The 94,807-nt window shown below is 70.4% G+C and carries 80 protein-coding genes and 1 other RNA gene (1 of these 81 cut by a window edge); 50 read left to right on the plus strand and 31 right to left on the minus strand.

All coding sequences use genetic code 11. From position 1 onward, the window contains the following. From nirD to FKR81_RS24805, 4 genes are all read left to right on the plus strand, one after another. Positions 1–184: the 3' portion of a nitrite reductase small subunit NirD gene (nirD, locus tag FKR81_RS24790; RefSeq protein ID WP_407936551.1), read on the plus strand. 122 nt of this gene lie to the left of the window's left edge; 184 of the gene's 306 nt are visible here — the last part of the coding sequence; the start codon falls outside the window, past its left edge; its stop codon occupies positions 182–184. Further along, positions 181–1,281, plus strand: a complete 1,101-nt coding sequence (locus FKR81_RS24795) for a uroporphyrinogen-III synthase (RefSeq protein WP_146354892.1) — start codon at positions 181–183, stop codon at positions 1,279–1,281. The genes nirD and FKR81_RS24795 overlap by 4 nt, the downstream gene beginning before the upstream one ends. Beyond that, the gene (locus FKR81_RS24800; protein ID WP_146354894.1) at positions 1,278–1,925 is read left to right on the plus strand and encodes a sirohydrochlorin chelatase; all 648 of its coding nucleotides are present in this window, start codon (positions 1,278–1,280) and stop codon (positions 1,923–1,925) included. Before FKR81_RS24795 ends, FKR81_RS24800 begins: the two co-directional genes overlap by 4 nt. A gap of 590 nt (positions 1,926–2,515) precedes the next feature. Further along, entirely contained in the window at positions 2,516–5,509 is a 2,994-nt protein-coding gene (locus tag FKR81_RS24805) for a S8 family serine peptidase (RefSeq protein ID WP_186763154.1), read from the plus strand. Positions 5,510–5,512: 3 nt separating this feature from the next. On the opposite strand, the gene FKR81_RS24810 is transcribed toward FKR81_RS24805, so the two are convergent. From FKR81_RS24810 to FKR81_RS24820, 3 genes are read right to left on the minus strand one after another with little or no spacing between them, the layout of a single operon-like run. After that, the gene (locus FKR81_RS24810) at positions 5,513–5,836 is read right to left on the minus strand and encodes an MGMT family protein (RefSeq protein WP_146354898.1); all 324 of its coding nucleotides are present in this window, start codon (positions 5,834–5,836) and stop codon (positions 5,513–5,515) included. 13 nt (positions 5,837–5,849) lie between these two features. Then, positions 5,850–6,836 (minus strand): alpha/beta hydrolase, encoded by a 987-nt coding sequence (locus tag FKR81_RS24815; RefSeq protein ID WP_186763155.1) that lies wholly within the window; start codon positions 6,834–6,836, stop codon positions 5,850–5,852. A gap of 17 nt (positions 6,837–6,853) precedes the next feature. Then, positions 6,854–8,170: a cytochrome P450 gene (locus FKR81_RS24820; RefSeq protein ID WP_146354900.1), complete on the minus strand. Its 1,317-nt coding sequence runs from the start codon at positions 8,168–8,170 to the stop codon at positions 6,854–6,856. Between the two features lie 163 nt (positions 8,171–8,333). Here FKR81_RS24820 and FKR81_RS24825 point away from each other — a divergent pair, with 163 nt between their 5' ends. After that, on the plus strand, positions 8,334–9,152 hold the full coding sequence (locus FKR81_RS24825; RefSeq protein WP_268891578.1) for an SAM-dependent methyltransferase: 819 nt from the start codon (positions 8,334–8,336) through the stop codon (positions 9,150–9,152). Between the two features lie 107 nt (positions 9,153–9,259). Beyond that, positions 9,260–11,371: a putative bifunctional diguanylate cyclase/phosphodiesterase gene (locus FKR81_RS24830; protein WP_146354904.1), complete on the plus strand. Its 2,112-nt coding sequence runs from the start codon at positions 9,260–9,262 to the stop codon at positions 11,369–11,371. 45 nt (positions 11,372–11,416) lie between these two features. Here the strand turns inward: FKR81_RS24830 and FKR81_RS24835 are convergent, their stop codons facing one another. Beyond that, positions 11,417–12,373, minus strand: a complete 957-nt coding sequence (locus tag FKR81_RS24835) for a chitinase (protein ID WP_146354906.1) — start codon at positions 12,371–12,373, stop codon at positions 11,417–11,419. 175 nt (positions 12,374–12,548) lie between these two features. On the opposite strand from FKR81_RS24835, the gene FKR81_RS24840 reads away from it, so the two are divergent. Together FKR81_RS24840 and FKR81_RS24845 are read left to right on the plus strand one after the other, a co-directional pair. Continuing rightward, positions 12,549–15,692, plus strand: coding sequence for an ATP-dependent helicase (locus FKR81_RS24840; RefSeq protein ID WP_146354908.1), 3,144 nt, complete (start codon positions 12,549–12,551; stop codon positions 15,690–15,692). An 88-nt stretch (positions 15,693–15,780) separates the two neighbouring features. After that, positions 15,781–19,176, plus strand: coding sequence for an ATP-dependent helicase (locus tag FKR81_RS24845; protein ID WP_146354910.1), 3,396 nt, complete (start codon positions 15,781–15,783; stop codon positions 19,174–19,176). Here FKR81_RS24845 and FKR81_RS24850 read toward each other — a convergent pair. Further along, positions 19,166–19,693 carry a hypothetical protein gene (locus FKR81_RS24850; protein ID WP_186763156.1) on the minus strand — a complete coding sequence of 176 codons (528 nt, stop codon included), beginning with the start codon at positions 19,691–19,693 and terminating at the stop codon, positions 19,166–19,168. The two genes, FKR81_RS24845 and FKR81_RS24850, sit on opposite strands and share 11 nt — an antisense overlap. Before the next feature lie 55 nt (positions 19,694–19,748). Next, entirely contained in the window at positions 19,749–20,126 is a 378-nt protein-coding gene (locus FKR81_RS24855; protein ID WP_146354914.1) for a DoxX family protein, read from the minus strand. Between the two features lie 62 nt (positions 20,127–20,188). Between FKR81_RS24855 and FKR81_RS24860 the strand changes: the two genes are divergently transcribed. From FKR81_RS24860 to FKR81_RS24870, 3 genes are read left to right on the plus strand one after another with little or no spacing between them, the layout of a single operon-like run. Next, positions 20,189–21,598: a M20/M25/M40 family metallo-hydrolase gene (locus FKR81_RS24860; protein ID WP_146354916.1), complete on the plus strand. Its 1,410-nt coding sequence runs from the start codon at positions 20,189–20,191 to the stop codon at positions 21,596–21,598. Further along, positions 21,595–22,638 (plus strand): potassium channel family protein, encoded by a 1,044-nt coding sequence (locus tag FKR81_RS24865; RefSeq protein ID WP_146354918.1) that lies wholly within the window; start codon positions 21,595–21,597, stop codon positions 22,636–22,638. Before FKR81_RS24860 ends, FKR81_RS24865 begins: the two co-directional genes overlap by 4 nt. 5 nt (positions 22,639–22,643) lie before the next feature. Further along, on the plus strand, positions 22,644–23,624 hold the full coding sequence (locus tag FKR81_RS24870; RefSeq protein ID WP_146354920.1) for a leucine-rich repeat domain-containing protein: 981 nt from the start codon (positions 22,644–22,646) through the stop codon (positions 23,622–23,624). 2 nt (positions 23,625–23,626) lie between these two features. On the opposite strand, the gene FKR81_RS24875 is transcribed toward FKR81_RS24870, so the two are convergent. Continuing rightward, positions 23,627–24,109, minus strand: a complete 483-nt coding sequence (locus tag FKR81_RS24875) for a MarR family winged helix-turn-helix transcriptional regulator (protein WP_222598390.1) — start codon at positions 24,107–24,109, stop codon at positions 23,627–23,629. Positions 24,110–24,174: 65 nt separating this feature from the next. Here FKR81_RS24875 and FKR81_RS24880 point away from each other — a divergent pair, with 65 nt between their 5' ends. Further along, positions 24,175–25,413, plus strand: a complete 1,239-nt coding sequence (locus FKR81_RS24880) for an amidohydrolase family protein (RefSeq protein ID WP_222598391.1) — start codon at positions 24,175–24,177, stop codon at positions 25,411–25,413. A 386-nt stretch (positions 25,414–25,799) separates the two neighbouring features. On the opposite strand, the gene FKR81_RS24885 is transcribed toward FKR81_RS24880, so the two are convergent. Then, positions 25,800–27,113, minus strand: a complete 1,314-nt coding sequence (locus tag FKR81_RS24885) for a sensor histidine kinase (RefSeq protein ID WP_146354922.1) — start codon at positions 27,111–27,113, stop codon at positions 25,800–25,802. Next, complete coding sequence (locus FKR81_RS24890) at positions 27,110–27,790, minus strand: response regulator transcription factor (RefSeq protein ID WP_146355051.1); 681 nt, start codon at positions 27,788–27,790, stop codon at positions 27,110–27,112. Before FKR81_RS24890 ends, FKR81_RS24885 begins: the two co-directional genes overlap by 4 nt. Before the next feature lie 180 nt (positions 27,791–27,970). On the opposite strand from FKR81_RS24890, the gene FKR81_RS24895 reads away from it, so the two are divergent. Beyond that, positions 27,971–28,543, plus strand: coding sequence for a single stranded DNA-binding domain-containing protein (locus FKR81_RS24895; protein WP_146354924.1), 573 nt, complete (start codon positions 27,971–27,973; stop codon positions 28,541–28,543). Between the two features lie 55 nt (positions 28,544–28,598). Continuing rightward, a complete protein-coding gene (locus FKR81_RS24900) occupies positions 28,599–29,021 on the plus strand; it encodes a hypothetical protein (RefSeq protein WP_146354926.1) in 423 nt (140 codons plus the stop codon). Here the strand turns inward: FKR81_RS24900 and FKR81_RS24905 are convergent. From FKR81_RS24905 to FKR81_RS24915, 3 genes are all read right to left on the minus strand, one after another. Further along, positions 29,018–29,908 (minus strand): neutral zinc metallopeptidase, encoded by an 891-nt coding sequence (locus tag FKR81_RS24905; protein WP_146354928.1) that lies wholly within the window; start codon positions 29,906–29,908, stop codon positions 29,018–29,020. The two genes, FKR81_RS24900 and FKR81_RS24905, sit on opposite strands and share 4 nt — an antisense overlap. Positions 29,909–29,920: 12 nt before the next feature. Continuing rightward, the gene (locus FKR81_RS24910) at positions 29,921–31,087 is read right to left on the minus strand and encodes a neutral zinc metallopeptidase (RefSeq protein WP_235921746.1); all 1,167 of its coding nucleotides are present in this window, start codon (positions 31,085–31,087) and stop codon (positions 29,921–29,923) included. 127 nt (positions 31,088–31,214) lie between these two features. Beyond that, positions 31,215–32,396 (minus strand): neutral zinc metallopeptidase, encoded by a 1,182-nt coding sequence (locus FKR81_RS24915; protein ID WP_235921747.1) that lies wholly within the window; start codon positions 32,394–32,396, stop codon positions 31,215–31,217. A 165-nt stretch (positions 32,397–32,561) separates the two neighbouring features. On the opposite strand from FKR81_RS24915, the gene FKR81_RS24920 reads away from it, so the two are divergent. The 4 genes from FKR81_RS24920 to nudC all read left to right on the plus strand — a co-directional run bounded on the left by FKR81_RS24920 (position 32,562) and on the right by nudC (position 38,089). After that, positions 32,562–34,181: a DUF2207 domain-containing protein gene (locus FKR81_RS24920; RefSeq protein WP_146354930.1), complete on the plus strand. Its 1,620-nt coding sequence runs from the start codon at positions 32,562–32,564 to the stop codon at positions 34,179–34,181. Between the two features lie 9 nt (positions 34,182–34,190). Further along, positions 34,191–35,480 carry a M16 family metallopeptidase gene (locus FKR81_RS24925; RefSeq protein WP_146354932.1) on the plus strand — a complete coding sequence of 430 codons (1,290 nt, stop codon included), beginning with the start codon at positions 34,191–34,193 and terminating at the stop codon, positions 35,478–35,480. Positions 35,481–35,753: 273 nt separating this feature from the next. Beyond that, positions 35,754–37,142: a M16 family metallopeptidase gene (locus tag FKR81_RS24930; RefSeq protein ID WP_186763157.1), complete on the plus strand. Its 1,389-nt coding sequence runs from the start codon at positions 35,754–35,756 to the stop codon at positions 37,140–37,142. Further along, entirely contained in the window at positions 37,139–38,089 is a 951-nt protein-coding gene (gene nudC, locus FKR81_RS24935; RefSeq protein ID WP_146354934.1) for an NAD(+) diphosphatase, read from the plus strand. The genes FKR81_RS24930 and nudC overlap by 4 nt, the downstream gene beginning before the upstream one ends. On the opposite strand, the gene FKR81_RS24940 is transcribed toward nudC, so the two are convergent. After that, entirely contained in the window at positions 38,086–38,913 is an 828-nt protein-coding gene (locus FKR81_RS24940; protein ID WP_222598392.1) for a phytanoyl-CoA dioxygenase family protein, read from the minus strand. The two genes, nudC and FKR81_RS24940, sit on opposite strands and share 4 nt — an antisense overlap. Positions 38,914–38,969: 56 nt before the next feature. Between FKR81_RS24940 and FKR81_RS24945 the strand changes: the two genes are divergently transcribed. After that, positions 38,970–39,746 carry a helix-turn-helix domain-containing protein gene (locus FKR81_RS24945; RefSeq protein ID WP_146354939.1) on the plus strand — a complete coding sequence of 259 codons (777 nt, stop codon included), beginning with the start codon at positions 38,970–38,972 and terminating at the stop codon, positions 39,744–39,746. A gap of 30 nt (positions 39,747–39,776) precedes the next feature. On the opposite strand, the gene FKR81_RS24950 is transcribed toward FKR81_RS24945, so the two are convergent. Continuing rightward, the gene (locus tag FKR81_RS24950; protein ID WP_146354941.1) at positions 39,777–40,847 is read right to left on the minus strand and encodes a TIGR02679 domain-containing protein; all 1,071 of its coding nucleotides are present in this window, start codon (positions 40,845–40,847) and stop codon (positions 39,777–39,779) included. Between the two features lie 110 nt (positions 40,848–40,957). On the opposite strand from FKR81_RS24950, the gene FKR81_RS24955 reads away from it, so the two are divergent. Both FKR81_RS24955 and FKR81_RS24960 read left to right on the plus strand, forming a co-directional pair. Then, positions 40,958–41,611, plus strand: coding sequence for a hypothetical protein (locus FKR81_RS24955; RefSeq protein WP_146354943.1), 654 nt, complete (start codon positions 40,958–40,960; stop codon positions 41,609–41,611). Positions 41,612–41,625: 14 nt separating this feature from the next. Next, a complete protein-coding gene (locus tag FKR81_RS24960; RefSeq protein WP_146354945.1) occupies positions 41,626–42,471 on the plus strand; it encodes a transporter substrate-binding domain-containing protein in 846 nt (281 codons plus the stop codon). Here FKR81_RS24960 and FKR81_RS24965 read toward each other — a convergent pair whose 3' ends face one another. From FKR81_RS24965 to FKR81_RS24975, 3 genes are read right to left on the minus strand one after another with little or no spacing between them, the layout of a single operon-like run. Beyond that, entirely contained in the window at positions 42,472–46,497 is a 4,026-nt protein-coding gene (locus tag FKR81_RS24965; protein ID WP_146354947.1) for a TIGR02680 family protein, read from the minus strand. After that, positions 46,494–47,684: a TIGR02678 family protein gene (locus FKR81_RS24970; RefSeq protein WP_146354949.1), complete on the minus strand. Its 1,191-nt coding sequence runs from the start codon at positions 47,682–47,684 to the stop codon at positions 46,494–46,496. The genes FKR81_RS24965 and FKR81_RS24970 overlap by 4 nt, the downstream gene beginning before the upstream one ends. After that, on the minus strand, positions 47,681–49,153 hold the full coding sequence (locus FKR81_RS24975; RefSeq protein WP_146354951.1) for a DUF2397 domain-containing protein: 1,473 nt from the start codon (positions 49,151–49,153) through the stop codon (positions 47,681–47,683). The genes FKR81_RS24970 and FKR81_RS24975 overlap by 4 nt, the downstream gene beginning before the upstream one ends. A gap of 71 nt (positions 49,154–49,224) precedes the next feature. On the opposite strand from FKR81_RS24975, the gene FKR81_RS24980 reads away from it, so the two are divergent. Further along, positions 49,225–50,157, plus strand: coding sequence for a cobalamin biosynthesis protein (locus FKR81_RS24980; RefSeq protein ID WP_146354953.1), 933 nt, complete (start codon positions 49,225–49,227; stop codon positions 50,155–50,157). 10 nt (positions 50,158–50,167) lie between these two features. Here the strand turns inward: FKR81_RS24980 and FKR81_RS24985 are convergent, their stop codons facing one another. From FKR81_RS24985 to FKR81_RS25010, 6 genes are all read right to left on the minus strand, one after another. Continuing rightward, complete coding sequence (locus FKR81_RS24985; protein WP_146354955.1) at positions 50,168–50,944, minus strand: SURF1 family cytochrome oxidase biogenesis protein; 777 nt, start codon at positions 50,942–50,944, stop codon at positions 50,168–50,170. 60 nt (positions 50,945–51,004) lie between these two features. After that, entirely contained in the window at positions 51,005–51,367 is a 363-nt protein-coding gene (locus tag FKR81_RS24990; protein ID WP_235921748.1) for a PIN domain-containing protein, read from the minus strand. A gap of 82 nt (positions 51,368–51,449) precedes the next feature. Continuing rightward, positions 51,450–51,908, minus strand: coding sequence for a helix-turn-helix domain-containing protein (locus FKR81_RS24995; RefSeq protein WP_146354957.1), 459 nt, complete (start codon positions 51,906–51,908; stop codon positions 51,450–51,452). Between the two features lie 57 nt (positions 51,909–51,965). Then, on the minus strand, positions 51,966–52,508 hold the full coding sequence (locus tag FKR81_RS25000) for a DUF1349 domain-containing protein (protein WP_146354959.1): 543 nt from the start codon (positions 52,506–52,508) through the stop codon (positions 51,966–51,968). Positions 52,509–52,512: 4 nt separating this feature from the next. After that, positions 52,513–53,256, minus strand: a complete 744-nt coding sequence (locus FKR81_RS25005) for a fructosamine kinase family protein (RefSeq protein WP_146354962.1) — start codon at positions 53,254–53,256, stop codon at positions 52,513–52,515. Continuing rightward, positions 53,235–53,687: a low molecular weight protein-tyrosine-phosphatase gene (locus tag FKR81_RS25010; RefSeq protein WP_146354964.1), complete on the minus strand. Its 453-nt coding sequence runs from the start codon at positions 53,685–53,687 to the stop codon at positions 53,235–53,237. Before FKR81_RS25010 ends, FKR81_RS25005 begins: the two co-directional genes overlap by 22 nt. Positions 53,688–53,869: 182 nt before the next feature. Between FKR81_RS25010 and FKR81_RS25015 the strand changes: the two genes are divergently transcribed. Genes FKR81_RS25015 through FKR81_RS25045 form a run of 8 tightly spaced genes read left to right on the plus strand, consistent with a single transcriptional unit; the run spans position 53,870 to position 60,100 of the window. Further along, positions 53,870–54,076: a hypothetical protein gene (locus FKR81_RS25015; RefSeq protein ID WP_146354966.1), complete on the plus strand. Its 207-nt coding sequence runs from the start codon at positions 53,870–53,872 to the stop codon at positions 54,074–54,076. A gap of 52 nt (positions 54,077–54,128) precedes the next feature. Further along, complete coding sequence (locus FKR81_RS25020) at positions 54,129–54,617, plus strand: hypothetical protein (protein WP_146354968.1); 489 nt, start codon at positions 54,129–54,131, stop codon at positions 54,615–54,617. Positions 54,618–54,627: 10 nt separating this feature from the next. Further along, positions 54,628–55,620 carry an Rv2231c family pyridoxal phosphate-dependent protein CobC gene (gene cobC / locus FKR81_RS25025; RefSeq protein WP_146354970.1) on the plus strand — a complete coding sequence of 331 codons (993 nt, stop codon included), beginning with the start codon at positions 54,628–54,630 and terminating at the stop codon, positions 55,618–55,620. Then, the gene (locus FKR81_RS25030; protein WP_146354972.1) at positions 55,617–56,762 is read left to right on the plus strand and encodes a Nif3-like dinuclear metal center hexameric protein; all 1,146 of its coding nucleotides are present in this window, start codon (positions 55,617–55,619) and stop codon (positions 56,760–56,762) included. Before cobC ends, FKR81_RS25030 begins: the two co-directional genes overlap by 4 nt. After that, positions 56,759–57,493, plus strand: a complete 735-nt coding sequence (locus FKR81_RS45175) for a zinc ribbon domain-containing protein (RefSeq protein WP_235921749.1) — start codon at positions 56,759–56,761, stop codon at positions 57,491–57,493. Before FKR81_RS25030 ends, FKR81_RS45175 begins: the two co-directional genes overlap by 4 nt. Next, the gene (locus FKR81_RS45180; protein WP_235921750.1) at positions 57,490–58,593 is read left to right on the plus strand and encodes a bifunctional RNase H/acid phosphatase; all 1,104 of its coding nucleotides are present in this window, start codon (positions 57,490–57,492) and stop codon (positions 58,591–58,593) included. Before FKR81_RS45175 ends, FKR81_RS45180 begins: the two co-directional genes overlap by 4 nt. Beyond that, positions 58,586–59,509, plus strand: a complete 924-nt coding sequence (locus FKR81_RS25040; RefSeq protein WP_146354974.1) for an aldo/keto reductase — start codon at positions 58,586–58,588, stop codon at positions 59,507–59,509. The genes FKR81_RS45180 and FKR81_RS25040 overlap by 8 nt, the downstream gene beginning before the upstream one ends. Then, a complete protein-coding gene (locus FKR81_RS25045; protein ID WP_146354976.1) occupies positions 59,510–60,100 on the plus strand; it encodes a hypothetical protein in 591 nt (196 codons plus the stop codon). On the opposite strand, the gene FKR81_RS25050 is transcribed toward FKR81_RS25045, so the two are convergent. After that, positions 60,014–60,550 (minus strand): NAD(P)H-dependent oxidoreductase, encoded by a 537-nt coding sequence (locus tag FKR81_RS25050; RefSeq protein ID WP_146354978.1) that lies wholly within the window; start codon positions 60,548–60,550, stop codon positions 60,014–60,016. The genes FKR81_RS25045 and FKR81_RS25050 overlap by 87 nt on opposite strands. A 74-nt stretch (positions 60,551–60,624) precedes the next feature. On the opposite strand from FKR81_RS25050, the gene rnpB reads away from it, so the two are divergent. The 3 genes from rnpB to FKR81_RS25065 all read left to right on the plus strand — a co-directional run bounded on the left by rnpB (position 60,625) and on the right by FKR81_RS25065 (position 63,931). Next, an RNA gene (gene rnpB, locus FKR81_RS25055) (RNase P RNA component class A) lies at positions 60,625–61,021 on the plus strand. A 17-nt stretch (positions 61,022–61,038) separates the two neighbouring features. Beyond that, positions 61,039–62,190, plus strand: a complete 1,152-nt coding sequence (locus FKR81_RS25060; protein WP_146354980.1) for a threonine synthase — start codon at positions 61,039–61,041, stop codon at positions 62,188–62,190. Positions 62,191–62,341: 151 nt separating this feature from the next. Next, positions 62,342–63,931 carry a DUF6345 domain-containing protein gene (locus tag FKR81_RS25065; protein WP_146354982.1) on the plus strand — a complete coding sequence of 530 codons (1,590 nt, stop codon included), beginning with the start codon at positions 62,342–62,344 and terminating at the stop codon, positions 63,929–63,931. Between the two features lie 68 nt (positions 63,932–63,999). Here the strand turns inward: FKR81_RS25065 and FKR81_RS25070 are convergent, their stop codons facing one another. Continuing rightward, positions 64,000–64,224 carry a ParB family protein gene (locus FKR81_RS25070; RefSeq protein ID WP_235921751.1) on the minus strand — a complete coding sequence of 75 codons (225 nt, stop codon included), beginning with the start codon at positions 64,222–64,224 and terminating at the stop codon, positions 64,000–64,002. Positions 64,225–64,692: 468 nt separating this feature from the next. On the opposite strand from FKR81_RS25070, the gene FKR81_RS25075 reads away from it, so the two are divergent. The 12 genes from FKR81_RS25075 (at position 64,693) to FKR81_RS25130 (ending at position 76,326) form a co-directional block, all read left to right on the plus strand. After that, positions 64,693–64,971 (plus strand): hypothetical protein, encoded by a 279-nt coding sequence (locus tag FKR81_RS25075; protein ID WP_146354986.1) that lies wholly within the window; start codon positions 64,693–64,695, stop codon positions 64,969–64,971. A 3-nt stretch (positions 64,972–64,974) separates the two neighbouring features. Continuing rightward, positions 64,975–65,460 (plus strand): hypothetical protein, encoded by a 486-nt coding sequence (locus tag FKR81_RS25080; RefSeq protein WP_186763158.1) that lies wholly within the window; start codon positions 64,975–64,977, stop codon positions 65,458–65,460. Next, complete coding sequence (locus FKR81_RS25085) at positions 65,435–68,296, plus strand: ATP-binding protein (RefSeq protein WP_186763159.1); 2,862 nt, start codon at positions 65,435–65,437, stop codon at positions 68,294–68,296. Before FKR81_RS25080 ends, FKR81_RS25085 begins: the two co-directional genes overlap by 26 nt. Then, positions 68,293–70,152: a hypothetical protein gene (locus tag FKR81_RS25090; RefSeq protein ID WP_146354988.1), complete on the plus strand. Its 1,860-nt coding sequence runs from the start codon at positions 68,293–68,295 to the stop codon at positions 70,150–70,152. The genes FKR81_RS25085 and FKR81_RS25090 overlap by 4 nt, the downstream gene beginning before the upstream one ends. A 13-nt stretch (positions 70,153–70,165) precedes the next feature. After that, positions 70,166–70,768 (plus strand): hypothetical protein, encoded by a 603-nt coding sequence (locus FKR81_RS25095; protein WP_146354990.1) that lies wholly within the window; start codon positions 70,166–70,168, stop codon positions 70,766–70,768. A 2-nt stretch (positions 70,769–70,770) separates the two neighbouring features. Then, positions 70,771–71,769: a C40 family peptidase gene (locus tag FKR81_RS25100; RefSeq protein ID WP_146354992.1), complete on the plus strand. Its 999-nt coding sequence runs from the start codon at positions 70,771–70,773 to the stop codon at positions 71,767–71,769. A gap of 18 nt (positions 71,770–71,787) precedes the next feature. Further along, on the plus strand, positions 71,788–72,255 hold the full coding sequence (locus FKR81_RS25105) for a hypothetical protein (protein ID WP_146354994.1): 468 nt from the start codon (positions 71,788–71,790) through the stop codon (positions 72,253–72,255). A gap of 180 nt (positions 72,256–72,435) precedes the next feature. Continuing rightward, a complete protein-coding gene (locus FKR81_RS25110) occupies positions 72,436–72,627 on the plus strand; it encodes a hypothetical protein (RefSeq protein ID WP_146354996.1) in 192 nt (63 codons plus the stop codon). Positions 72,628–72,636: 9 nt separating this feature from the next. Then, positions 72,637–74,049, plus strand: coding sequence for an RNB domain-containing ribonuclease (locus tag FKR81_RS25115; RefSeq protein WP_407936550.1), 1,413 nt, complete (start codon positions 72,637–72,639; stop codon positions 74,047–74,049). A 364-nt stretch (positions 74,050–74,413) separates the two neighbouring features. Then, positions 74,414–75,079, plus strand: coding sequence for an NADPH-dependent F420 reductase (gene npdG, locus FKR81_RS25120; protein ID WP_146354998.1), 666 nt, complete (start codon positions 74,414–74,416; stop codon positions 75,077–75,079). Next, positions 75,080–75,841, plus strand: a complete 762-nt coding sequence (locus tag FKR81_RS25125) for a helical backbone metal receptor (protein WP_146355000.1) — start codon at positions 75,080–75,082, stop codon at positions 75,839–75,841. Positions 75,842–75,894: 53 nt separating this feature from the next. Beyond that, the gene (locus FKR81_RS25130) at positions 75,895–76,326 is read left to right on the plus strand and encodes an RICIN domain-containing protein (protein WP_146355002.1); all 432 of its coding nucleotides are present in this window, start codon (positions 75,895–75,897) and stop codon (positions 76,324–76,326) included. A 5-nt stretch (positions 76,327–76,331) separates the two neighbouring features. On the opposite strand, the gene pip is transcribed toward FKR81_RS25130, so the two are convergent. The 3 genes from pip to FKR81_RS25145 all read right to left on the minus strand — a co-directional run bounded on the left by pip (position 76,332) and on the right by FKR81_RS25145 (position 79,167). Continuing rightward, on the minus strand, positions 76,332–77,279 hold the full coding sequence (pip, locus tag FKR81_RS25135; protein ID WP_222598393.1) for a prolyl aminopeptidase: 948 nt from the start codon (positions 77,277–77,279) through the stop codon (positions 76,332–76,334). Between the two features lie 21 nt (positions 77,280–77,300). Continuing rightward, complete coding sequence (gene panB, locus FKR81_RS25140) at positions 77,301–78,164, minus strand: 3-methyl-2-oxobutanoate hydroxymethyltransferase (RefSeq protein WP_146355006.1); 864 nt, start codon at positions 78,162–78,164, stop codon at positions 77,301–77,303. Between the two features lie 163 nt (positions 78,165–78,327). Next, positions 78,328–79,167, minus strand: coding sequence for an alpha/beta fold hydrolase (locus FKR81_RS25145; RefSeq protein ID WP_146355008.1), 840 nt, complete (start codon positions 79,165–79,167; stop codon positions 78,328–78,330). A 21-nt stretch (positions 79,168–79,188) separates the two neighbouring features. Here FKR81_RS25145 and lysX point away from each other — a divergent pair, with 21 nt between their 5' ends. Beyond that, the gene (gene lysX / locus FKR81_RS25150; protein ID WP_146355010.1) at positions 79,189–82,452 is read left to right on the plus strand and encodes a bifunctional lysylphosphatidylglycerol synthetase/lysine--tRNA ligase LysX; all 3,264 of its coding nucleotides are present in this window, start codon (positions 79,189–79,191) and stop codon (positions 82,450–82,452) included. 7 nt (positions 82,453–82,459) lie between these two features. Here the strand turns inward: lysX and FKR81_RS25155 are convergent, their stop codons facing one another. After that, entirely contained in the window at positions 82,460–84,172 is a 1,713-nt protein-coding gene (locus tag FKR81_RS25155) for an NAD+ synthase (RefSeq protein WP_146355012.1), read from the minus strand. Between the two features lie 29 nt (positions 84,173–84,201). Here FKR81_RS25155 and FKR81_RS25160 point away from each other — a divergent pair, with 29 nt between their 5' ends. Further along, positions 84,202–85,764 (plus strand): alpha/beta hydrolase, encoded by a 1,563-nt coding sequence (locus FKR81_RS25160; protein ID WP_186763160.1) that lies wholly within the window; start codon positions 84,202–84,204, stop codon positions 85,762–85,764. Then, a complete protein-coding gene (locus tag FKR81_RS25165; protein WP_146355013.1) occupies positions 85,764–87,308 on the plus strand; it encodes an alpha/beta fold hydrolase in 1,545 nt (514 codons plus the stop codon). The genes FKR81_RS25160 and FKR81_RS25165 overlap by 1 nt, the downstream gene beginning before the upstream one ends. Here FKR81_RS25165 and FKR81_RS25170 read toward each other — a convergent pair. Continuing rightward, positions 87,263–88,780: an MFS transporter gene (locus FKR81_RS25170; protein WP_146355015.1), complete on the minus strand. Its 1,518-nt coding sequence runs from the start codon at positions 88,778–88,780 to the stop codon at positions 87,263–87,265. The genes FKR81_RS25165 and FKR81_RS25170 overlap by 46 nt on opposite strands. Further along, the gene (locus tag FKR81_RS25175; protein WP_146355017.1) at positions 88,777–89,412 is read right to left on the minus strand and encodes an LppX_LprAFG lipoprotein; all 636 of its coding nucleotides are present in this window, start codon (positions 89,410–89,412) and stop codon (positions 88,777–88,779) included. The genes FKR81_RS25170 and FKR81_RS25175 overlap by 4 nt, the downstream gene beginning before the upstream one ends. 32 nt (positions 89,413–89,444) lie before the next feature. On the opposite strand from FKR81_RS25175, the gene FKR81_RS25180 reads away from it, so the two are divergent. Next, on the plus strand, positions 89,445–90,788 hold the full coding sequence (locus tag FKR81_RS25180) for a glutamine synthetase family protein (protein ID WP_146355019.1): 1,344 nt from the start codon (positions 89,445–89,447) through the stop codon (positions 90,786–90,788). A 10-nt stretch (positions 90,789–90,798) separates the two neighbouring features. Then, positions 90,799–94,344 carry an FkbM family methyltransferase gene (locus tag FKR81_RS25185; protein ID WP_146355021.1) on the plus strand — a complete coding sequence of 1,182 codons (3,546 nt, stop codon included), beginning with the start codon at positions 90,799–90,801 and terminating at the stop codon, positions 94,342–94,344. Positions 94,345–94,807 lie beyond the last annotated feature (463 nt).

Consider the following 94,807-nt stretch of genomic DNA (forward strand, 5'->3'; position numbering starts at 1 on the left):
GTTCAGCGGCGCGGCCGTGCTGGCGCGCGGCATCGTCGGCGACCGCGGCGGCGTGCCGGTGGTCGTGTCGCCGGTCTACAAGCAGGCGTTCGACCTGCGGACCGGCGTCTGCGTGGACTCCCCTTCGCATTCCGTCGCCGTGCACCCCGTGCGGGTGCGCGACGGCGTGGTGGAGCTGACATGACCGGCGAGCTCGCGGGCTTCACCGTCGGCGTGACGGCGGCGCGGCGTGCCGACGAACTCGGCGCGTTGCTGGAACGCAAGGGTGCCGCCGTCGTGCACGGTCCGGCGTTGCGGATCGTGCCGCTGCCCGACGACGCGGAGCTGCATCTCGCCACGCAGGGGCTCGTCGCCTCACCGGTGGACGTCGTCGTGGCCACCACCGGCATCGGCTTTCGAGGCTGGATCGAGGCCGCCGACGGCTGGGGCCTCGCGAGCAGGTTGTTGCAGGCACTCGGTTCGGCCGTCGTGCTGGCGCGCGGCCCGAAGGCGCGCGGCGCGGTGCGGGCCGCCGGGCTGGTCGACACGTGGTCGCCGTCGTCGGAGAGCAACGCCGAGCTGCTGCAGTACCTGCTGCGGTCCGGGGTGGCCGGGAAGCGCGTCGCCGTGCAGCTGCACGGGGAACCGCTGCCGGACTTCGTGAACACCCTGCGCGCGGCGGGTGCCGTGGTGGTGGAGATCCCGGTGTACCGGTGGATGCCGCCTGCCGACATCGCGCCTCTCGAGCGTCTGCTGGACGCGGTCCTGGCCGGTCAGGTGGACGCGCTGACGTTCACCAGCGCGCCAGCGGCCGCCTCCGTGCTGCGCACCGCCTCTGGTCGCGGTCAGTACGACGCGCTGGTGGAGGTGCTGCGGCGCCAGGTGCTCGTGGTCGGTGTCGGTGCGATCACCGCCGGACCTCTCGTCGCTGCCGGGATTCCGGTCGTGCAGCCCGCCCGTGCGCGGATCGGGTCGATGGCTCGGGAGCTCGCTCTGGAGCTGCCCGCTCGGGCCACCAGGTTGCGAATCTTCGCGCGGGACATGGAGATGCGCGGCCAGGCCGTTCTCGTGGACGGCGAGCTGCGGCCCGTCGCCCCCGCACCGATGGCCGTGCTGCGCACGTTGGTCGCCGCCCGTGGCCGGGTGGTGTCGCGGCAGGATCTGTTGGCCGCCTTGCCTTCCGGCGGCGAGGAGCACGCCGTGGAGACGGCGATCGGACGACTGCGCACGGCGCTGGGGGAGCCGCGGATGGTGTGCACGGTCGTGAAGCGTGGATACCGACTCGCGATGGAGCCCGCGTGAAGCTCGTCCTCGTCGCCCACGGGACGCGTCATCCCGGTGGAGCCGTTGTCATCGAAGAGATCGCTGCCGGTCTGCGGTCGTGTGTGGACGTTCCGGTGGTGGTCGCGTACGCGGATGTCGCGCAGCCCGACGTGACGTCGGTGCTGGACGGGCCCGCGGTCGTGGTGCCGGCGTTCCTCGCTTCGGGTTATCACGTGCGGGTGGACATCCCGCAGCAGATCGCCCTGTCCGGCCGGTCGGACGTCGTGCTGGCGCCCGCGCTCGGCCCGGACCCGCTGGTGGTCTCGGCCGTGTGCTCTCGCCTGCGGGAGGCGGGCCATCGCCGCGGTGACGCCGTCGTGCTCGCGGCCGCGGGCTCTTCGGACCAGCGCGCTTTGGCTGACGTGCAGGCCGCCGCCCGGTTGCTGCGTGCGTCCGGAGTCGGCTACGTGGCGACCGCTTCTCCCCGCGTGCCCGACGTCGTCTCCGGGTTGCACGGCCGCGTGGCCGTCGCTTCGTGGCTGCTGGCGCCCGGCGCGTTCCACGGGTCGCTCGCTTCGTGCGGCGCGGACGTGGTGTCGGAGCCCATCGGCGCGCATCCGCTGGTGGTCGAAGCTCTGCTGCGCCGGTATCACGCCGCTCTGGCTCACCGCCGCGCCGCTTGACCTGCCGAGGCGCACGGCCGCGACTTCCCTGAAGGTCGCGGCCGTGCGCACTCGGTTGCGGGAGGCGGTTGGTCTCGTGTTGTCACGGCCCCGCGCGTCCGACTTCTTCGGCGGATCGCGGGGCCGCAGTGCGGCGGTCGTTTCGCGGGCACCGGCACCTGTGCATGCCACGGGCCGCATTCCGATCGCTCGGCGCGCGTCCTCTGGTGGTCGATGTGCTGGTTACCGCGAGGTGGTGGAAAACCGTTGCGGCGCTTGATCTTCCACCACTATGGAACCATGCCGACGTGCGGGAAATCCCTAGAAGAAGCCGCCGCCCCCATGGGTGCGGAAATTTCACTCTGCGGCTCGAACTCGTCCTGAATCGATCTGGTGCTGTAGGGCGGTTTTCCTTGTGCACCAACAAGAAGCCGTTACGAGCGTAACGCGTAACAGGTGCCGCTAACACTTTCGGACCACGTCATGTGGCCGATGTCCGTTGTGGTGCACCGAAACTAACGTCCCCTCGACAGATTCATCCGTTCGGCAAGATCGTGAACCAGTCGGGGGTTCAGATGAAATGCAGAGCGGCGGCGATAGCGCTCGCTGTCTTGATCGGGTCCATCACGGCTTCGGCGGCCGAGGCGTCGCCCGCACCACGAGGAGTCACGCTGATCACGGGCGACGAGGTGCTCGTGGACCAGGCGGGACGGGTGCGCGGTGTCCACCCCGGACCCAACCGCAAGCACGTGTTGTTCCATCACTACACGCAGAAGAACCACACCTACGTCATCCCGTTCGACGCGGAACGGTTGGTGCGGAACGACAAGCTCGACCGGAGGCTGTTCGACGTCGCGGAGCTGCTGCGGTCGGGCTACCAACGGCAGACGCCGCTGCTCGTGAACGGGAAGCAGGTCCACGCGAACTGGGAGGTGCTGAGCCAGAGCACCGAGAAGATCTGGCTCGACGCCAGGTACCAGTTGAGCCTGGATCGCAGCGTGCCGCAGGTCGGCGCGCCACAAGCGTGGCGGGCGGGGTACACGGGCAAGGGCGTGAAGGTCGCGGTGCTGGACTCCGGCGTCGACCAGAACCATCCGGACCTCAAGGGACGCCAGGCCGCGGAAAAGAACTTCACCCGCGAACCCGACAACACCGACCACGTCGGCCACGGCACGCACGTCGCGGCCACGATCGCGAGCAACGATGCCGGGTTCCGCGGGGTCGCGCCGGACGCGCAGATCCTCGACGGCAAGGTGTGCGAGCGGCAGGGGTGTCAGTTGTCGGCGATCCTCGACGGGATGCGCTGGGCCGTCGAACAGGGCGCGAGCGTCGTCAACCTCAGCCTCGGGGGGACTGACGAGGCGGGTGTCGACCCGCTCGAGGAAGCCGTGAACACGTTGTCCGCCCAGCACGGCGTGCTGTTCGTCATCGCCGCGGGCAACGAGGGGCGTGCGGAGAGCATCGGCTCGCCGGGCAGTGCGGACGCCGCGCTCACCGTCGGGGCCGTCGACAAGGAGGACGTGCTCGCGCCCTTCTCCAGCAGGGGGCCGCGTGCCGGGGACGGTGCGATCAAGCCGGACGTGACCGCCCCCGGTGTCGCGATCACGGCGGCCAAGGCCAACAGCACCGGCCGGGTCGCGTTCGACGGCACGTCCATGGCCACGCCCCACGTGGCGGGTGCGGCGGCGGTGCTCAAGCAGCAGCACCCGGACTGGAACGGCACGCAGCTCAAGGCGGCGTTGACCAGCAGCGCGAAGCGACTGGAAGGCCGTTCGCCGATGGAGCAGGGCGCCGGGAGGATCGACCTCGCCGAGGCGATCACCGCGCAGGTGACGGCCGAGCCGTCGAACCTCCACATGGGACTCGCCCAGTGGCCGCACAACGACGACCCGCTGGTCACCAGGCAGCTCACCTATCGCAACACCTCGACCGAGAGCGTCACGTTCGACCTGGAGATCGACTCGGCCGCGCCGGCGGGCATGTTCAAGCTCGGTGCGGAGAAGATCACCGTGCCCGCCAGGGGTGAGGCGCGAGTCGCCATCACCGCCGACACCCGTGTCGGCGCCACCGACGGGACCTTCACCGGTGCGGTGATGGCGACCGCGGGCACGCGGACCGTCCGCTCGCTGCTCAGCGTCAACCGCGAGGTGGAGAGCTACACCCTCTCGGTCAGCCACATCGACCGCCAGGGCAAGCCCGCGCCGAACTACCTCACCACCGTGCTGGGTGTGGAGAACGACAAGCTGGTCAGCCCGTACGACGAGAGCGGTACGTTCACGGCGCGGCTGCCGAAGGGGCACTACGTCGTCGACGGGCTCGTCGAGGTACCCGGTCAGATGGACCAGATGGTCCATCCCGGTGTGCACCTGACCGAGGACGTGGCGGTCACCCTGGACGCCCGCCTGACGAAGCCGATCAGCGTCAAGGCTCCCGAGCGGCTCAGCGAGCACCTGGAGAGCGACATCTTCTGGGAGCGCGAGGAAGGCGACGCCGTCACCGGCGGCGGGTTCTTCGGGATCGGCGACTTCAGCGGGATCATGCAGACCGCGCACGTCGGCCCGGCGTTGACCGGCACCCGGTTCGCCGCGAAGGTCGGCCAGCAGGCCGTCGCCGAGAAGGCGAACACGATGTACCGCTTCGCGTGGGAGCTCCCCGGCGTCTACCCGACCGGTTTCGCGCGAGCTCCCGAGAAGAACGAGCTCGCGCGGGTGGAAACCAGATACGGCAAGGGCAACGCCGACCGCGAGATCCTCAGGGGCAACTTCTCCCGCGGACAGCTCGTCGTCACCGGCATCACCGGCCTGTTCTCCACCGAGGACGCCAGGAGCACCGAGTACCTCACGACCGACGTCTCCTGGTCCCCGACATTGGACGTGCGGCGGCCGGACGGCGAGAGCGACCTCTTCGTGTTCATGGGGCCGGACCGCCGCTACCGGCCGGGGCGTACCTACACCGAGCGGGCGGGCTTCGGCGTCTTCTCGCCCACGGCGTCCGGGGTCGCCGAGTTGCCGCAGCTGGCGCGGTTCGGCGACACCATCGGCATCCAGCCTTCGCTCTTCGGTGACAACACCGGCGGCCGGGCGGAGATCAGGGAGAAGTCCGGGCGCACGGCGCTGTTCCGCGACGGTGTCAAGGTCGGTGAAGCAGCGACCGGCTACGCCGCCGAGTTCAAGGTCCCCGCGGCCGCGGCGAACTACCGCATCGAGACCGAGCAGACCCGTGAGGCGGAGGTCAGCACCGAGGTGAAGGCGGCGTGGACGTTCCGCTCGCAGCGCCGCGACGAGCGGCAGACACCGCTGCCGCTGACGGCCGTGCGGTTCCCGGTGCGGCTGGACGACGACAACTCGCTGCCGGCGGGCCGGGTCCAGCGGCTGCCGATCGAGGTGCAGCAGCAAGCCGGTGCCGACAACGGCAGGGTGCGCAGCGTCAAGGTCGAGGTGTCGTTCGACGACGGCAGGACCTGGCGTGCTGTTCCGGTGAGCGCGAACTGCGCGCTCGTCCGGCACCCGAAGACGGCCGGGTTCGTGTCGCTGCGGGTGAAGGCCGCTGACAGCAAGGGGAACACGGCGGAGCACACCGTGATCCGCGCCTACCGGCTCAAGTAGGGCTCAGAAGAGGCTGGGAGGTTCGTCCGCGTCCTTGCGGGCGTCCTCCCACCGGTACTCGCGCAGGTTGACCTTCCCGTCCAACGAGGGAACGCCCTCCTCGCGCAACATCTGCAGCTGCTCGTCGCGCAGGTGCGGGGCGCAGGTGCCGTCGGCCTTGATCACGCGTTGCCACGGCAGGTCGTGCCCGTCCTCGTTGAGGATCCGGCCGACCAGCCGTGGCGACGGCGCGCGTGACAGGTCCGCGATGTCGCCGTAGGTGGCGACGCGGCCGCGCGGGATCGACTTGATGACCTCGCGGACCTTCTCGTGGATCGCTTCGTCCATCCCGCCAGCTTAATCAGCGGATGGTGCGTGCCCACCCGGCGACCACCGAGTGGTAGTCGGGTGCGTTCGGTGCGTAGTTGATCGAGTGGCCGTAGCCGCTCAGGATGTAGGTCTGCAGGCTCGGTGATGTGGTGAAGAACGGCAGCTCCGACGTCCGCAGCGCGGCGGCCGACGAGCAGTCGCTGCCCAGCGGTGAGCCGCAGAAGTGGTTGTCGTTGCCGACGACGATGATCACCGGGACGTTGATCTGCCGGGAGATCGGGATCACCGTGCTGTTGAGCAGGATCGTGTCCACGGCCTCGGTTGCGGCGAAAACGTCCTTTGTGGACTCATCGAACGAGATCGCGCCCTGCACGAGCGGGCCGGGGGCGTGGAACGAGGTGTACCTGGTGTTCGGGCTGGTGGTCAGGTAGCCGGGATCGAGGCCGATGCCCGCCAGCGGAGCCGGGATCATGTTCGCGAGCACCGGCAGGACGGTGATGAGGTTCATCCGGTGCGTGAACCCGGTGACCAGCACGCCGTCGACGTCGCGGAACATGCCGGCCTCGATCATGGCCATCGCGGACCCGATCGAGTGGCCGCCGACGATCACCTTGGAGAACCTCGGGCGCAGCGTCTGGATCACCTGGTGCACCGCGATGGCCTGGGCCGTCGCGGTCACGAGTGCGCTGAACGGCTTCGAGCTGCGGCCCGTGCCGAGGCGGTCGACCGCCAGCGTCGCGAAGCCCGCCTTGTTCATCGCCAGCCGGAACGAACGGCTGTCGGGGGCGTAGCCGATGTCCCAGTAGGAGCTGTCGTACGTGCCACCGGGGATCAGGACCTGGACGGTGGACGCTCCCTGCGGGGCGCACAGCCTGCCGTACATGGTCTGCGGGGTGAACGCGATCGTGACGGGAACGGTCACGTCCTCGCAGGTGATGGCAGCCGCGTGCGCGGGAGCGGGTACGAGGCTGATTCCGGTGGCGAGCAACACCGCGGCGCACAACCGGCGGAAACGCATGAGAGAACTACCTCCAACTAGTTGCGGGGAACCGCCTTCATGAGCAGGCCGCTGGGGTACGCGGCGGACGTGAACTTCACGCGCACCGGCTGCACCGGAACCAGCCGCCAGCGGGCGGCGACGGTCGCCACGGTCATGGCGATCTCGGTCTGTGCGAAGAGATTTCCGAGGCACTGGCGGTTGCCCGCGCCGAACGGGATGAACGCACCCTTCGGCAGCTGCTCGGCGCGGTCGGGAGACCAGCGGTCGGGGTCGAAGCGCTCCGGGTCGTTGAAGGAGCGCGGATCGAAGTGCACGGCGTGCGGGCTGACGATCACCTCGGCGCCTGCCGGGAGCACCACTCCGCCGAGGTCCACCTCGGTCAGGGTCCGGCGCATCACGAACCACACCGGGTACATCCGCAGGACCTCGTTGACGACCTGGCCCGTGTAGGTGAGGCGGGAGACGTCCGCGAAGGTGACCGGGCGATCGCCCAGCACCTCGTCGATCTCGGTGTGCAGCCGCTGTTCGACATCAGGGTTCCGCGCGATCTCGTGGAAGATCCACGCCAGCGCGAGCGCGGTGGTCTCGATCCCGGCGGTGAGCAGCGTCAGGACCTCGTCGTAGGTCTGCTGGTCGGTCATGCCCGCGCCGCTGTCCTCGTCCTGCGCCAGCAACAACATCGACAGCAGGTCACCGTGGTCGACGCCGTCGGCCCGCCAGCTCGCGATCACCTCGAGGACGATGGCCTTCATGCGCTCGATCGCCTCGTCGAACTGGCGGTTGCCGGGGATGGGTAACCGCTCGACGAAGGACGGCGACAACGCGCGGACCATGCCCTGCTTGATCACGACGAAGATGGAACGGCGCACCTCCTCGATCGCGCGCTTGCCCATCTCCGTGGAGAACAGCGCTTCACCGACGATCGTGACGGCGAGTGCCTGCATGTCGTTCTCGACGACGCGCACCTCACCCGGTTGCCACTCCGACGTCAGCGCCGACGCCGCGCGCACCATCGTCTCCGCGTAGCGCGCGATGCGGTCGCGGTGGAACGCGGGCTGGAGCATCCGGCGCTGCCGCCGGTGGAACTCGCCGTTCGACAGCAGCAACCCGGTGCCGAGGTACGGCTGGAACTTGTCGAACATCGCGCCCTTGCGGAACTTCGAGCCGTCGGTGACCAGCACCTGGTGCGCGAGGCGCGGGCTGGTGACGAAGTACGTGCGCATCGGGCCGAGGTCCACTTCGACGACCTCGCCGTGATCGCGCAACGTCGACGTGAACTCGGCACGCTTGCGCAGCATCGCCGGTGTGTGCCCGATCAGAGGCCAGCGGCCGGGCGCCACCGGGACGGGCATCCGCACTCCTTCCAGAGGCTCTGAGCGACGGACCACCCTAGGCTCCGTTCGGAGTCAATCGACAGTGCCTGATCGGGTGGTGTCGGGTCACACCGATGGACCAGTACCTGTTGGCACTCAGTCGCTAAGCTCATCCATCCCACGAGATGAAGAGGTGTTCACCGTGCCTCAAACGCAGGACTGGGTTCCGCTCAGCGTCGACGTCTCGGTGCCGAGCATGGCGCGTGTCTACGACTACATGCTGGGTGGTGCGCACAACTTCGCGGTGGATCGCGAGGTCGGCGGGCAGATCGAGCACCTGATGCCCGGACTCCGCAACGCGGCCAGGGTGAACCGGCGGTTCCTCGGCCGGGCGGTGCGATTCATGATGGACCAGGGCATCCGGCAGTTCCTGGACATCGGATCGGGCATCCCCACGGTGGCGAACGTGCACGAGGTGGCCCAGGACGCCGACCCGGCGTGCCGCATCGTCTACGTCGACCGCGACCCGGTCGCGGTGGCGCACAGCGAGCTGATGCTGATGAGCAACGACCGCGCCGCGGTCGTGCAGGCCGACATGCGCGACCCGGAGGCGATCCTCGCCAGCCCGGAGGTGCGGCGGTTGCTGAACCTCGACGAGCCCGTCGGGCTGCTGATGCTGCTGATGATGCACTGGGTTCCCGACGAGTCGGACCCGCCGGCGTTGATGAAGGTCTACCGCGACGCGCTGGCGCCGGGGAGCTACCTCGCGATGACGCACGTCAGCGCCGACCACCAGGACGACGCGGTCAGCGCTGCGACCGACGTCATCAAGAAGAGCAGGAGCGCCGATCAGATGACGATGCGCTCGTACGACCAGGTGCACGCGCTGTTCGACGGCTACGAGCTGGTCGAGCCCGGCCTCGTCGGATGCGGAGAGTGGCGGCCTGACGGACCGGGTGACATCGCGGACGAGTACGGCATGAACATGCTCGCGTACGCGGGTGTAGGCAGAAAGCCATAAGGGATCTCGATCGGGTGAGACAGATTCACACTCTCGGTCGAGCGGGTATCGACACTGGGTAGGTAAACTGCCGAACAATCTCCACATCCCCTAGCAGGGCAACGGGAATGCCGAACCCAAGCCGAAGACCGGAATTCACGCCGCGCCCAGACCTCGTCCGCGCGCGGGTCGCGCTCGCGCGCAAGTGGACCTACCTGCTCATCGGCGTCGTCGTCGTTCCGCTGAGCAGGGAAGAGCTCGACCGCGAGCTGCGCGACCAGCTCGACCTGCTGTGCGACGCGCTCCACGCCGAACCGTTCGACCTGCGCCTGCTCGAGCAGGTGGGTGAACGGCTGGTCGCGCTCGGGTACGTCGGGCACGCCGGTCTGCGCTGCACCGCGGAGGTGCTCGGCAAGGGATTGCTCGCATTACCGGAATTCCAGCCGACCGATCGGTACGCCGAGCGGATCGTACTCGGAATCGGTGCGATGGCATGCGGTTTCGCCGACGCGAATTCCCGATCCATATTCGAGCAGCAGCAGAGCATGCAGATGTCGCTGCTGAAGGCCGTGCGCGACGCGAACTGGAGCCTCAAGCAGAGCGAGGCGCGCTTCGACGAGGTCGCGACGTCGTCCACCAGCGGCATCATGATCGTCGACCTCAACGGGCGGCTGGTCAGGGCGAACGACGCCCTTGGCGACATACTCGGGTACGGCGCCGACGAGCTGGCCGGCATCGCGCTGCTCGACCTCGCCGCACCGGACTCGGCCGAGTTCCTGCGCGACGCCATGGCCGTGCTGCTCGACGGCGGCAAGGACCGGGTCCGGCAGTCGCAGCGGATGCTGCGCAAGGACGGCGACGTCGCGCGGCTCACGCTGACCGCGTCGCTGCTGCGCGGTGAGGACGACGGGACGGGCCACTTCGTCGTGGTCGTGGAGGACGGCACGGAACTGGCCCTGTTGCAGGGCGAGCTCAACCGGCAGGCGCTGCACGACGTGCTCACCGGGCTGCCGAACCGGCAGTTCTTCAGCACCCAGCTGGAGACCGCGGTGCGGCGCGCCGACCCCGAGCACGGCGTCACGGTGTTCCACCTCGACATCGACGCGTTCGGCATGGTGTGCAACAGCCTCGGCGGACGGGTCGGCGAGCGGTTGCTCCAGCACGTCGCGCAGCGGCTGAAGTCCGTGCTGTCGCACGAGAAGGCCATGATCGCCCGGTTCGACGGCGACGAGTTCGGCATCCTGCTGGAGAACTCGGCCACCACGCCGGGCATCGCGACCATCATGAAGAACATCAACGAGGACCTCGCCGAACCGACCTATGTGGACGGTCACGGCCTCGCGGTCTCGGTGAGCGCCGGCATCGTGGATCGGCCGGGTCCCGGACTCGAGCCCGCGGAGCTGTTGCGCGCGGCCGACCTGACGTTGCGGCGCGCCAAGGTGGCCAGGCGCGGCCAGTGGGAGCAGTTCCACCACGCCCAGGACGCGGAGGACCGGCGCGACCACGCGCTGGCCGTCGTCATGCCGGGAGCGTGGGAGCACGGCGAGATCGGCGTGCGGTACCGGCCGATCGCGCACATCGAGACCGGCTCGCTGACGGGCGTCGAGGCGTCGCTGCGCTGGGACCGGCCCGGCATCGCGCCGCTGAACCACGACCGGTGCGCGGCGCTGGCCGAGGAGACCGGCCTGATCCTGCCGCTCGGTGAGTGGCTGCTGCGCATCGTGAGCGGCCAGGCGGTGTGGTGGCGGCAGCGCGAGCAGTTCGACCGGCTGCTGGCCCTGCGGCTCACCCAGCACCAGTCGACCGACGCGGACCTGGTGTCACGCGTGGTCGGTGTGCTGGAGGAGACCGGGCTGAAGGCCGAGCACCTGATGATCAGCATGCCGGTCGGCGTGCTGCCGATCGCCGACGCGGCCGACAACCTGACGGTGCTCGCGGACATGGGCGTCTACACGGTGCTCGACGACTTCGGGCTCGGCCCGCTGGACCTGCGGGCGGTCACGGACCTGCCGGTGAAGTCGGTGCGCGTGGCGCGCGGGCTGGTGGAGTCGCAGGCCCCGTACGTCACCGGGCTGATGCCGCTGGTGCGGGAGTCGGGCGTGACGATCGCGGTCGACGGGATCGACAGCGCGGAGCAGGCCGAGTGGTGGCGTGCCGCGGGTGCGGACTTCGCGACCGGTGACTTCTACGGCACGGCGAGCACGCCCGGTGAGTTCGTGGAGAAGCTGGAACCCCGGTGACCGGACGGGGTCGGGGTCATCGTCCGGCCACCGGAGGAGTTGTGATCAGCCCGTGAACTTGGTCAGGGCCTTGGTGAACTCGTAAGAGGCCTGCGGGATGCCGCTGCAGTCGCTGCCCGAACCGCTGCAGCCGCCGCGGTCCCGGTTCACGGCCCAGAACGACACGCGGGCGAGGTGCTTGGTGTTCGCCCAGCCGACGATGTCGCGGAAGTTCTGCGGCGTCACCGTCTCGTTGGTGTCGGTCTTGCCGTTCATCGAGGACAGGCCGCTGCGCCGGTACGCGGCGTCGTCGGTCAGCCCGAACGTCGACTTCACGTGGTTCTTGAGGCCGTCCACCGCGCTCTTGGTGTACGCGAACATGTCGCCGCCGTTGCCGAAGTCGAACGGCATGACCGCCCACACGTCGATCGGCGTGCCGAGTTCCTTGGCGCGCGTCACGAGCCGCTTGCCCCAGGTGTTGGGGCCGGTGCGCTCGGTCGGCATGGTGATGACCGTCCGCACGCCGGGGTTGTTCGTCTTGATGATCTTCAGGGCGCCGAGCACGCGGTCCTGCGTCGTCGCGTTCTCGAACTCCTGGGCCTCGATGTCGATGTCGATGGCCTTGAGCTGGTAGGCGTTGATCACCTTCTGGTACGCGCCCGCGAGAGCCGCGGGTGACGAGCAGAACTGGCCGAGCTTCTTGCCGGACCAGCCGCCGAACGACGGCACGATGTCGCCGCCCGCCGCGCGGATGTTCTTGATCAGGGTCGCGTCGGCGCCGGTGAGCGACCGGCTGCCGTCCCACGCCGGGTTGCAGCCGCCGTCGGACAGGATGAACGCGAGGGTGAAGGCCTTGATCCCGGTCTGGTTCATCACGGTCACGCCGTTCGGCTTGTTGCCCCACTGGTACAGGTAGGGGGCCGCCAGGACGGGGTTGACCGCGGCTTGGGCGGGTGCTGGCGTGACGGTCGCGACACATGCCGCCGCGACCACACCGACGAGGAACCGCCGCACGGGCTTCATCAGTCCTCCATGACTCGAATCGTCCAGGGCGGCGGCGCTGGCGGTGAGAGGGCTCACACTCCACTAAAAGTGGACTAGACCACTACCAACTGTCAAGAAGGTAGTCGAAAGACGCATGTGGTGGCGCGCGGCGGGCGTCACGGAACATGTCAGGGGTGCGTGGTGGAATCCATGCATGCGCCAGGCCCCCCTCCTCGTACGCCGGACGCCGGAACCCCGGCCCCGGCCCGAGTGGGACGCCGCTGGCAGGGCGGTGTTCGACCACGCAGGCGGCCCGTTGCGGGTGCTGGGCGGGCCGGGGACGGGCAAGTCGACGCTGCTCGCCGAGCTGGCCGCGCACCAGGTGCTCGAGCACGGGGCGGACCCGGAGAGCGTGCTGGTGCTGACCGCGAACCGGCGCGCGTCGGTCGAGATGCGAGCGCACATCACCCGGCTGCTCACCGGCAAGATGCGCACGATCCGCGAGCCGCTGGTGCGCACGGTGCACTCGTACGCGTTCGCGGTCCTGCGCAACCAGGCCGTGCTGCGCGAGGAGCCGTCGCCGCGGCTGCTGTCCGGTCCCGAGCAGGACGCGATGGTCCGCGACCTGCTGGCGGGCAACGTCGAGGACGGCGCGCTGGACTGGCCCGAGCGGCTGCGGCCCGCCCTGGAGCTGCCCGGCTTCGCGGCGGAGGTGCGCGACCTGCTGCTGCGCGCGTCCGAACGCGGGCTGGGGCCGGAGGACCTGATCGCGCTGGGCCGCAGGCACGGCAGGGACGAGTGGATCGCCGCCGGCCTGTTCGGCAGGCAGTACGAGGAGATCACCCTGCTGGCAGGCCGGTACGACCTGTCGCCGTCGCTGGACGCGGCCGAGCTCGTCAGCAGCGCCCTGCTCGCGTTCGACACCGACGACGAGCTGCTGGCGCACGAGCAGGTGCGGGTGCGGCACCTGTACGTCGACGACGCGCAGCACCTCGACCCGCAGCAGTTCCAGCTGATCCGCAGGCTGGGTGGCGCGGCGGAGCGGTTCGTCGTGACCGGCGACCCGGACCAGGCGGTGTTCTCGTTCCGCGGCGCGGATCCCTCGCTGCTGCAGGACTTCGAGGCGACGACGGTGGTGCTGTCGCAGGGGTACCGGATGCCGCCCGAGGTGCGGGACGCGGTGGCGCGGCTCGCCGGGCGGTTGCCCGGTGCGTCGCCCGCCCGGCACGTGGTGCCCTGCGACGGCACCGGTGTGGTGCAGGTGCGGCTGCTCGCGTCGGCCGCGCAGGAGGCGAGCTGGGTGGCGGACCAGCTGCGGCGCGCGCATCTCGTGGACGAGGTGCCGTGGTCGCAGATGGCGGTGCTCGTGCGGTCGACGTCGCGGGAACTGCCCGTGCTGCAACGGGCTCTGCTCGCCGCCGGCGTGCCGGTCGCGGTGCCGTCGGACGAGCTGCCGCTGGCGCAGCAGCCCGCGGTGCGTCCGCTGCTGGCGTTGCTGCGCGCCGCGGCCGTGCCGGGCAGCCTCGACGAGGACTCGGCGGCGATGCTGCTGTCGTCCGCGCTGGGTGGCGCGGACCCGTTGGCGCTGCGGCGGTTGCGGCGCGGGCTGCGGCGGCTGGAGATGGCCGCGGGCGGTGACCGGTCGAGTGGGCAGCTGATCGTCGACGTGATCGAGGAGGGCGACCGGCTGGCCGCTCTCGAGGACGTGGAGTCGTTGCCCGCGCGGCGGATCGCGGCGCTGCTGAAGGTCGCGCGCGAGACGATCGCCAAGGGCCGCACGGTCGAGCAGGTGCTGTGGGAGCTGTGGACGGCCAGCGGGCTGCAGGACCGCTGGGTGAACCAGTCGGGGCGGCGCGGCACGACCGGCATGCAGGCCGACCGCGACCTCGACGCGATCGTCGGGCTGTTCGAATCGGCCGCGAAGTACGTCGACCGGCTGCCCGGCTCGGGTGTCGCCGGGTTCGCGGACTACCTCGCGGCGCAGCAGTTCGTGGGCGACAGCCTGGCCGCGTCGGCACCCGTCGGCGAGGCCGTCGCGGTGCTGACGGCGCACGCGGCCGCCGGTCGCGAGTGGACGGTCGTCGCGGTGCCCGGTGTGCAGGAGGGCAGCTGGCCGGACCTGCGGCTGCGCGGCACGCTGCTCGGCGTCGAGCGGATGGTCGACGTGCTGGCCGGGCTGGATCCGGCCACGTTCGTCTCGGCGACGGCGCCGCTGCTGGCCGAGGAGCGCAGGCTGCTGCTCGTGGCCGCATCGCGTGCCCGCCGCACGTTGCTGGTGAGCGCGGTGCGCGGTGAGGACGAGCAGCCGTCGCGGTTCCTCGACGAGCTGGACGGCGCGTCGACAGAGGAGGAGGAACGCCCGCTGCACCGCCCCGAACGCGGCCTGGTGCTGGCCGAGCTGGTGGGCGAGCTGCGCCGGGTGGTGTGCTCCGACGACGAGTCGGCTGATCGCCGGGGACGTGCGGCCACCCAGCTGGCCCGGCTCGCCGAGGCCGGCGTGCCGGGCGCGCACCCGGACTCCTGGTACGGCCTCGCGGACGTGACGACCGCCGACCCGCTGTGGACGGAGGAACAGCGGGTCAGCGTGTCGCCGTCGACGATCGAGGTGATCACGAAGTGCCCGCTGCGCTGGGTCGTCGAACGGCACGGCGGCCAGGACCCGGCCGAGCTGGCGTCGGTCACCGGCACCCTGGTGCACGCGCTGGCCCAGGCCGCGGCCTCCGGCGCGGACGCGGTGGCGCTGCGGGAGAAGCTCGACGAGGCGTGGGCCGCAGTCGACGCGGGCGCCCCCTGGTTCTCCCGGCGCGAGCGCATCCGCGTCGAACGCATGCTGGACACGTTCCTGACCTGGCTGACGTCCAGCCGCGGCCAGCTGACCCAGATCGCGGTCGAGGAGGACATGTCGGTCGAGGTGCCCAAGCGCGACGGCGGACCGTGGCTCGTGGTCCGAGGCCGCGTCGACCGCCTCGAGTCCGACGCCGACGGCCGGCCGGTGGTGGTGGACATCAAGACCGGCAAGAACCCGGTGTCCAAGGACCAGGGCCAGGAGCACCCGCAGCTCGCCGTCTACCAGCTGGCGACCTCGCTGGGCGGGTTCACGCACATCGGCCTCGGCACCGAGCCCGGTGGCGCGCGGCTGCTGTACGTCGCGCGGGAGGACAAGAAGACCGGCGCCGTCGAACGCGCGCAGGCGCCGCTCGACGAGCAGGGCGTCACCGCGTGGCTGGAGGTCGTGCAGGACGCCGCCGAGTCCGTCGTCGGGCCCGAGTACACGGCACGGGAGAACGCCGACTGCGACCGCTGCCCCGCGCGCACCAGCTGCCCGATCCACCCGTCGGGCAGGCAGGTGAGCGAGTAGTGCGGCTGGTGTGTTGGATGAGGGGAGCTTTCATCGAGCTCAGGTTGATGAAAGCTCCCCTCATCAACGACGACACCGAGGACGCCAGGTGACTGTCAGCCCGTTCGAGGTCGCCGACGCGCTCGGGCTGAACAAACCGACGCCCGAGCAGGCGGCGGTGATCGCGGCGCCCACGTCGCCCGCGCTCGTCGTGGCCGGTGCGGGGGCGGGCAAGACGGAGACCATGGCCGCGCGCGTGGTGTGGCTGGTGGCGAACGGGATCGTCACGCCGGACCGGGTGCTGGGCCTGACGTTCACGCGCAAGGCGGCGCGGCAGCTCGCGGAGCGGGTGCGGGCGCGGCTGCGCAGGCTGGCCGGGTCGGGGCTGCTCGACGAGCTGGATCCGAGTGGCGAGCGGCGGATGGCCGTGCTGACCGGTGAGCCGACGGTGCTGACCTACCACGCCTACGCGGGCAGGCTGGTGAGCGAGCACGGGCTGCGGCTGCCGGTCGAGCCCGGTGTGCGGCTGCTGACCGAGACCGCGTCGTGGCAGCTGGCGCACCGCGTGGTCGCGACGTGGTCGCGCGACCTGGACACGGACAAGGTGCCCGCGACGATCACCGGGTACCTGCTGGCGCTGGCCGGTGAGCTGGGGGAGCACCTGGTCGAGCCGGAAGCGTTGCGGGACAACGCCGAGAAGCTGTGCTCGTTGATCGAGAACGCCCCTAAAGCCAAAGGACAGCGTGATGCCCTGCCGGAGAAGCTGAAGGTCGTCATCGGCGCGCAGCGGATGCGGGTCGCGCTGCTGCCGTTGCTGGAGGCCTACCAGCAGCGGAAACGGCGTGAGGCGGCGATGGACTTCGCCGACCAGATGAGCCTCGCGGCCCTGCTCGCGGACTCCCACCGCGAGGTCGTGCAGGGCGAGCGCGACCGGTACGGCACGGTGCTGCTCGACGAGTACCAGGACACCGGGCACGCGCAGCGCGTGCTGCTGCGATCCCTGTTCGGGCAGGGGCAGTCGCATAAGAGCGGGCACATGCCGGTCACGGCCGTCGGCGACCCGGCGCAGGCCATCTACGGCTGGCGCGGCGCGAGCGCGGCGAACCTGCCGCGGTTCGCGGACGACTTCCCGCCTACCAACAAGTTCGGGCTGCTCACCAGCTTCCGCAACCCGCCGGAGGTGCTGACGCTCGCGAACGCGGTGTCGAAACCGTTGCGGGACATGGGACTCGACGTCGAGGAGCTCAAAGCCAGAGAAGGCGCGGGGCCGGGCGACGTGCGGCTCGCGCTGCACACGGACATCCGCGCCGAGCTGGACTGGATGGCGGACACCGTTGCGGCGCAGTGGGAAGCGCACCTCGACGAGCACAACGTGCCGCCCACGGCCGCGGTGCTGGTGCGGCGCCGCAGCGACATGGCGGCGATCGCGGCGGCGCTGCGGGAACGCGGGCTGCCGGTCGAGGTCGTCGGGCTCGGCGGGTTGCTCGACGAACCCGAGGTGCGCGACTTGACCAGCGCGCTCAGGGTGCTCGTCGACCCGCTGGCGGGCACGGCAGCCGCGCGGTTGCTCACCGGGTCGCGCTGGCGGGTGGCGGCGCGAGACTTGGCCGCGCTGTGGCAACGGGCGCGCGAGCTGGCCATCTCGCCGAGCCGTCAGTCCGTTGTGGACGATCCGCTGCTGGTGATCGCGGACGCGCTGCCCGGTGAGCACGCCGAGCAGGCCGGGCTGGCCGACGCGCTGGACAACCCCGGCTCGCCGGACGCGTACTCGCCGGACGGCTACCGGCGCATCCGCAGGCTCGGCGGCGAGCTGTCCCGGTTGCGCGAGCGGCTGGTCCAGCCGCTGCCCGAGCTGGTCGCGGACGTCGAACGCACGTTGCTGCTGGACATCGAGGCCATGGCGCGGCCGGGCAGCGTGGGGCGGGCGCACCTCGACGCGTTCGCGGACGTCGTCGCGGACTACGCGCAGTCCAGCCCGAGTGCGACGCTGCAGTCGCTGCTGGACTACCTCTACACCGCCGAGCACGCCGAGGACGGTCTCGAACCGGGCGAGGTCGAGGTCGCCGAAGATCGGGTGCAGGTGCTGACAGTGCACTCCGCGAAGGGGCTGGAGTGGCACATCGTCGCGCTCCCGCACCTGGTCAAGGACGTGTTCCCCGGCCGGAAGAAGTCGTCGAGCTGGCTGCGCAACGTCACCGAGCTGCCCGCCGAGCTGCGCGGTGACACCCAGGACCTGCCGGTGCTGCGGGCGTTCGCGGGCATGAACCGCAAGGAGATCGACGAGGCGCTCACCCGGCACGAGGAGGAGTTCGACGAGCGCAGGCTGGTCGAGGAGCGCCGCTTGCTCTACGTCGGCGTCACGCGCGCCGAGCACAGCCTGCTGATGTCCGGGCACTGGTGGGCCGAGGCGGGGGAGCGGCCGAAGGGGCCGTCCCCGTTCCTCACCGAGATCCACGAGGTCATGACCGGCGACGACTCGCCGGGTGACGTGGTCGTCTGGGCGGACCAGCCGGACGAGGAGGAGCCCAACCCGCTCGCCGCCGAGGTGAAGGCCGCGCAGTGGCCGAACGACCCGCTCGGGCGCAGGCGGGACGCGGTCGTCGAGGGCGCGGAGATGGTGCTCGCCGAGCTGAACGCGATCCGCGACGCGGCTGTCCGGGCGCAGACCCCCGGCCTGCGGGCGCCCGACCAGATCGAGCTGCTGCTGCCGATCGAGGAGCTCGAGCCGCCGCCGGACGACTTCGAGCCGCCACCCGACGACGAGCCCTTCTTCGACGAGGAACCGCCGCCTGAGCCGGAGTTCGAGGACGTGGAGGAGGACGAGGAAGCGGACCCGGAGGGCTGGGCGCAGGACGTCGAGGTGCTGCTCGCGGAACGGGCGGCCGCGGCGAGCAGGCGCGAGGAGGTGCTGCTCCCGGAGAACCTCTCGGTGAGCCAGCTCGTCGAGCTCGCGAAGGACCCGGACCTGCTGGCCCGCAGGCTGCGCCGCCCGCTGCCGTTCCCGCCGAACCCGATGGCCAGACGCGGAACGGCGTTCCACACGTGGCTGGAGAACCGGTTCGGCGCGACCCGGCTGCTCGACATCGACGAGCTGCCCGGCGCGGGCGACGAGGACGCGTCGCCGGACGCGGACCTGGAGCGGCTGAAGGAGGCGTTCCTCGGCAGCGCGTGGGCGGACCGCGCGCCGCACGACGTCGAGGTGCCCTTCGAGGCGGAGTTCGAGGGCATCTCGGTGCGCGGGCGGATGGACGCGGTGTTCCGCGACGAAGACGGCGGCTGGACCGTCGTCGACTGGAAGACCGGCGCGGTGCCGGAGGAAGAGCAGCTACCGGCGTTGTCCGTGCAGCTCGCGGCGTACCGGCTGGCCTGGGCGGCGCTGGTCGACGCGCCGCTGCCGAGCGTGCGTGCGGCGTTCCACTACGTGCGGCACGACCACACGCTGCGGCCCTCGGACCTGCTCGACGAGGACGGCATCAAGGCGTTGATCCGGAGTGTCAGCTCTTGACCGGGGCGTGCGCTTCCTTGAGGACCCGTTCGTAGAGGACCTCGAGCAGCCAGCGGCCGAAGAGCGACGGGCCGAACTCCGACGAGCGGTCCTCGGGCGGCACCATCAGGTCCGCGCCCGCCTCGTCGACGGTCACCACGCCGATGCCGTAGTAGTCCAGCTCGATGAACGGCCACGCCTGCGACTCCTCGGTGCGCGGCAGCACGACGGCGCACGGCGCGAGGGTCATGAGCGTGCCGCACGACTGCAGCGCGCGGTCCACGGTGGACTCACCGACGAGCACGCCGACCAGTTCCACGGCGGCCACGGGCAGGCGGTCGTGCGCGGACGGCTCGAACCACGAGCGGAACCACGAGGGATCCGCCCGAGGCGGCCAGCCGTTCGCTGTTCGCCATTCGTGCACGTCGGACTGAACGCGTACAACCGCGGACACCTGCTGACCGAGCACGGCCACGTCGGGAACGACGATGCCGTGCCAGTCGAGCGCCGCCGCGGCGCGCTGAAGGAGCGGTTGCACAGGGAGCATCCTATTTTCCTAACAGGACCAAAGACAGCGTTTTCCGGACCGGTTCTCAGCCGGAGCGACGCACTTTCAGCGCCCACGCCACCAGGGGTATCTGCAGTGGTAGCCGTGCGTATGCGATGGCCTTGGCCTTGGGTGACTTGGTGCGGAAATCCAGAGCCATTTTCACGTTTGCTGGAAATACCGCGACGAAGAAACCGGCCGTCAGCAAGCCGCCGAGGCGACGGGTCGTCGGGGCGGCGACGGCTGCGGCGAGAGCCAGTTCGACCGCCCCGGACACGTAGGTCCAGGTGCGAGCGCTACCCGGCAGCGAGGCCGGGACGATCCTGTCGTACTGCTTCGGCCGCGTGAAGTGGGTGACTCCGGCGAGACCGAGCAGGGCGGCCAGCGCGAACGCCGACCGCGCAGGGGAACGGTTCGGTTCCATGCGGTGACACTGTCATACCTACGCCGCGTAGGCGAGAGAGGGCTGGCCTATTGTGCTCGCCCGTGGCAGGTGATTCTCGTCATCCCGAGCGCGCCGCTGTGACGGCGCTCGCGGACGGCTTCCTCGCCGGGCTGCGCGAGTGGCTGACCATCCCGTCCATCGGCACCGATCCGGCGCACCACGCTGACGTGGGCAGATCCGCGTCCTGGCTGGCAGCGGCGCTGCGCGCGGACGGCTGGCCGCAGGTGGAGGTGTGGGATGCCGGCCCCGCGCTGCCCGCGGTGTACGCGTGCTGGCCGTCGGCGGACCCGGACGCGCCGACCGTGCTCGTCTACGGGCACCACGACGTGCAGCCGGTCGACCCGCTCGAGCTGTGGCAGCACCCGCCGTTCTCGCCGGTGCTCGTCGGTGAGGAGCTGTTCGGGCGCGGTGCCAGCGACGACAAGGGGCAGGTCGCGATGCACCTGCTGGCCGTGCGCGCCCACCTCGCGGCGACCGGCCAGGCGGCGCCGTCGGTGACCCTGAAGCTCTTCGTCGAGGGCGAGGAGGAGTCCGGCTCGCCGCACATCCGCCGGCTGCTCGACGACCACCGCACCGACCTCGCGTGCGACCTGGTGGTGTTCACCGACACGCCGCTCCACGAACGCGACGCGCCGACCGTGTGCACCGGTCAGCGGGGTGTCGTCGGCGCCGAGGTGACCTTCACCGGAGGCAGCTCCGACGTGCACTCCGGGCGTGCCGGTGGCGGCGTGCCGAACCCGGTGACCGCGCTGGCCCGCCTGGTCGGCGCGTTGCACGACGACAACGGCCGGGTCCAGCTGCCCGGTTTCTACGACGGCGTGCTCGAGCCGTCCGAGCAGGAGCGGGCGGACTGGGCTTCGCTGCCGTTCGACGAGACCGCGTGGCTCGCGCACAACGCCGGCGGCGCGCAGGTGGCGTCCGGCGAGGCGGGCTGGTCGACGCTGGAACGCGTGTGGGTGCGGCCGACGGCCGAGGTCAACGGCATCGTCGGCGGGTACACCGGGCCAGGGCTGAAGACGATCGTGCCGTCGCGCGCGTCGGTGAAGCTGTCGTTCCGCCTCGTGCCCGGTCAGCGGCCGGAGGTCGTGATCGACCAGCTGCGGTCGTTCGTGCTCGCGCACACGCCCGCCGGTGTGCACGCCGAGGTGGAGGTGCGCGGTGAGGGCGTGCCGCCGTACGCGGCGGACGTGACGCACCCGGCGAACACCGCGCTGCGCGAGGCGTTCGAGGCCGCCTTCGACCAGCCCGTGCGGTTCAGCCGCACCGGCGGATCCGGGCCCGCGGCGCTGTTGCACGCGTGGCTCGGCGTGCCGGTGGTCTACCTCGGTGCGACGTTGCCGGATGATCGCATCCACGCGCCGAACGAACGCGTGGTCGTGCCGCTGCTGCTGAAGGGTGCCGAGGCGGCGGCCGTGTTGTGGCGGATCCTGCCCGAGAGGTTGGTTCGATGAGGTTGACCGATCAGCCGACGCACTCGCTCGTCGGCGTGATCAAGATGCCGGACAAGGTCGAGAGCCCGACCCGAGCCATCGTGAAGCGCGTCATCGGCGCACTCGCCGCGTTGCTGCTGGCGGTGTTCATCGTCTACCTCGACCGCGACGGCTACCGGGACGTCAACGGGGACGGCGTCTCGCTGCTCGACTCGTTCTACTACGCCACGGTGTCGCTCTCGACCACCGGATACGGCGACATCACGCCCGCCAGCTCGACCGCGCGGCTGGTGAACGTCCTGGTGATCACGCCGTTGCGCGTGCTGTTCCTGATCGTGCTGGTCGGCACGACACTCGAGGTGCTCACCGAGCGCTCCCGCCAGGCGATGCGCATTCAGAAGTGGAGGAGAGTCGTGCGTGACCACGTCGTCGTCGTCGGATACGGCACCAAGGGCCGTTCGGCGGTTGCCGCGTTGCTGGGCGACGGCGTCGAGCCCGGCTCGATCGTCGTCGTCGACACCGTGCAGGAGTCGCTGGACGCCGCGTCCGCGATCGGGCTGGTCACCGTGCACGGGTCCGGTACCCGCAACGACGTGCTGCGCGTCGCGGGCGCGGCACGGGCGCGTGCGATCGTCGTCGCCCCGAACCGCGACGACACGGCGGTGCTGGTGACGCTGACCGCCCGCGAGCTCGCTCCCAAGGCGCAGATCGTCGCGTCCGTGCGGGAGCGGGAGAACGAGCACCTGCTGCGCCAGTCCGGCGCCGACTCGGTCGTCGTGTCGTCCGAGACGGCGGGCCGCCTGCTCGGCATGGCGACCGCGACCCCCTCCGTCGTCGACATGGTCGAGGACCTGCTCACCCCGGACGCCGGCCTGGCGATCGCCGAACGCGACGTCGAGCCGGGCGAGATCGGCGGCTCGCCGCGCCACCTGGCGGACATCGTGCTCGGCGTCGTGCGCGACGGTCAGCTGTACCGGGTCGACGCTCCCGAGGCGGATGCGATCGAGCACGGCGACCGGCTGCTCTACGTCAAGAAGGTCACGCCACCGGCGGGTGACTGAGCACCGTGGTCAGCTGGATCCTGGAGGACGGTGAGCCACTTCCGTCCGCCGACGAACGCCACGGCATCGTCGAACTGAAGGTCTCCGAGTACGCCGAGATCGAGTGGGCGGAGCTGTCCGGGTTGCCCGCGCTGGAGCGCCTGACGCTCAACGGATGGGGCATCCACGACCTGGACTTCCTGCCGGTCCTGCCGCGCCTGCGGCGGCTCACCATCGACCCCTGCCCGGACCTGGAGGACGTCTCCGCGCTCCTGCGCCAGCCGTCGTTGACGCACCTCGAGCTGTGCAGCGGGGCTCGCACCGATCTCGACCGGCTGAACGTGGAGACGTTGGCGCGCCTGACCGGGCTGCGTTCGCTGGGGTTCTCCCGGGACGGACTGCCGGACCTGTCGTTCGTCGCCGGGATGACCGTGCTGGAACGGCTCGACCTCTTCAGCGTGGTGTTGCGGGACCTGGGCCCGCTGGCCGGCTGCGCGGCGCTGCGGAAGCTGAACCTGGACGGCTGCGACGAGCTCGCAGGCGTCGAGCCGCTGGCCGGCCTGCCGGACCTGGGTGAGCTGTGGCTCAGCGGCCCGGTCACCGCGGACCTGGCGCCGCTGGCCGGTACGCCGCTGGAGCGGTTGGTCATCCAGCACCGCCGGGTCAAGGACCTGCCTGTCGACCTGGAGTCGATCGCCCGGATCCCCGGCCTGGAGACCCTGGAGATCCTCTCGGCCGACCTCGTCGGCCTGGACGGGCTCGCCGGCTCATCGGTGCGCGTGCTCCGCCTGGGCCGCTGTCTCCGGCTGACCGACCTGTCGGCGGTCGGCACGCTGCCGAACCTGGAGTCGCTGCGCATCGCCGAGGCTCAGGCACTGGAGCGGGTCGACCTCGGCTCGCCGCGGCCCGCTCTGCGTGAGGTCAGGTTCTCGGACTGCCGCGCGTTGACCGGCATCGATGACCTGCGGCTGGCGCACCCCGGCATCGGCATCGCCCGCTCGCGGTGAGGTCACAGGTGGCCGAACACGGCTTTGAGCGCCTTCGTGGCCGCTTCGAGCTCCTTCTCTGGGATCTTGTTCAGCACCTCGTCGTGCGCTTTTCCGTTGGCGATGGCGGCTTTCTCGGCCAGCGCCTTGCCCTCGTCGGTGAGGCGCACCAGCGTGCTGCGCCCGTCGCTCGGATCCGGCTCCCTGGCGACGAGGTGCCGCGCTTCGAGCCGGTTCACGACGTTGCTCGTGCCGCCGGTGGACAACAGCAGCTCGTTGCTGAGCTCGTTCGCCTTGAGCCGGTAGGGCGCGCCGCTGCGCCGCAACGCCAGCAGCACGTCGAACTCGGCTCCGGTGAGCTCGAATCCGGGCAGCGTCCGGTTGGTCGCCACGACCAGCGCGCCCGCGATCATCATGACCCTCTTGCCGAGCTCCGAGGTCGGTCCGAGCGCCTCCGGTAGTTCGGTGCGCCACTGGTCGAGGAGCTGATCCACTCGGTCCGTCACAGGTCAGAGGCTATTGCACGACGTGATAGCTTTTGAGAAAGCTTTCTTCTGAGGGGAATCTGGCTGTGGATCTTCTGTTGCGCGGTGGGCTGGTCATCGACACCGAGCCCTCGCCCGTCGCCATGTCAGGTGTGGACGTGCTGGTGTCCGACGGGCGGATCGCGGCCGTGGGGCCGGGGCTGGTCTCGGAGTCGGCCACGGTGATCGACTGCACCGGGCGGATCGTGCTGCCCGGTTTCGTCGACACGCATCGGCACCTGTGGCAGACCGTGCTGCGGTCCGTCGCCTCCGACGTGTCGCTGGGGCAGTACATCGACGTGGTGCTGCGGTCCGCCGGGCCTCGGGTGCGGCCGGAGGACGTGCACGCCGGGACGTTCGCGGGGGCGTTGGAGTGCCTGGACTCCGGGATCACGACCGTGCAGGACTACGCGTACTCGCCGACCTTCGCGCACGCGTCCGCGTCGGTGTCCGCTCTGCAGGCCTCGGGGATCCGGGCTCTGTTCGGGTACGGGCAGCCCGTGTTCGGTCCCGCTTCGGCTGCGTCGGACGTGGCGCGGGCCGCCGAGCTGGCCGACTCGTTGGTGTCCACGGCCTTGGCGCCGATGGGGCCCTCGTTCGCGGAGATGGACGAGGTCGTCCGGACGTGGGAGCTGGCTCGGGGGCTGGGGATGCGGGTCGTCGTGCACGTCGGCAACGGGCCGACCGCGGGTGCGCCCATCTCGGCCTTGAAGGCGGCCGGGCTGCTCTCGTCGGCGATCACGTTCGTGCACGGCAACTCGTTGGAGGACGCGGAGTTGTCGTTGATCGCGTCGGCCGGTGCTGGGGTGTCCATCGCGCCCGCTGTCGAGGCGCGGATGGGGCACGGTGGGCCGGTGGTCGGGCGGTTGCGGCGGTTGGGTGTGACCACCGGGCTCGGGGTTGATGTCGTGTCCGCTGTCGCCGGTGACATGTTCTCGTTGATGCGGGCCACGTTGATGTCGGCTTCATTTGGGGACGTGCACGTGACGCCTGCGGACGTTTTGCGGATGGCGACCGTCGAGGGGGCGGCCGCGATCGGCATGGACGACCGGATCGGGTCGTTGCGGGTGGGGAAGCAGGCTGATCTGGTGGTGTTGCGGGCCAATGACGTCAACCTCGTCGGTGGGGTGGCGCACGACCCGGTCAACGCCGTGGTGACGGCTGCGCATCCGGGGAACGTGGAGCTCGTCATGGTGGGTGGGCGGGTGGTGAAGCGCGATGGCCGCCTGCTGACGGCGGGTGATCCTGACGCTGTTCTTGCTTCAGCCGCGCACCTGGTGGCGTGAGGCCGTAGTTCAGCTGGGGAGCAGCTTTGGGCTTTGGTGGTGGGGTGGGGAGGGTCTCGCTGATCACCAGAGGCAAGGCTTCGCCTGATCAGCGAGCCCCACCCCACCCCAGACCACCAGGAAAGTGTTTTATGATCATTCGGCCGCCGGTTTTGGCTCGGGGGCCGCGCCCGGTTGGCAGTGCGGGGGTTGGGAATGCGGCGGGCGCTCTTTTCTTTTGGCACCTGCCGGTTTGGCCGGTGCTCCCTTGGTACCTGCCGGTTGGGGCGGCGCTCTCTTGGTATCTGCCGGTTTCGCTGCGGACAACTGCGGCACCGTGGACAACTCGCGATCAACCGGGTCAGCGGGTCGGCTGATCGGTCTGCCTGACTGGTGGGCTGGCCGGTTCAGCCAGTCCGGTCCGGCGGGATGTCCGCCCGGTTGAGCCGGATCGGCCGGGTGGGCTCGTCGTGCGGCCGGAACACCGCGCGGAACACCGCGCCAGAGGGAGAGGGTTCGCAGCTGAGGTTCCCGCCGTGCGCCCGCACCACCCCGCGCGCGATGGCTAGCCCCAACCCGGACCCACCAGAGCGCCGGTCCCGCGAGTCGTCCAGCCGCACCAGCCGGTCGAAGATCCGCTCCCGCTCGGAGTCCGGCACGCCGGGCCCGTTGTCGGACACCGTGAACCCGGCCCAGTCGACGAGGATCCGCACTCTCCCGCCAGGCCCGGTGGCCTGCCGGGCGTTGTCGGCCAGGTTGGCCATCACCTGGGCCAGCCGCTGGCCGTCGCCGGTGATCACGAGCGGTGTGCCGGAGGCCTCGATGTCGAAGTCCGGTGCCAGCAGGCGGGTGCGCGTCACCTCGGACTCGGCCAGTGCCAGCAGGTCGACCTGTTCGCGTTGCATCTCGAGGCCGGCGTCGAGTTGGGCGAGTGCTAGCAGGTCGTCTACGAGCCTGCCCGCGCGGCGAGCCTCGCGGACCAGCAGCAGGCTCATCTGGTCGCGGTCGGGTGCGTCCGGTGAGGCCTGCACCAGTGCTTCCGCTACGGCCTGCACGCCGGTGATCGGGGTGCGGAGCTCGTGGGCCGCGTCGGCGACGAAGCGGCGGGTGCGTTGTTCGGAGCCCTCGAGTGAGTCGAGCATGCCGTCGAACGCGACCGCGACCCTGCCCAGCTCGGTCTTCGGTGACGACGGGTTCAGCCTGCCGCCGCGGTGGCCGCCCGCAATGGCCTGGGCGAGCGACGTCATCGCGTCGAGCGGGGCGAGTGCCCTGCGCACCACCCAGATGAGCACCACGCCGGTCACCGTGATCGCGCCCAGGCCCACGAGGAACAGCAGCCTGCGCAGTCGTTGCTGCTGCTGCGACATCACCTCGACCTCGGCGTAGAACGTGATCTTCGTGCCGTCCGGGTAGGACCAGGTGAGCTGCTTCGACGTCTCGCTGTCCGGGCCGCTGCCGAACGTGCGACCGTCCGGCGTCACCAGGTCGACGCGCACGCCGCCGCGTTCCAGCGACCGCGCGACCGCGGGACCGGGGCCTCGGCGCTGGATGACCTGGCCCGCCTGCACGGCGCGCTGCCGCAGCGCGATGTCCGTGTCGCGGCTCGTCTGCGCGGCGAACAGGACGTCGACCAGCACCACGAGCGTGACCAGCACGACGACCAGCACCAGCAGCACGCCCGCCGCCACCCTGCGGCGCAGTGAGACTGTCTTGAGCGTCATTCCTCGGCTCGCAGCACGTAGCCGAGTCCGCGGACGGTGTGCAGCAGGCGAGGGCCGTGCTCCTCCAGCTTGCGGCGCACCGCGCTCACGTGGACCTCGACCAGGTTCGGGTCGTAGTCCTCATAACCCCACACGGCGGTGAGTATCTGCGTCTTCGACACGACCCGCCCGCGCTGCGCGGCCAGGTAGCACAGCAGCCGCAGCTCGGTCGCGGTCAGCTCGATCGACGACGACCCGCGCAGCACCACGCCCGAGTCCGCGTCGACCACCAGGTCGTCGATCTGCACCGTGGACGGCGTGCGGCCCAGCCTGCGCAGCACGGCCGTCACGCGTGCGACCAGCTCGGCCAGCACGAACGGTTTGCCGACGTAGTCGTCCGCGCCGCTCTCCAGCCCGCGCAGCCGGTCGGTCACCCCGTCGCGCGCGGTCAGCATCACGATGCCCGCGCCGCTCGACTTGCGGATCACCTCGAGCAGCCGGAACCCGTCGCGGCCGGGCAGCATCACGTCGAGAACCACCAGGTCGGGGCGGAACTTGGTGAGGTCCGTCTCCAGTTGGCGACCGTCCAGCCGGTGCTGCACCTCGTACCCGACGGCACGCAGCGCGGAGCACACCGCGGCGCCGATCGCCTCGGCGTCCTCGATCACCAACACCCTGGCAGTCGACACGGAGACCATTCTGCGCACCAGTCGACCTCCGGGCTAACGGGCTTCAGCTCACGTTCAGGCGATACAACCAGTCGGTCGCAACCGGCGAGTCGCAGGGGGTGGTCTGCCCCCACACGCAGTCGTAGACCTTCAGGATCCGTTCAGCACAGTTTTCAGCCTCCGTTCAGTCGAACGACGGACGCTTGTGGCATGTCGAAGAGAACAGTGCTGGCGGGTGTGCTCCTCGCCGCCGTCGGGCTCGGCGCGGGCGGACTCGCCATCGCCGAACAGGCGGCGTCGGCGGACAGCCCCGGTTCGGCCAGGGCGGCTGAGCACCGGCCGGGCCCGCGCGGCCCCGGCAAGGGCCATCCAGGCAAGTTCGCCGAGGGCGTCACGCTCGTCGTCGGCACGGTGAAGTCGGTGGAGAACGGCAAGCTGGTCGTCACCAAGGACGGCGGCGGCGAAGCCACGATCACCACCGACGGGTCCACCAGGTTCCGCGGCGGCGAGCTGTCCGGCCTCAAGCAGGGGCAGCGGGTCGCGGTGCGGGTCAAGGACGGCAAGGCGCTCGGCGTCGCGGTGCCGAAGAGCCACGCGAGTGGCACGGTCACCAGCGTCGACGGCGACAAGGCGGTGCTGATCAAGACGGACGGCCTCCAGGTGAACCTCGACCTGTCGGGTGTCTCCGAGAAGCCGAAGTCCGGTGACCTGGTCGTCGTCACGGGCACCGTGTCCGACGGCAAGACCATCAAGGTCGAGAAGGTCAGGCAGTTGCCGAAGTAGCGCCCGAGTCTGCGACGATCGCTAGGTGGCGGTTCCGCGTATCCCCCATAGATGGGTGCTCATCCTGCTGGTCATCGGACTGGTCGGGGTGGGCGTCGCGGTCGCGATCTGGTTCCCGCTCTCGCTCATGGGAGCCGCGGAACCGCCCCGGCACGTCTCCGCCAAGGTCGTGAAGACCGGTGCCTGCAACCAGGGCATGGACGTCGTCGAGGTCGAGCTCGGCGGCAGCGTGAAGCAGGCGAAGCTCGACGCGTGCGGGCACCACGAGGGCGAGCAGGTCGACATCGTCGTTCCCGAGAGCGCGGACGGTGACCTGGTCGTCCAGACCGCCAGTTCGACGCCGACCGGCAGGCCGCTGGCCAACCGGCTGGCCTCGCTCCTGCTGTGCCTGAGCGGGTTCGCGGGCGGTTTCTACGCCTACCTGTTCCGGTACGGCCCCTTCAACCTGCCCGCGCTGATCTCCGACCCGAAGCCCTAAGCGACCTTGCCCGCGGGAGCGGCGAAGGTGTTGCAGGCGGTCGTCGCGTTGTTCTTGAACCCCAGCGACGCCCACTCGGCCTGGTTCGCGGCCGTGCCGTGCGCGTTGTGCTCGGGTGACTCCTCCAGCGCGTACTGGAAGTCCTGCTCGGCCTCGGACGCGAGCTGCGGCGTCACCGAGCCCCGGCCGGACGCGCTCATCAAGAACATGCCCGCGAAGCAGTTCGCCTGCAGCTCCAGCCGGCGCGACATCTCCAGCCCGGCGGGCGTCTTCTCACCCGCGTCGGTGATCTTCACGTCGGCCGCCCGCAGGATGCCGGTCAGCGCCTGCACGTGGTGGCCGTACTCGTGCGACAACGTGGCCAGGTGCGTCGCGGGCGCGTCGCCGCCGCCGTTGTCGCGCAGCCGCGTCGTCGGCATGTAGATCGTGCGGTTGCGGCCGCAGTAGTAGGCGACGGCCTGCTCGGACGTCGGCGCCTCGCCGCACGGCCCGTCCTTCAGGTCGGGGGAGGCGTCCAGCTTCGGCGCCTCGAACGGCAGGTTCGCCTTCTCGAGCAGCGGCGCCCACGCCTGGTCCAGGCACTGCACGCCGGCCGTGTAGTACGCGGCGAGCTGGTCGTCCCGCACGCCGAACCGCGGCAGCTGGCACGTGACCTGCGGCAACGTCGCCGGCGCCACCAGCAGCGGGTGGTCGGCGAGCCGGTACACCGCGCGCGGGCGCGGCGGCACGCTCGGCTCGGCCGTGGCCGGCTTCGTCTCACCGGCCAGTGCTCTGCCCTGCACGAGACGGGGTTTGCCCAACTGGGTGAGACCCAGCACGGACGCCACGACCAGCGCGAACACCCCGGCGAGAAGGAGCGGGTTGTTCTTGGCCAGTCGATCAGTCACGTGGTTCCCCTCTCAGGCGACGTCCGCGTCGCCGGCCGCCCACGTGTTGCACGCGGCCGCCGAGTTGTTCTTGTAGCCGTGGTTCACCCAGGCGGAGTTGCGCTCGGGCGTTCCGTGGTCGCGGTACGGGTACTGCGGGTAGTCACCGCGGATACCCGCGTCCTGCAGGGCGTGGTTGATCACGTCCATCGGGATCGCACCGTGGGACAACGGCGCGAGTGACATCCCACCGAAGCAGGTCGCCTGGAGTTCCATGCGGCGGTTCAGGTCGAGCCCCTTCGGCGTGTCCCAGCCTCCCGCGTCGTACTGAGCGTTACCTGAAGCTTTGAGGAGGCCTGACAACCATTGGACGTGATGACCGTACTCATGCGCCAATTGGCCTAGATATTTGCCCGGATGGTTCGGCGAGTTGTCGTTCGCGTAGTTGGGCGCGGTCCAGTAGATGGCGCCCTGGCAGTAGCGGGCCGTCTGGTCGGCTTTCACCGTGCCGCACGGGTACTGCATGTCCTGCGTGACGACCTGCAGCTCCACCGCCTGGTAGGGCAGGTTCGCCCGCGCCATCGCCGGCTTCCACATCGCCTCGATGCACACCAGCGCCGCGCGCAGGAACCTGTCCTGGCCCGCGGGCGAGTAGTCCATCCCCGGCAGCGCGCATCCGCTGATGTCCATCGCGCCGACGTCGTTGCGGTGGATCGGGTGGTCGGCGAGCGCCACCACGGCCTTCGGGCCCACCGGCTGCGTCGACGTCGGCGTCGACCTGGTCGACGCGGACGTCCGGGTCGTGGTCGTCGTCGTGGTGGTCGTGGTCGTCGTCTCGCTGTAGGTGTACGTCGGGCTGAACGACGAGTAGCCGCCGTAGCCCGAGTCCGTGGTGCGGTCCGAGCTGTTCGCCGCGATCAGGCCGACCGCGCCGACGCCGAGCAGGACCACGCCGAACAGCACGAGCGCCACGATCGGCCCGTTGTTCTTCTTGCGCGGCATCATCGGGTACGGCTGGTACCCCGACGGTGCCTGGTATCCGGTCGGCGGCGGTCCCCACGACGGCTGCGGCGGTGGCATCACCGGCCGCGGCGGCGGCATCGGGCCTGCCGGGCCCTGCTGCCACTGAGGTGGCGGCGGTCCCTGCGGCGGGGGTGGTCCCTGCGGGGGCGGCGGCGGGCCGTAGGGCGGTCGGCCCATCGGCGCCGGCATGGGTGGTGGACCCACCGGGCGCGGCGGCGGCCAGCCTCCCGGCGGCGGTGGTTGCGTCATCGCCTGAGGTTCCTCCCCGTCAGCCCAGGTTCACGTACGAGCATAGGTGCGAAGGTCATGCCACGTCCGCCGCATTCGCCATCCAGGTGTTGCAGGCGTTGGTCCGGTTCGTCTTGTGGCCGTGCATCACCCAGCGGCCGTTGTTCTCCGTGCTGCCGTGGTCCGGCGTCCGGCTGCCGTCCCCTCTGTTGGACGCGTCGGAGAGACCTTCGTTCACCACGTCCAACGGGATCGCCCCGTGCGAGAGCGGCGCGAGCGTCATGCCGCCGAAGCAGGTGGCCTGCAGCTCCTTGCGCCGGTTCAGCTCGAGACCGGTGCGGGTGTCCCAGCCGCCCGCGTCGTACTGGGCGTTGTCCGCGGCCTTCAGCATCCCGGACAGCCACTGGATGTGGTGGCCGTACTCGTGGCCGAGCTGGCCGAGGTACTTGCCGGGGTGCGGCGGCATGCCCGCCTCGTTCGCGTAGAAGCCGCCCGGCCAGTAGATGACGCCGCGGCAGTACATCGCGGTCGCGTTGTTCTGCCGCGAGCCGCACGGCGTCTGCGTCGTGCCGGTGAACACCTGGAGCTCCACCGGCTGGTACGGCAGTTCCGTCCGCTGGAACACCGGCTTCCACATCGCCTCGATGCACGGCAGCGCCGCCTGGAGGAACCGGTCCTCGCCTGCCGGGGAGTAGTCCATCTTCGGCAGCGCGCAGCCGTTGACGTCGAACGTGCCCAGATCGCCGCGGAACAGCGGGTGGTCGCCGAGCTTGTACACCGCCTGCGGGCCGGGCGGCTTCGACGGCGTGGTCGAGGTGGACTTCGACGCGGTCGTGGCAGAGGGCGCCGTGGTGTCCGTCGTCGTGGTCGTCGTCGCGCTGTAGGTGTACGTCGGGCTGGCGGACGAGTAGCCCGCGTACCCGGCGTCCGAGACGCGGTCCGACCTGGTGGCCGCGATGATCCCGATCGTGCCGACGCCGAGCAGGACCGTGCCGAACAACACGAGCGCCACGATCGGGCCGTTGTTCTTGCGCCTCGGCGGCGGCATCAGCGGGTACGGCCGGTAGCCGGGCGGCGGCGGGAATCCGGGCGGCGGAGGTCCCCACGCCGGCTGCGGTGGCGGCATGACCGGGCGCGGCGGCGGCATCAACTGCGGCATCAACGGCAGCGCCATCGGCCTCGGCGGGGGCAGCGGACGGCCCATCGGCGCAGGCGGCGGCACGTGCCGGGGCCACTGCTGGGGCGGACGCGGGGGCATCGGCCTGCCGTGCGGCGGTGCCGACGGCACCGGTGGCGGACCGACCGGACGGTGTGGCGGCCAACCGCCGGGTGGCGGTGGTTGCGTCATCGCTGAGATTCCCCCATATGGCGTCTACCGGAAAGCGCACCAGAGCATAGGGGGAGTCGGCTATTCTCCGCGGCCGTGTTGAGAAACTGGGGAGCGGCGATCTCCTGCTTCGTCGTGGTGATGTCCGCGTGCGCGACGACTGCGTCCGCGCAGCCGCTGCCCGGAACCGTCAGCACCGAGGTGCGGATGAAGCTGGAGCGCGACTCCAGGCTCACCGTCACCGAGACCGTGAACGTCCCGGACGGCAAGACCGTGAAGCGGTCCGTCCCCTTGCGACTCGCGGTCGGCAACGACCTCGACCGCCTCTTCAAGATCACCGAGCCGAAGGTCGACGGCAAGGGCACCGCGTCGGTCGGCGACGACCGCTTCGAGGTCTCGCTCGACGGCGGCCAGTCCACGATCAGCTACACCGTCGAGGGCGCGGTCGCGAAGGTCGGCGACTCGCTGGAGCTGCGCTGGCAGGCCGCGGGTGGCTGGGACACCGAGATCGACCGCGTGTCGGTGACCGTGTCCGCTCCGGACTCGCCCACGTCGGTCAACTGCCTCGCGGGCCCGGTCGGCTCGTCGCAGCCGTGCACGAGCGCGGACCTCGCGGACGGCCGCGGCGTGCGCGCCCAGGAGATCAAGCTCGCCGCCGGTGAGCGGGTCGACATCGCGGTCGGGCTGTCGGCGGGTGTCGTGCCCGCGAACGCCGTCGTGATCGAGAACTCGTCGCTGGCCGCCGCGTTCGCGCTGACCCCGCTGTCCGGTGCCGCGCTCGGTGGCCTGCTGCTGCTCCTGCTGGGTGGCGTCGCGCTGCTCTGGTACCTGCGCGGCCGGGACTCCGCCGCGCTCGCGGCCGAGGTCGGCCCGGTGAACGTGCTGGTGCGCGACCAGGGCGGGCGCGTCGCGTTCGCCTCGCCGGACGGAGTGCTGCCCGGCCAGGTCGGCACGGTCGTCGACGAGCACGTGGACGTCGTGGACGTGACCGCCACGGTGATCGACCTCGCCGTGCGCAACTACCTGTGGATCGCCGAGGTCGATGGTCATGACTGGCGCATCGTCCGGCGCAACCCGGCCGACGACGCCCTGTCCGGCTACGAGCGCGCCGTGTACCGCGCGCTGCTGCCCGACGGCGTGGACGCGGTGACGCTGTCCGACCTGAGGTCCCGCCGGATCGACCTCGCCGAGGTGCGCGACGAGCTGTACGCCGACGTCGTGGAGAAGCGCTGGTTCGTGCGCCGCCCGGACGCCGAGCGCAGCCTGTTCTGGTGGGTGGGCATCGTGATCGCGGTGCTGGGCCTGGCCGCGACCGTCGTGCTGGCGCTGACCGTCGGCAACGCCCTCTTCGGACTCGCGGTCGCCGTCGGCGGTGGCGCGCTGGCGTTCGGCGCCCGCTCGATGCCCGCGCGCACCAAGCGCGGCAGCGCACTGCTCGAGCACGTCCGCGGCCTGCGCGGGTACCTGCACGGTGTCGCGCCGGACGACATCCCGGAGAGCGACCGCGAGCTGGTCTTCTCCCGTTCGCTGCCGTACGCGGTGGTGCTGGGGGAGACCGAGCGCTGGCTCAGCACGTTCGCCGCGCAGTCCTCCGGCCTCTACTGGTACGGCGAGTCGGCCGACTTCAGGCGCAGCTTCCCGGCGTTCCTCGGTGCACTCGACGGTGTGCTCGCCCAGGCCGGACATCTCCGTTCCTTGCGAGCCGCGAACCCGTAGGCTGCGTGCATGGCCTCACCCCAACTCCACAGGTTCACGCTTCCCAACGGCCTGCGGGTGGTGCTCGCGCCCGACGCCAGCGCACCGGTCGTCGGGGTGAGCGTGCACTACGACGTCGGCTTCCGATCGGAACCCGAGGGGCGCACAGGTTTCGCGCACCTCTTCGAGCACCTCATGTTCCAGGGCAGCGAGAGCCTGGAGAAACTGGCGCACTTCCGCCACGTCCAGTCGTCGGGTGGGACGTTCAACGGGTCGACGCACCCGGACTACACGGACTACTACCAGGTCCTGCCGTCCGCGGCGCTGGAGCGCGCGCTGTTCCTCGAGGCCGACCGGATGCGCGCGCCGAAGATCACCGAGGAGAACCTCCGCAACCAGATCGACGTGGTGAAGGAGGAGATCAGGCTCAACGTGCTGAACCGCCCGTACGGCGGCTTCCCGTGGATCCTGCTCCCGCCGGTGCTGTTCCAGACGTTCCCCAACGCGCACAACGGGTACGGCGACTTCGTCGACCTGGAGAACGCCACGGTCGACGACTGCGCCGCGTTCTTCGACACCTACTACTCGCCCGCCAACGCCGTGCTGACCGTCGCCGGTGACGTCGACGTGGCCGCGGCCACCGCGTTGGTGGAGAAGCACTTCGCCGACGTCCCGCCCCGCCCGGCGCCCGAGCGCCCGTCGTTCGCCGAGCCGCCGCCCTCGGGCGAGGTGCGCTCCACGCACGTCGACGCGCACGCCCCGATGCCCGCGCTGGCGATCGGCTACCGCGTGCCGGACCCGGTGAGCGACATCGACAACTACCTGGCCTACCTCGTGCTGGCCGGGGTGCTGACCGACGGCGACGGGTCCCGGCTGCAGCAGCGCCTGGTGCACACCGAGCAGCTGGTCACGGACCTGTCCGCCGGCTGCGGCCTCTTCGGACCGCTCGAGGCACGCGACCCGGACACGTTCAGCATCAGCGCCATCCACCCGGCCGACGTGCCCACCGACCGGGTGATCGCGGCGATCGACGAGGAGCTCTCCCGGCTGGCGCAGGAGCCGCCGTCGGTGGAGGAGCTGGCGAAGGTCACCGCGCGGTGGGCGTCCACCATGCACCGGGAGCACGACCGGCTCACCAACCGGACGCTCGGCCTCGGCTCGGCCGAGCTGCTGTTCGGGCGGGCCGAGCTGATCTACGAGCTGCCCGAGCGCATCGCCGCGGTCACCGTCGACGAGGTGTCCGCCGCCGCGAAGGCGCTGCGGCCCGACTCGCGCGCCGTGTTGATCGTCCAGCCCGCCAACGGGGCCGACAGTGTTTGATGGCCGCTGCTCCGCAGACGGCGGCTCGGTCGCCGGGAAGTCGATCGTCCGGCCACTCGCTCTCGCCGAACGGGCTTCGCCGATTCGGCGAGACCGGGCGTCCGGACGACCGACGCGACCGAGCGTGGTTTCCGCGGAGTGCTGCGTTCCGCGCTTGCGCAGAGGTCCCCGCCAGGGGGTCCCCTGCTTTCATTTTCCCATGCGGCACCGACAGTTTCGGGCACTGACCAGCCAGCCTGTGGACAACCAGCCCGCGACCAACGGAGGACAGCTGTGAGCGCCCCGGCAACCCACCGCTCCGCCGAGGAGATCGGCCGCACGCCGCTCGGCCCGCGCCCGCTCCCGCCGCTCGGCGAGCAGAAGGCCGCCGCGGACATGTCCCACGTGGACACCGTCCTGCCGAACGGCCTGCGGGTCATCGCGGTCCGCCGTTCGACCGTGCCGCTGGTCGAGCTGCGGGTGCGCGTCCCGTTCGCGGACCCGGCCGAGTCGAGCGAGGGCAGCCAGCACTCGGCGCAGGCCGAGATCCTGGCGAACACGCTGCTGACCGGCACGGCCACCCGTGACCGCGTGCAGATCGACACCGAACTCGCGCTCGTCGGCGGCGAGCTGGACGCGGTGGTCGACCCCGAGCGGCTGAGCATCTCCGGCAGCTCGCTCGTCACCGGGCTCGACACGCTGCTCGACGTCCTGCGCGACGCGCTCACCGGCGCGGTCTACCCGGCCGACGAGGTCGAGCGCGAGCGGGCGCGGCTGGTGGAGCGCATCGCGCTCGCCCGGTCGCAGCCGAACGTCATCGCACGCGAGGCGCTGCAGAAGCACCTGTACGGCACGCACCCGTTCGCCAAGGAGATGCCCGAGGCCGACGAGGTCGCACGCGTCTCCCGCGACGAGGTGCAGGCGTTGCACGCCAAGGCTTTGCTGCCGCGCGGCAGCGTGCTGGCGGTCGTCGGCGACATCGAGCCCGCGCAGGCCGTCAGCGCCGTCGAGGAAGCGCTGAAGGCCTGGCAGTCCGACGGCGAGGCGCACGAGATGGCGCCGCTGCCGATGGTCGAGGGCGGCGACCTGGTGCTGGTGAACCGGCCGGGTGCGGTGCAGTCGCAGATCCGGTTGTCCGCGCAGGCCATCACCCGCACCGACCCGCGCTACCCGGCGCTGCAGGTGGCGAACCTGGTGTACGGCGGGTTCTTCAGCAGCCGCCTCGTGGAGAACATCCGCGAGGACAAGGGCTACACCTACAGCGCGCGTTCGCACCCCGAGTTCACCTCGCACAGCGCCACGCTGCTCGTGGACGCGGACACGGCGAGCGACGTCACCGCGGCCGCGCTGCTGGAGACGCGCTACGAGCTGGCGCGCCTGGGTCTCGTGCCGCCCACGGAGTCCGAAGTGGACACCGCGCGCCGGTACGCGATCGGCTCGCTGCTCACCACGACCTCGTCGCAGGCGGGGCTCGCGTCGTTCCTGGTGAACCTCGCGGGGCTCGGGCTCGGCATCGAGTGGCTCGTCGCGCACCCCGAGCGGCTGGCGAACGTGACGGCCGAGCAGGTGGCCGAGGCGGCGCTGGAGTTCTTCGCCCCCGGCAACTTCACCGGTGTCGTCATCGGTGACGCGGCGAAACTCGCTCCGAAGATGCGTGCTCTCGGTGGGATCATCGTTCCGTGACATTCGACCTGGTTGGCCTTCCCGCGTTGTCGCGGTTCACGATCGACCGTCAGGAGCCGCTGCGCGGTGACGACGAGCGGCTGCAGCAGCTGTGGCCGAAGTCGCGGGTGATCGTGGTGGACGTGCGCGGACGGACGCTCGTGTCCGACCGCGGCACGCGGGTGGTCGACCGGCCGGCGACGGAGTTCGGCGACCAGCCGCCGCACACCGCCGTCCTGCTCGGCGAGCAGGACGGCGTGGCGCACTGGGCCGTCCCGCTCCCCGCCGAAGAGACCGAGGAGGCGCCCGCCGGGCGCGCGTGGAGTTACCCCGAGCTGACGGACGAGCCGCAGTGGCTCGACCTCCGCCAGTCCGGGGCCACTTTGGACGACACGTCCGCCGGTCTGTTCACGACCGCGGCCGCGCTGTTCCAGTGGCACCGCATCGCGAAGTTCTGCGCCAAGTGCGGTGCGCCCACCACCGTCGAGAAGTCCGGCTGGGTGCGGATCTGCTCCGGCTGCGGCCGCGAGGAGTACCCGCGCACCGACGCCGCCGTGATCTGCCTCGTCCACGACGGCGCGGACCAGGTGCTCGTCGCGCGCGGCGTCGAATGGCCGGAGGGCCGGTTCTCCGTGCTCGCCGGGTTCGTCGAGGCAGGCGAGTCGCTGGAAGCGTGCGTCGCGCGCGAGATACTCGAAGAGGTCGGTGTCACCGTGCACTCGGTGCGCTACCTCGGCAGCCAGCCGTGGCCGTTCCCGCGCTCGCTGATGATCGGCTTCGAGGCGATCGCCGACCCCACCGAGCCGCTGCGCCCCGCCGAAGGTGAGATCGCGGAAGCCAAGTGGGTCCCGCGATCCCTGCTCCGCGAAGCGTTGAAGGCACCCGGCACCGTCCCGGACCTGTACATGGCCGGTGGCGCGTCGATCGCCTACCGGATGCTGCAGTCCTGGGCCGCCGAAGGCGACTAGCGCACGCAGCCACCCTCACCGGCGGGCCGCACGTGCGGCCGCATCACGTCGGTGATCCCCTTGAACGCGTACGGGTCCTCACCCGCGACCAGCACGACGTCGCGGTGGTCCACGGTGCCCATGCTGTCGTCCGCGCCCGGCGGGAACCACGGCAGCAGCGAGCCCGCGTTCATGTAGTGCGTGACGTACGCGCGCCGCATGCCGTGCCTGCCGGTGTTGGGCAACGACCGGTGCAGCAGGTGCCCGTCGAACACCAGCGCGCTCCCCGCGGGCAGCTCGACCGGGATCGCGTTGTCGTCGGTGAACCCGTGCGCCTCCTTCGTGCAGTCGAAGCGCACGTCGTGCTGCTCGCGGTCCGGGTACAGGTAGCCGCGCCGGTGCGAACCGGGCAGCACCCACAGGCAGCCGTTCTCGACGGTCGCGTCGTCCAGCGCGATCCACACCGCCGTGAGCGAACGGTCGCGCGTCGGGATGTGCGTCTCGTCCTGGTGCCACGCCTGGCCCGGCTTGCCCTCGGCCTTGATGAACAGCATCGACTGCATCATCTTCACGTCCGGCCCGATGACGCCGGTGAGCGCGTCCGCGATCTTCGGCAGCACCGCGACGTCGTGCAGCACCTTCGAGATCTTGTGCGGGAAGTGGACGCACAGGTACCTGCGCAGCACGTCGTCGTCCGGCTCGCCGGGTGCCGCGGGGACGACGCCGTCGATCTCTCCGCGTTCCCCGCGGCAGATCGCGGTGGCCTCGGCCCGCACCTCGGCGAGCTGCTCGGAGGTCAGGACGTTGTCGACGACGAGGTAGCCGTCATGCGCGTAGTTGCTCACATGTGCATGCTCAGTTGTGATGATCGGTGCTGGCCATGCTCAGGAGGTGCTGACCGTTGTCCGGATGTACACCAGCGGTCGCCGACTACCCGGCGGGCGCCCGGATGCCGACGCGGGTGATCGACGACTACGAGCTCGTCTGGATGCTGCGCGGCCGCGCGACGTTCGTCACGCCGGACGGCACGACGCCGCTCGTTCCCGGTGTGCTGCTGCTGATCCCGCCCGGCTTCGAGCACGGCTTCGACTGGGACCCCGCCCGCCCGAGCAGGCACGGTTACGTCCACTTCGGACCTTCGTACGTGGACGGAACCGTTGCGGCACCGGTGTTCGCGCGGATGACGGGTGACAACCCGATCGGCGGGCTGTGCGCGTACCTGCTCACCGGCCTCCAGGTCGACGAGACCCTGCGCTACCTGGTGTCGGTCGTGCTGGCGGACCCGCCGGAGCCGCCGGTCACCGGGCCGCTCGTCCACGCCGTCGAGCACCTGCGCCGCACGTGGGCCGAGTTGCCGCTGCGCCGGGTCGACGTGCGGGAGCTGGCCGCTGCGGCGGCGGTGACCCGCGGCTACCTGAACCGGCTGTGCAGGCAGGAGTTCGGGGTGAGCGTGGCGGCCGCGCTGGAGCAGGTGCGGTGCTCGCGGGCGGAGACCCTGCTGACCCGCACGGACATGACCGTCGACGCGGTGGCGCGGCAGTGCGGGTTCGCCGACGTCAGCCACTTCTCGCACCGGTTCTCCGCGCTGTACGGCGTGCCGCCCAGCGCGTATCCCGGCAGCCCCACCGTCATGGACCACCCCGGTGTGCGGCGGCTCACCCGGCTGCTGTGGGCCTGAGCCGGGCGCGGTCGGCGTTGGTGAACGCGCTCAGGTGAGCGTCGTGAGGACGTGCTCCTCGGTGACCTGGAGCCCGGTCGCCGCCATGGTCCCGGCGAGCTGGGCGTCCCACGACGCGGCGGGCGGCGGCGTGGTCAGCGTCGGCAGCTCGACGCCCTGCGTGAGCAGCGCGGCGACCGCGTCGCGGTAGTCGGTCGCGGACATTCGCCATGCCGTGCCGCCGGTCCACGCCAGCACGTCGTCGACCAGCCTGATGCCGTCCGCGGTGAAGTCGCCGTGGCAGCGGATGCGCGTGCCCCGGTCGGCCAGGCGCGCGAGGTGGTGCCGCGCCTGTGCAGTGAGCCCGTGGTCGAGCACCAGCAGCGGGCCGGGGAAACCGGACTCCAGCAGGCGCGGGCTGCGGCACACGGTGATCTCGGCGAACTCGGGTGCGCTGTCCAGCGTGAGGTGGCCGTTGGTCGTCAGCACCGGGTCGGCGAGTCCGTCCCGCAGCACGCCGCAGCGCTCCCACAGGGTGCGCGGATCACGCGGTACGTCCACGCCGTGCGCGAGCGCGGCCGCGCGCAGGACGATCCGCGCCAGCGGTCGTCCGTCGTCGAGGTCGTTGCCCGCCAACGAGTGCCGTGACACCCACGCGCGCGGTGGTGCGTCGAGCGCCATGCGGCTGAGCACCTCGGCGGCGCGCGTCGCGAGCATCGGCAGCGCCGGCTGGGGGATCTTGCCGTAGCGGCGCACCTGCTCGATCCACGCCGCCGCCCACGGCCGCGCGTCCAGCCTGTGCTCGCGCAACGCGAACCGCAGCACCGCGTCCGCCGTCGGCGCCTCCTGCTCGGCCGTCATGCCGACCGGCCTGCCGTGCACGGACTCCAGCACGCCGACCAGCGTGGTCCCGGCGGCGCGCAGGTGTTCGTCCAGGCGCGCCAACGAGATCTGCCTGCGCGCCGGGTGCGCGACGGGCTTGCGCAGCACCTCGCCCAGCGCCTCGGCGGTCGCCGCGTCCTCGACGCGGATGCTGAACGCCGAGCGCCCGCCGCCCTCGAGCGTCTCGCGCGCGAGTTGCCACAATTTGGCCAGTTCAGGGCGGTGGTACGGATTTGTCACGCCATCAAAATAGGTTATGGATTCTCGTTCGGCCGCGAACGGGCTTGTCTACAATCGCGTGTGACGGGGGTCACGCAATCGATCTTGAAGCAAGGCCAGGGGGAGTGATCTTGCGGTCCGGACTCGTCGCCACCATCGTTCTCGCTTGCATCGCCGGAGTCTCGTTCCTCACCGCGTGGCTGATCACCATGGGGTCCAAGGGCGGTGAGCTCGCCGACATCCTGTCCACCTCACTGGGTGCGCTGTCGTTGCTCGTCACCGCGCTCAGCTTCTCGTTCAACGTCAGGGAGCGCAGGCGGCCCGAGCGGCACGCGAAGGTCCACCGGCCCCGCTGGATGTGGGTCTCGGCGGCACTGCTCACGACCGCGCTCGCCGGTGTCGCCGGCTACTTCTGGATCTTCGTCAAGTCGGACATCCCGGTGACCGACCGTGCGCAGATCACCGACGGCGCCCGGATGAAGGTCGGTGTCGAGGCGGCGATCCACATCCCCGGCGACCCGCCGGATCGCAGGTACTTCGCGTTCGTGCCCGCACTGACCAACCCGACGGCGGTCGGGGACTGCGTCGGCTCCGCGCGGCTGAAGATCGCGTTGACGATCGACGGCAGGCGGACCCAGCAGCAGACGGGTGTGCTGCCGCAGCAGGAGATCACGATGGACCTCGACGGCGTCGCTCGCGAAGCGAAGGTGCTGGTCGTGCTCGACATGCAGGACCCGGCCTGCGAGGTCGACCTGAGCCTCACCGAAGCCGTTCTCTACAACTAGGAAGAGCTGTCGCCATGCTTCGCCTTCTCGCTGTCCTGCTGGCCGCGGCGCTGCTCGCCGCGTGCGGCTCCCAGGGCAGAACACCGACCACCGCCGCGTCGGCGCCGACCACGCGCGAAGCAGCCGCCGCGCCGCCGCTCAACGTCGGCGTGTCCACGGACCTCCCCGGTGTCGGCAGCTTCGACGCGAGCGCGCACGTGCGGTCCGGGTTCGACGTCGACCTGTACCGCTGGCTGGCCAACGAGAGCCCCGAGTTCACCCCGGTCGAGGTCGACCTGCCGATCAAGGACCGGGTGAACGCGTTGGTGGACAAGAAGGTCGGCATCGTGGTGGCCGGTTTCTCCATCACCGACGAGCGCCGCAAGTCGATCTCGTTCGCGGGCCCCTACCTGGAGACCCAGCAGGGCGTGCTGATCCGCGCCGACGACAAGCGGATCGCCGTCGTCAACGACCTCAGCGGCAAGACGGTGTGCGCGCCGCGGGGCAGCACGTCGCTGGCGCAGCTGTCCCAGGCGCAGCAGGGCCGGATCACGATCGTCGAGGTCACCGGCTCGCAGGAGTGCGTCGACAAGCTGGTCGCCGGTCAGGTGGACGCCTTCTCCACCGACCAGCTGATGCTCTACGGGTTCGCCAGGAAGGACGCGGCGCGGGTCGCCGTGGTGCCGAACCTCGTCTTCGGCGCCAAGGAGCGCTACGGCATCGGGCTGCCCAAGGGTGACGTCGCGTTGTGCAGGCAGCTCAGCGAGAAGCTCCGCACGTTCATGACGAGCGGGGCGTGGGAGGAGTTCTTCCGCACGAACTTCGGCGAGCTCAGCCCGGCCGGGTACAAGCCGGACCCGTACGTGCTCGACCCCTGCTGATCACGGATCGACCCGGTCCAGCGCCGCCCCGTCCCACGTGGTCTGCGTGCACGCCACCCCGCGCCCGTTCTTGGGCCGCAGCACGTCGTAGATGTGCATGCGCGGAATCTTGTCCGACACGCCCCACCCGGACGGCCAGGTGATCACCCAGTCCATGTCCAGGTCGACGAGCAGGCCGAGCATGCGGGCGATCGTCGGGTCGTCGAGGCGTTCGAACGCCTCGTCCAGCAGCACCAGGCGCAGCGGGTCGAACTCGCCGGACACCGCGTCGTAGAAGCTGGCCGCCGCGGCGAACAGGGTCACGTACGAGATCAGGCGGGTCTCGCCGGACGACAGCTGGCGCAGGCGCCGTTCGCGCGGGTTGCCGTCCGGGCCGGTGTCGGCGACGGTCACCGTGAACTGGTGCCACGTGCGGTAGTCCAGCGCGCGAGAGAGGATCTCGGCGTAGCCGCCGGTGTGCGTGTCGCGCTCGGCCTCGATGCGTTCGGTGAACACGCGGCGCAAGGTCGCGTCCTGCTCGGGCGTGCGTTCACCGAACGGCAGGCGCACCAGTGCGAGCGCCTGGCGCGTCTCGTCGTCCAGCGCCGAGCTCGACTTCCAGGACAGCTTCACGTGCACGCCCTGGCTCGACCGCGCCTGGGACAGCACCTCGTTCATCCGCTTCGTCAGGTCCTCGGCCACCGAGATCTGGCCGCGCAGCCACTCGGCCAGGTCGCGGATCAGGTAGTCGGCGAAGATGCTCTGGTACTGCTCGTCGAGGAAACCGCGCTGCTCGGCCAGTTTCGTCGTCACCTGGCGGGCGGCGACCGCGACCGGGCGCGCGCCCTCCTCGCCGGTCACCGTCACGGTCAGCAGGCCCGCGTGCTGCTCGGCGGCGATGTCGTGGCTGCCGGACAACGACGTCTGCAACGCCTGCAGCTTGCTGATCACCGTCGCCTCACCCGCACCGCGCCGGTCGCCCGCCTCCGTGATCGCGGCGCGCACCGCGGCGTGGTCACCGTCCACCTCGGGCAGTGCGGCGACGAGCAGGCCCGGTGCGCGCACGGTCGCGTCGAACTGCGACACCGCACGGACCTCGGCGTCCTCGGCCTCGGTGACCTGCTCGGAGTTGGTCTCCAGCAACGCTTCCAGCTTCGCGGCCTGTTCGCGGGCCGCGGTGACCTGCTCGCGCACGGTCTTCAGGTCCGTGCGCATCTGCTTGCGCTGCGACTCCAGCGACGTCAGCTGTCCGGCGATCTCGCGCGCCTCGCCGCCGATCGCGTCGGTCAGCTCCGCCAGCGTGCTCGCCTGGGCCGCGTAGTCGACGCACCGCGCGTCCGCGTCCGACTCGGCGGTCTCGCGGTCCTGCACGGACTCGTGGTAGCGGTGCGCGGCGTCGGTCAGGTCGGAGATCGTGCCCTGGCAACGCTTCCGCATCGCGTCACCGAGCCGGTCCGCGATGCGCTGCGCCTCGGCGGCCGCCGACTGGGCGTGCCGCAGGCCGTCCGAGTCGGCGGGCAGGCCCGCGTCACCGGCCTGCTTCACCAGCTCGCCGCGCGCGGCTTCCACGCGCGTCGCGGCCGTGTCCAGCTCGGCGCGGAGCTCCTGGGTGCGCTGTTGCGCGCGTTCGGCCGACTCCTCCGCCGACTGCACGCGGCTGTGCTTCGCGATCAGCTCGCCATCGGCGGGGAACTCCGCCAGGTGCGACTCCCAGGCAGCGACCTGCTCGTGCGCGCCGGCCAGTTCCTCTTCAGCCACACCGAGTTCGGCGCGCAACGACGCCAGCTGGTCCTCGAGGTCCGAGATCCGGCGCTGCCGTGCCGCCTCGCGCGCACCGGCGCCGATGAACTCGGCTTCCGGCTTGCTCCACCGCCCGGTGAGCACACCCGCACGCCAGCCGCCGTCAACCGACAGCACCAGCGCGTTGTCGTCGTCGAGCGCCACCGCGGCCAGCAGCTCTGCCACCAGCTCCTCGGCCACCGGCGACCCCTCCACCGCCGGCACGAGCACGTCGGCCAGCGAACGACCGGCGACTGCGGGCCGCGAGGTCGCGACGACGTAGCCGTCGCACGAGCCCTCGGTGACCCACGCGTCGAGCAGGCCGCTCGCCTGCAACGCCGCCTCCAGCCCGGCTCGTTCGGAGTCGCTCAGCGATGAAGTGAAGTCCACCAACCGGTAGAAGGGTGCGCCGCTGGCAGAATCCCGTTGTGCCGCAACGTACTTGCCCGGCTCGGGGACGCGCTCGTCACCGGAGCGCAGGCCGGCCAGCTCGGCGTCCAGCTCGTCGATGCGCGTGCGGAGCTCGGTGCGCTGCTGGGAGAACGCGTGCGCGGCGTCGCGGGCGGCCTGCACCAGCGGGCCCGTCCACTCGCGGGCCATGCCGGTCAACGCCCGCGCGCCTGCCGGGTCGATCACCGACGGCAGTGCGAACTCCTGCTCCGGCCGTTCACCGGCCAGCGGGCCCGCACCGCACCACGTCTCGACGCTCGAGAGCCACGCGGAGGTCAGTGACGCGAGCTCCTGCACCTCCTGGTTGCGCAGCGCGGTCGACTCGGTCGCGGCGAGCTGCGAGTCGCGTGCCTTCTGCCGCAACGAGTCCACGGACAGCTGCTGCGCGTCCAGCTCCAGCGCCTGCTGGTGCAACGCCAAGGCCAACGCACCCCGTTGCCGCGCAAGGGAGGCGATGGAGGTCGTGGCGTCGGATGCCTTGCCCAACGCGGTGACGACGTCCTCGGTCGCGGCGGCGGGCGGTACGCGCCGTTCGATCGGCAGGGGCTCGGACTCGGGGTCCGGCTTGGCGCGCACCGATGCCGTGACAACGGAAGCCGACGCGTCCGGCACCTGCGGCACGACGGGCGCGAGCGAGTCGTCCATGCCCGCGGCACGCAGGTGCTGGCGCAGCGGCTCGCTCAGCTCGGCGGCCGAACCCAGGTCCTCGGCGAGGCGGCGCAACAGGCGCAGCACACCCTCGACGGCCGCGTCCTCCTGCGCCCGTTGCTTCGCGGCCATCTCCAGCGCCGCGATCGCGGAGGAACGCTTCTCCGCCACCAGGTTCTCGCGCGTCTTCAGGTCCTGCAGATCGCGGAACGCGGGCAGTTCCTTCAGCGCCGCGATGGTCTCCTCGGCCTGCTGCTCACCGGTCTCGAGCTCGCCGAGCGACTGCTCCGACGACACCCGCTCCGACCGCGTCTGGTCCAGCTGGCCGGACAGCTTCGCCTGCTCGCGCCGCAGCCGCGCGACGGACTTCTCGGCCGCGTCCAGCTTCTCCGCCGACGAGCGCAGCCCGCCGAACGCGTAGTCCGAGTACGTCTTGAGGAACGTGCCCAGCGCACTGTCCGCGGAGGACAGTCGCGTGATGTTCTCGCGGATCGACTCGAGGTCGTCGAACGACGTCGCCAGCTGCTCGATCATGACCTGGTCCAGCGGCGGCAGCGCGTCCGACAGGATCTGCTCCAGCTGGCCTTCCAGCACCTTCAGTCCGACGTCCGGGTTGCGCAGCGTGCGCTGCAGGTGCAGCAGGTCCGGGTAGCGCGCGGCAGGCACGCCGTAGACGGTCTCCGCGATCTTGGCGCGGAACGCCGCGTCCTCGAACACGCAGTCCGCGCCGATCACGTCACGCAGGTTCGCGGGCCCCAGCGGCACCCGGTCCGGCCCGGCGAGCTGCAGGTCGTGGCCGACCCGCATGCCGGTGACGAACCGCCACGAGTCCGTGATCGCCTGCGACGTCTTGGACGCCTTCACGCCGAGTCCGCAGGTCAGGAACTCCTCGTCGCGCTTGAGCTCCACCCACGCGTACCCGATGCGGTTCGGGCCGCCGTCGTAGTCGTCCAGCATGAGCCGCCGGATGCTGACCGTGTCGAAGCCCTTCGAACCGAGCTGACGCAGGTCGCCGTCGAGGCACAGCGGCAGCAGCAGCTCGAGCGTGCGCGACTTGCCGGAGCCGTTGGTGCCCTGGAAGATCGCGCGCCCACCGGAGAAGTCGAACGTCTGCTCGGTGTACTGCCAGATGTTGACGATGCCGCCGCGGTGCAGCCGCCACCTGCTCATGACGCGTTCTCCTCATCGAACAGGGACCAGCTGGGCACTACCTCGGCCACGGGTTCCGGCACGGCTTCCCGTTCCGGATCGCCGTCCGGCACCGGGATCCACCGGTGCGCCGCCGCGCTGATCGACCAGCCGTCGTCGCACGGGACAGCGAGTCCCATGCGCCGCAACAACTCCGTCACCTCGTCGGTCAACCGGTCGAGGTCGTCGGTGAACTGCTTCGACCACGCCGCCGGGTAGTCCTCGACGAGCACGGCGCACGCCTCACGAATCCGTTGCCGGGCAACGACATGCCGTGCGGGCGCGTCTTCGTGCTCGTGCTCCACCAGCTCGGGCAGTGCGAGCAACGCGATGCGCGCGACCGTCGAGGTGCCGGGGAAGTAGAGGTCGGTGAGGACGTCCTCGGGATCGGACGTCAGCACGCCCTCGACCCGGCACTCGGTGTAGAGGCCGAAGCACTGCTCCAGCAACGCGGTTTCCTTGCGCTGGTTGCGGCGCAGCCACTCGGACTGGTCGTCCGGCAGGTCCGCGTACAGCACCAGCGGCGTCTCGACGAGCTTGCGGCGCACCGCGTGCTCGACGCCGCGCGGGCCGGGACGCGCGGCGAGCCGCACCAGGTGCTCCGGCGACTCGGCCTCGCCGACCGGGCCCGTGACGAGCTGGCCGAGCAGGTCCGTGTCGATGGTGATCAGCGCTTCCTGCGGCACGGTGTCCTGCACGACCGTGCCCTCGGTCTCGTGCACCACGCCCAGCGACACCAGGTGGCGCAGCGCGGCGGTGAGCGCACGGCGTTCGGTGATGTCGTCCGGCGCGTCGATGCCCGCTTCCGTCGCGGCGGCGCGGATGTCGGCCACCAGCCGTGACAGCAGCGTCTGGCGGCCGGTGCCGGTCAGCACGGCCAGCGTCAGCGCCAGGTAGGCATACGCGCGCGGCGACAGACCCAGCACGCCACGGGTGTCGTCGTTGCCGGGGCCGGACTTGTACAGGCGCGCGAAGCGGCGTTCGACGACCAGCCGGTAGCCCAGCAGGCCGGCGAAGAGGTCCTGGAGCACCGCGCGGTGCCGGTAGACGAGCGTGAGCAGCTCGCCGTCCGGGCCGTCCGTGCGCAGCAACGGCCTGCGCAGCAACGTGCGCGCGCAGCGCACCACGTTCGCGGCGTCGATGTCCGAGAGCTCGTCGAGTTGGTTCATTCGCTCAGTGCCAATGTCGCGTCGTGCAGGGTGAGGGTGCCGGCCGCGGACTGGATCTTCGTCGTGGTGCCGTGGCTGACCGTGACCTTGAGGCCGCGGACCGGATCGCTCGCCTCGCCCGAGTCCTGCGGGGTGTCGCGCTGGGCCATCGCGAGCGTGAGCAGCTCGCAGAGTACTTCGAGCGCGCCGTGGCTCAGCGTCGTGCCGTGCAGGTCCTTCGCCGCCCTGGTCAGCTCGGTGACGTGCGCGGCCCTGCGTTCGTCCGCCTCGCGGGCTTCGGCCAGCAGCGACTGCTCGGTCATCGGGTCGTCCAGGATCCGCGACGTCCGGCCGCGCGCGCCGCGGTCGCCGCGGCTGCGGACGCTGACCGTCACGTCGTGCACCGGGCCGTCGCGCCACGCGGTGCGCTCGTTGTCGCTGTCGTGGTCCGGCGCGGGGGACAGGTGGCGCGCCGAGTAGAGGCCGAACGCCGCCGCGTACAGCTCGTGCGCCTCCTCGCGGGTGCCGCTGTCGAACCACTTCGCGAGCTTCAGCAGCTCGGCCCGCCGTCCCGGGAGCAGGCCGCCGCCGGACGTCGCGCGCTTGACGCTGGCCAGGAGGCTGCCGATGGCGCGGGCGGTGGCTTCGCGCAGCGCGGTGACCTGGCTCGGGCGGCCCGGCCGGTCGACGAACCAGTCGGTGAGGTCCTGCCAGTCGTGCTCGCTGCGCCCGCGGGCCCGTTCGACGTCGCCCGCCAGCTCGGTGCCGAGCAGCCGCAGCAGTTCGGGACGGGCCCTGGTCAGCGCGGCCAGCGTCTCCGCGATCGCGGGCGTGTACTTCAGCACGTCCTCGACGACCCGCTGGATGTACTCGACGAGCAGGTTGCGGAACCCGGCGATCTCGTCCGGCGCCAGGTGGTTCCGCGTGACGACCTGGCCGAGGTAGGCGTAGAAGTCGCGGACCGTCGCGGCCAGCTCGGCGTGCTGGAGGAACAGCGTGGTGACGCGTTCGGCCAGCAGCTCCCTGGTGCGCTCGCCCTCGTTGAGCAGCGCTACTGACAGGCTGCCGCCGAGTTCGCTGAGGCCGCGTTCGATCGCGGGCAGCAGCTCGCGGGCCACCTCGCGGGCGCCTTCGGGCGCGCGCAGCAGCTCGTCGACGTCGCGCTGGACGCGGACGGCGAGCTTGCTGACCTGGTAGCGGACGCTGCCGTGCTGGAACTCGGCGATGCTCGCGGCGACCACCTCGCGGCGGCCCTGCACGAGGTTGCCCCACTCGACCAGCTGCTTGAGCCGGGTGATGACGTTCTCGATGCGGGACTCGCCCTGCTCCACCCGTCCCTCGCGTTCAGCACCCGCGAGCGCTCCCGCCACCTCGCCCGCGGACAGGTCGGCCAGGAGCGTGGAGGTGAACAGACGCATGATCGCCAGGTACGTGCGCTGGTGGTCGCGCGCGTCCAGATAGGCGTACAGCTTCAGCCTCTTGTGCTCCACGACCGGCCACCCTAATGCGGGCGACCGGCGGTCGCGGCGCTACGGTCTCTTCGGACTCTGGGGAGGCAGGCGTGGGCGCGGGGCGCGCGGTCGGGTTGTTGCTGGGCGTGGCAGCGGATGCGGTGCTGGGTGATCCGAAACGATTTCACCCGGTAGCGGCATTCGGGCGGACAGCCGCCGCGCTGGAACGCCGTCTCTACCGCGATCACCACGCGGCGGGTGTCGCGTACTCCGCCGCGCTGGTCGGCGGGACCGTTGCCGCTGGTGTCGCACTCGAACGGGTGGGGCGGCGGCACTGGGTGCTGCAGGCGCTGACGACCGGTCTGGCCACCTGGGCGGTGCTCGGCGGGCGGTCGCTGGCCGCCGAGGGCACCGCGATGGGCCGTGAGCTGGACGCGGGCGATCTGGACGCCGCGCGGGCCCGGCTGCCTCATCTCTGCGGCCGCGAACCCTCCCGGCTCGACTCGTTCGGACTGGCGCGGGCGACCGTCGAGTCCGTGGCGGAGAACACCTCGGACGCGGTCGTGGCGCCGCTGCTGTGGGGCGCCGCGTTCGGCGTCCCCGGACTCGTGGGCTACCGCGCCGCGAACACCCTGGACGCGATGGTCGGGCACCGCTCGCCCCGCTACCGACGGTTCGGCTGGGCGTCGGCGCGGCTGGACGACGTCGCGAACCTGCTGCCCTCGCGTGCCGCCGCTCTGCTGACCATCGCCGGCGCGCCGGTCGTCGGAGGCTCGGCTTCGCAGGCCTTGGAGACGTGGCGGCGTGACGCGTCCGCGCACCCGTCGCCCAACGCCGGCCAGGTGGAGGCCGCGTTCGCCGGTGCTCTGGAGATCAGGCTCGGCGGGCGGACCGTGTACTCGCACGGCGCGGAGGAACGGCCGGTGCTCGGGCACGGGCGCAACCCCGACGCCGGTCACGTGACGCGTGCGGTGGAGCTCTCGCGCGTGGTCGGGTTCGGTGCGGCGCTGCTGTCCGCGCTGGTGGCGATCTTCCGCCGCTGAACCCGGTGGGTCAGCCGTTCTGCCTGGTCTCCTGGTAGGCGTCTTCCTCTTCGGCCAGCATCTCGGCGACCGACTTGCGGCGCGTGCGCTCCTGCGTGAGCGCCCCGCCCGGCTGGATCTCGCGCCAGCTGAAGTAGGCCCACCCGCCGAGCGCCATCACGCCGAACGCGATCCACTGGAGTGCGTAGGAGAAGAACGGTCCCGCGTCGAGCTTCGGCAGCGGCAGCGCGTTGATCGCGCCCGGCTGGTCCTCCACGATCTGGAAGTAGCCGGGCTTGATGCCCTTGCCGACCGCCTCGGTGTTGATCGAGTACACCTGCCGGCGCCCGTCCTGCTCGAACGCGGGCCGCGCGTCCGACTCGTTCGGCCGGGCCATGCCGATCACCGTGACCTCGCCGCTGGGCGGCGCGGGGAAGTCCGGCGGCTTGATGCCGTTGACCGGCCGGACGTAGCCGCGGTCGACCAGGACCGTGGTGCCGTCGGTCGTGCGGAACGGCGTGAGCACCTCGAACGCCGCCTCGCCCTGCACCGTGCGCAGCCGGGCGAGCGCTTCGTCCTGCGGTGCGTAGGTGCCGGTCAGCCGGACCTTCTGCCACTCGCCGTGCCCGGCGGTGAGTGCGACCGGTTCGCTCCGGATCGACCGCGTGATCGCGTTGTTCTGCGTCTCGCGCTCCACGTCGCGGCTGAACTGCCACGGGGCGAGGAGGGTGAAGCAGGCCGTCGCGAAGACCCAGACGACGAGGGTCAACGCGATCCAGCCTGGCTGCAGGAGGAACCGGAACCGCACCTCTTCACGGTATGCGCTGGTCGTGCGTCACACCTCAGCGGGTCGTCAGGTCCGGCCGACTCACATCGCCCGGAGCTCGGCGACCGACTGAACGAGCCCGCAGCGTTCCAGTGATGTCAGCACATCGCCGATCGTTGCTGGTGGCCTACGCCAGGAGTTCGCGATCTGCTGGACGCAACTCCAGACGACTTTCGCGTTGAGGCCGATCTGGTCGAGCACGAACTCGTCGCCGTCCTTGGGGTCGATGTCCCACCGGTGCAGCGAGTCCGCGGGGAAGTCCTTGCGGTTGTTCGTCACGATCACCTGAGCACGAGCCTTGATCGCGGCTGCCAGGACGTGACGATCGTCAGGATCGGGGAGATCCAACGCCGGGATCAACGGTTCGTACCCGGTGACCAGGCAGTCTCGAACGGCTGTCAGCATCGGGCGCGCCGATCCGCACCAGCAGGTCGCGAAGAGTGTTCGGGTAGAGGACGTTCGCGTCGTAGATGACGACAAAGCTCACTCAGGCCATGCCCATCTCTTGCGTGAGCGCCGACAGTTCGTCGGCCGCCTGCCGCCGCCGCTGATCGTCGTTGCGCATGTACTCGATCAACGATGCGGCCTTGATCCGGCGATGCTTGCCGACCTTGCGGTACTCGATCTCGTCCGCTTCCAGCAGTCCGATCAGGTACGGCCGCGAGACGTTCAACAGGTCCGCTGCCTGTTGTGTCGTCAGCTCGGCGTCCGCAGGGACGACGGAGACGCCGTGACCAGCGGCCATGTAGGCCAGGATCTGCGCGAACAGCTCCACCGCGGCACGCGGCAGCAGCAGTTCGTCATCGCTCTCCTCGACCCGGACCCGGACAGCTTCGGTTCCCTCCGGATGGCTGTTGAGGTAGGCCTTGACCCGGCTCAGGGCAGCGTCAGCGGCGACCACGTCCTCGTGGTCCGGCTGTACCGGTTGCAGCGCGGCTGTGCTCATCGGTATCCCCTCCCGACAAACGCATTATCCGCAGTAATCGAAGCAAACGCAACAGTGCTACGGGGTGACGAGCGTGGCGGCGTGGAACGTCGCCGTGAACCCCGGCCCCTCCGGCGCGGCACCCATGATCCCGACCAGCGCGGGCACGCCCGGCGGGAAGTAGGCCTTGCGCAGGAAGATGGTGGGCTCGTCGCCGTCGAGCCCGTAGTGGACGTGCACGGCGTCACCGCGCCGCTCGGCCTTGATCGTCATCCGGTCGAACGCCGGGATCGGTGTCACGGACCAGTCGGAGAAGCCGCGCGTCACCACGGCGCTGGCCTGCGGCCCGGCCTCCACCAGCTCGACGCCGGTCTTGATCCAGTTGTCCGAGTCGATGCGCAGCGCGACGCCGACCTGGTCGAACCGGCCGGTCAGCGTGGCGCTGAACGTCGCCGTCACCGTGCAGTCGCCGGGCACGACATCGCCGTAGATGTGGCCGTTGTCCCGGAACACGCCGTTGCCGGTGGTGTGCCAGAAGTCGGTGCTCTCCTCGACGTGCACGGTCAGGGCGTCGCCGGACGACCACTTGGCGGGCTCGTTGAACCACTCGGTGAAGGCCATGGGCTCATGCTCGCAGCGCCGCGCGCGCGGCGGTGAGCGTTTCGGCGAAGTAGCCGCCGCCGAACAGCACGCAGTGCACGAGCAGCGGGAACAGTTGGTGCAGCGGGACGCGGGCGCGCCAGCCGTCGGCCAGCGGGGCGATCTCCTGGTAGGCGGCGATGATCCGGTCCAGGTGCGGGCAGCCGAACAGGCGCAGCATCGCGAGATCGCTCTCGCGGTGACCGCCGTGCGCGGCCGGGTCGATCAGCCAGACGCGTCCGCCGGTGCCCCACAGGACGTTGCCGTTCCACAGGTCGCCGTGCAGCCGGGCCGGGGGCTCGGGCGGGCCGGCGAGCTCGGTGATCCGCGAGCAGACCTGCGAGATCACGCCGGGCTGCGGGAAGTCGGCACGGAGGTAGGGCTCGATCCGCTGCGAAGCGAACCACTCCGGCCACGACGGAGCGGGCGAGTTGACCATCGGGGCCATGCCGATCGTGGCGACCGGCGGACCGCCGGGTGGCGCTGCGCCGAACGCGGGCGCGCCGGTCAGGTGCAGTGCCGCGAGCCTGCGGCCGAAGTCCTCGGCGGCGGCTGTGGACGGTGAGCCGTGCGCGATCTCGTCCATCACCACCCAGCCGCCGACCTGGGCGTGCACCACCGGAACGGCCGGTCCGCCGGGAACGGTGAGCCAGCGCAGTCCCGCCGCCTCGGCGACGGCCGCGGAATGGTCCGAATGCCACTTCGGCCTCAGAGGCGTTCGCGCACCCACGCCAGCATTCCCGGCATCGCGGACTCGACCATCTCGAGCACTTCCTCGAAACCGTCCCGATCGCCGTAGTACGGATCAGGTACGTCAACTCCCGAAGCATCGGGGTCGAAAGACCGCAACAACCGGACGCGATCGGCGGGAACCATGCGCCGCAACGCACGCGCGTGCCCGGAATCCAAAGCCACGAACAGATCCGCGTCGAGGTGCTCGTCACCGATCTGCGCCGCCGCGTGCGACGTCGGATAACCGTGGTCCGCCAATGTCTTGCGGGCACGGGAATCCGCCTGGTCACCGACGTGCCAGCCGCCGGTTCCGGCACTGGTGACGAGAACCGCGGAATCCAACCCGTTTCGCCGCAGATGTTCTCCGAACACCAACGCCGCCATGGGAGACCGGCAGATGTTGCCGGTGCAGATGAACGAGACGTGCACGCCGACACTCTAACGGCGCAGCCGAAGGTCTCGATCTCCTGAAGGAATCACCTTGGCCGGGAAGACCTTCACCGATCACCGGAAAGCTGGGGGATGCTGGTGTGGCCCCGCTCACTGTCCTGCCAACGGTAACGCGAAGGCCGCTCACCCAGATGTAGGAACAAACCGAACTGGAGGCCGCCATGCAGACCGGTACCGACGCGCCCGCGCAGCGCGAGATCATCGGGTGCACCGACGCCCTCGGTCGTCGCCGCGCGTTCGAGGTCTACCTGAACGACCGTGGGCGCGTGTGTTTCCGCACGCCTCCGGGTGAGTCGGCGCAGCTCGACTCGTTCCAGCTCGAAGACCTCATCAACCACCTCACGGAGCTGCGCCGCTACATGCAGTGAGAGCGGGCCCATCTCAGCACCCTCTCAGCGGGGGAAGGTGAGGATTGACCGCGTGTCCGCCACCGTGGTTCTCACTCTCCCGGCCATAGCTGAGGCCTTGCCGCGGGTCGACGAGGAGATCAGGACTCTGGTCGCCTCGTCGGCCCTGCCGGAGGTCAGCAGGCGCGGCAAGCGCTTGCGATCCATCATCGTCCTCACCGGCACGCTCGCGCTGGGCGGAGGACTCGACGACAAGACGATCAACAGTGCCGCGCTCATCGAGGTGCTGCACCCGCGCCACGACGTCGCCGAGCTGTTCCGGCTCGGCTGCGTGCTCGCGAACCACTGCGCGGCCGCCGACGAGGAAGAACGGATGGCCGCGTACGGCACGGCGTTCGGACGGATGTTCGAGCTCGCCGACGAGACACCGGTCGTCGAGCGGTGCTGGGAGCTGGCGGGCGAGGCCGCGCGAGCCGTTCCCGACCGGGACAACGACGCCGCCGCCATCTTGCGCGAGCTGCCCACCGCCTACCTGCACTTGATGAGCGCGCTGATCGCCTAGAATCCGGCCGGTGACCAGCCAGGACCCGCTCCGCCACCACGGGGACGCCGACGCCGCGCCCGGCCTCGCCGACTTCGCGGTGAACGTGCGGGTGCCGCGGCCGCCGAAATGGCTGCGCGACCGGCTGGCCGACGCGCTCGACGACCTGGGGCGCTACCCCACCAAGGACGCCGACCTCGCCGCGCGAGAGGCCGTCGCGGCCCGGCACGGGCGCGGGCGCGACGAGGTGCTGATCCTCAACGGCGCCGCCGAGGGCTTCGCGATGCTGCCGAAGCTCCGGCCGAAGAAAGCCGTCGTGGTGCACCCGTCCTTCACCGAACCCGAGGCCGCGCTGCGCGACGCGGGCATCCCGGTCCATCGGCACCTGCTGAGCGGCGACTACCGGCTCGGCGACGTGCCGGAAGCCGACCTCGTGGTCGTCGGCAACCCGACGAACCCCACTTCCGTGCTGCACAGCAGGCAGACCCTGAAGCGAATCAAGAACCTCGTCGTCGACGAGGCCTTCATGGACGCGATCCCCGGTGAGCCCGAATCGCTCGCCGGAGACGAGAACGTCCTCGTGCTGCGCAGCCTCACCAAGACCTGGGGCCTGGCCGGGCTGCGCGCCGGGTACTTCCTCGGCGACCAGGACACGCTCGCGAAGCTGAGCCACAACCGTCCACAGTGGCCGGTCAACAGCCTGGCCCTGGCGGCGGTCCGCGCGTGCTGCGAACCTGAAGCCCTCGAGGAGACCGAGCGGCTCGCACGAGAAGCCCAAGAGCACGCCGAACAAGCCGCAGAACAGCTCGGCGACCTGGTGGTCGTGCCACCGCGGGCGCCGTTCGTGCTGATCAGAGTGCCCAAGGGGACGAGGGAAGCGTTGCGGGACAAGGGCATCGCGGCCCGGCGCTGCGACACCTTCCCCGGACTGGACGACAACCACCTGCGCGTCGCGATCCGGCCTCCTGAGGAGTTCGCGGTGTTCGTGGACGCGCTGCGGGTAGTGATGGAGGAACTGCGGTGAGCCCCAAGCTGGCCGACGTGATCGCGGCGCTCGAGGCCGTCTACCCGCCGGGGACGGCCGAGAGCTGGGACGCGGTCGGGCTCGTCTGCGGTGACCCCGAAGAACCGGTGACCAAGGTGCTCGTCTGCGTCGACCCGACCGAGTCCACAGTGGACGAAGCGGTGACGACCGGCGCACAGCTGCTGATCGCGCACCACCCGTTGCTCCTCAAGGGTGTCAACGGTGTCCCGGCGAACGACCCCAAGGGCGCGCTGGTTCACAAGCTGATCCGCAACAACGCGGCCCTGTTCTGCGCGCACACCAACGCGGACAGCGCGCTGCCCGGTGTCTCGGACGCGCTCGCGCTGGCCATCGGGCTGACGATCACCGGCCCGCTCACCGCGGCACCCGAGGAACCGCTGCTGGCGCTCACCACGTGGGTCCCGCACGAGTCCGCGGAGAAGGTGCTCGACGCGCTGTTCGCGGCGGGCGCGGGCGACGTCGGCGAGTACCGCGACGTGGCGTGGGTCGACGAGACGCGCGAGCAGTTCCGGCCGACCGGGGGAGCCCAGCCGGTGATCGGTGAGCTGGGCGAGCTGACCAGGCACGACGTGACGCGGGTCGAGGTCGTGCTGGCGCGCGCCAAGCGCACCGCCGTCGTCGAGGCGCTGCTGGCCGCCCACCCGTACGAGCAGGCCGGGTACACGCTGCACGAGTTCGTCGAGGTCCCGTCGAACCGCGGCATCGGCCGCATCGGCGAGCTGGCCGAGGCCGAGCCGCTGCACGTCTTCACCCAGCGTGTCGCGGACGCGCTGCCCGAAACCGCGTGGGGCGTGCGCGCCGCCGGCGACCCCGAGCGCCCGGTCAAGCGGGTCGCGGTGTGCGGCGGCGCGGGCGACAGCTACCTCAAGACCGTCACCCGTGCCGGCGTCGACGCCTACGTGACGGCCGACCTGCGGCACCACCCGGCGAGCGAGCATTTGGCCGCGGGCGGGCCCGCGCTGGTCGACGTGGCGCACTGGGCCAGCGAGTGGCCGTGGTGCGAACAGGCGGCGGACGTGGTGCGCGAGGCCTTCGGCGGTACGGTCCAGGTACTCGTCTCCACGCGCCGGACCGATCCGTGGACCGTCGGTGCGACGAGCCGAACAGGAGGAAATGCGTGAAAGCCGATCCCGCACTCCAGCGCAGGCTGCTCGACCTCGCCGAGGTCGACGCCGAACTGGCGCGTGTGACCCACCGCCGCCGGACGCTGCCCGAGATCGCGGAGATCGCCGACGCGGAGCAGCTCGTGCGAGCGAAGCAGGACGCGCTCGTGCAGATCGAGACCACGCTCGGCGACCTCGACCGCGACTACAAGCGGCAGGAGACCGAGATCGAGCAGGTCCGCGCCCGCGAGGACCGCGACCGCAAGCTCATGCAGTCCGGCAGCGTCGGCGCCAAGCAGCTGACCGACCTCGAGCACGAGCTGGCCACGCTGGAGCGCAGGCAGGGCGTCCTGGAGGACGACCTGCTGGAGCTGATGGAACGCCGCGAGGCCGTCGAGGCGGACGTGCAGCACGCGCGCGTCGAGCTGGACAAGGCGCAGCAGGGCCTGACGGATGCGTCCAAGCGGCGCGACGAGGCGTTCCTCGACCTCGACTCCACCGAGGCGAAGCGCACCGCCGACCGGCAGCTGATGGCCAAGCAGTTCCCCGACGACCTGCTGTCGCTCTACGACAAGCTGCGCCAGCGCGGCATCGGCGCGGCGCTGATCCGGTCCCGCCGCTGCGGCGCGTGCCGCATCGAGATGGACCGCAACGCCGTCTCGAAGCTCAAGGACGCGGCCGCGGACGAGGTCATCCGCTGCGAGGAGTGCGGCGCGATCATGGTCCGCACCGGGGAAAGCGGCCTGTGAGGGTCGTCGTCGAGGCTGACGGCGGGTCGCGGGGAAACCCCGGTCCCGCCGGGTACGGCGCCGTCGTCAAGGACGCGCGCACCGGCGAGCCGCTCGCCGAGCGCAAGGGGTTCATCGGCGTCGCGACCAACAACGTCGCCGAGTACCAGGGCCTCATCGCCGGGCTGCGGGCCGCCGCCGAGCTCGGTGCAGGCACTGTCGACGTGCGGATGGACTCCAAGCTCGTCGTCGAGCAGATGTCCGGCCGCTGGAAGATCAAGCACCCGTCGATGCAGCCGCTCGCGCAGGAGGCGCGGACCGTCGCGCAGCGGTTCGAGTCCGTCAACTACGAGTGGATCCCGCGCGAACGCAACCGGCACGCCGACCGGCTCGCCAACGAGGCGATGGACGGCGAGACCAAGACCGCGGAACCGAAGAGCGCAGAACCGAAGACGGCTGAGCCGAAAACTCAGCCCGGCCCCAAGTCGTGGACCGGCGCGAGCGGCGACCCCACCCGGTTGCTCATCCTGCGGCACGGGCAGACCCGGCTGAGCGTCGAGCGCCGGTACTCGGGCCGCGGCGACCACCCGCTGACCGAGGCCGGGCAGCGGATGGCCGAGCAGGCGGCCGCGCGTCTGTCCAAAGTGGAGGGCATCGCGGCGATCGTGTCGTCCCCGCTCGCACGGGCGAAGCAGACCGCGCAGGCCGTGGCGACCGCCACCGGCGTGGAGCTGGTGACGCACGACGGGCTCATCGAGACGGACTTCGGCGGGTGGGAGGGCCTGACGTTCGCCGAGGCTGGCGAGCGCGACCCGGAGATCCACCGCCGGTGGCTCGGCGACACGTCGGTCGCCCCGCCGGACGGCGAGAGCTTCGACGTCGTGCACCGGCGCGTCCGCAGGGCGCGCGACGAGATCATCGCCCGCTACGGCGGCGCGACGGTCGTCGTGGTCAGCCACGTGACGCCGATCAAGACCTTGCTGCGCATGGCGCTCGACGTCGGCCCGTCGCTGCTGTTCCGGCTGCACCTCGACCTGGCGTCGCTGTCGACCGCCGAGTTCTACCCGGACGGGCACGCCTCGGTGCGCCTGGTGAACGACACCTCGCACCTCAATGCGTGAGGTGCGGCTCGCCGGGTTCACCGCCAGCGCGATCGTCGCGGGCGGGTGGCAGGCGGGCCGCGAGGACTGGGCAGGCATCGACGACGCGGACTCGGTCGCGGCGTACCGGGCGTCGTTCGACGCGGGCGTCACGACGTTCGACACGGCCGAGGAGTACGGCGCGGGCCACAGTGAACGGCTGTTGGGCCAGGCGCTGGGTGGTGTGCGGGACGACGTCGTCATCGCGACCAAGGTGTCCTGGCGCAACCTGACGGCGGCCAAGGTCGCCGAGGCGTGCGAGCGGTCGTTGCGCAACCTCGGCACGGACCGCATCGACCTCTACCAGATCCATTGGCCCGCGGGCACTTTCGGCAGTCCGGTGGTGCCGCTCGAGGAGACGCTCGGGGCACTGGAGGCGCTCAGGGACCAGGGCAAGATCCGCGCGATCGGGGTGTCCAACTTCTCGCGGGAACAGCTCGCGCAGGCGCGGGGCGTCACGCGGATCGACGCCGTGCAGAACCCGTTCTCCCTGTTCTGGCGCACCTACGAGGCTGAAGACCTGTGCCTGATGGCGTACTCGCCGCTCGCGCAGGGCCTGCTGGCCGGCCGGACGGGGCCGTTCGAGCCGGGCGACAACCGCGCGGGCAACCGGTTGTTCCGCGGCGAGAACTTCGCGCGAGCCCAGGCCGCACTCGTCCAGCTGCGGGAGATCGCCGCCGAGCACCGCGTCACGGTCGGGCAGCTCGCGCTCGCGTGGCTGCTCCACCGGCCCCGCGTGTGCGCGGTCGTCGGTGCCCGCACCGCCGAGCAGGCGAGGCAGAACGCCGAGGCAGGCCGGATCGGGCTCGACCCGGCGACGCTGGCGGTGATCAGCGAGATCGGCCGGTCGGTCACGGACCCGATGCGCGAGAAGATCATGTGGGACTGGGAGCTGTAGGTGGACGGCAAGCACATCGCGGCACTGGGAGCGGCGCGGGACACGCACCGCGAGGTGCTCGCGCTGCTGTCCGAGACCGCGCGGTTGTCGTCGTTGCGACCGGAGACCGACGTCCGCTGGAACCCCGAGGACCACGGCATCTACTGGGTCCTCTTCGCCAACGACGGCACCTGGGCCCAGCCGCTGGACGGCTGGATCGAGCTGTGCGTCGCCGACCGGGACGACTGGTCGGCGAAACGGCGCGGCGTGCCCGCGGTGGGCGCGGGGATCGCGCTGTCCGACGAGTACTACGAGGAAGTCCGGTCCGCGCGGTTGAAGGACTGGCGGCGCGATCTGGCGGCCGGTGGCGTCGAGGTCGGCGTGTTCGACCGGTACGTGCGGCTGTGGAGCACCCGGTACCTCACCGACCTGCCGCGCTACGACCAGTCCCGCTACCTGGCCGCCTGGCTGGACGACACCGTGGCGTTCCTGGGCAGGCACTCTCCTGGATCATTTGGCACCGCGCTAGCCGGCCTTGCGCAGCCGGACGGTCGTCAGGGCGCCCGCGAACCGTTCGGCCGCGCCGCGCACGGCGGCCGTGGCCTCGGCTGACAGCACCCCGTGCTCGACGTGCCGGTCGAGCACGAACTCGCCGCGCACCACCTGGTCCGCGCCCTTCGACGCCAGCAACGGGTGCAGCGCGTAGTCCATCGCCACGAGGAAACCCTGGTTGCCACCTGTCGCCAGCGGCAGCACCGCGCGCCCGCGCAACGCCTTCTTCGGCAGCAGGTCCAGCAGTGACTTCACGAGTCCGCTGTACGCCGCGCGGTACACCGGGCTCGCCACGACGATCCCGTCCGCCTTCAGCACGCCGCCCACCGCGTTGCCGATCGCCGGGTCGCGCAGGTCCTCGGTGAGCAGGGAGATCGTCGGCAGCTCCCGCACGTGCAACGTGTGCACGGCGTGACCGGCCTCGCGCAGCAGCTGCTGCGTGCAGCTGACCAGCACGCCCGTCGCCGCGGTCGGCGAAGGCGCACCGGAGATGATCAGGACGTCGGCCACGAGGTCGAGTCAACCAACGGTGGTCGGTCACCGACAAGGGCGTCCACAGCCTGGGATATCCTGTCCGACGCGGATGAGTCGGCAGGGCGGCCGCGGCGAGGCAGTGCTTTCGGGCACGGGCTCGTCGAGGAAAGTCCGGACTCCACAGGGCAGGGTGGTTGTTAACGGCAACCAGGCGCGAGCCTCGGGACAGTGCCACAGAGAACAGACCGCCTGGGTTCGCCCAGGTAAGGGTGAAACGGTGGTGTAAGAGACCACCAGCACCCCTGGTGACAGGGGTGGCTAGGTAAACCCCACCCGGAGCAAGGCCAAGAGGACACCTCGGTGTCTGCGCAGGCGTTCGAGGGCTGCCCGCCCGATGCCTGCGGGTAGGCCGCTAGAGCCTGTCGGCAACGGCAGGCCGAGATGGATGGCCGCCGACTGGGAATTCGTTCCCATGAACAGGATCCGGCTTACATGCCGGCTCATCCGCCTGTATGCATGGGGCCATGGCCTTCAGTCATCTGTCCCATGTGGAATGCCCACGATGCGGTCTGACGCACGACGCGGACACGCTGCTGAACCTCTGTTCGTGCGGCTCGCCGTTGCTGGCCCGCTACGACCTCGCCGGCGTCGAGAAGCCGGACGGGCCGAACTCGCTCTGGCGCTACCACCAGGTGCTGCCGGTCCGTGATCCGGACACCGTCGCCGCCGTGTCCATGGGCGAGGGCATGACCCCGCTGGTGAACCTCCACCGCACCGGGCAGTCGCTGGGCATCACCCTGCTGATGAAGGACGAGGGCCTCGTGCCGACCGGTTCCTTCAAGGCACGCGGAGCGGCCGTCGGCGTCGCCCGCGCACTGGAGCTCGGCGTGCGCGGCATCGCCATGCCCACCAACGGGAACGCCGGCGCCGCGTGGGCGTTGTACGCCGCGCGGGCGGGCATGCGCTCGGTGATCGCGATGCCGCGCGACGCACCGTTGATCACCCGCGAGGAGGTGGAGATCAGCGGCGGCGAGCTCGTCCTCGTCGACGGGGTGATCAGCGACGCGGGCAAGGTGATCGCGGAACGGCTGAAGACCGAGGACCTCTTCGACGCCTCCACGCTGAAGGAGCCGTACCGCATCGAGGGCAAGAAGACGATGGGCTACGAGATCGCCGAGCAGCTCGGCTGGCGCAGCCCGGACGTGATCGTCTACCCGACCGGCGGCGGCGTCGGCCTGATCGGCATCCACAAGGCGTTGCTGGAGATGCGGGAGCTGGGCTGGGTCACCGGCGAGCTGCCCCGGCTCGTCGCCGTGCAGTCGTCGGGCTGCGCGCCGATCGTGAAGGCGTTCGAGTCGGGTGCGGAGACGGCCGAGTTCTGGGAGGACGCGCGGACCATCGCGTTCGGCATCACCGTGCCCAAGCCGATCGGCGACTTCCTGATCCTCGACGCGCTGCGCGAGACCGGCGGCACGGCGGTGGCGGTCGACGACGAGCAGATCCTCGCCGACCAGGCCGAGACCGCCCGGCTCGAAGGCGTGTTCCTGTGCCCCGAGGGCGCGGCCACCATCAGCGCGGTGCGCACGCTGCGCAAGGACGGCTGGATCGCCGACGGCGAGGAGGTCGTCGTCCTCAACACGGGCGCCGGCATCAAGTACCCAGGTATCCGCCTGTAAGTGGCTGGGGCTGGCATCCGCGTTACAGAAATTGGGCTGTTCGAGTGGTCCGGACGGCCCAGCACGCCACGCTCGGTATCACGGGTCACCGGGAACAGCTCCTCCTGGCAAGACGGCGGGCCCTGCACCCGCCGTCGCCAAGGGAGGAAGCATGTCCAGGAAGTTGACCGCGGTGCTGGCCCTGTCCGGCCTGATCACCGCGGGTGCGGCCGGTGTCGAGGCCTCAGCGGCCGAGACCGAGCTGCCCGTGTACGGAGTGAAGAGCGCCGGTCTCGACGACCGGCAGACCGCAGCCCTGCAAAGAGCGTTCGCACTCAAGGACGTCGACAGATCCGAGTACGGCGCGGTGGCCTTCGCCGACGAGGACCGCTACTTGCACGTCCCGAGCGTCGACAGGGGAGAGGGCAAGCCCGGCGAGGACGGCCCGACCGTCCAGACCGCCATCGACGTCGACGGTCTGCGCAGGTTGAAGGCGATCCCCGCGGAGGAAGCCACCAAGCGCGTCCAGGAAGCACTGCGCGGCGCCGGACTCCTGCCGTCCAACGCCACGCCGACCGCCCGCAACACCACGTTCGAGCTCGTCGACGCGAACGGCCGCGCCTCGCTGTCCGCGCCGCTCGACACGGCCGTCAGCTACTCGTTCAGCCTCGACGGCATCCCGCTGGAGGGCGCAGGCGCCAAGCTGCGCGTCGCCTACGACGGCCAGGGCCAGGTCACCGGGCTGTCGCACAGCACGCGTGAGCTGTCCAAGACCGGCAGCGTGCCCGTCTACGACCTCGACCGCGGCCGCGAGCGCTGCGCGAAGGTGTTCGGCGACGGCGTGCGGCCCGGCAAGGTCTCCTACGTCTACGTCGCGCCGCCGCTGGAGGAGAAGGTCGACCGCCTCCTGCCGAGCTTCCGGTGCGAGGGCGTGACCGCCGACGGGTCGCAGGCCCAGGCGATCACGGTGCCGGCCGCGGTCGGGTCGACCCTGCCCGCACCCGACCCCGGCCAGCCGCCGCGCGACACCAGCGCGAAGATCTCGCCGCTCGTCGAGTCCGGTGAGGTCGGCAGCGAGGGCACCGGCAACTGCTCCGGCCTGCCGAACACCTCGGCCAACATCGACTCGTTCAACAACGAGGCCACCGGCCACGGCGTGCCCGTCCAGTTCAGCTGGAAGGACGCCAACGCGTGGGAGAGCGACTTCAAGGACCCGGTGTTCCCCGGCGGTGACGACAGCCACTACGCCGACGACGTCGACCTGACCTACTGGCAGGGCCACGGCTCGCCGACCGGCTTCTACTTCACCGGCTGCTCCAACCACAACGACACCAAGCTCGCCAACACCGACGCGCGGTGGGGCAACCTGGACGTCGAGTGGATGTCGCTGTTCACCTGCCAGATCCTGCAGGACACCAGCGGCGGCCTGACCTGGGCGCAGCGGTGGGCGCAGGCGTTCCGCGGCCTGCACCAGATCAACAGCTTCACGACCGTCTCGTACAACAGCTCCAACCACGGCGGGAAGTACGCGCACTACATGCTGCGCAGCCCGTTCCTCTGGTGGAACAACCCGATGAAGGTCCGCGACGCGTGGGCGCAGGCGTCGATCGACACGCAGCCCGCCGCCGTCATCTGGGCGACCATGGGCCCCGTCTCGAACGGCAACCTGGCGAACTTCAACGACTACTTCCACGGCAAGGGCGCTGTCTCGGCTGACGTCATCTCCTCCGGCGTCTACTGGCGGATCTCGGGCGCCTCGTAACAGACCAACTGGCGGAACCCCCAGAAAGCCGGTGGGGCATCCTCGACGAGGGTGCCCCACCGGCGCGTTCAGCCTCGGCGCGAAGGGCGGCCGGAGGGCATGCGCAGAACCGTCGGGAACGGTTTGCCGTCGTTGTACTTGCGCTCCAGCTCGGCCACGTAGGCGTCGACGGCCGGGTTGACGATGTCGACGAGGCTGCGGATGCCGACCCCCGGTTCCGCCTCGGCGAGGTAGGTCGCGGCCGCACGTGCGCGCTCCAGCACGGAGCTGTCGAAGTTGATCGTCCGCTGCACCCGGCGCCGGGATTGCCGGTCCTCCCCGGTACCCTTGGGCGTGCCTGGAGCGCTAGGGGAGGTTGTGATTCCGTCCACACTTCCGTCCGGCACGGGGTCTGGCTCGAGCATCGGCGAATCTCCTCGGAGTCGTGACTCCGGGCCGCAGTCCCGACGGGTCCGCGAACCGGCCGAACAGGGCACTCAGCTAGTCGGACGATCCTGCGGTTTTGCGCCGCGTACACGGTGGGTGACCAGGGTGTTCGCAGTCGGGTGAACTATGCCAGCGACGGAGAGAATCTTGTTCCGGATGTTCCCCACCGGCGTCTCCTCAGTGATGATGTGCGAGCCAGATTAGACGTAATTCGGCCCGGAGGGAACGTCCTTTTGATCTACAGCCCGCTCAACGACCTTCACCGCTCGTGACGAACTCGTGTTCTACTCGATAGCGCAAACCCCCGGACGGGACCGCGCCCCCTGGAGTACGAAATGATGGCCATCGACCTGGTATCACTCGCGCAGCAACAGCAGCAGGCGCCGGGCACAGGCAACCTTCGTGAGTGGATCCTGGGCAACATCGTCCCGCTGCTCCTGCTCACGGTCGCGCTGCTCCTGCTGTGGCTCGGCGGCGGCAAGGGCGACAACGCCGGTGTCATGCGTCGCCTGGGCGGCGTCATCGTCGCGCTGGCCATCATCGGTCTGGCCGTGACCACCGACGCCGGCAAGACCATCGGGCAGTGGCTCGCCGGCTTGTTCGTCGGCGGGTGACACGTGCGGGTTCGCACTGACGACGAGGTCTACCGGGTCGACGCCGTCTGGCTCGGCCCGCCCAAGGCAACTTTTCCCTGGCGCGCGCGGTACGTCGCGTGGGGCGTCGGCATCCTCGTCTTCCTCGTCGTGCTCACGGTCGAGCGCCGCATGGGGTTCTCGTTCGGCTTCTTCACGACCGCCTGGGCGTTCGTGATCACGATCATCATCACCCGTTTCATCACCGCGCGGATCAGCCACGAGCGGCCACTGAGCGCCGTGGTCACGATGTGGGTCCGCGAGCTCACCGCACCTCGGGAACGCACGGCAAGCACCGGCGGAGCGGCCAGCGCCGCCCGCATCAGGGTCAACCCCCAGCGGCCTCGCCCACGGGACACGAAACGGGCGAGAACGCAGGCACGCAAGCGGGTCGAGGCCCAGCACCGCCGGACGTCAGTCAGCCGTAAGTCGAAGGAGGTTCGCGGTGTTCGGACGCCGACGAGACCGTGATCGTCGATCCGCGCAGCACATCGCCCAGCACGCGGCTGCCGCGGACCCGCGGAACCAGAGGTCTGCCACCTACAGCAAGCGCGGCCGCAGGCTCCCCGGCGAGCAGTCGGTGCCGAGCTACACGCCGTCGATCTCCGCGCGGAGCATCGACGGGCACCTGCTGCGCACCGGCCAGGAGGTCTACGCCTGGTACAAGCTGGCACCGCAGCGCTGGTCGTTCCGCTCGGACTCGCAGCGCCAGGACCTGATCGCCGCGATCGCGGGCCAGTACGCCGAGCTGCAGGGCCGCTGGATGCACCTGCGGGTCACCACCCGCCCGTACCCGATCCGCATGTGGGCCGAGGCGCACGTGCACAACGCGGTGAAGCGGCTCCCGGACACCCCCGGCACGCTCACGTTCGACGACTACATGGTCGGCGAGCAGCAGCAGCTGATGGGCCGCTCCATGGCGGAGAAAGAGGTCTACCTGGGCGTCCAGGTGCAGACCCGCAACATGATGGACCGCGCCGTCGAACGCGCCGCGCCCGTGCTGCGCAAGGTCTTCCCGGACGCCGTCGACGCCGAGCTCGTCGCACTGGACAGCGAGGTCGAGCACCTCGACCAGGTCATCGGGTCGGCCGGTCTGGACGGACGCCCGGCGACGGCCGAGGAGATGTCCTGGCTGATGCACCGGTCGTGCTCGCTCGGCCTGCCCGCGCCGCGCAACCTGCCCGCCGTGCCGGGTGCGGCGTGGGAGCCGGAGGACCTGGCGTCGTTCACCGACGCGGCTGATTTCCACCAGGAGCCCTACTCTCCGACGGTCACCGTGCGTGGCCGCACCGGCTCGAACGCGGGCATCAAGCGGCATGTCGCGGTGCTCACCGTCGGGCTGATGCACGGCCTGCAGATCCCCGAGTCCGACGACCCGTGGGTGCAGCGCGCGGACCGGCTCCCCGCCTCCGTCGAGTGGTCGGCGCGCATCTACGTGCGCAGGCCCGAGGAGGTGGGCGGCGAGCTGCAGCGGCAGATGAACAAGGTCCGCTCGCAGGTCCGCCACTACACCGACGAGCACGAGCTCGAACCGCCGCAGTCGCTCGCCCGCCAGGCTGGCCGCGTGCTGGAGATCGACGACGAGATGACGTCGGGCTTCACCGCGATGGGCACCCGCGTGCGCTCGTGGTGGCGCATGGCCGTGTCCGGGCCGACCGAGCGGGACGCGCTGCGCCTCGCGCAGTCGTTGCTCGACCTGTACAAGCCGAAGGTCGCGATCGAGCACCCCGAGGCGCAGTACGCGATCGCCCGCGAGTTCATCCCCGGCGAGCCGCTGTCCTCCGGTGCGTACCTGCGCCGCGGGTCGGTGCTGTGGGCGGCTTCGGCCGTGCCCACCGCGACCGCCGAGGTCGGCGACCGGCGAGGCATCCTGCTCGGCGAGACGTGCACCGCGACCCGGCGCCCGGTGGCGTGGGACCCGTGGATGGCGCAGGAGCTGCGCGACGCGTCCGGCCTGACGGCGATGGTCGCGGGCCTGGGTGCCGGTAAGTCGTTCCTCGGCGGCGGCATCGTCTACAAGACGTTGCGCTCCGGCGCGCACTGGACGTTGCTCGACCCGTCCGGCCCGCTCGCCGCGTTGTGCGACCTGCCGGAGCTGCGCCCGTACGCGCGGCCGATCAACCTGCTCAACGCCCAGCCCGGCATCCTCAACCCGTACCGCGTGGTGGCCGAGCCGATGCTCGAGCACTTCATGGACGAGGAAGACCCCGAGCGCGCGTGGCGCCGCGAGAAGGCGCTGGCCGCGGCGACGCGTCGTCGTCTCGTGCTCGACGTGCTCACCGGCCTGCTGCCGTTCGAGGTGGCTCGGCTCCCGCAGACGCGCATCGTGCTGCTGCGCGCCGTCCGCACCGTCGGTGGCCGCTTCGACGCGCACCCCGGCCTGGTGTTCGAGGCGCTGCGGCGGGACGCGTCGGAGCACCACGAGCACGCCGTCGTCGTCGCGGACTTCCTCGACGAGATGCGCGAGCGCATGTCGTTGCTCATCCCCGAGGAGAACCTCGACCCGTACGACGAGGTGCGCGACGACCGGCTCACCGTCCTCACCATGGCGGGCCTCAACCTGCCGAAGGACGGCGTCGGCCGCGAGCACTGGACGGACGCGGAGTCGCTCGGCGTCGAGATGCTGAACCTGGCCGCGTGGCTCACCCAGCGCTCGATCTACGAGAAGCCGAAGGACCAGCGCAAGGGCGTCTGGATCGACGAGGCGTTCTTCCTGTCCGAGGTGCCGACCGGCCGCGTGCTGATGAACCGCTTCGCGCGTGACTCGCGCAAGTGGAACGTCCGCGTGCTGCTGTCGTCGCAGATCCCCGCGGACTTCCTGAAGATCCAGGGCTTCGTGACGCTGCTCGACTCGGTCTTCGTCGGCAGGCTCGACGACGACCAGGCGCAGGCGGACGCGTTGCGGCTGCTCAAGGTGCCGATCGGTGCCGGGTACGAGCAGGTCGTCGCGTCGCTGGGCCGTCGTCCCGGTGGGGAGCGCAACCAGTCCGAACGCGACCGCGCGCCGAGGCAGTTCATCTTCGGCGACGGCGCGGGTGGCGTGGAGCGCATCCGCATCGACTTCAGCGGCCCGCACCTGGAGCACCTGCGCAACTCGCTCGACACGACCCCGGACGCGCTGCGCGACCGCGGCACCGAGGTCCCCGACGAGCAGATCTCGTCTCCGCAGCTGCCGGCCGCCCACTACGCGTCGGACGAGCTGGACGACGAGCTCGCCGCCGACCTCGAGCTCGGGATGGGAGACGAGCAGCTGGTCGGGCACGGTGACACCGGGAACGGCAGGCACGGCAGGGAAGGCATCGCATGACGATCCTCCTGGTCGTCCTGGCCCTCGCCGCCGCGCTTCACGCGCGGCGGCGGTTCAAACGACGGCCGTCTCCGCGCACCCGTGCGCTGCTGGCGGTCATCGCGGTGCTGGGCCTCCAGGTCGTCATCGGCGCGCCCGCCGCTCATGCGGCCGAGTGCGGCGAGGCGCCGAACCCCGAGCGCCCCGGATCCGGCATGGTCGGCGCACTCGACCCGCCGATCGGCAACGGCCTCCCCGGCACGCCGTACCTGGACTTCGGGTACGCCGGCATGGTCTGGCACACCTATCAGAAGGAGTGCCTGAAGCTCCCGGACGCGAACGCGGTCATCGACACGTGGGCGGGCAACGAGCTCTTCAACGTCGGCAAGAACATCGTCGGCGCCACGAACGCGCTGCACTACACCGTGATGGGCAAGGGCCTGCTGGTTCCGCTCGACGACGCGGTCAAGTCCGGCGTGCAGAAGGTGTACGACAACGTCTACCTGCGCTGGTTCGGGCTCGTCGCGCTGGTGCTCGCGGTGCTGATGTTCCGCCAGATCTGGAGCGGCGACCTCGCCGCGATCAGCAAACGCGGGCTCTGGGCACTGGCCGCGATGTGGCTCGCCACGTCGACGCTGGCGCTGCCGCAGTTCTACAACCTCCTCGACAACACGCTGGTCTCCAAGACTTCGGAGATCCAGGCGGGGTTCATCGAGTCACCTGAGGACCAGGGCACGCTGCACGTCCTGCCGAGCAAGCTGCACGACGCGGTCGTCTACCAGAGCTGGCTGCGCGGCGCGTTCGGCGCACCGGACGCACCGCAGGCCGCCGAGTTCGGGCCCAAGATCCTCAAGACGCAGGCGTGGACCCGTGAGGAACTGGCCCAGCACAAGGACGGCGACCAGGCCGCGCTCGACGCGAAGAAGAACGAGTGGAAGGCCATCGTCGACGGCGGCCAGCTCGGTCCCACGCGCGGCATCTTCATCGGCGCGGACGGCAGCCGCACGGGCTCCGGCTTCCTCGCCCTGCTCCAGGCCGTGGCGTTCTCGCTGTTCCAGTTGTTCGCCAAGGCCGCTGTCCTGCTGGCACAGCTGCTGCTGCGGGTGCTGACGCTCGCCGGACCGCTCATCGGTCTCGTCGCGCTGCTCCACCACGACCTGTTGCGCAAGGTCGGCCGCGCGGTCGCCGTGACGGTGTTCAACGTGCTGATCCTGGCCGTGCTGGCCGGTGTGCACGCGCTGCTGCTGCAGGCGATCTTCAACGCCACGGGATTGTCCTTGCTCGCGAGGACGTTGCTGGCGCTGATGCTCACCCTGGTGTGCTTCGCGATCGGCAAACCGTTGCGCCGCATGTGGCAGATGGTCGAGGTGTCCGTCGGCTCGGCGAGCAACATGCTGCCCATGAGCGGTGGCATGTGGTCGCGGTTCCGCGGCAGGAAGGGCCAGCAGGGCCCGTCGCCGCAGGACGAGTTCTGGGACCACGTCAGGGATTCCGACCAGGAAGGCGACGAGCCGCAGCGCCGCCGCCGCGTCCGGCCGGAGGCCGCGAACCCGGTCATGGCGACCGCGGAGCGGCTGGACCGGGGCGACCCGAACTACCCGCGGGTCGCGGCCGCTGGGGACGGCTACCACGCGCTGGCTGGCCGGGGCCCGAACGCTCCGGCGCTCCCGTCCGGCCGGTCGCGGGCGGTCGACACGGTGCCGGTCGCGGACCAGAGGTGGGACCGGGTCGACGACGCGGTGCTGGTGCCGTCCCGCACGAACGGCTACGTGCTACCCCCGTCGGAACCGCGAAGGGCGGAGACGGAAACCGTTGCGGGACGCCAAGTTCACGTGATCTACCGACCGTCGCGCGGACTCGAAGTCCGGGACAACTGAGAGGGGGACGCAGATGCCGATCCGGACCAACCGCGGCCGGGCCGCGGTCTACCGCACGCTGTGGGGCTGGCCCTTGCGTTCACCCACGCACCTGGTCATCGCGATCATCGGGTTCGGCGTGCTCGTCATCGCGCTCGGCGTGATCGTCCCCCGCGTGCTCGACAACAAGCCGGCGTCGCAAAGCGGAGCCACCGCTGTGTCGTCCAGCACGCAGCCGAACCAGGTGGGCGTGCTGCCGTCGAGCGGTCAGTCGAACCTGCCGACGAAGCTGCCCAGCCCGGTGAACTCCGCGTCCGCCGCTCCGCCGCAGAGCGACGCGCAGCTCGTCGCCGAGCTGTGGGCCGAGACGTGGATCAAGCCGCCGCCGAACAACGACGTCAACAAGTGGCTCGAGGAGCTCAAGCCGTACACGACGGACGAGTTCCTGGCGCACATGGCGACCATCGACCCGCAGAACGTGCCGGACAAGATCACCGAGAAGGTCAAGGCCGTGAAGTCGACGACCAGCTCGATCGACTTCGAGGTCGGCACGGACGTCGGCAAGGTCCGGATCACGCTGATCAAGGTCCAGCCTGACGGGAAGTGGCGCGTCAACAGCTACACGAAGGCGGACTGACCATGCGCCTTTTCCTGCTGATCAGCGCGGTGGTCGCGGTGATCGCGATCGTCGTGACGTCCGGTGTCGCCACGGTCGTCAACAACAGCACCAACGAGCAGGCGCACCTCGCCATCGCGCGCGTCGGCTGCACCGCGTCCATCGGGCCGTGGGACAGCGGCGGCGCGGACAAGGGCCGCCAGGACGCGTCGCGGCTCAACGACGAGCAGCGCAACATCGTCGCGCGGATCATCTCGATCGGGCAGGAGCGCAAGCTGCCGCCGCTCGCGTGGCAGGTCGCGATCCAGGCGGGCATGACCGAGTCCGGGCTGCGCCCGCTGAACTACGGCGACCGCGACTCGCTCGGCATCTTCCAGATGCGCCCGTCGATGGGCTGGGGCACCCCGGCACAGGTGACGGACCCGACCTACGCGATCAACAAGTTCTACGACGTGATGCTGAAGCTGCCGGACTGGGAGACCCGCCGTCCCGGTGACACGGCGCAGAACGTGGAGCGGTCGGCGTTCCCGGACCGGTACCACAACTGGGAGGCCATGGCGGCGTTCCTGCTGGGCGAGCTGGGCAACGTCCAGGACCCGGCGGGCTGCGGCTCGGGCGCGGGCCAGTTCCTCGTGGCGTCGGCGGCGGCCTCGACGGCGATCGACTTCACGAAGCAGCAGCTGGGCGAGCCGTACCTGTGGGGCGGCAACGGCCCGGACGCGTGGGACTGCTCGGGCATCCTCGTGAAGGCCTTCGCCGCGGCGGGCATCAAGATCCCGCGCGTCGCGAACGACCAGTACCGCAAGGGCGGCGCGTTCCTGCCGGTGCGCGACGCGCAGCCGGGCGACCTGCTGTTCTGGGCGTACGACCGGAGCAACCCGGAAACGGTGCACCACGTGGGCATGTACCTCGGCAACAACGAGTACATCCACGCACCGCAGACGGGTGATGTGGTGAAGATCAGCAAGATCAATTGGGACTATGCAGAGTTGATGCCACAGGCCGTCCGGCCGGGCGTGTAGTTCGCGTGGGAGGCGCTCATGTTCACACCCGACCCCATCCCCAGGCCCTCCGGTCCACCCGCGTCCAGCACACCCCTCCGCGACTACCTCGCGGGCGGGCGGCCGGGCGTGGACCAGACCTACGCGGTCATCCCGCGCTCGCTGGCCGAGACCATGCCACTGCCGTGGCAGCAGCAGATGGTGCACCTGATGGCGGAGTTCCACCGGACGTACGGCCACCTGACGTGGCCCGCGTACCGCGTGATCCCGTCCCGCCACGAACGCCTCGTCGACCTGGACGAGGACCAGCTGGCCGAGGTCGGCGTGATCATGGAGATCGACTCCGACGGTGATCTCGTGTACCGCGAGCGCACCGGCAGGCCGATCGAGAACGCCGAGGACCGCACGGTGCTCGTGTCCTGCCTGGACCCGATCCCGTCGTCCTACGCGAACGCCAACGACTCGACCCCGCCGCGGGGTTTCCCGCAGCCGAAGCTCAACGCATGATCAGGTGCTGCGCGAGATCGCGTCGGTGTCTGGACTGAGTCATTTCGCGTGGTTCGGCGCCCCCCTTGGGCGCCGAACCACGCGAAATCACGAGGGAAGACATCGACCTTCAGGCGATCTCGCCGCCGCGCCGGAGGCGCGGCCATTGATACCGACGTCTTCGCCTATAGCCTTGTGCGCATGGGTGACGACGGCTGGTGGTACTGCCTGACGCACGGCGCGGTCGAGAACACCCGGCGCTGCCGGGGAGCCGACCGGATGGGTCCGTATCCGGACAAAGCCACCGCAGAGCGCGCTCTGGAGATCGCCCGCGAGAAGACTCGCGCGGCCGACGAGGCCGATCACAAGTGGCGTGACGACAACGACGACTAAGGTGGCGGCGTGGCCTCCTTGGTGATCCGTACGGGCCGCGCCGAGCTGGACTTCCAGGGCATCCGCACGGAGTTCGGACTGCCACAGGAGTTTCCCGCTGCCGCGCTGGCCGAGGCAGAACGAGCGGTCTCCCGCACACCGGGCGACCGCGAAGACGCGACCGACATCCCCCTGGTCACGATCGACCCGCCGGGAGCGAAAGACCTGGATCAGGCGCTCTGCGTGCTGCGCACACCCACCGGCTTCCGCGTGCACTACGCGATCGCGGACCTGGGCGTGTTCGTCTCTCCTGGCGGCCCCATCGACACCGAGGTGCGCCGCAGAGGCCAGACCCTCTACCTCCCGGACGGCAACGTCCCACTGCACCCGACCGTCCTGTCCGAGGGCGCCGCGTCACTCCTGCCGACGGTGGTGCGCCCGGCGGTCCTGTGGACCTTCGAGTGCGCCCCGGACAGTGAGCCGACCTCAGTCCGCGTGCGCCGCGCCCTGGTCCGCTCACAGGCCCAGTTCGACTACGAGTCCGTGCAAGCCTCGTTCGACGCCGGCACCCCGCACCCGTCAGTCGAGGCACTAGCCGAGTTCGGCCAGCTGCGCCGGGAGCGCGCCCAGGAACGCGGCGCGGTGGAGCTGCAACTCCCCGAGCAGGAGATCGCCCCCAACGGCAACGGCCAGTGGAAACTCCTGATCCGCCCGCGCGTGCAGGTGGACCAGTGGAACGCCGAGATCTCCCTGCTGACGGGCATGTCGGCGGCCAAGATCATGCTCGACGCACGAGTCGGCATCCTGCGCACCCTCCCGGACGCCGATGCAGAGGCAGTGGACGCCCTGCGCCGCTCCGCTCACTCACTGGGCGTGCAGTGGCCGAACGGTGCCTCGCCGGGCCGCATGCTCGCGGGCCTGGACCCCTCCCGCCCCGAGTCACTGGCCCTGTTCGTCGACGCGACCAGACTCCTGCGCGGCGCGGGCTACACCGCTTTCGCGGGCTCGCTGCCCGAGGTAACCACCCACGCGGGTCTCGCCGCGCCGTACACGCACGTCACCGCACCACTCCGCCGCCTGGTCGACCGCTTCGCCACCGAGGTCTGCCTCGCGGTGACCGCAGGCGAAGAGGTCCCCGAGTGGCTGCGCACCGCCTTGCCGCTCCTCCCGTCGCTGATGGGCACCTCGGACACGCTCGCGTCCAAGGTGGAGCGCGCCTGCCTGGACCAGGTCGAGGCCTGGGTGCTGGTGGACCGCGTGGGCGAGGACTTCGACGCGGTGGTGCTGCGGGCCGGTGAGTCCGAAGCGGACGTGTTCGTGGCGGAGCCCCCGGTTATGGGCAAGTGCCAGGGTTCCGAGCTCCCCGAAGGCGAACGCATCAGGGCACGCCTGGTGGAGGCAGACCCGGAAAACCGCCGAGTCGCCTTCAAACGCATCCCGTAAGCCAAGCCGGCGATTGCCGAAGGCACGAAGCCGAAGGCGAGCCGTCCCAAGCTTGTAGTGCCGAAGGCCACGAAGCCGAAGGCGAGCACCCCAAGCCCGCGAAGCCGGAGGCGAGCCGACCAATGAAACCAGTGGGTGGTGGGGTCTCCGTACGGCGCAGGCGAAGCCCTGCCGCATTTCGAGGGTGGGGTCAAGACGTCTTTTTGTCTTGACCCCACCCTCGAAATGTGGCTGCCTCTGGTGCGTCGTACGGAGACCCCACCACCAAAGCAACCATCTACGGAAACCAGCCCGAGGCCTCCGCCGGAGGCGAAGTCCGCAAGCCGCCGGACGCCACAAGACAGCCCCGTGTGAAGATGCGAGGGTGACTGAGATTCGAGAGCTCACCGTCGGCGTCCTGGGCGGCACGGGTGCACAGGGCAAGGGCCTGGCCATCCGCTGGGCCAAGGCCGGCGTCAAGGTGGTCATCGGCTCCCGCAGCGCTGAACGAGCCCAGCTCGCGGCGAAGGAGATCACCGAGACAGCGGGCGGCGAGGTCACCGGCACGGACAACGTGGAGTGCGCGGCGAGCTCGGACATCGTCCTGGTAGCGGTCCCGTGGGACGGCCACAGCGACCTCCTGGCAAGCCTGCGCGACCAGCTGGCCGGCAAGATCGTGATCGACTGCGTGAACCCGCTGGGCTTCGACAAGCAGGGCCCGTTCGCCCTCCCGGTGCCAGAAGGCTCGGCAGCCCAGCAGGCGGAGGCCCTCCTCCCTGAGTCCAAGGTGACGGCAGCCTTCCACCACGTGTCGGCCGTACTGCTGGCAGACCTGTCCATCCCCCAGGTCGACATGGACGTACTGGTGCTGGGCGACGACCGAGAGGCGACGGACACCGTCCGCGAGCTGGCCGAACTGGTGCCGGGCTTCCGCGGCGTCTACGGCGGCCGCCTGCGCAACGCCCACCAGGTCGAGGCGTTCACGGCGAACCTGATCGCGATCAACCGCCGCTACAAGACCCACGCCGGCCTGAAGATCACGGGCGTCTAGGTGCTCCCGGTCGACGACCTCGGTGAACCGGTACCGCTGGACTCGCCACGACGAGTGGTGAGCCTGGTCCCGTCCATCACCGAGGCCGTCGCCGCCACGGTCCCGACCGTCCTCATAGGCGCCACGGACTACTGCACGCACCCGGCAGACCTGGACGTCGACCGGGTGGGCGGCTCGAAGTACCCCGACATCGCGAAGGTACTGGCGCTGAACCCGGACCTGGTGATCGCGAACTCCGAGGAGAACCGCCCGGAGGACGTCGACCGGCTGCGCGCGAACGGCATCCCGGTGTGGGTGACGGAAGCCCCGGCCACCGTCCCCACCGCACTGGCGAGCCTGCGCCGCTTCTTCGGCACCGCCTGGGACGCGGAACCGGACTGGCTGATCAAGGCCGAGGACCTGTGGCGCGAAACCACGCCCACCAAGCGAAAAGCCGTCATCCCGGTGTGGCGCAGGCCGTGGGTCGTGATCGGCCGCGACACCTTCGCGGGTGACGTCCTGCACCGCCTCGGCGTCGAAAACGTGTACGCACAAAGCGAGGAGCGCTACCCGCGGCCGACCCTGGCCGAGATCAACGCGACCGAGCCCGATCTGGTCGTCCTCCCGGACGAGCCGTACCTGTTCACCCACGAGGACGGCCCGGAGTCGTTCCCCGGTCTGCCCTACGTGCTCGTGAACGGCCGTCACCTGACCTGGTACGGCCCGTCGCTGGTCGAGGCGAGGGAAAGTCTCACGAATGCGCTGAATTACGTTAATAGTTGACGACCAGTGCCCCGTGAGCTGCCAAGGTGGTCCCCGGAAAGGGGATCCACACCATGCGCAAACTCATCACGGTGGCCGCGGCCACCGCCTTCGCCACGGCCCTGTTCGTGGCACCGGCCCACGCCGACCCGGTCGTGCACTACCGGGCCGCGGGCACGAACCTCTGCCTCGACGACAACGGCACGCAGGTCAGCGTGTTGCCGTGCAACAGGTCCGACCGGCAGAGATGGTTACTGCCGGTCGGCGGCGACCTCTCGGACCGGCCGCGCAACATGGCGACAGGCAGGTGCCTGACGGCCCGTCCGACAGGTCAGGTCCTGACCGTCGCGTGCGACGCGTCGGGCTTCCAGCGCTGGCGCCGTGAGCCGCGCGAGAACGAGTTCCGGTTCCACAACCTCGGCACGAACAAGTGCCTGGTGGGCACCCGCGGGGTGACGGTCCAGCCGTGCACCCCGCAGACCCAGCGCTGGAGCGCGTTCTACTAGCGGTTCTACTGGCGGAACTTGTCCGTCGCGGCCAGCAGTGCCGCGAGGATGCCGGGCTCGCTGTACGCGTGCCCGGCATCCGGGACCATCACCAGCTCCGCAGACGGCCACGCCTTGTGCAGGTCCCACGCGGTGATCGGGGGAGTGGCCCCGTCATAGCGCCCCTGCACGATCACGCCGGGGATGTCCGCCAACCGGTGCGCGTCGCGGATCAGCTGCCCCTCCGACAACCAGGCGGCGTTGCGGAAGTAGTGGTTCTCGATCCGGGCGAACGCCAGCGCGTACGTCGCCTCGGCGAACTCGGCGACGAGCGCGGGGTTCTCGATCAGCGTGACCGTCGCGCCTTCCCAGCTGCTCCACGCCACCGCGGCAGGCCCGTGCACGGCCGGATCGGGGTCGGCGAGCAGCTCGGCGTAGACCTCGATCGGGTCCTCGGCGCGCCGGTCGAGCGGAATGGGCTCGAGGAACTTGTCCCACCACTCGGGGAACAGGTTGGCCGCCCCGCCGCGGTAGTACCAGTCCAGCTCGCTCTGCCGGATCGTGAACACACCGCGCACGATCAGCTCGGTGACCCGCGAGACGTGCGTCTCCGCGTAGGCCAGCGCGAGCGAGCTGCCCCACGACCCGCCGAACACCTGCCACCGCTCGATGCCCAGGTGCGCGCGCAGCAGCTCCATGTCGGACACGAGGTGCCACGTCGTGTTGGCGTGCAACGACAACGACGAGGAGGCGTGCGGCGTCGACCGTCCACAACCGCGCTGGTCGAAGAGGACGATCCGGTACGCGGCCGGGTCGAAGAGCCGGCGATGGCCGGGCGAGCTACCGCCGCCCGGCCCGCCGTGCAGGAACACCACGGGCTTGCCGGACGGGTTACCGCTGGTCTCCCAGTAGACCTGGTGACCGTCGCCCACGTCCAGCAAGCCCGACTCGTACGGTTCGATCTCCGGATACATGGTCCGGATCGTGCCGGACGATCAGTGGAAGGTGTGCTCCGGGCCGGGGAACTGGTGGCCGCGGACCTCGTCGGCGAACGTCTTGGCCGCACCCAGCATCACGTCCGCGATGTTGGCGTAGCGCTTGACGAAGCGCGGGCCCTTGCCCCGGCGCAGGCCCATCATGTCCTGCCACACGAGCACCTGGGCGTCGGTGTCCGGACCGGCGCCGATGCCGACGGTCGGGATCTTGAGGTCGTGCGTGATCTGCTTCGCGACCTCGGACGTCACCATCTCCAGCACGACCGCGAACGCACCGGCCTCCTGGACGGCGTGCGCGTCGGCGACGACGGCGTCGAACGCGCCGTTGCGGCCCTGCACGCGGTAGCCGCCGAGCTGGTGCTCGGACTGCGGCGTGAAACCGATGTGCGCCATGACCGGGATGCCCGCGGCGACGATCGCCCTGATGTGCGGCGCGAAGTAGGCGCCGCCCTCCAGCTTGACCGCGTGCGCCTGGCCTTCCTTCATGAACCGCACCGCGGTGGCGACGGCCTGTTCCACGGACACCTGGTAGGAGCCGAAGGGCAGGTCGGCGATCACGAGGGAGTGCTTGACCGAGCGGCTGACCGCGCGCACGAGCGGAATCAGCTCGTCCACGGTCACCGGCAGGGACGTCTCGTTGCCGTAGACGTTGTTGGACGCCGAGTCACCCACCAGGAGCACGGGGATGCCGGCCTCGTCGAAGAGCTCCGCCGTGTACATGTCGTAGGCGGTGAGCATGGGCCACGCCTCGCCGCGTTCCTTCATCTCACGCAGGTGGTGGATGCGTACTCGCTTGGCGGGGGCAGCAGGAGACTTACCAGACGCGCCGTTGCCGTACGGCGCGGAGACTTCGGCAGTGGTCATCGTCGACCGTTCCTTTCCTCGAGGCCCGCTACGCGGGTCCCCGGGCGCTGTTGCACGGTTGCCGATACAAGCGTGACAGCAGTCGGGACGAAGCGACACCCGGTGCGAGTAGCCTCACAACGCGGCCTGCTCACCGACCAGCAGGCCACTGAGTTCTGCCTGCTCAGGCCCCTGGTAGCTCCCTGAGCGCGTCCCGCACCGCGAGGAACACCGCGTCCGGGCGGTCCATCTGGATCAGGTGCCTGCTGCCCGGCACGAGCACGTTGCGCCCCCACGGCACCAGCCCGGCCAGCGACTCGTGCTCCGGCCACAGCCTGCGGCCCGCGGTCAGCACCTGCCACGGCACGCGCGGCAGCGGGCGCCGCGTGCGCAGCCGTTCCAAAGTCGCCACCTGGCCGGGGTACGACGCGAGCTCGGCCAGGATCGCGCGGCCCACACCGGGCCGCCGGTAGACGAGCTCGACCAGGTCGGCGGGGGCGGGGTCGGTGTGCCCGAGCGTGCACGCCTCGGTCACCCAGTTGCGGAACCGGTGCCCGAACGCCCGCGTGATGCGCGCGCCGACGTACGGGCTGCCGAACGCGCGCAGCGCCTGGGCGACGAGCGCGGACGCGTCGAACGGGGCACCCGCGCCGGGCACCTCGGTGTCCGGGTCGAGCAGCACCGCGCCGAGCACCTTGCCGGGACGCAGCCGCGCGTAGGCCTCGACGTGCATCGTCGCCATCGAGTGCCCGACCAGCAGCGCGGACGGGATGCCGCGCAGCACCGCGTCCAGCACGGCGACCTCCCGCGCGAGGCTCGGGTCGCGTCGCGCGGGCCCGCTCATGCCGAGTCCCGGCCGGTCGAACACGATCACGCGCGCGTGCGGTTCCAGCAGCTCCAGCACCCGCGCCCAGTCGAACCAGGCGCCGCCGAGACCCGAGCTGAGCACGACGACCGGGTCGGTGACCCGCCCGGATGACGCCACGTGCACGCGTCCGGCGGAAGAGGGGATCATGCTGCTCATCAATCGAGTCCTGGAGCTGATGTGGCACTGGTCGCGCGGTGGAAGTGGAAGACGGCGAGCTGGATCGCGACCGTCGTGCAACTCGCCGCGGTCGCGTCGCTGCTCAGACTGATCCTGCCGGAGGACAGCTGGTTCACCGGCTTCACGGACACGGTGGGGTACTGGCTGGGCCTGCCGATCGACGGCAACCTGTTCATCGCCCTCATCTTCGCCGTGCTCGGCGCCGCGCTGCACCGGCACAAGCGTGCCGCGTTGTGGACGCTGCTGCTCTTCGAGGTGCTCGGCCTCGCACTGGCGTTGATCATCCTGGCCATCTTCGTGCTCGCGCCTGAAGAAGTCCTGGAGGCGGGCGAGCAAACCGACTGGCCGTTCATCATCGGCGGCCTCGCGTCCTCGTTGGTGCTGGTCACGCTCTTGTGGGTCGTCCGAGACGCGTTCCCGGCGCGACTCGCCCGCGGCGCGTGGCGCCAGGCGCTGCTGACGTTCGCCGTCGGCATTCCGGTGCTGGTCGCGGTCGGCTGGGGACTCACCGAGGTCTTCCCGGGAGCACTCGAACAGACGACGGACAAGCTCGTGTGGGCCGCGAACCAGGTCACCGGTGAGGTGATTCGGCTCGGCAGGCTCGACATCCCCGAAGGTCCGCAGTGGCTCAGCATCCTGCTGGGACTGGGCGGCACGCTGGTCGCGATCCGCGCGCTGTACGTGTTCTTCCGCGGTGTGCGCACGCAGCAGCTGCTCGGCGGCGGTGACGAGCTGGCCGTGCGCAAGCTGCTGGCGTCCGACGGCGAACCCGACTCGCTCGGCTACTTCGCCACGCGCCGCGACAAGAGCGTCGTGTTCGCCGAGTCCGGGCGGGCCGCGCTCACCTACCGGGTGCTCGGTGGCGTGTCGCTGGCCAGCGGTGACCCGATCGGCGACGAGGAGGCGTGGCCGCAGGCGGTGGAGCGGTGGCTCGCCGAGGCGCGCACGTACGGCTGGGTCGCGGGTGTGCTCGGCGCGTCCGAACGCGGTGCGCAGGTCTACACCGACGGCGGGCTGAAAGCGTTGGAGATCGGCGACGAGGCGATCCTCGACGTGCGCGAGTTCAACCTGGCCGGCCCGGAGCGCCGCAGCCTGCGCCAGGCGGTGAGCCGGGTCGAACGCGCCGGCTACACGACGCGCGTGCGCAGGCACAGCGAGATCGCCGACGACGAGATGGCGTCCATTCTGGATCTGGCACAACGCTGGCGCGGCGCGGAGACCGAGCGCGGTTTCTCGATGGCGCTGGGACGGCTGGGCGACCCGACCGACGGCCGGTGCGTGATGGTCGAGGCCTACGACGCCGCCGGTGACCTGCGTGGGCTGCTGTCGTTCGTGCCGTGGGGCCGCCGCGGCGTCTCGCTCGACCTGATGCGCCGCGACCGGGCGGCGGAGAACGGCCTCAACGAGTACATGGTCGCGCAGCTGGCCGCGGCGGCCGGACACCTCGGCGTGCAACGGATCTCGTTGAACTTCGCGATGTTCCGCGCGGTGTTCGAGGAGGGCGAGAAGATCGGCGCCGGTCCGGTGCTGAGGGCGTGGCGGCAGGTGCTGTCGCTCGCGTCGCGGTTCTTCCAGCTGGAGTCGCTGTACCGGTCGAACGCCAAGTACGACCCGTCCTGGGAGCCGCGGTTCCTCTGCTACGCCAGCACTCGCGCGCTGCCTCGGGTGAGCATCTCGGCCGGTATCGCCGAGGGGTTCGTGCCGTCGCTGCGGTCGTTGTTGCAGCGCGGCAAGGACCGCGAGCTGCAGGGCTCGGACATCGGTTCGGACTTCGCCGCGCGGGTCGCCGAGATCGACGCGCTGAAGGTGGAGCCCAAGCAGGTCCGGCGCCCGGACCAGGTGCGCGTGCGGATCGCGAAGCTGGACCGGCTGCGGTCGTCCGGCATGGACCCGTACCCGGTCGGTTTCTCCCGGTCGGCACTGCTCGTCGAGGCGCGCGAACGCTTCGGCGACGAGGTGTCCGTGACCGGCCGCGTCGTCGCGCTGCGCGAGATGGGCCGGCTGTGCTTCGCGCGGCTGCGCGACTTCAGCGGCGAACTGCAGCTGATGCTGGCCGTCGACCAGCTCGGCGAGGACGGCCTCACGGCGTGGAAGTCGCTCGTGGACCTCGGTGACCACGTCGGGGTGCGGGGCAAGATCGGCAAGTCCGACCACGGCGAGGTCTCCGTGCTCGTCGACGAGTGGACGATGACCGCGAAGTGCCTGCACCCGTTGCCGGACAAGCGGAAGGGCCTCGCGGACCCGGAGGCGCGGGTGCGGCAGCGCTACCTCGACCTGGTCGTGAACCCGGACTCGGCGCACCTGCTGAAGGTGCGCAGCGACGTCGTGCGCGGCATCAGGGAGTTCCTGCACCAGCGGGACTACCTGGAGGTCGAGACGCCGATGCTGCAGGCGGTGCACGGCGGCGCGAACGCGCGCCCGTTCGTCACCCACATCAACGCCTACGACATGCGCATGTACCTGCGGATCGCGCCGGAGCTGTACCTGAAGCGGCTGTGCGTGGCGGGCGTGGACCGCGTGTTCGAGCTGAACCGCAACTTCCGCAACGAGGGCGCGGACGCCACCCACAACCCCGAGTTCACGATGCTCGAGGCCTACCAGTCCTACGCGGACTACCGCACGATGCTCGACCTGATGCGCAGGCTCGTGCAGCACGCGGCCGTCGCCGCGCACGGGCACGAGATCGCGGTCCGGCCGGAGGGCGAGTTCGACATCTCCGGCGACTGGCCGATCGTCCCCGTGTACACGGCGGTGTCCACCGCACTGGGCACGCCGGTCACGCCGGGGACGTCCGTCGACGAGCTGCGGTCGTTGCTCCGGGAGGCCGATGTGACGGTCAACGAGGACTGGGACCACGGCAAGCTCGTGCAGGAGGCCTACGACGAGCTGGTCGAGCCGCACACCGCCGGCCCGACGTTCTACACCGACTTCCCGACTTCGGTGTCACCGCTGACCCGGCAGCACCGCGTCGACTCGCGGCTGGCCGAACGCTGGGACCTGGTGGCGTTCGGCGCCGAGATCGGCACCGCGTACTCCGAGCTGACCGACCCGCTGGAGCAGCGACGGCGCCTGGAGTCGCAGTCGCTGAAGGCGGCCAGCGGTGACGTCGAGGCGATGGAGCTGGACGAGGACTTCCTGCGTGCGCTGGAGCACGGCATGCCGCCCACCGGCGGGCTCGGGATGGGCGTGGACCGGGTGCTGATGATGCTCACCGGCACGTCGATCCGGCAGACCGTGCTCTTCCCGTTCGTCCGTCCCCAGTGAGGCGCGATCAGCCTTCGCGCCACGCGTTGGTGATCGGCAACCGCCGGTCCCGCCCGAAGGCCTTGGCCGAGATCTTGGTACCCGGCGGGTACTGCCGCCGCTTGTACTCGGCCCGGTCCACCATGCCCACCACCCGGTCGATCAGCTCGGGCGAGAACCCGGCCGCGATCAGGTCGTCGTACCCGCGATCGCCCTCGACGTAGTCGTCCAGCACGTCGTCGAGCACCGCGTAGTCGGGCAGCGAGTCGGTGTCGACCTGCCCAGGCCGCAGCTCGGCCGAAGGCGGCTTGACGATCGAGTTCTCCGGGATGGGCGGCTGCTCGCCGCGCTTGAAGGCCTCGTCGTTGCGCCACCGGGCGAGGTCCCACACGAGGGTCTTCAGCACGTCCTTGATGGGCGCGAACCCGCCGACGGCGTCGCCGTAGATGGTGGAGTAGCCGACGGCCAGCTCGGTCTTGTTGCCGGTCGCCAGCACGAGGTGTCCGTGCTGGTTGGACAGTGCCATCAGGGTCATGCCGCGGCACCGCGCCTGGATGTTCTCCTCGGCGAGCCCGGTCAGCGACAGCTGCGACACGAACACCGACACCATGTCCGCGATCGGCTCCACCGAGTAGTGCAGGCCGGTGCGCTGCGCCATCTCGTACGCGTCGGAACGCGAGTGGTCCGACGAGTAGATCGACGGCATCGAGACGCCGTGCACCGCGGACGCACCGAGTGCGTCGATGGCGAGAGCCGCCACGACCGCCGAGTCGATGCCGCCGGACAGTCCGAGCACGACGGAGCTGAACCCGTTCTTGCGCACGTAGTCCCGCAGGCCGGTGACCAGCGCGTGCCACACCTCGGCCTCGTCGGACAGCGGCTCGAAGATCCGCGGCGCGGGGAGCGGCGCGTAAGCGGGCACCGCCTCGGACAGCGCGATCCGCTCGACGGTGAACTCACCGACCGCACCGGACGAATAGGAGCCACCGCCGGGCAGCGAGAAGTCCATCACCAGCAGGTGCTCCACGAACTGCGGAGCACGGGCCAGCAGCACGCCGTCCGCGCCGACGACCATCGAGTCGCCGTCGAAGACCAGCTCGTCCTGACCGCCGACGAGGTTGCAGTACGCCAGCGGCGCACCGGCCTCGGCGGCGCGCGACGCGACGAGCGGCAGGCGCACGTCGTCCTTCTTGCGCTCGTACGGCGAGGCGTTCGGCGAGATGACGAGGTCCACACCGGCCGCACCGAGCGCCGCGATCGGACCGCCGTCCTGCCACAGGTCCTCGCAGATCACCAGGCCGACCTCGAGGCCGTTGATCCGCACGACGTCGAGCTCGTCGCCGGGCTTGAAGTAGCGCCGCTCGTCGAACACGCCGTAGTTCGGCAGGTGGTGCTTGTACTGGGTCGCCACGACACGCCCGCCGTGCAGCACCGAAGCCGCGTTGCGCGGGCCCGCGGTGTCGTGGTCGAGGTAGCCGACGAACGCCGCGACACCACCCAGCCCCGCGGAGTCCAAAGCCACCGCGAGATCCTCCAGCGCGGCACGGGAGGCGCGCGCGAACGAGGAGCGAATCGCCAGGTCCTCGACCGGGTACCCGGTCAGCACCATCTCCGGGAACACCACCAGGTGCGCCCCGGACTCAGCGGCCTTGCGGGTCCACTCGACGACCAGCGACGCATTGCCGTCGAGGCCGCCGACGGTGGCGTTGACCTGGGCGAGCGCGATGCGGATCTGCGGCATGCACCTATCTTCTCCCATACGATCGGCTCGTGGTCCGTGTCTTGAGCGTGTTGCTCGTCATTCCATTGGTCGCCTCTTGCACCGCGCTCGTCGAGGGGACAGCCACGCCCGGCGTGTCCTTCGAGAAACGCGGACCGGCAGGCACCGTCCCCTCGGGTCTCGACAAGTTCTACGGCCAGCAACTGGCCTGGTCGGACTGCGCGCCCTACGCCACCACCGGCTCCAGCAGACAGGCGTACGGCAGCCGCGCGAACGTCGAGTGCACGCGGATGACCGTCCCTCTCGACTACTCCAAACCGGACGGCGACACCATCGCCATCGCGCTGCTGCGGGTGAAGGCCACCGGCGAGCGCATCGGCTCACTCGTGGTCAACCCCGGCGGCCCCGGAGCGTCCGGCATGGCCGCCGCCGCGAGCATCAGTCCGGACTTCCGCAAGACCGATCTCGGCAAGAGGTTCGATCTCGTCGGCTTCGACCCGCGCGGCATCGGCGCGAGCGAACCGACCGTGAAGTGTCTCTCCAATCAAGAGCGAGACAAGGAGCGATTGGACCTTGACGTGGACACCTCCGATGCTGGACTAGCCCAGACGGAGGAAGAGAACAAGGCATATGCCGAGAAGTGTGCGTCCGGTACAAAATTCGGGGCGTCAATGCTCGCCAACATGGGCACGCGGGACGTAGTTAAGGACATGGATGTCCTTCGTTCCGCGCTCGGCGACGCGAAACTGAGCTACGTCGGTTACTCGTACGGCACCCGCATCGGCACCGAGTACGCGGAGACGTTCCCCCAGAACGTCCGAGCGCTGATACTCGACGGGGCCGTCGACCCCACGCAGGACCAGCTGACGTCGCTGGTCGCGCAGGGCGCCGGGTTCCAGAAGGCGTTCAACTCGTTCGTCGAGTGGTGCAAGGGCAAGGGTGCCTGCCCCCTCGACGGTGACGCCAACAAGAGTTTCCGCGAGCTCACCACGCCTCTGATCGACAAGCCCGCACCAGCTGGTGACCGCCAGCTGTCCTACACCGACGCCATCACCGCGGCCATCCAGGCCCTGTACTCGGAGCAGCTCTGGCCGTTGCTGCTCAACGGCCTGAACGAGCTCAGGCAGGGCCGGGGCAACACGCTCATGACGCTCGCCGACGCCTACTACGACCGCGACGGCGACGGCAACTACTCCACGATCACCGACGCGTTCAGCGCCGTGCACTGCGTCGACGACCAGCGCCTCACCGACAAGGCCGCGCTCACCGACGCGGCCAGGCGCTACAAGGAGGCCGCGCCGTTCCTCGACGACGGCAGGCCCGCCGGCGCCGCGCTGGACTCCTGCGCGTTCTGGCCCGCACCCGTCACCGGCGAGACGAAACCACCCAAGGCGGAAGGGATACCGCCGCTGCTGGTCATCTCCACGACCGGCGACCCCGCCACTCCGTACGAGGCGGGCGTCAACCTCGCGAAGGCGTTGAACTCCCGGTTGCTCACCTTCGAAGGCAACCAGCACACCGTGTTCCTGCAGGGACAGCAGTGCGTCGACCAGGCTGGCGTGAAGTACCTGATCGACCTCCAGCTGCCGGCTGACGGAACACGGTGCGCCTGATGACAAAACGGCGTTCCCGAATCACCGCTGCTTTCTTCGCACTGGTAGTCCTCCTGAGCACGTCCACGTCGTACGCCTACGAGGACGGCAAGGCCGTCGCCGTCGGGCAACGCGGCATGGACCGGTTCTACAAGCAGGTCCTGTCGTGGGGCCCGTGCCAGCCGTTCGCCGTGGACGAGCGCAGCCGCTCCGCGTTCAAGCGCGGCGACGTCCAGTGCGCACGGCTGGAGGTGCCGCTCGACTACGAGAAGCCGGAGGACCGCGCGGTCTCCGTCGGCGTGCTGCGCCGCGTCGCGTCCGAACCGCAGCGCCGCATCGGTTCGCTCGTCGTGAACCCCGGCGGTCCCGGCGGATCCGGCATGACCTACGTCGCCGGCATGATCGACCAGCAGAAGAACTCGGCCATCGGCAAGCGCTTCGACCTGGTCGGCTTCGACCCGCGCGGCGTCGGCGCCAGCGAGCCGCGCGTCCAGTGCCTCACCGACGCCGAACGCGACGAGCAGCGCCTGCGTCCCAAGGACGTCGGCGCCGACGAGACCGAGGCGCAGAACAAGGACTACGTCAAGAAGTGCACCGAGCGCACCGGCGTCGACGTGCTCGCGAACGTCGGCACGCGTGACGTGGTGCGCGACGTCGACGTGCTGCGCGCCGCGCTGGGCGACCAGAAGCTCAGCTACCTCGGCTACTCCTACGGAACGCGCATCGGCACGCTGTACGCGGAGACGTTCCCCAAGAACGTCCGCGCGATGGTGCTGGACGGCGCGGTGGCCGTGAAGCAGGACAAGGTCGCCGACGCGGCCCGCCAGGCACAGGCGTTCCAGGACGCCTTCGGCCGCTTCGCCGCGTGGTGCGCCCAGCGCGACTGTCCTATCGGGACGGACCCGGCGCTGGCGCAGAACCGGCTGGACATCCTGACCGGCGGGCTGAAGGACAAGCCGATGGCGGTCAGGGACCGCAAGCTGTCGCACTCCGACGCCCGCACCGCGACGCTGCAGGCGATGTACAGCGACCGCCTGTGGGAGACGCTGCTGCGCGGTCTGCAGGAACTGAAGCAGAGCCGCGGCGACACGTTGCTGCAGCTCGCGGACCAGTACCTCGGCCGGACCAACGACGGCTCGTACTCGCGCATCCAGGACGCCTTCATCGCGATCCGCTGCATGGACGAGCCACCGGTGAAGGACCGCGCCGAGCTGGAGGCCAACCGCAGGCGGGTGCTGGAGATCCTCGGCAACGAGGACGCCGTGCAGACCGACGAACGCGCGCTCGGACCGTGCGCGTTCTGGCCGGCACCGCACAGCAGCGAGCCGCACCAGCCGGAGCTCCAGGGACAGGGACTGCCGCAGGTGCTGGTCGTCTCCACGACCGGTGACCCCGCGACGCCGTACCAGTCCGGTGTGGACCTCGCTGCCGCGTTGCGCGCCAGGTTGCTGACCTACAAGGGCAACCAGCACACGGCGTTCCTGCACAACATCCAGTGCGTGGACGGCATCGGCACGAACTACCTGGTGGAGTTGAGGCTGCCGGAGGCGGACTCGACCTGCTGACGCTGCCGTCCCGGCAGCAGAAGGGATCCGAGCGCGCCTGCCACGCAGATCGCCGCGGTGATCAGGAAGATCTCGTGGTACTCGGTGAGCAGCGCCTCGGTGAGCCGCCGCCGGTACTCGGCCAGCTGGGCCTGGTACTCGGCGGGCGGCACGCCGAACGGCAGCGGCGTGTTCAGCCCGGACGTCAGCTCCTCGAACCGGTGCAGTCCCCACGCGGACAGCGCCGCGACACCCACGAGCATGCCCGTCATGCGCGCCACGACGACGAACGCCGACGCGACACCGTGCGACACCGAGGGAACGACGCGCAGCACCGCGGCCGACAACGGCGCGATGACCAGCCCGAGCCCGAACCCGGCGACGGCCAGGTCGCGGTCCAGCACGAACGCGGACACGTCCGCGGGCCAGCGCGAGATCAGCACGTAGGCGACGGCCGCGATGCTCAGACCGGTGAACGACACCCACCGGTCACCCAGCCGCGCCGCCAGGAACCCGCCCAGCAGAGCGCCGACCGGCAGCGCGATCAGGAACCTCGTCAGCAGCCGTGCCGCGGCCGCGGAGTCCTTGAGCTGCACGGTCTGCGCGAACAGCTCGACGTCCACGAGCGTCACCATCAACGCGGCACCGGCGGCCAGCGACACCCCGAGCACCCCGAAGAACGGCGTCCAGCGCACACCTTCGGGTGACAGCAACCGCACCGGCGAACGCCGTTCCCACAGGACGAACCCGACGAGGACGGCCAGCGAGGCGCCCAGCACCGGCCAGCCCCAGGACGGCAGCACCGAAGTGGACGGATCCGGGTTGTAGAGCCCCACCACCAGCAAAGCCAGCGCCAGTGCGAGAAGAGCACCACCGACGACGTCGATCCGCACCGGCCGCTTCGTCGACGGCACGGTGAGCTGCACGATCACCATCGCGGCGACCGCGAGCGGGATGTTGACCCAGAACACCCACCGCCACGACTGCGGTTCCCAGCCCTCGAACAGCGGCCACGCGTTGAACAGCGACGCCAGCGCCACGCCGTACAGCGTGCCGAGCACGGAACCCAGCTCCTGCGCGGCACCCACCGCACCCAGCGCGGCCGACCTGCGGTGCTCCTCCCACAGGTCGGCGACCAGCGCCATCGTCACCGGCAGCAGCGCGCCGCCCGCGAGGCCCTGCACCACGCGCCCGGCCACCAGCAGCGGCATCTCGTCGGCCAGCGCGGTGATCACGGACCCGACGGCGAACCCGGCGAGCGACACGTGCAGCACGAACCGCCGTCCGAACCGGTCGGACAGCTGCCCCAGCAGCGGCATGCCCGCCACGTACCCGAGCAGGTAACCCGTGACGATCGGCGTCGCCTGCTGCAGCTCGTTCACCGGGATGCGCAGGTCGCGCACCATGTCGGTGAGCACGCCTACGACGACGTACGCGTCCAGCGCGCCGAGCAGGACGGCCGCGCCGGCCGCGATCAGGGCGAGACGCCTCATGCGGGAGGCTGGATCGACAGGGACTTGTTGAACTCGGACAGTCCGATCTCGACCTTCTGCCCGCCGGTCAGCTCGAACAGCGCGCCCACCAGGCGGTTCTCCTTGTCCACCGAGAACTTCGCCTTCACGTCGCCGCTGATGCCGGGCACCAGACCGGCCACCACGTCCTTCGGCACGGTCGCGTTGACGAGCGTCCGGTCATCGGCCGACTCGGTCTTCGCGTCCTTGGCGTTCTTGAGGACGTTCGCGACGCCCTTGTCCGGGTTCAGGATCGCGGTCGGGTCGTACACCTGGCCCGCGAACGCGGCTGGCAGCGTGGTGAAGCCGCCGGTCGGGCCCTTGAAGTACAGGTTCTTGTTGACGAGCACGTACTCGATCTGCAGCAGCTGCCCGCCGAACGTGACCTTGGCGTTGCCCTTCGAGTCACCCGAGTTGGTGAGATCGCCGACAGCGTCCTTGACGTTCACGTCGGGCAGCTCGCCGTCCACCCGGATGGTGAAGTGCGTGCTGGTCACCGAGCGCATGGCCTCGGATGACTTGGACAGCACGGTTGCGCCGTCGGGCAGGTCACCGGACGACGTGCACCCGGTGAGTACTGCCAGCAGAGTGAGAACCAGGAAGCGGGCGGCCATGGCGTGATCCTAAGTGCTTTAGGCTGCGCCTCATGGACCGCCAGCAGGAGTTCGTGCTGCGAACGCTCGAGGAACGCGACATCCGGTTCGTCCGGCTGTGGTTCACCGACGTTCTGGGTTTTCTGAAGTCCGTGGCGGTGGCACCCGCCGAGCTCGAGGGCGCCTTCAGCGAGGGCATCGGGTTCGACGGCTCCGCGATCGAGGGCTTCGCCCGCGTCTACGAGTCGGACATGGTCGCCAAGCCCGACCCTGGGACGTTCCAGGTGCTGCCGTGGCAGACGCCGGACGGCAACAACTACTCGGCGCGCATGTTCTGCGACATCACGATGCCGGACGGCTCGCCGTCCTGGGCGGACCCGCGGCACGTGCTGCGCAGGACGTTGTCGAAGGCCAGCGAGGCCGGCTTCACCTGCTACGTCCACCCGGAGATGGAGTTCTTCCTGCTGAAGAACCTCCCGGCCGACGGCAGCGAGCCCGTGCCCGCGGACAACGGCGGCTTCTTCGACCAGACCTCGCACGAGACCGCGACGCACTTCCGCCGCCACGCCATCGAGGCGCTCGAGGCGATGGGCATCTCGGTCGAGTTCAGCCACCACGAGGGCGCGCCCGGCCAGCAGGAGATCGATCTGCGCTACGCCGACGCGCTGACCATGGCGGACAACGTCATGACCTTCCGGTACGTGGTGAAGGAGGTCGCGATCACGCAGGGCGTGCGCGCCTCGTTCATGCCCAAGCCGTTCTCGGACCAGCCGGGTTCGGGCATGCACACGCACCTGTCGCTCTTCGAGGGCGACCGCAACGCGTTCTACGACTCCGAGGACCCCTACCAGCTGTCGGACGTCGGCAAGGCGTTCGTCGCCGGACTGTTGAAGCACGCCCGTGAGATCTCCGGGGTGACCAACCAGTGGGTGAACTCGTACAAGCGCCTCATCGTCGGCGGCGAGGCACCGACCGCCGTCTGCTGGGGCCACGCGAACCGTTCGGCACTCGTGCGCGTGCCGATGTACTCGCCGGGCAAGTCGTCGTCGCGCCGGGTGGAGATCAGGTCGCTCGACTCCGCGTGCAACCCGTACCTCGCGTACTCGGTGATCCTGGCCGCGGGCCTGAAGGGCATCGAGAAGGGCTACGAGCTGCCGCCGCCCGCCGAGGACGACGTGTGGTCGCTCACCGACCGCGAACGCCGCGCAGCCGGCTACGCCAACCTGCCGCAGAACCTCGGCGAGGCGCTGACCGAGATGGAGAACTCGGAGCTGCTGCCCGAGGCGCTCGGCGAACACGTCTACGACTTCTTCCTTCGCAACAAGCGCACGGAGTGGGACGCTTACCGCCGCAGCGTCACCCCGTACGAGTTGCGCACACTCCTCCCCGTGCTGTGAGGCCGATAGCTTGCTGAGCGCCACTGAAGTTCCCGGTTTCCAGCCCGTCATCTGCGCGTGCACGGTCGCGACGGCGGCCGAGCTGCCCGCGGTGAAGGTCCTGTCCAGCTCGTTCCTCGCCGAACACCCCGAGGGACGGTTCCTCGCGCTGATCGTCGACGCGCAGCCGGAGGCGTCGGGGCCGGGCCTGGTCACACCGGCCGACCTGGGCGTCGGAGCCGACGAGCTGCACGTGCTCGCCACGTCGCTCTCCTCGGAGGAGCTGCGGTCGGCGCTGGTGCCCCGGCTGCTGGAGCAGCTGCTGGCACAGGGGCTGCCGGTGCTGTACCTGGACCCGTGGGTGCAGGTGTTCGGCTCGGTCACGAAGCTCGTGCTGGAGGCGTTGAAGAAGGCGCCGGTCGCACTGCTGCCGCGCACGCTGCGGCCGCTGCCGGACGACGGGCTGCAGCCCGGCCCCACCGAGCTGCACGACTTCGGCGCGTTCGACCCCGGCTTCATCGCCGTCGGCCCCGGCGCGGAGCCGTACCTCGGCTCGCTCGACATGCCCGCGCTCGTGCCGCACCAGGTGCTGCGCGACGCGCGGCTCGGGCTCTCGGTGTGGAACGTCGCGGACCGGCCGTTGCACCGCGACGACGAAGGCGTGCTGACGGTCCTCGGTTCCGAGCTGCTGACCGTGCACTTCGCGGGCTTCGACCCGCGCCGCCCGTGGCTGCTGTCCGCCGAGTTCTCCGAACGCCCGCGCGTGCTGCTGTCAGAGCACCCGCTGGTCGCCGAGCTGGTGACCGGCTACCGCGGTGAGCTCGTGCGATGCGGCCACACCATGCAGCAGGTGCCGTACCGGTTCGGCCAGCTCATCGACGGCACGGACCTGCCGGACGAACTGCGCGCGGACTACCGCGCCGCGTCACCGACCCCGCCGCCCGCGTTCGGCGACGATGGCGGTGCCGGCTTCCTGCTGTGGGCGTGCGAGCAGACGCCGAACGGCGGAACCCGCTGGTCAGAGGCCGTGTGGCGGACGGACGAGCTGCTGCGGGCCCAGTTCCCCGCCCCGTTCGGCGCCGACGCGGAGGCGTTCCGCGAGTGGTGCGCCGGTGTGGGTGTCACCTCGGGCAGGCTGCCCGTGCCCGCCGTGCCAGGCCCGCGTGCCGAGGGACCGGCGCTGCTGGACCAGCTCGGTGTGTCGGTCATCGGCTCCGGCCCGCTCGTCGACCTGGTGCTGGCCGCCGCGCGCGCGTCCGGTCTGCCCACGTCGACGACCGCGAACTACCCGGTCGTCGTGCGCGCCGGCGACGATGAGATCCCCGACGGCCGGTTCGTGGTGGACGTCGCGCTGGATGCGTCGCCGCGTGATCCGCGCACGGGTGTCAACGAGCTGTGGGTGTCCTCCGAGGCCACCCGCGCCACCGCCGAACGCATCGGCGGCCCGATCGTGCGGGTGGTGCCGCTCCCGGTGCACGACATCGGTGAGCGCACGCACGAGACCGGGCCCGAGATCGTGTTCGCCGCACTCGCTGATCACGCGATCGACCGCGCGGGCAACGTGCTGGGCGTGGTGTCCGCGTTCCTCAGCGCCTTCCCCGACCGCGCGGACGTGCGGTTGCGCATCGCGGTGACCGGTGCGGACGACCATCCCGAGGCCGCCGAGCGGTTGCGTCTCGCGACGGCAGCCGACCCCAGGATCGAGCTCGTCGAGGACGGCGACGTCGTCTCCGACGCGGACTGCGTCGTGTCGCTGCACCGCGGCGGGGCAGGCGACCGGATCGCCCACCGCCTGGCCGAGCTGGCCGTGCGCGGGATCCCGGTGCTCGCGTCCGACAGCGGCGCGGTCGCCGAGCTGTTCGGCAAGACCGCCGTGCTCGTGCCGTGCCACCAGGGCGGAGCCGAGCCGGACGTGCAGGCCGCGGCCCGGTTGCTGCACTCGCTCGCGGACGACCTGCCGACCGCCGCCGCGCTGGGCCACGCCGCGCGCGATCACGTGCTGCACACGCGGTCGGTCTCCCGCGTGGGTGAACTGCTGCGCGAACGCGTCGAGCACGCCTACCGCGGGTGGCGGGCGCGCAGGCCGAAGCCCGCGCCCGAGGTCGACCCGATGAAGGCGTTGCAGTCGGCCAAGCACGCGTTGCTCCGGCAGCCGGACGTGGGCTCGGCGCATCGAACACCGATGGCGCCAGCGTTGCGCAAGGTCGTGCTGCGCGCGCTCGACCACTACGACAACCACATGCGCGAAGTGCTGCACACCCTGGTCGACGGGGTGGAGCGCACGGTCAGCGAGCTGGTCGACCGGCAGGACGCGCTGCGCAGCGGCGTCGGCACCGGTGAGCTGGAACTGCTGCGGGCCGAGCTGGAGCAGGTCGCGGAGCGGCAGGACCACTTCGGCGACCAGATCGTCGGCGTCGACGACGGCGTGGTGCGCGTCCGCGCGGACATGGCCGGTCAGGGACGGCGGCTGCGCGAGATCGAGGACGCGGTCGTCGCCGAGGCGGCCAAGCGCGCGAAGCAGTCCGAGGGGCTGGCCGCGCGCATCGACAAGCTGACCGTCGCGCTCAACCGCACGCTGGACCGGATCGACACGCTCGAGTCGAAGGTCGTCGAGGTCTTCAAGGAGCGCGACACCCGGCTCGACGCCGCGGTGCGCGCCGCCAACCAGGCGCAGCAGACCGCGGACGCGTTGCGTCGGGTCGTCGTGCGCTCACACGAACGGGCGGCAGCCGAGTCGGTGCCGGACGTGCGGTCGTCGCTGGTGCTGTGCGATGCGGGCATGGTGCGGCTGCCCGCGGACGACATGTTCATGCTGCCGCTGCTCTCGAGCAACGGGGTGTGGGAGTCGGAGCTGTCCGAGCTCATCGACTCGCTGGTCGAACCGGACGGGGTGTTCCTCGACGTCGGTGCCTACGTCGGCTATCACTCGATCAGGGTGTTGTCGCGGCTCGGCGTTTCCGGTGCCGTGGTCGCGGTCGAGCCGAGTGCGGCCGCCGCCGCGTTGCTGCGGCACAACGTCGAGGTCAACGTGCCCGCGCCCGTCGCCGCGCGGTTGTCGGTGATCGAGGGTGCCGCGTGGGAGAGCCAGGGTGAGCTGGCGTGTTCGCCGACGCTCACCGGAGGTCTCTCGGTGTCGCCTCTTCCCGAGGACGCGCCGGAGGACGCCGCGAAGGTGCGGGCGGTCCGGCTGGACAAGGAACTCGAAGAGCTCGCGGCCGTTCAGGGGATGAAGCTGTCCGTCGTGCGCGTCGACACGCCTGGTCGTGGACACCGCGCACTCGCCGGACTCGTGCGACTGCTGCGCAGGGACAAGCCGCACGTCCTGCTCGAGTTCTCCGCGACGGGGACGACCGAGCTGGGCGACGACCCGGTGACGGTGCTCAAGGAGTTCGGCATCTGGGGCTACGACCTGGTGCCGGTCGCCACGCGTCAGGCCGCGTCGCCGGAGCAGATCGTGAAGGCCATGGAAGGTCTTCGGTCGATCACGTTGTGGCTCCGTCCGCGGACTCCCGGCCCCAAGCCGGCCGTCGCGCAGCCGGCCGTACCGGTCCGGCAGGCCGCTGACCAGCCGATTTGACTTTGGTCAAGACCGTGAGTAACCTTCTCCAAGTCGCAAGCGAGACCCCGGAACGAGCGGTTGACACCGCGAATCGGGCCGGGTAACATTCTGCGGCGCCAAGCTCCCAGAAGTGAATGAACGGCATACCGTGCTGTCCGGAGTCCGACAAAGACCCCGATTTGACACCGAAAATGCCACTCAGATAGCCTCTGGAAACACGAGAAAAACTGAATGCGAAGCGAGTTTGCGCCGAGCCTGAATCGCCGAAACGGCCGATTTGACAAAGCGAAAACGAACTAGCTAAGCTTTCAACACAAGCCCCGGAATGAACCGCGGTAAGACGCGGGACAAGATGGTGAGCGCGTGTTCTTTGAGAACTCAACAGCGTGCCGAAACACAGCCAGTAATATGAACCTCGTCAAGAGGTTCCTTTGAGTAATTTAGATTGATGCCAGACATATTCCGTCTGGAGCGATCAAAC

Source organism: Lentzea tibetensis, from assembly GCF_007845675.1.
GTDB classification, from domain to species: Bacteria; Actinomycetota; Actinomycetes; order Mycobacteriales; family Pseudonocardiaceae; genus Lentzea; species Lentzea tibetensis.

Coding starts and splice junctions, on each gene's coding strand:
- FKR81_RS24915 (WP_235921747.1), bottom strand. CDS start 32,396: ATGCCCCCGCGTCCGCCCCAGCAGTGGCCCCGGCACGTGCCGCCGCCT.
- FKR81_RS25090 (WP_146354988.1), top strand. CDS start 68,293: ATGACGATCCTCCTGGTCGTCCTGGCCCTCGCCGCCGCGCTTCACGCG.
- FKR81_RS24965 (WP_146354947.1), bottom strand. CDS start 46,497: ATGAGCAGGTGGCGGCTGCACCGCGGCGGCATCGTCAACATCTGGCAG.
- FKR81_RS25060 (WP_146354980.1), top strand. CDS start 61,039: ATGGCCTTCAGTCATCTGTCCCATGTGGAATGCCCACGATGCGGTCTG.
- FKR81_RS25065 (WP_146354982.1), top strand. CDS start 62,342: ATGTCCAGGAAGTTGACCGCGGTGCTGGCCCTGTCCGGCCTGATCACC.
- FKR81_RS24840 (WP_146354908.1), top strand. CDS start 12,549: ATGCGCCAGGCCCCCCTCCTCGTACGCCGGACGCCGGAACCCCGGCCC.
- FKR81_RS24855 (WP_146354914.1), bottom strand. CDS start 20,126: ATGGAACCGAACCGTTCCCCTGCGCGGTCGGCGTTCGCGCTGGCCGCC.
- FKR81_RS25175 (WP_146355017.1), bottom strand. CDS start 89,412: ATGGCCGCCCGCTTCCTGGTTCTCACTCTGCTGGCAGTACTCACCGGG.
- FKR81_RS25105 (WP_146354994.1), top strand. CDS start 71,788: ATGTTCACACCCGACCCCATCCCCAGGCCCTCCGGTCCACCCGCGTCC.
- FKR81_RS25075 (WP_146354986.1), top strand. CDS start 64,693: ATGATGGCCATCGACCTGGTATCACTCGCGCAGCAACAGCAGCAGGCG.
- FKR81_RS24835 (WP_146354906.1), bottom strand. CDS start 12,373: ATGAAGCCCGTGCGGCGGTTCCTCGTCGGTGTGGTCGCGGCGGCATGT.
- FKR81_RS25110 (WP_146354996.1), top strand. CDS start 72,436: ATGGGTGACGACGGCTGGTGGTACTGCCTGACGCACGGCGCGGTCGAG.
- FKR81_RS24895 (WP_146354924.1), top strand. CDS start 27,971: ATGTCGAAGAGAACAGTGCTGGCGGGTGTGCTCCTCGCCGCCGTCGGG.
- FKR81_RS24960 (WP_146354945.1), top strand. CDS start 41,626: ATGCTTCGCCTTCTCGCTGTCCTGCTGGCCGCGGCGCTGCTCGCCGCG.
- FKR81_RS24885 (WP_146354922.1), bottom strand. CDS start 27,113: ATGACGCTCAAGACAGTCTCACTGCGCCGCAGGGTGGCGGCGGGCGTG.
- FKR81_RS25015 (WP_146354966.1), top strand. CDS start 53,870: ATGCAGACCGGTACCGACGCGCCCGCGCAGCGCGAGATCATCGGGTGC.
- FKR81_RS24890 (WP_146355051.1), bottom strand. CDS start 27,790: ATGGTCTCCGTGTCGACTGCCAGGGTGTTGGTGATCGAGGACGCCGAG.
- FKR81_RS25130 (WP_146355002.1), top strand. CDS start 75,895: ATGCGCAAACTCATCACGGTGGCCGCGGCCACCGCCTTCGCCACGGCC.
- FKR81_RS24815 (WP_186763155.1), bottom strand. CDS start 6,836: ATGCGTTTCCGCCGGTTGTGCGCCGCGGTGTTGCTCGCCACCGGAATC.
- FKR81_RS24925 (WP_146354932.1), top strand. CDS start 34,191: ATGGCCTCACCCCAACTCCACAGGTTCACGCTTCCCAACGGCCTGCGG.
- FKR81_RS25155 (WP_146355012.1), bottom strand. CDS start 84,172: ATGCCGCAGATCCGCATCGCGCTCGCCCAGGTCAACGCCACCGTCGGC.
- FKR81_RS25180 (WP_146355019.1), top strand. CDS start 89,445: ATGGACCGCCAGCAGGAGTTCGTGCTGCGAACGCTCGAGGAACGCGAC.
- FKR81_RS24990 (WP_235921748.1), bottom strand. CDS start 51,367: ATGCTGACAGCCGTTCGAGACTGCCTGGTCACCGGGTACGAACCGTTG.
- FKR81_RS24910 (WP_235921746.1), bottom strand. CDS start 31,087: ATGGGCCGACCGCCCTACGGCCCGCCGCCGCCCCCGCAGGGACCACCC.
- FKR81_RS24795 (WP_146354892.1), top strand. CDS start 181: ATGACCGGCGAGCTCGCGGGCTTCACCGTCGGCGTGACGGCGGCGCGG.
- FKR81_RS25100 (WP_146354992.1), top strand. CDS start 70,771: ATGCGCCTTTTCCTGCTGATCAGCGCGGTGGTCGCGGTGATCGCGATC.
- FKR81_RS24995 (WP_146354957.1), bottom strand. CDS start 51,908: ATGAGCACAGCCGCGCTGCAACCGGTACAGCCGGACCACGAGGACGTG.
- FKR81_RS24820 (WP_146354900.1), bottom strand. CDS start 8,170: ATGCCCGTCCCGGTGGCGCCCGGCCGCTGGCCTCTGATCGGGCACACA.
- FKR81_RS25145 (WP_146355008.1), bottom strand. CDS start 79,167: ATGAGCAGCATGATCCCCTCTTCCGCCGGACGCGTGCACGTGGCGTCA.
- FKR81_RS25165 (WP_146355013.1), top strand. CDS start 85,764: ATGACAAAACGGCGTTCCCGAATCACCGCTGCTTTCTTCGCACTGGTA.
- FKR81_RS24970 (WP_146354949.1), bottom strand. CDS start 47,684: ATGAACCAACTCGACGAGCTCTCGGACATCGACGCCGCGAACGTGGTG.
- FKR81_RS24865 (WP_146354918.1), top strand. CDS start 21,595: ATGAGGTTGACCGATCAGCCGACGCACTCGCTCGTCGGCGTGATCAAG.
- FKR81_RS25170 (WP_146355015.1), bottom strand. CDS start 88,780: ATGAGGCGTCTCGCCCTGATCGCGGCCGGCGCGGCCGTCCTGCTCGGC.
- FKR81_RS24830 (WP_146354904.1), top strand. CDS start 9,260: ATGCCGAACCCAAGCCGAAGACCGGAATTCACGCCGCGCCCAGACCTC.
- FKR81_RS25000 (WP_146354959.1), bottom strand. CDS start 52,508: ATGGCCTTCACCGAGTGGTTCAACGAGCCCGCCAAGTGGTCGTCCGGC.
- FKR81_RS25040 (WP_146354974.1), top strand. CDS start 58,586: ATGCGTGAGGTGCGGCTCGCCGGGTTCACCGCCAGCGCGATCGTCGCG.
- FKR81_RS25095 (WP_146354990.1), top strand. CDS start 70,166: ATGCCGATCCGGACCAACCGCGGCCGGGCCGCGGTCTACCGCACGCTG.
- panB (WP_146355006.1), bottom strand. CDS start 78,164: ATGACCACTGCCGAAGTCTCCGCGCCGTACGGCAACGGCGCGTCTGGT.
- pip (WP_222598393.1), bottom strand. CDS start 77,279: ATGTATCCGGAGATCGAACCGTACGAGTCGGGCTTGCTGGACGTGGGC.
- FKR81_RS24810 (WP_146354898.1), bottom strand. CDS start 5,836: ATGGACGAAGCGATCCACGAGAAGGTCCGCGAGGTCATCAAGTCGATC.